The 102,325-nt window shown below is 71.9% G+C and carries 93 protein-coding genes (1 of these 93 cut by a window edge); 45 read left to right on the top strand and 48 right to left on the bottom strand.

Annotated features, from left to right (window positions below; translation table 11 throughout):
• Nucleotides 1–168: 168 nt before the first annotated feature.
• The 3 genes from ABZ815_RS10135 to ABZ815_RS10125 all read right to left on the bottom strand — a co-directional run bounded on the left by ABZ815_RS10135 (nucleotide 169) and on the right by ABZ815_RS10125 (nucleotide 3,058).
• Nucleotides 169–1,416, bottom strand: coding sequence for an MFS transporter (locus ABZ815_RS10135; protein ID WP_357696068.1), 1,248 nt, complete (start codon nucleotides 1,414–1,416; stop codon nucleotides 169–171).
• The gene (locus ABZ815_RS10130) at nucleotides 1,413–2,504 is read right to left on the bottom strand and encodes a PLP-dependent cysteine synthase family protein (protein WP_357696066.1); all 1,092 of its coding nucleotides are present in this window, start codon (nucleotides 2,502–2,504) and stop codon (nucleotides 1,413–1,415) included. The genes ABZ815_RS10135 and ABZ815_RS10130 overlap by 4 nt, the downstream gene beginning before the upstream one ends.
• Nucleotides 2,505–2,599: 95 nt before the next feature.
• Nucleotides 2,600–3,058: a hypothetical protein gene (locus ABZ815_RS10125; protein WP_357696064.1), complete on the bottom strand. Its 459-nt coding sequence runs from the start codon at nucleotides 3,056–3,058 to the stop codon at nucleotides 2,600–2,602.
• A 246-nt stretch (nucleotides 3,059–3,304) separates the two neighbouring features.
• Here ABZ815_RS10125 and ABZ815_RS10120 point away from each other — a divergent pair, with 246 nt between their 5' ends.
• From ABZ815_RS10120 to atpE, 5 genes are all read left to right on the top strand, one after another.
• Entirely contained in the window at nucleotides 3,305–4,567 is a 1,263-nt protein-coding gene (locus ABZ815_RS10120) for an aminotransferase class V-fold PLP-dependent enzyme (RefSeq protein ID WP_357696062.1), read from the top strand.
• A 44-nt stretch (nucleotides 4,568–4,611) separates the two neighbouring features.
• The gene (locus tag ABZ815_RS10115) at nucleotides 4,612–5,025 is read left to right on the top strand and encodes a metalloregulator ArsR/SmtB family transcription factor (RefSeq protein ID WP_357696060.1); all 414 of its coding nucleotides are present in this window, start codon (nucleotides 4,612–4,614) and stop codon (nucleotides 5,023–5,025) included.
• Entirely contained in the window at nucleotides 5,025–5,924 is a 900-nt protein-coding gene (locus ABZ815_RS10110; protein ID WP_357696058.1) for a cation diffusion facilitator family transporter, read from the top strand. The genes ABZ815_RS10115 and ABZ815_RS10110 overlap by 1 nt, the downstream gene beginning before the upstream one ends.
• A gap of 151 nt (nucleotides 5,925–6,075) precedes the next feature.
• Nucleotides 6,076–7,647 (top strand): M28 family metallopeptidase, encoded by a 1,572-nt coding sequence (locus ABZ815_RS10105; protein WP_357696056.1) that lies wholly within the window; start codon nucleotides 6,076–6,078, stop codon nucleotides 7,645–7,647.
• A gap of 198 nt (nucleotides 7,648–7,845) precedes the next feature.
• On the top strand, nucleotides 7,846–8,079 hold the full coding sequence (gene atpE, locus ABZ815_RS10100) for an ATP synthase F0 subunit C (RefSeq protein ID WP_357696054.1): 234 nt from the start codon (nucleotides 7,846–7,848) through the stop codon (nucleotides 8,077–8,079).
• Between the two features lie 135 nt (nucleotides 8,080–8,214).
• Here the strand turns inward: atpE and ABZ815_RS10095 are convergent, their stop codons facing one another.
• Nucleotides 8,215–9,072: an NAD(P)H-binding protein gene (locus tag ABZ815_RS10095; protein ID WP_357696052.1), complete on the bottom strand. Its 858-nt coding sequence runs from the start codon at nucleotides 9,070–9,072 to the stop codon at nucleotides 8,215–8,217.
• Between the two features lie 86 nt (nucleotides 9,073–9,158).
• Between ABZ815_RS10095 and ABZ815_RS10090 the strand changes: the two genes are divergently transcribed.
• Nucleotides 9,159–9,944, top strand: a complete 786-nt coding sequence (locus tag ABZ815_RS10090; RefSeq protein WP_357696050.1) for a helix-turn-helix transcriptional regulator — start codon at nucleotides 9,159–9,161, stop codon at nucleotides 9,942–9,944.
• A gap of 266 nt (nucleotides 9,945–10,210) precedes the next feature.
• Nucleotides 10,211–10,681 carry a hypothetical protein gene (locus ABZ815_RS10085; RefSeq protein ID WP_357696048.1) on the top strand — a complete coding sequence of 157 codons (471 nt, stop codon included), beginning with the start codon at nucleotides 10,211–10,213 and terminating at the stop codon, nucleotides 10,679–10,681.
• 137 nt (nucleotides 10,682–10,818) lie between these two features.
• Here the strand turns inward: ABZ815_RS10085 and ABZ815_RS10080 are convergent, their stop codons facing one another.
• On the bottom strand, nucleotides 10,819–12,027 hold the full coding sequence (locus ABZ815_RS10080) for an acyl-CoA dehydrogenase family protein (RefSeq protein WP_357696046.1): 1,209 nt from the start codon (nucleotides 12,025–12,027) through the stop codon (nucleotides 10,819–10,821).
• A 140-nt stretch (nucleotides 12,028–12,167) separates the two neighbouring features.
• Here ABZ815_RS10080 and ABZ815_RS10075 point away from each other — a divergent pair, with 140 nt between their 5' ends.
• Nucleotides 12,168–13,307, top strand: a complete 1,140-nt coding sequence (locus ABZ815_RS10075; RefSeq protein WP_357696044.1) for an MCE family protein — start codon at nucleotides 12,168–12,170, stop codon at nucleotides 13,305–13,307.
• 14 nt (nucleotides 13,308–13,321) lie between these two features.
• Here the strand turns inward: ABZ815_RS10075 and ABZ815_RS10070 are convergent, their stop codons facing one another.
• Entirely contained in the window at nucleotides 13,322–14,524 is a 1,203-nt protein-coding gene (locus tag ABZ815_RS10070; RefSeq protein WP_357696042.1) for an MFS transporter, read from the bottom strand.
• Between the two features lie 87 nt (nucleotides 14,525–14,611).
• Here ABZ815_RS10070 and ABZ815_RS10065 point away from each other — a divergent pair, with 87 nt between their 5' ends.
• Complete coding sequence (locus ABZ815_RS10065; RefSeq protein WP_357696040.1) at nucleotides 14,612–15,184, top strand: TetR family transcriptional regulator; 573 nt, start codon at nucleotides 14,612–14,614, stop codon at nucleotides 15,182–15,184.
• 109 nt (nucleotides 15,185–15,293) lie between these two features.
• Here the strand turns inward: ABZ815_RS10065 and ABZ815_RS10060 are convergent, their stop codons facing one another.
• A complete protein-coding gene (locus tag ABZ815_RS10060; RefSeq protein ID WP_357696038.1) occupies nucleotides 15,294–16,232 on the bottom strand; it encodes a glucosyl-3-phosphoglycerate synthase in 939 nt (312 codons plus the stop codon).
• 35 nt (nucleotides 16,233–16,267) lie between these two features.
• Nucleotides 16,268–17,740: a helix-turn-helix domain-containing protein gene (locus tag ABZ815_RS10055; RefSeq protein WP_357696036.1), complete on the bottom strand. Its 1,473-nt coding sequence runs from the start codon at nucleotides 17,738–17,740 to the stop codon at nucleotides 16,268–16,270.
• Between the two features lie 267 nt (nucleotides 17,741–18,007).
• On the opposite strand from ABZ815_RS10055, the gene aceA reads away from it, so the two are divergent.
• Nucleotides 18,008–19,294, top strand: coding sequence for an isocitrate lyase (gene aceA / locus ABZ815_RS10050; protein WP_357696034.1), 1,287 nt, complete (start codon nucleotides 18,008–18,010; stop codon nucleotides 19,292–19,294).
• Nucleotides 19,295–19,401: 107 nt separating this feature from the next.
• Here the strand turns inward: aceA and ABZ815_RS10045 are convergent, their stop codons facing one another.
• From ABZ815_RS10045 to ABZ815_RS10030, 4 genes are all read right to left on the bottom strand, one after another.
• On the bottom strand, nucleotides 19,402–19,755 hold the full coding sequence (locus ABZ815_RS10045) for a hypothetical protein (RefSeq protein ID WP_357696032.1): 354 nt from the start codon (nucleotides 19,753–19,755) through the stop codon (nucleotides 19,402–19,404).
• Between the two features lie 73 nt (nucleotides 19,756–19,828).
• Nucleotides 19,829–21,145, bottom strand: coding sequence for a serine/threonine-protein kinase (locus ABZ815_RS10040; protein WP_357696031.1), 1,317 nt, complete (start codon nucleotides 21,143–21,145; stop codon nucleotides 19,829–19,831).
• Between the two features lie 220 nt (nucleotides 21,146–21,365).
• A complete protein-coding gene (locus ABZ815_RS10035) occupies nucleotides 21,366–22,202 on the bottom strand; it encodes a siderophore-interacting protein (RefSeq protein ID WP_357696029.1) in 837 nt (278 codons plus the stop codon).
• A 148-nt stretch (nucleotides 22,203–22,350) separates the two neighbouring features.
• Nucleotides 22,351–23,349 carry an alpha/beta hydrolase gene (locus ABZ815_RS10030; RefSeq protein ID WP_357696027.1) on the bottom strand — a complete coding sequence of 333 codons (999 nt, stop codon included), beginning with the start codon at nucleotides 23,347–23,349 and terminating at the stop codon, nucleotides 22,351–22,353.
• Nucleotides 23,350–23,776: 427 nt separating this feature from the next.
• Between ABZ815_RS10030 and ABZ815_RS10025 the strand changes: the two genes are divergently transcribed.
• From ABZ815_RS10025 to ABZ815_RS10015, 3 genes are read left to right on the top strand one after another with little or no spacing between them, the layout of a single operon-like run.
• Nucleotides 23,777–24,472, top strand: a complete 696-nt coding sequence (locus tag ABZ815_RS10025; RefSeq protein WP_357696025.1) for an ABC-2 family transporter protein — start codon at nucleotides 23,777–23,779, stop codon at nucleotides 24,470–24,472.
• Nucleotides 24,465–25,253 (top strand): ABC-2 family transporter protein, encoded by a 789-nt coding sequence (locus ABZ815_RS10020; protein ID WP_357696023.1) that lies wholly within the window; start codon nucleotides 24,465–24,467, stop codon nucleotides 25,251–25,253. The genes ABZ815_RS10025 and ABZ815_RS10020 overlap by 8 nt, the downstream gene beginning before the upstream one ends.
• Nucleotides 25,254–25,255: 2 nt before the next feature.
• Complete coding sequence (locus tag ABZ815_RS10015; RefSeq protein WP_357696021.1) at nucleotides 25,256–25,999, top strand: ATP-binding cassette domain-containing protein; 744 nt, start codon at nucleotides 25,256–25,258, stop codon at nucleotides 25,997–25,999.
• Here the strand turns inward: ABZ815_RS10015 and ABZ815_RS10010 are convergent.
• Entirely contained in the window at nucleotides 25,993–26,484 is a 492-nt protein-coding gene (locus ABZ815_RS10010; RefSeq protein ID WP_357696019.1) for a hypothetical protein, read from the bottom strand. The two genes, ABZ815_RS10015 and ABZ815_RS10010, sit on opposite strands and share 7 nt — an antisense overlap.
• A gap of 120 nt (nucleotides 26,485–26,604) precedes the next feature.
• Between ABZ815_RS10010 and ABZ815_RS10005 the strand changes: the two genes are divergently transcribed.
• Both ABZ815_RS10005 and ABZ815_RS10000 read left to right on the top strand, forming a co-directional pair.
• Nucleotides 26,605–27,144, top strand: a complete 540-nt coding sequence (locus tag ABZ815_RS10005) for an MFS transporter (protein ID WP_357696017.1) — start codon at nucleotides 26,605–26,607, stop codon at nucleotides 27,142–27,144.
• A 47-nt stretch (nucleotides 27,145–27,191) separates the two neighbouring features.
• Nucleotides 27,192–27,917 (top strand): YcnI family protein, encoded by a 726-nt coding sequence (locus tag ABZ815_RS10000; RefSeq protein WP_357696015.1) that lies wholly within the window; start codon nucleotides 27,192–27,194, stop codon nucleotides 27,915–27,917.
• A gap of 58 nt (nucleotides 27,918–27,975) precedes the next feature.
• On the opposite strand, the gene ABZ815_RS09995 is transcribed toward ABZ815_RS10000, so the two are convergent.
• Genes ABZ815_RS09995 through ABZ815_RS09985 form a run of 3 tightly spaced genes read right to left on the bottom strand, consistent with a single transcriptional unit; the run spans nucleotide 27,976 to nucleotide 31,101 of the window.
• Nucleotides 27,976–28,929 carry an ABC transporter permease gene (locus tag ABZ815_RS09995; RefSeq protein ID WP_357696013.1) on the bottom strand — a complete coding sequence of 318 codons (954 nt, stop codon included), beginning with the start codon at nucleotides 28,927–28,929 and terminating at the stop codon, nucleotides 27,976–27,978.
• A gap of 58 nt (nucleotides 28,930–28,987) precedes the next feature.
• Nucleotides 28,988–29,965: an ABC transporter ATP-binding protein gene (locus ABZ815_RS09990; protein ID WP_357696011.1), complete on the bottom strand. Its 978-nt coding sequence runs from the start codon at nucleotides 29,963–29,965 to the stop codon at nucleotides 28,988–28,990.
• On the bottom strand, nucleotides 29,962–31,101 hold the full coding sequence (locus tag ABZ815_RS09985; protein WP_357696009.1) for a DUF2092 domain-containing protein: 1,140 nt from the start codon (nucleotides 31,099–31,101) through the stop codon (nucleotides 29,962–29,964). Before ABZ815_RS09985 ends, ABZ815_RS09990 begins: the two co-directional genes overlap by 4 nt.
• Nucleotides 31,102–31,228: 127 nt before the next feature.
• Between ABZ815_RS09985 and ABZ815_RS09980 the strand changes: the two genes are divergently transcribed.
• Together ABZ815_RS09980 and ABZ815_RS09975 are read left to right on the top strand one after the other, a co-directional pair.
• Nucleotides 31,229–31,903: a response regulator transcription factor gene (locus tag ABZ815_RS09980; protein ID WP_357696007.1), complete on the top strand. Its 675-nt coding sequence runs from the start codon at nucleotides 31,229–31,231 to the stop codon at nucleotides 31,901–31,903.
• Nucleotides 31,896–33,242 (top strand): ATP-binding protein, encoded by a 1,347-nt coding sequence (locus ABZ815_RS09975; RefSeq protein WP_357696005.1) that lies wholly within the window; start codon nucleotides 31,896–31,898, stop codon nucleotides 33,240–33,242. Before ABZ815_RS09980 ends, ABZ815_RS09975 begins: the two co-directional genes overlap by 8 nt.
• 97 nt (nucleotides 33,243–33,339) lie before the next feature.
• Here ABZ815_RS09975 and ABZ815_RS09970 read toward each other — a convergent pair whose 3' ends face one another.
• The gene (locus ABZ815_RS09970) at nucleotides 33,340–34,209 is read right to left on the bottom strand and encodes a LysR family transcriptional regulator (protein WP_357696003.1); all 870 of its coding nucleotides are present in this window, start codon (nucleotides 34,207–34,209) and stop codon (nucleotides 33,340–33,342) included.
• Nucleotides 34,210–34,555: 346 nt separating this feature from the next.
• On the opposite strand from ABZ815_RS09970, the gene ABZ815_RS09965 reads away from it, so the two are divergent.
• Together ABZ815_RS09965 and ABZ815_RS09960 are read left to right on the top strand one after the other, a co-directional pair.
• Nucleotides 34,556–35,860 (top strand): neutral zinc metallopeptidase, encoded by a 1,305-nt coding sequence (locus ABZ815_RS09965; RefSeq protein WP_357696001.1) that lies wholly within the window; start codon nucleotides 34,556–34,558, stop codon nucleotides 35,858–35,860.
• Nucleotides 35,861–35,993: 133 nt separating this feature from the next.
• Entirely contained in the window at nucleotides 35,994–37,562 is a 1,569-nt protein-coding gene (locus tag ABZ815_RS09960; protein ID WP_357695999.1) for an LCP family protein, read from the top strand.
• 121 nt (nucleotides 37,563–37,683) lie between these two features.
• On the opposite strand, the gene ABZ815_RS09955 is transcribed toward ABZ815_RS09960, so the two are convergent.
• Nucleotides 37,684–39,510, bottom strand: a complete 1,827-nt coding sequence (locus ABZ815_RS09955) for a spermidine synthase (protein ID WP_357695997.1) — start codon at nucleotides 39,508–39,510, stop codon at nucleotides 37,684–37,686.
• Nucleotides 39,511–39,903: 393 nt separating this feature from the next.
• Here ABZ815_RS09955 and ABZ815_RS09950 point away from each other — a divergent pair, with 393 nt between their 5' ends.
• On the top strand, nucleotides 39,904–41,262 hold the full coding sequence (locus ABZ815_RS09950) for a S8 family serine peptidase (RefSeq protein ID WP_357695995.1): 1,359 nt from the start codon (nucleotides 39,904–39,906) through the stop codon (nucleotides 41,260–41,262).
• Between the two features lie 34 nt (nucleotides 41,263–41,296).
• Here the strand turns inward: ABZ815_RS09950 and ABZ815_RS09945 are convergent, their stop codons facing one another.
• Together ABZ815_RS09945 and ABZ815_RS09940 are read right to left on the bottom strand one after the other, a co-directional pair.
• Nucleotides 41,297–42,022: an ABC transporter permease gene (locus ABZ815_RS09945; protein ID WP_357695993.1), complete on the bottom strand. Its 726-nt coding sequence runs from the start codon at nucleotides 42,020–42,022 to the stop codon at nucleotides 41,297–41,299.
• The gene (locus tag ABZ815_RS09940; RefSeq protein ID WP_357695991.1) at nucleotides 42,022–42,759 is read right to left on the bottom strand and encodes an ATP-binding cassette domain-containing protein; all 738 of its coding nucleotides are present in this window, start codon (nucleotides 42,757–42,759) and stop codon (nucleotides 42,022–42,024) included. The genes ABZ815_RS09945 and ABZ815_RS09940 overlap by 1 nt, the downstream gene beginning before the upstream one ends.
• Before the next feature lie 68 nt (nucleotides 42,760–42,827).
• Here ABZ815_RS09940 and ABZ815_RS09935 point away from each other — a divergent pair, with 68 nt between their 5' ends.
• Nucleotides 42,828–43,535 carry a TetR family transcriptional regulator gene (locus ABZ815_RS09935; protein ID WP_357695989.1) on the top strand — a complete coding sequence of 236 codons (708 nt, stop codon included), beginning with the start codon at nucleotides 42,828–42,830 and terminating at the stop codon, nucleotides 43,533–43,535.
• Here ABZ815_RS09935 and ABZ815_RS09930 read toward each other — a convergent pair.
• Entirely contained in the window at nucleotides 43,461–43,772 is a 312-nt protein-coding gene (locus ABZ815_RS09930; protein ID WP_357695987.1) for a DUF4190 domain-containing protein, read from the bottom strand. The two genes, ABZ815_RS09935 and ABZ815_RS09930, sit on opposite strands and share 75 nt — an antisense overlap.
• A 118-nt stretch (nucleotides 43,773–43,890) precedes the next feature.
• On the opposite strand from ABZ815_RS09930, the gene ABZ815_RS09925 reads away from it, so the two are divergent.
• Nucleotides 43,891–44,682, top strand: coding sequence for an ion transporter (locus tag ABZ815_RS09925; protein ID WP_357695985.1), 792 nt, complete (start codon nucleotides 43,891–43,893; stop codon nucleotides 44,680–44,682).
• Between the two features lie 51 nt (nucleotides 44,683–44,733).
• On the opposite strand, the gene rpsD is transcribed toward ABZ815_RS09925, so the two are convergent.
• Nucleotides 44,734–45,348, bottom strand: a complete 615-nt coding sequence (rpsD, locus tag ABZ815_RS09920; RefSeq protein ID WP_357696080.1) for a 30S ribosomal protein S4 — start codon at nucleotides 45,346–45,348, stop codon at nucleotides 44,734–44,736.
• A 67-nt stretch (nucleotides 45,349–45,415) separates the two neighbouring features.
• On the opposite strand from rpsD, the gene ABZ815_RS09915 reads away from it, so the two are divergent.
• From ABZ815_RS09915 to ABZ815_RS09900, 4 genes are all read left to right on the top strand, one after another.
• Complete coding sequence (locus ABZ815_RS09915; RefSeq protein WP_357696078.1) at nucleotides 45,416–46,117, top strand: DUF2470 domain-containing protein; 702 nt, start codon at nucleotides 45,416–45,418, stop codon at nucleotides 46,115–46,117.
• A 79-nt stretch (nucleotides 46,118–46,196) separates the two neighbouring features.
• Entirely contained in the window at nucleotides 46,197–46,823 is a 627-nt protein-coding gene (locus ABZ815_RS09910) for a hypothetical protein (protein WP_357695983.1), read from the top strand.
• Nucleotides 46,824–46,916: 93 nt separating this feature from the next.
• Nucleotides 46,917–47,228 (top strand): hypothetical protein, encoded by a 312-nt coding sequence (locus ABZ815_RS09905; protein ID WP_357695981.1) that lies wholly within the window; start codon nucleotides 46,917–46,919, stop codon nucleotides 47,226–47,228.
• Nucleotides 47,225–48,538 carry a hypothetical protein gene (locus ABZ815_RS09900; RefSeq protein ID WP_357695979.1) on the top strand — a complete coding sequence of 438 codons (1,314 nt, stop codon included), beginning with the start codon at nucleotides 47,225–47,227 and terminating at the stop codon, nucleotides 48,536–48,538. The genes ABZ815_RS09905 and ABZ815_RS09900 overlap by 4 nt, the downstream gene beginning before the upstream one ends.
• Before the next feature lie 18 nt (nucleotides 48,539–48,556).
• On the opposite strand, the gene ABZ815_RS09895 is transcribed toward ABZ815_RS09900, so the two are convergent.
• Nucleotides 48,557–49,189 (bottom strand): TetR/AcrR family transcriptional regulator, encoded by a 633-nt coding sequence (locus tag ABZ815_RS09895; protein WP_357695977.1) that lies wholly within the window; start codon nucleotides 49,187–49,189, stop codon nucleotides 48,557–48,559.
• Between the two features lie 52 nt (nucleotides 49,190–49,241).
• On the opposite strand from ABZ815_RS09895, the gene ABZ815_RS09890 reads away from it, so the two are divergent.
• Nucleotides 49,242–50,816: an ATP-binding cassette domain-containing protein gene (locus ABZ815_RS09890; protein WP_357695975.1), complete on the top strand. Its 1,575-nt coding sequence runs from the start codon at nucleotides 49,242–49,244 to the stop codon at nucleotides 50,814–50,816.
• Here ABZ815_RS09890 and ABZ815_RS09885 read toward each other — a convergent pair.
• Nucleotides 50,813–52,024 carry an ROK family transcriptional regulator gene (locus ABZ815_RS09885; RefSeq protein ID WP_357695973.1) on the bottom strand — a complete coding sequence of 404 codons (1,212 nt, stop codon included), beginning with the start codon at nucleotides 52,022–52,024 and terminating at the stop codon, nucleotides 50,813–50,815. The two genes, ABZ815_RS09890 and ABZ815_RS09885, sit on opposite strands and share 4 nt — an antisense overlap.
• A gap of 139 nt (nucleotides 52,025–52,163) precedes the next feature.
• Here ABZ815_RS09885 and zwf point away from each other — a divergent pair, with 139 nt between their 5' ends.
• From zwf to eda, 4 genes are all read left to right on the top strand, one after another.
• Nucleotides 52,164–53,642 (top strand): glucose-6-phosphate dehydrogenase, encoded by a 1,479-nt coding sequence (zwf, locus tag ABZ815_RS09880; protein WP_357695971.1) that lies wholly within the window; start codon nucleotides 52,164–52,166, stop codon nucleotides 53,640–53,642.
• Complete coding sequence (edd, locus tag ABZ815_RS09875; RefSeq protein ID WP_357695969.1) at nucleotides 53,639–55,609, top strand: phosphogluconate dehydratase; 1,971 nt, start codon at nucleotides 53,639–53,641, stop codon at nucleotides 55,607–55,609. Before zwf ends, edd begins: the two co-directional genes overlap by 4 nt.
• Before the next feature lie 67 nt (nucleotides 55,610–55,676).
• Nucleotides 55,677–56,642, top strand: coding sequence for a glucokinase (locus ABZ815_RS09870; RefSeq protein ID WP_357695967.1), 966 nt, complete (start codon nucleotides 55,677–55,679; stop codon nucleotides 56,640–56,642).
• A 58-nt stretch (nucleotides 56,643–56,700) separates the two neighbouring features.
• Complete coding sequence (eda, locus tag ABZ815_RS09865; RefSeq protein ID WP_357695965.1) at nucleotides 56,701–57,315, top strand: bifunctional 4-hydroxy-2-oxoglutarate aldolase/2-dehydro-3-deoxy-phosphogluconate aldolase; 615 nt, start codon at nucleotides 56,701–56,703, stop codon at nucleotides 57,313–57,315.
• Here eda and ABZ815_RS09860 read toward each other — a convergent pair.
• Nucleotides 57,233–58,054 (bottom strand): hypothetical protein, encoded by an 822-nt coding sequence (locus ABZ815_RS09860; protein WP_357695963.1) that lies wholly within the window; start codon nucleotides 58,052–58,054, stop codon nucleotides 57,233–57,235. The two genes, eda and ABZ815_RS09860, sit on opposite strands and share 83 nt — an antisense overlap.
• A gap of 213 nt (nucleotides 58,055–58,267) precedes the next feature.
• On the opposite strand from ABZ815_RS09860, the gene ABZ815_RS09855 reads away from it, so the two are divergent.
• From ABZ815_RS09855 to ABZ815_RS09840, 4 genes are all read left to right on the top strand, one after another.
• Nucleotides 58,268–59,050, top strand: a complete 783-nt coding sequence (locus tag ABZ815_RS09855) for an IclR family transcriptional regulator (protein ID WP_357695961.1) — start codon at nucleotides 58,268–58,270, stop codon at nucleotides 59,048–59,050.
• A gap of 200 nt (nucleotides 59,051–59,250) precedes the next feature.
• Nucleotides 59,251–60,387 (top strand): cytochrome P450, encoded by a 1,137-nt coding sequence (locus ABZ815_RS09850; protein WP_357695960.1) that lies wholly within the window; start codon nucleotides 59,251–59,253, stop codon nucleotides 60,385–60,387.
• 120 nt (nucleotides 60,388–60,507) lie between these two features.
• The gene (locus ABZ815_RS09845) at nucleotides 60,508–62,517 is read left to right on the top strand and encodes a protein kinase (RefSeq protein ID WP_357695959.1); all 2,010 of its coding nucleotides are present in this window, start codon (nucleotides 60,508–60,510) and stop codon (nucleotides 62,515–62,517) included.
• Nucleotides 62,518–62,704: 187 nt separating this feature from the next.
• On the top strand, nucleotides 62,705–63,127 hold the full coding sequence (locus tag ABZ815_RS09840) for a hypothetical protein (protein ID WP_357695957.1): 423 nt from the start codon (nucleotides 62,705–62,707) through the stop codon (nucleotides 63,125–63,127).
• A 148-nt stretch (nucleotides 63,128–63,275) separates the two neighbouring features.
• On the opposite strand, the gene ABZ815_RS09835 is transcribed toward ABZ815_RS09840, so the two are convergent.
• The 6 genes from ABZ815_RS09835 to ABZ815_RS09810 form a co-directional block, all read right to left on the bottom strand.
• Nucleotides 63,276–64,181 (bottom strand): NAD(P)-dependent oxidoreductase, encoded by a 906-nt coding sequence (locus tag ABZ815_RS09835; protein ID WP_357695955.1) that lies wholly within the window; start codon nucleotides 64,179–64,181, stop codon nucleotides 63,276–63,278.
• Nucleotides 64,178–64,915, bottom strand: a complete 738-nt coding sequence (locus ABZ815_RS09830) for an FCD domain-containing protein (RefSeq protein WP_357695953.1) — start codon at nucleotides 64,913–64,915, stop codon at nucleotides 64,178–64,180. Before ABZ815_RS09830 ends, ABZ815_RS09835 begins: the two co-directional genes overlap by 4 nt.
• Entirely contained in the window at nucleotides 64,912–65,532 is a 621-nt protein-coding gene (locus ABZ815_RS09825; protein WP_357695951.1) for a bifunctional 4-hydroxy-2-oxoglutarate aldolase/2-dehydro-3-deoxy-phosphogluconate aldolase, read from the bottom strand. The genes ABZ815_RS09830 and ABZ815_RS09825 overlap by 4 nt, the downstream gene beginning before the upstream one ends.
• 318 nt (nucleotides 65,533–65,850) lie before the next feature.
• On the bottom strand, nucleotides 65,851–66,765 hold the full coding sequence (locus ABZ815_RS09820; RefSeq protein WP_357695949.1) for a sugar kinase: 915 nt from the start codon (nucleotides 66,763–66,765) through the stop codon (nucleotides 65,851–65,853).
• A 70-nt stretch (nucleotides 66,766–66,835) separates the two neighbouring features.
• A complete protein-coding gene (locus tag ABZ815_RS09815; RefSeq protein ID WP_357695947.1) occupies nucleotides 66,836–68,158 on the bottom strand; it encodes an MFS transporter in 1,323 nt (440 codons plus the stop codon).
• 254 nt (nucleotides 68,159–68,412) lie between these two features.
• Nucleotides 68,413–69,018 carry a helix-turn-helix domain-containing protein gene (locus ABZ815_RS09810; RefSeq protein ID WP_357695945.1) on the bottom strand — a complete coding sequence of 202 codons (606 nt, stop codon included), beginning with the start codon at nucleotides 69,016–69,018 and terminating at the stop codon, nucleotides 68,413–68,415.
• Nucleotides 69,019–69,168: 150 nt separating this feature from the next.
• Between ABZ815_RS09810 and ABZ815_RS09805 the strand changes: the two genes are divergently transcribed.
• On the top strand, nucleotides 69,169–70,608 hold the full coding sequence (locus tag ABZ815_RS09805; protein ID WP_357695943.1) for a sorbosone dehydrogenase family protein: 1,440 nt from the start codon (nucleotides 69,169–69,171) through the stop codon (nucleotides 70,606–70,608).
• Between the two features lie 205 nt (nucleotides 70,609–70,813).
• On the opposite strand, the gene ABZ815_RS09800 is transcribed toward ABZ815_RS09805, so the two are convergent.
• Nucleotides 70,814–71,305, bottom strand: a complete 492-nt coding sequence (locus ABZ815_RS09800; protein ID WP_357695941.1) for a signal peptidase II — start codon at nucleotides 71,303–71,305, stop codon at nucleotides 70,814–70,816.
• 208 nt (nucleotides 71,306–71,513) lie between these two features.
• Here ABZ815_RS09800 and ABZ815_RS09795 point away from each other — a divergent pair, with 208 nt between their 5' ends.
• Nucleotides 71,514–71,945 (top strand): hypothetical protein, encoded by a 432-nt coding sequence (locus tag ABZ815_RS09795; protein ID WP_357695939.1) that lies wholly within the window; start codon nucleotides 71,514–71,516, stop codon nucleotides 71,943–71,945.
• Nucleotides 71,946–72,436: 491 nt separating this feature from the next.
• Here ABZ815_RS09795 and ABZ815_RS09790 read toward each other — a convergent pair whose 3' ends face one another.
• The 3 genes from ABZ815_RS09790 to ABZ815_RS09780 form a co-directional block, all read right to left on the bottom strand.
• Nucleotides 72,437–73,315: a PfkB family carbohydrate kinase gene (locus ABZ815_RS09790; RefSeq protein WP_357695937.1), complete on the bottom strand. Its 879-nt coding sequence runs from the start codon at nucleotides 73,313–73,315 to the stop codon at nucleotides 72,437–72,439.
• 288 nt (nucleotides 73,316–73,603) lie between these two features.
• A complete protein-coding gene (locus ABZ815_RS09785) occupies nucleotides 73,604–74,629 on the bottom strand; it encodes a LacI family DNA-binding transcriptional regulator (RefSeq protein ID WP_357695935.1) in 1,026 nt (341 codons plus the stop codon).
• Nucleotides 74,626–76,095, bottom strand: coding sequence for a glycoside hydrolase family 13 protein (locus ABZ815_RS09780; RefSeq protein WP_357695933.1), 1,470 nt, complete (start codon nucleotides 76,093–76,095; stop codon nucleotides 74,626–74,628). Before ABZ815_RS09780 ends, ABZ815_RS09785 begins: the two co-directional genes overlap by 4 nt.
• A 230-nt stretch (nucleotides 76,096–76,325) precedes the next feature.
• On the opposite strand from ABZ815_RS09780, the gene ABZ815_RS09775 reads away from it, so the two are divergent.
• Entirely contained in the window at nucleotides 76,326–77,609 is a 1,284-nt protein-coding gene (locus tag ABZ815_RS09775) for an ATP-binding cassette domain-containing protein (protein ID WP_357695931.1), read from the top strand.
• 31 nt (nucleotides 77,610–77,640) lie between these two features.
• Here the strand turns inward: ABZ815_RS09775 and ABZ815_RS09770 are convergent, their stop codons facing one another.
• From ABZ815_RS09770 to ABZ815_RS09760, 3 genes are read right to left on the bottom strand one after another with little or no spacing between them, the layout of a single operon-like run.
• On the bottom strand, nucleotides 77,641–78,747 hold the full coding sequence (locus ABZ815_RS09770) for a hypothetical protein (protein ID WP_357695929.1): 1,107 nt from the start codon (nucleotides 78,745–78,747) through the stop codon (nucleotides 77,641–77,643).
• Between the two features lie 56 nt (nucleotides 78,748–78,803).
• Nucleotides 78,804–80,078 (bottom strand): acyltransferase, encoded by a 1,275-nt coding sequence (locus tag ABZ815_RS09765; protein ID WP_357695927.1) that lies wholly within the window; start codon nucleotides 80,076–80,078, stop codon nucleotides 78,804–78,806.
• A gap of 24 nt (nucleotides 80,079–80,102) precedes the next feature.
• Entirely contained in the window at nucleotides 80,103–81,107 is a 1,005-nt protein-coding gene (locus ABZ815_RS09760) for a cation diffusion facilitator family transporter (RefSeq protein WP_357695925.1), read from the bottom strand.
• 129 nt (nucleotides 81,108–81,236) lie between these two features.
• On the opposite strand from ABZ815_RS09760, the gene ABZ815_RS09755 reads away from it, so the two are divergent.
• The gene (locus ABZ815_RS09755) at nucleotides 81,237–81,593 is read left to right on the top strand and encodes a metalloregulator ArsR/SmtB family transcription factor (protein WP_357695923.1); all 357 of its coding nucleotides are present in this window, start codon (nucleotides 81,237–81,239) and stop codon (nucleotides 81,591–81,593) included.
• Here the strand turns inward: ABZ815_RS09755 and ABZ815_RS09750 are convergent, their stop codons facing one another.
• From ABZ815_RS09750 to ABZ815_RS09740, 3 genes are all read right to left on the bottom strand, one after another.
• The gene (locus ABZ815_RS09750; RefSeq protein WP_357695921.1) at nucleotides 81,594–82,757 is read right to left on the bottom strand and encodes an acyl-CoA dehydrogenase family protein; all 1,164 of its coding nucleotides are present in this window, start codon (nucleotides 82,755–82,757) and stop codon (nucleotides 81,594–81,596) included.
• 74 nt (nucleotides 82,758–82,831) lie between these two features.
• The gene (locus ABZ815_RS09745; protein WP_357695919.1) at nucleotides 82,832–83,434 is read right to left on the bottom strand and encodes an amino acid-binding protein; all 603 of its coding nucleotides are present in this window, start codon (nucleotides 83,432–83,434) and stop codon (nucleotides 82,832–82,834) included.
• A 265-nt stretch (nucleotides 83,435–83,699) separates the two neighbouring features.
• Entirely contained in the window at nucleotides 83,700–86,825 is a 3,126-nt protein-coding gene (locus tag ABZ815_RS09740; protein WP_357695917.1) for a cytochrome P450, read from the bottom strand.
• A gap of 53 nt (nucleotides 86,826–86,878) precedes the next feature.
• Here ABZ815_RS09740 and ABZ815_RS09735 point away from each other — a divergent pair, with 53 nt between their 5' ends.
• Together ABZ815_RS09735 and ABZ815_RS09730 are read left to right on the top strand one after the other, a co-directional pair.
• On the top strand, nucleotides 86,879–87,436 hold the full coding sequence (locus ABZ815_RS09735) for a TetR family transcriptional regulator (protein WP_357695915.1): 558 nt from the start codon (nucleotides 86,879–86,881) through the stop codon (nucleotides 87,434–87,436).
• Nucleotides 87,437–87,506: 70 nt separating this feature from the next.
• Nucleotides 87,507–88,667 carry a thiolase family protein gene (locus ABZ815_RS09730; RefSeq protein WP_357695913.1) on the top strand — a complete coding sequence of 387 codons (1,161 nt, stop codon included), beginning with the start codon at nucleotides 87,507–87,509 and terminating at the stop codon, nucleotides 88,665–88,667.
• A 3-nt stretch (nucleotides 88,668–88,670) separates the two neighbouring features.
• On the opposite strand, the gene ABZ815_RS09725 is transcribed toward ABZ815_RS09730, so the two are convergent.
• The 6 genes from ABZ815_RS09725 to ABZ815_RS09700 are packed head-to-tail and all read right to left on the bottom strand — an operon-like array spanning nucleotide 88,671 to nucleotide 95,767.
• Nucleotides 88,671–88,967 carry a hypothetical protein gene (locus ABZ815_RS09725; protein WP_357695911.1) on the bottom strand — a complete coding sequence of 99 codons (297 nt, stop codon included), beginning with the start codon at nucleotides 88,965–88,967 and terminating at the stop codon, nucleotides 88,671–88,673.
• An 18-nt stretch (nucleotides 88,968–88,985) separates the two neighbouring features.
• The gene (locus tag ABZ815_RS09720) at nucleotides 88,986–90,236 is read right to left on the bottom strand and encodes a NosD domain-containing protein (protein ID WP_357695909.1); all 1,251 of its coding nucleotides are present in this window, start codon (nucleotides 90,234–90,236) and stop codon (nucleotides 88,986–88,988) included.
• Nucleotides 90,237–90,294: 58 nt separating this feature from the next.
• On the bottom strand, nucleotides 90,295–92,079 hold the full coding sequence (locus ABZ815_RS09715) for a glycoside hydrolase family 13 protein (RefSeq protein WP_357695907.1): 1,785 nt from the start codon (nucleotides 92,077–92,079) through the stop codon (nucleotides 90,295–90,297).
• Between the two features lie 4 nt (nucleotides 92,080–92,083).
• Complete coding sequence (locus ABZ815_RS09710; RefSeq protein ID WP_357695905.1) at nucleotides 92,084–92,923, bottom strand: sugar ABC transporter permease; 840 nt, start codon at nucleotides 92,921–92,923, stop codon at nucleotides 92,084–92,086.
• Nucleotides 92,920–94,488: an ABC transporter permease subunit gene (locus tag ABZ815_RS09705; RefSeq protein ID WP_357695903.1), complete on the bottom strand. Its 1,569-nt coding sequence runs from the start codon at nucleotides 94,486–94,488 to the stop codon at nucleotides 92,920–92,922. The genes ABZ815_RS09710 and ABZ815_RS09705 overlap by 4 nt, the downstream gene beginning before the upstream one ends.
• 1 nt (nucleotide 94,489) lies before the next feature.
• Complete coding sequence (locus ABZ815_RS09700; protein ID WP_357695901.1) at nucleotides 94,490–95,767, bottom strand: maltose ABC transporter substrate-binding protein; 1,278 nt, start codon at nucleotides 95,765–95,767, stop codon at nucleotides 94,490–94,492.
• Between the two features lie 301 nt (nucleotides 95,768–96,068).
• On the opposite strand from ABZ815_RS09700, the gene ABZ815_RS09695 reads away from it, so the two are divergent.
• The 3 genes from ABZ815_RS09695 (at nucleotide 96,069) to ABZ815_RS09685 (ending at nucleotide 99,858) form a co-directional block, all read left to right on the top strand.
• Entirely contained in the window at nucleotides 96,069–97,562 is a 1,494-nt protein-coding gene (locus ABZ815_RS09695) for a glycoside hydrolase family 13 protein (protein ID WP_357695899.1), read from the top strand.
• A gap of 83 nt (nucleotides 97,563–97,645) precedes the next feature.
• The gene (locus ABZ815_RS09690) at nucleotides 97,646–98,992 is read left to right on the top strand and encodes an ATP-binding protein (RefSeq protein WP_357695897.1); all 1,347 of its coding nucleotides are present in this window, start codon (nucleotides 97,646–97,648) and stop codon (nucleotides 98,990–98,992) included.
• A 47-nt stretch (nucleotides 98,993–99,039) separates the two neighbouring features.
• On the top strand, nucleotides 99,040–99,858 hold the full coding sequence (locus ABZ815_RS09685) for an SAM-dependent methyltransferase (RefSeq protein ID WP_357695895.1): 819 nt from the start codon (nucleotides 99,040–99,042) through the stop codon (nucleotides 99,856–99,858).
• 18 nt (nucleotides 99,859–99,876) lie between these two features.
• On the opposite strand, the gene ABZ815_RS09680 is transcribed toward ABZ815_RS09685, so the two are convergent.
• Nucleotides 99,877–101,205, bottom strand: a complete 1,329-nt coding sequence (locus ABZ815_RS09680) for a cation:dicarboxylase symporter family transporter (RefSeq protein WP_357695893.1) — start codon at nucleotides 101,203–101,205, stop codon at nucleotides 99,877–99,879.
• Nucleotides 101,206–101,312: 107 nt separating this feature from the next.
• Between ABZ815_RS09680 and ABZ815_RS09675 the strand changes: the two genes are divergently transcribed.
• A protein-coding gene (locus tag ABZ815_RS09675) for an ATP-binding protein (RefSeq protein WP_357695891.1) crosses the window boundary here: on the top strand, nucleotides 101,313–102,325 show its 5' portion. Its footprint extends 481 nt past the window's final position; only the first 1,013 of its 1,494 coding nucleotides appear in the window; it begins with the start codon at nucleotides 101,313–101,315; its stop codon lies beyond the right edge, outside the window.

Below are 102,325 nucleotides of genomic sequence, written 5' to 3'. Positions count from 1 at the left end.
GCCCAGACCCACGTGGCCGGCCGCCGCAGCCGCCCCACCCGTGACGCCGACCCCAGGCCCTGACCCGGACGCGGCCGCTCCACCACGCCATGCACCCCCCAGGGCCTGAGCGGGTCGCGGGCGCTCCAAGGTCGCCATGCGACCCCTGACCGGGTCGCGGGCGATCTTTTAGGTGGCCATGGCCGCCGGCAGGCGCGGCCGGAGGGCTCTGCGGTGTTCCAGGCGGGCCACCGCCAGGGCGGAGACCAGCCCCGCGAAGGTGAGTGACAACCAGGGCAGGCCCGCCCAGCCCGCGTCGGCGGCGACGTCCAGCAGGGCGCCCGACAGCAGGTTCCCGGCGAGGATCCCGGCGCCTGAGGCCAGGTTGTACAGGCCGTAGTAGGTGCCGACCAGTTCCTCGCCCGCCATGTCGGCGATGGTGGCCATCTCGAACGGGAAGGCCACCAGCGTCCCCGCGCTGAGCAGCAGCGCGCACACCAGCGCGGCCGCGATCGTCGCCGCCGGCGGCAGGCGCAACTGCGTCGCCACGACCATGGGCACGAAGGCCGCACCCATGAGGGCCAGCCCGCGGGTGATCGCCTGGCCGCGGCTCCACCGTTCGCCGCACCAGGTGGTCAGGCGTACCTGCCCGGCGATGCCGAGCAGCGCCGACACCGCGTACAGGGCGGTCACCGCCCATTGGCCACCGCCGGCCTGCTGCACCGCCAGCGGCAGGGCGAGGTACATCTGGTACGACAACGCGTAGGAGGCGATCATCGACGCCGCGAACGAGACGAACGCCCGGTCACCGAACGCCCGCCGCCAGGCCCGCAACACCGGCTGCCGCACCTGCCCGGGTTCCCGGGGCCGCGACGGCAGGTAGAACCCCTGCAGGACGGTCAGGACGGCGAAGATCCCCGCCGCCCCCAGGCACACCGCGGTGAACCCGCCCGCCAGCAGCAGCACCCCGAGCAGCGGCCCGAGCAGGATGCCACCCTGGTAGAACACGTTGAACACGGCGAAGGCGGCCACCTTGCGCGGCCCGGCCGCGGCGGCCAGGTACGCGCGGGCGGCCGGGTTGAACAGCGCCCCCGCCAGCCCGGTGATCACCGCGGCAGCCACCAGCAGCGGCAGCGACGTGGTGAGCCCGAACAGCGCGAACCCCACGGTACGCAGGGCGCACCCCGCCATGATCATGGGTTTGTGCCCGAACCGGTCGGCCAGCGTGCCGCCGATCAGGAACATGCCCTGCTGGCTGGCGTTGCGCAGGCCGAGGATGAGCCCGATCGTCCAGGCGGCGAGCCCCGCGCCGGCCGACAGGTGCTGGGCGAGGTAGGGCATCAGCATGTAGAAGCCGATGTTGATGCCCGCCTGGTTGATCTGCAGCAACCGGATCGGCCGGTCGAAGGAGCGGAACTGCGCCAGCGTGGCCTTCATCGCCTGCCCGCCAGCGGGTCGCGGACGGCGGCGCAGCGGGTCCAGCGGCGTACCTCGCGCTCGGAGGGGCTGGCCAGCACGTCGGGCTCCTCGGCCGGGGTCACACCGAGCAGGTCGTGGGCGCGGCAGTAGCCGTCGTCGAAGACGGTGTTCCAGTAGCGCCAGGGCCCGTCGGGGAAGACGGCGACGACGCAGCCGCCCGGCCCGGACCGTCCGGCCAGCCAGCGGGCCACCAGGCTGACGGCTCCCGTGCTCCAGCCGCCGGAGACGTAGTGCTGGGCGGCCAGGGCGCGGCAGGCCCACACCGCCTCTGCGGCGCTCACCCAGTGGACCTCGTCGAAGGCGTCGTAGGCGACGTTGCCTGGATGGATGCTGGAGCCCAGGCCGCGCATCAGGCGGCGGCGGTCGGGCTGCCCGAAGATGGTCGAGCCGACGGTGTCGACGCCGACCAGCCGCAGCCGGGGCAGGTGACGGCGGAGCTCGCGGGTGATGCCCGCGCTGTGCCCGCCGGTGCCGACGGAGCAGACCAGCGTGTCGATGTGCGGGAGCTGGGCCAGCAGCTCGCGGGCCAGCCCGGCGTACGCGGCCACGTTGTCAGGATTGTTGTACTGGTCGGGGCAGTAGGAGCCGGGCAGCCCGGCCAGCACGTCCGCGACCCGGTCGCGGCGGGCCCGCTGCCAGCCGCCGACGGGATGCGGCTCGGGCACGATCTCCAGCCGTACGCCGTAGGAGAGCAGCAGCCGCTGCATGAGCGGTTCCATGCCGGGATCGGCGACCAGGACGACCGGGTGGCCGAAGGTGATCCCGGCCAGGGCCAGCCCGAGGCCGAGGGTGCCGCTGGTGGACTCGACGATCGTCGCGCCGGGGGCCAGATCGCCCCGGGCGCGGGCCTGCCGGATCATGTGCAGGGCGGGCCGGTCCTTGATGCCGCCCGGGTTGAAGCCTTCCAGCTTGGCCCAGAAGCCGCCGCCGTCCGCGACGAACGGCGCGGCGACGAACGCAAGTGGTGTGTTTCCGACGGTGACAGAAATACCCGGATTTCCGATGGCGGGCAGAATGTCAGGGCGCGACAAAGTGTCGTACGACATTGGTTGATATCCCCGAGATGAACGGCGCACGCGCGGCACGGAAGACGCCGCGTCAATGGCGCGATGGAAATGGACGGCGACGAAAAGCGCGCGTCCTATATGCGCATCACGCGGAGACGTTCGGGACCCGGCGCGGGCTCCCGCGGGGCGGCCCGCGGCGCCGGTCCTACGGGCACCGCCACGACGGCGACGGGCAGGGCGGCGAGCGAGGGGACGGCCGCCACGGCCGGCGCCGAGGCCGCGGTCGCCGAGCACTGCTGCTCGGTGCCGTGCAGATGCCCCGGGGGCAGCTCGCCGTGGAGGCACCCCGCGTCCAGCACCGGCATCCGCCCGGACAGCCGCCTGACGTGCCGGTGCGCGTCGAGGTGCGCACTCTGGAGGGTCGGCGCGGAGCCACCCTGGACCCGCTCGGACAGCTCGACGGCCGCGCACGCGCCGCCGTGCGCGAACACGACGGTGATCAGCATGGCCAGGGCCAGCACCGCGCGCGGCAGCCACCGGCCGGCCCCCGGGGCGGGCGGGCGGCGTGTGCGGGCTGACCTGGTGGTGAGCATCACCCCAGAGCATGCCCGCCGCGCGGCGCGGCTCGCCGGGAAAAGGCCAAGGTCGACGTAAAGAAATCACCGGGGCACGGAAATGGGCGCCGCGAATTGCCTTCCGCGCCCCGATCCTCCTTATCGGCATTTTCTTCGGATGACGGGCACAACGGCGAGCCGTCCCCGCCGGGCGCGACATCTCCGCGACACTGGCATTCGCCGGCGCGGCCCCGATTCCGCGCCGCCCGACCTTGGGGGTGTGTCATGGCCCTGTCCAGACGTGCGGTCATCGCCGGGGTCGGCGCGCTGGCCGCGCTCCCGCCGGCCGCCGCCGACGCCTCGGGCCCGGCCCGGGACGAACGCTTCTGGGCGGACGTGGCCGGGCAGTTCCGGGTCAGCGGCGACTTCGTCAACCTGGAGAACGGCTACTACGGGATCATGCCCGAGCCGGTCCGGCGCGCCTACCACCGCAACGTCGACGACCTCAACGCCCGCAACTCCCACCTGCTGCGCACGGCGTACAAGGCCAGGGCGGACCAGGTGCGCGACCGTATCGCCGGGCTGCTCGGCGTCGCCCGCGACGAGATCGCGCTCACCCGGGGCGGCACCGAGGCGCTGCAGAACCTCATCTCCGGCTACCGGCGGCTGCGGCCGGGCGACGCCGTGCTCTACGCCGACCTGGACTATCCCGCCGCCCAGCACACCATGAACTGGCTGGCCGGGCGGCGCGAGGCGACGGTCGCCCGGTTCGTCCTCCCCGAGCCCGCCACCCGACAGGCAGCACTGGATGCCTACGAGCGGGCGCTGGGGACCACCCCGAGGGCCCGGCTGCTCCTGCTGTCGCACATGAACAACCGCACCGGCCTGGTGCTGCCGGTCCGGGAGATCGTCGCGATGGCCCGCGAGCGCGGCGTGGACGTCGTCGTGGACGCCGCCCACTCCTGGGGGCAGCTCGACTTCACCCTGCCCGCCCTCGGCGCCGACTTCGCCGCGTTCTCGCTGCACAAGTGGATCGGCGCGCCCCTCGGCACCGGATTCCTCTTCATCCGCCGGGACCGGTTGGCCGACATCGAGCCCGTCTTCCGCGACGAGAGCTTCCCGGCCGGCGACATCCGCTCGCGGGTCCACTCGGGCACCATGGACGTCGCGGCGCCGCTCACCGTCCCCGACGCCCTCGACTTCCATCAGCGGCTCGGCGCCCCCGTCAAGCAGGCCCGGCTGCGGCACCTGCGCGACCGCTGGGTGAGCCAGGTCCGCGACCTGCCCGGCCTGGAGATCCTCACCCCGGACGAACCCGGCATGTACGGCGCGATCACCGCCTTCCGCATCACCGGCCGCACCTCCACCGCCGACAACGAGGCCATCGCCGCCACCCTGCTGGACACCTACGGCCTCTACACGGTCGCCCGGACGGGCATGGCCGGCGGCGACGCCGTCCGGGTCACCCCGGCCCTGTACACCTCGACGGCGCAGGTGGACCGGCTGGCGGCGGCGTTGAAGCGGCTGACCCCGCGACTGCGGGCCTGAGCCGCGCTTGACAGCTCACCGATATGCCCGGCCAGGTTGGATATATGAACAGTTCTTCAGACGACCACGTGTTGTTCGTGGACGGGTGCGCGGTCAAGGTGGTCGACGCCGACCGCGTCGCGGCCGTGCACGAGCGCATGCCCGCCGCCGAGGACCTGACCGACACCGCAGACGTCTTCGGCCTGCTGTCCGACCCCAACCGCCTGAAGCTGCTGGTCGCCCTGCTGGACGGCGAGCTGTGCGTGTGCGACCTGGCGGCGGTGACCGGGCAGAGCGAGTCGGCGGTCTCCCACGCGTTGCGCCTGCTGCGCGCCCACCGCATCGTGGCCGCCCGCCGCTCGGGCCGGATGGCCTACTACCGCCTTGCGGACCCCCACGTACGGATGCTGCTGGACCTGGCGCTGGCCCACACCGAGCACACCGAGGCCATCCACCCCGAACGGGAGGGCGGGCACTGATGGGCACGGGTCACGGGCACGGGCACGCCGGCGCCCGCCACCGCTGGCGGCTGGCGGTCTCCTTCGTCCTGATCGGCGGATTCTTCCTGGTCGAGCTGGCCTACGGCCTGATCTCCGGGTCGCTGGCCCTGATGTCGGACGCCGGGCACATGGCCGCCGACGTCGTCACCCTCGGCGCGGCCCTGGTCGCCACCAGGATCGCGGGCCGCCCCGACACCACCGGCCGGCGCAGCTACGGCTCCTACCGGGCCGAGGTGTTCGCCTCCCTGCTGGCCGTCGTGCTGATGCTCGGCGTCGCCCTGTACGTCGTGATCGAGGCGATCGGCCGCATCGGCGGGAACGCCGAGGTCTCCTCCGGCCCGATGCTCGTCGTCGGCGCCGTCGGCCTCGTGGTGAACCTCGTCGCCCTGCTCCTGCTGCGTTCGGGCGCGAGCGAGAGCCTCAACGTCAAGGGCGCCTACCTGGAGGTCGTGGCCGACACCGCCGGCTCGGTCGGCGTCATCGTGGCCGGCTGGCTGGTGGCCGCCACCGGGCAGGCGTTCTGGGACACCGTCGTCGCGCTGGCCATCGGGGTGTTCGTGGCCGTCCGGGCGGTGTCGCTGGGGCGGCAAGTCTTCGCCGTCCTGGGGCAGCACGTGCCCGAGGGCATCGACGCCGCCGCCGTGGCGGCCGACCTCGCGGCCATCGACGGCGTGCACAACGTGCACGACCTGCACCTGTGGACGCTCACCTCCGGCATGAACGTGGCCACCGCGCACCTGGTCACCGCCGAGCCGGGCGACAACCACGCCGTCCTGGACCGGGCCCGAGACGTGCTGCGGCAGCGCCACCACATCGCGCACGCCACGCTGCAGGTGGAGCCGGTCGACCATCAGGGCTGCGACGAGCTGGGCTGGTAGCGGACGGCGCGAGGCCCCTCCCGTTACAGGAAACTCCTGTCCGACATCGGACGACTCAGATTCTTCCCACAGGTTGATTTGTCGGCTTATGTATTCTCCTGGGCCGCTGAATCGGGAAAGACACCTGTTCATCTGATTTCGAGGAGCTTGTATGCGCATCACCCTGCGCAGAGGCACCTTCCGCGTCCTCGCGACGGCCGCGGCACTGTCCCTGCCCCTGGCTCTCCTCCCGGCCGCCGCCCAGGCGGAACCCACGCCTGGGCCGGCCGAGAAGAAGCTGATCGAGTCGGTCACCGCCCCCGCGGTGAAGAAACACCTGCAGGCATTGCAGAACATCGCCAATGCCAACAACGGCAACCGCGCCGCCGGCACCAGCGGTCACCTGGCCTCGCGCGACTACGTCGCCGGCAGGCTCAAGAAGGCCGGCTACAACGTCACCCTCCAGCCCTTCGACATCGCCTACTTCGAGGAGAAGTCGACGGCGCTCATGGAGCGCGTCTCCCCCGGCCCGCGCGTCTTCACCCCGACCCCGCCCGACGGCTCCTCCGTCGGCGAGTTCGCCACCATGACCTACTCCGGGAGCGGCGAGGTCACCGCGTCCCTGCAGAACGTCGACCTCGTCCTGCCGCCCGGCCCGACGCCCAGCACCTCCAACTCCGGGTGCGAGGCCGCCGACTTCGCCGGGTTCACGCCGGGCAACATCGCGCTGTTGCAGCGCGGCACCTGCGACTTCGTGGTCAAGGCCAACAACGCCAAGGCCGCGGGGGCCGTGGCGGTGATCGTCTTCAACGAGGGCCAGCCGGGCCGCACCGCGACCCTGCGCGGGAACCTCGGCACGCCCGTCACCATCCCGGTGCTGGGCACCAGCTTCGACGTCGGCCAGGAACTGGCCACGACCGGCGGCGTGATCCACATCAAGACAGACACCGTCAGCGAGATGCGCACCACCTACAACGTCATCGCCGACTCCAAGTGGGGCGACCCGAACAAGGTGGTCATGTCCGGCGCCCACCTCGACTCCGTCCCGGCCGGGCCCGGCATCAACGACGACGGCTCCGGCACCGCCGCCACGCTCGCCGTCGCCGAGGCCCTGGGCAAGATCCCGACCCGCAACCGGCTGCGCTTCGCCTGGTGGACCGCGGAGGAGCTGGGCCTGCTCGGCTCGATCCACTACGTGGAGACCCTGCCCGCGGCAGAGCTGTCCAAGATCAAGCTCTTCATGGACTACGACATGCTCGGCTCCACCAACTACGCCTTCAAGATCTATGACGGCGACGACTCCGACGGCGTCGGCGCCCCCGCGGGCCCGCCCGGATCGGACGAGATCGAGAAGCTCTACGAGAAGTACTTCGACCTCCTGCACCAGGGGCACAACGGCACCGACTTCGACGGCCGCTCGGACTACGGCCCGTTCATCGAGGCCGGCATCCCCTCCGGCGGGGTCTTCACCGGCGCCGAGGGCATCAAGACGCCCGAGGAGGCCGCGATCTTCGGCGGCACCGCGGGACAGCCCTACGACCCCTGCTACCACCAGGCCTGCGACACCACCGCCAACATCAATGACAAGGCGCTCGCGCTGAACACCGGCGCGATCGCCACGGCGGCCGTCGTCTACGCCTACAGCCGCGACCTGCCCGGCCCCGACACCGCCCGACCGGCGGCCAAGGCCCGCGCCGCGACGACCACGCTCAAGGCGACCATCGAAGGCAGGGAAACCCGCTGAACCCGTCCTTTCCGTGCGCCCGCACCGGGCGCACGGAAAGAACCTTCACCATATAGATAGATTTGTCCAGCACGTTGATCGACGAGCATTTTGCGGAGAAACTAGAGAAACGCCATATTTTCTTTCTCGCGTCCACCCGCTGGAATGGCAGCAAGACCAGCGACACACTGCTTCATCGGACGCCAGAAAGGCGGCGCAATGGAAGTACTCGCTCAAGTCTCCGGCAACATCACCGCCATCGGCTACGGCCTCGCCGCGATCGGCCCCGGCATCGGGGTCGGCATCATCTTCGGACAGGGTGTGCAGGCCATCGCCCGTCAGCCCGAGGCGTATCCACTGATCCGCCAGAACATCCTTCTCGGTTTCGTCCTCACCGAGGCGCTGGCCCTGATCGGGCTGGTCGCGCCGTTCATCTTCCAGTTCCTCAAGTAATCGCCGCCTTCGGAACGTGAATGGCGAACTCACGCTGAAGACGGGTGGCGGTGACCGTTCAGGAGTCACGCCACCCCTACGACGGAGTCACTGGCAGCAGCGTTTCCCGGTTGCCCGGGTCCTCAGGCGCCGGTGTCAGCCGGAGACGAAGGCGGCGCTGTGATCGGCCGCCCAGGTGAGGAACGTACGGGGACCACGTCCCAGCACCAGCTCGACGTCACGAGTGAGCCGGGCGTTGCCGTCCCGCGCCACCAGCCGGGAGCCGTCGACCGCGACGTCGGCGAACTCGGGATCCACCCCGGCGGCGATCAGCTGCGTGCGGTAGACCTCCAGTGGCAGGTCCATCGTCTCGACGGCCCGCCCTAGCGTCTCCCCCAGCGCCTTGGCCATGTCCCGGACGCCGAGCAGTTCGGGCCCGGTCAGCGTGAGGACGGTCCGTACGTGCTCGTCGGACGTCAGCGCCGTCACCGCCACCTCGGCCACGTCCCGCGGATCGACGACCCCCTGCCTGCCCTTGCCCGTCGTGTTCGGCACCGGCTGCCCCTGCCGGACCTGGGGAGCCCACCTCAAGGCGTTGGAGGCGAAGCTGGACGGCCGCAGTATCGTCCATTCCGGCTCACCCGCGCGCAACGCCCGCTCTCCGGCCAGATGCCAGTCCCCGACTCTGGCACCCCCATGCTCCTCTCCCGTGCCGATGGCCGAGACCTTCACCACTTTCCGCACCCCCGCAGCCTGCGCCGCCATGACCATCGCCTCGTCATGCCGAGCGAGCCACGGGCCCGGGGCACTGAGGAGGAACATGGCGTCGGCACCGCGCGCCGCTGCGGCCAACGACCCAGGATCGTCGAAATCCCCCTGGACGACTTCCACCCCCGGCAACGCCTCGACCTTCGACGGCGTCCGCGTCATCGCCCGGACACGCTCACCCTGGCCCGCCAGCAGCCGGACCACCTCACCGCCGACCGTGCCCGTGGCACCTGTGACAACAATCATGCGCCCCACCCTGTCACCCTGCCCACCAGCCCTTATAGGAATTTTCGGCACGCACGCGCATCTCGTGGCCCGGCTACCGTGTGGTCATGAGCATCGAGGTCTCGAAGACCGTGCCGGACGGTCTGCGGTCGCTCGTCAAGGCGGTGAGCGTGCTGAGGGCGGACGATCCCGCAGCGGGTGAGCGGCCGCCGCTCGTGCACCTCCCCGACCCCGACACATCCCTGATCTTCCGTACGACCTCCGCCGGGCGGAGCGACCTGCTCGTGATCGGCCCGCGCACGCGCGCCTCGTACCACGTCGGCAAGGACCTCCCGTTCTGCCTGCGGTTGCGGCTGCGTCCCGGCGCCACCCGGCCGTTGCTCGGCGTCCCGGTGAGCGAGGTCGTGGACCGGGTGGTCCCCCTCAGGGAACTGTGGGGCGCCTCCGCCGACCCGCTGGACGCCGCCCTGGCGTACGCGGGCGGTGACGACGGCCTGGCACTCAAGCACCTGGAGGCCGCGCTGTCGGCCAGGACCTCGGCGGACGGGGTGAGGGCCGAACTGGTCCAGGCCGCCGTCCAAGCGCTGCGCGGTCGTGCGCGCGAGCGACGCGAACCGCTGCCCGCCATCGCCCGCCACCTCGCCGTCAGCGAACGCCACCTGCGCGCCCTTTTCGCCGACGCCGTCGGCCTGTCGCCCAAACGCTACGAACGCATCGAACGCGTCCGTCAAGCCCTCGCCCTCGCCCGTGCCGACGGCCCCCGTTGGGCCGACCTGGCCACGGCCACCGGCTACTACGACCAGTCCCACATGACGGCCGAGTTCCGCACGCTGATGGGCGTCACCCCGGCCGCCTACTTCGAAGGCCGCCTGCCCGCCCTCCAACCCTGCTGACAGGCTCGCGGCGCAGACTTCGGATCGCGCCGACGCCACCACCCCATCCCGCGGTACCGGCACATCGTCGCTCCCCCCGCAAGCCGGACCACGATCCCACCATCTTCCTCGGTGGTAGAAGCCGGCCCGGACACCCGGTCCAACGGTCAGATCTGCCGCTTCGAGGTCACCGACATCCATGACGTGATGAAGGCCGTCGGCAAGGATATTCACAAGAAATGAACCTTTTGGGCCCGTCCTTTCTGTGGCGCATATGCTGCGTCCTGGTGTTGGCCGTCGCCATCTCCATGGTGGCTGGACTACGGCAGTCGCGGCCGGCCGAGCCGCCCTTTCCCGGGCAGATCGACACGGTCGAGGTGGAAGGACGGGTCCTCATCATGCAGGCGGTCAGCCTGGCGATCCCCACGAAATGCCTCAAGACCGACGAAGCCCAAGCTGTCGAGTCCGAGACGGTCGTCCGGGTCCGGGTGATGATTCGCAATGTCTGCCCGGCATCCGAGCGCACGCTGCTGGAGAAGTGGCGGGAGGAGTTGTGGCCGCGCGCCCGCCTCGACACGGGCATCGGGGCCGTCGACGTGGCCGTCACACTCGACCGCCCCTTGGGGCGCAGGAAGGTCCTCGACGAGGAGGGCCGCGAGATCCGGGTCTGCCCGATCACGGGCTCGCGACTGAAGACCATGCAACAGTGCCTGACGAAGGTGCGGGCACCGCATCAGCGATCTGCCCGCCCGGGGTGACCGTGCGTATGCGCTCGCTGGTCGGGGTGACGTGCTCGCGTCCGTCGCCCCGGCTGAGGCGGCGGACAACTCGTGAGCGGTGGCGTGCCGCGGTGATGGACCTGCGGCACACCACCCCCATCTGACGTGCGAAGTTCTCAGCGAACCGGGAGGCCGGTGACGGCGCGGCCGATGATGAGCCGCTGGATCTCGCTCGTCCCCTCGAAAATGGTGTAGATCTTGGCGTCGCGGTGGAATCGCTCGACGGGGTGTTCCCGGGTGTAGCCGGCGCCGCCCAGGATCTGGATCGCCTGCTCGGTCACCCACACCGCCGTCTCCCCCGCCACCAGCTTCGACATCGACCCCTCGGCCTGCTCGAACGGCCTGCCGTTGCGGGCCATCCAGGCCGCCCGCCAGGTCAGCAGGCGGGCCACGTCGACGCGGGTCGCCATGTCGGCGAGCAGGAACGCGATCGCCTGGTTGTCGCCGATCCGGCGGCCGAACTGCTCGCGTTCGCGGGCGTAGTCCCTGGCGTACTCGAAGCCCGCGCGGGCGATGCCGACGGCCATCGCGGCCACCGATGGGCGGGTGGTCTCGAACGTGCGCATCGCGGCCTGCCCGCCGGCGCGTTCGCCGTTGCGGACCTTGGCCAGGCGGGCGTCCAGCTTCTCCTTGCCGCCCAGCAGGCACGATCCAGGCAGGCGCACGTCCTCCAGGATCACCTCGGCGGTGTGCGAGGCACGGATGCCGTGCTTGCGGAACTTCTGCCCCATCGACAGGCCGGGCGTGCCGGGCGGGACGACGAAGCTCGCCTGCCCGCGGGTGCCCAGCGACGGGTCCACCGAGGCGACGACCACGTGGACGTCGGCGATGCCGCCGTTGGTGGCCCAGGTCTTGACGCCGTTCAGCACCCAGTCGCCGTTGTCGTGGACGGCGCGGGTGCGGATGGCGCCGATGTCGGAGCCGGCGTCGGGCTCGGAGGCGCAGAAGGCCCCGAGTTTCACGTCGTTCTCCGTGCCGAACATCTGGGGCAGCCACTCCCCCATCTGCTCCGGGGTGCCGTTCGCGGACAGCGCGGCGGCGGCCAGGCCGGTGCCGACGATGGACAGGCCGATGCCGGCGTCCCCCCAGAAGATCTCCTCGAACGCCACCGGCAGCGCCAGGCCGCTCTGCTCGAACCATTGGGTGGCGAAGAAGTCCAGCGAGTACAGGCCGACCTTGGCGGCCTCCTGGATCACGGGCCAGGGGGTCTCCTCGCGTTCGTCCCATTCGGCGCCCGCGGGGCGGATCACGTCGCGAGCGAACGCGTGAACCCAGTCGCGCACCTCGATCACGTCGTCACTGAGCTCCGGACAGAACCCGGTCATCGCGTCCACTCCCTGGCCGTTCCATTGTTACCGTTGGTAACAACCTACCGGCGAGTGGGGCCCGGCCGGAAGGTGCGAGAGTTCGGCGACCCACGGTAATGTTCTGGTCACCGTACGCCCAAGTCGATCGAGGAAGGCCGATGGACCGCCGGCTCGCCGCACTTCTCGCCGTCCTCGCGCTGGCGGCGGGATATCTGCTGCTCAGGCCGGTCGCCGGCGTCCGGGTCATCGCCTGGTTCGATGCCGCCGTGGGGCTGTATCCGGGCTCCGACGTACGCGTCCTCGGGGTGCGGGTCGGCCGGGTCACCGCGGTCAGCCCGGCGGGCGCGAAGGTCCGGGTGGAGCTGGCCCTCGACGCCGGGCGCAGGGTCCCGGCCGACGCGCAGGCGGTCATCGTCGCGCGGTCGCTGATCGCCGACCGGTTCGTGCAGCTCACGCCGCCGTACCGGGGAGGGCCCGTGCTCCAGGACGGCGGCACGCTGCGCGAGACCCGCTCCCCGGTCGAGATCGACGAGGCGTTACGCGGCTACGACCAACTCGCCGCGGCCCTCGCCCCGCCGGGTTCCCCGCGGCCAGGCGAGGCGGGCGAGCGCGGCGCGCTGGCGCGGTTGTTGCGAGTCTCGGCGGGCACGTTCGGCGGCCAGGGCGAGACGGTGGGCGCCACCGTGCGCGGCCTGTCCGACGCGGCTTCCGTGCTGGCGGGAGACGGCGACGACCTGGCCCGTACGGTGCGCGACCTCGCCACGATCACCGGCGCGATGGCCCGCGACGACGCGCGCATCCGGGCGTTCATGAAGGACCTGGCGGGCGTGTCGGCGCAGCTCGACGGCGAGCGCGAGGAGCTGCGCGCGGTGCTGCGCGAGCTGTCCTCCACGCTCACGCAGGTCGCGGACTTCGTCGAGGACAACAGGGGTGAGATCGCCGCCAACTCCCGCGATCTCGCCCACCTCACCACCCTGCTGGTACGCCAGCGCGCCTCCATCGGCACGTTCCTCGACGCCGCGCCGCTCGCCCTGAACAACGCGAACAACGCCTACGACCCGGCGAGCGCGACGTTCCGGGCCCGGTTCAACCTCAACGGCCAGACCGACGACGTCGCGATGTGGCTCTGCTCGCTGGCCCACTCCATGGACAGCGGCTGCGAACCGCTGCTCGGCGCGCTCAACCCCTTGGCGCGGGCCCTCAACGACGCGGTGGCGATCAACACGTCGTGGCTGCTGCCCGATGTGCGTGTCGATCGCCCCGATCTGTCGCTCGGCGGGCTGGTCACGATCCCCTGACCGGCCCCGCCGGGTCAGTGTCCCGTGGGGGCCGGGCGGCGGGCGGAGGCGAGGACGGCCAGGGCCGCCACGCCCATGCCGATCGCCAGGCCGTACACGAGCGGGTTGAACCCGCCGAACGCGGCCGCGAGCTGGGGGCCGACGCTGCCGCCGACGGCGAGGGCGAAGGAGAACAGGGCGAGCGCCGTGCCGCGGGCCGGTCCGGCCTGGGCGGAGATGGCCTCGTTCATGCTGGGCAGACCGCCGGTGATGCTGGCGACGTACACGGCCAGCAGGAGCACCAGGCCGAGCGCGCCGGCTCCGGTGAACGCGACAGCCGCCAGGGCGAGCCCGCCCATGACCAGGAACGCGGTGGCCCTGGCCGTGGTGGGGATCCGGGCCAGCCACGGCATGAGCGCCGGCATCAGCACGATCGAGGGCAGTCCGGAGGCGCGCAGCGTGAGCAGGCCGGCGGGTGATGTGCCGCCGTAGATCTGCAACCCGGTGTAGACGGCGACGAACCCGGCCATCAGCATCACCGTGGCCACGTAGCGCAACGCCAGCACCCGGTCGAACAGCAGACCGGGCACCGCCCGGTAGGCCGACAGCAGCGACCCCGCCGACTCGCGCGGCAGGTCGGGCAGCATGACCGCGCGCAGGCCGAGCCCGGCGAGGGCGAATCCGGCGGCCGACAGCAGGAACAGCCCCCGCCAGCCGACCGTCTCGACCAGCACCTGCGCGGCCACCTGCAACAACACGGCCGAGGCGAGGAAGGCGCCGGTCACCGCGGCGATGGCGACCACGCGGCGCCGCGGCTCAAGCCGTTCGGCCAGGTACGCCATGCCGGCGGGCGGGAACATCGCCACCGCCACCCCCTGGACGGCCCGCAGCACGAGGGCCATCTCGGGGTTCGGGCTCAACGCCACCAGCGCGCTGGTCAAGGCCGCGAGCGGCAGGCCGGCCATCAGCAGGCGGCGGCGGCCGTACCGGTCGGACAGCGGGCCGAACACCAGGAACCCGACTCCGTAGCCGGCGCCGAACGCGGTGACCAGCCAGGTCAGGCCGCCGGGCGAGGTGTGCCAGCCGGTCGCCATGTCGTGCAGCAGGGGGATCACGATGTACAACTGCCCGCTGCACAGGACCGCGGTGAGGGTGAACGCCAACAGGGTGCGGCCGAAACGGGCGTAGTCGGTACGGACGGCCGGGGCGGCCTCCGTACGGGGAAGAGTCAGTGCCATGGCAGAGGACGGTAGCCAACCAAATAGTTGGACGTCAACTAGATAGTTGGTTTACAACCAACTAGTTGTTCGTGGCAGAATGAAGACATGTCACCCAAGGTCTCGACCGCCGCCACCCGGGCCGCCCTGCTGGAGGCCGCCCGCGAGGAGTTCGCCGCGTACGGCGTGGCGGGGGCGCGCGTGGATCGCATCGCGGAACGCGCCGGCGTCAACAAGGAGCGCATCTACGGGCATTTCGGCAACAAGGAGAAGTTGTTCGACGCCGTCATCAACGAGGCGCTCGACGACCTGACGTCGCAGATCGCCCTGCCCGGCGCCGACCCCGTCGACTACGTGGCCCGGCTGACCGACTACTACCGGCGCCACCCCGACCTGGTGCGGCTGCTGATGTGGGAGGCGCTCAACTACCGCGGCCAGGAGCTGCTGCCCGGCCAGGAGGCGCGGGTCGAGCGGTGCGCGCGCAAGGCGGCGTCGCTGGCCGAGGGACGCGGCGAGGAGCCGTCCGAGGCGACGGCGCGCACGCTGTTCACGCTGACCGGGCTGGCCCTGTTCCCGGCGATGATGCCGCAGCTCGGGCGGATCATCCTGGGCGACGAGGCCGACGACCACGACGCCCTGCGCGACCAGCTCACCGCCTTCGTGACCGCAGCCCTCAAGTAGCCCCGACCGACCGAAGCTCCCGTGCACGAAGGGCCCGGCGCGGGTGACGGACCGCCCTGGGCGGTGGGCCTCGCACAGCCCAGGCGGCTCGTGAGTGTTTGTGGGGCGGTCAGGGGCCGGACGGGCGGGGCAGGGTGAGCATCGGAGGGCGTTCGCCGATGGCGACATGGCGGGTCAGTATGTCGTGGCCGCCCTCGCACCGGCGGAACTGCGCCAGCTCCACCCCCGGCACATGCCGCCCCTCGATCTTCCCCTGACGCCGCAGCCGCGACCACGCCGCCAGCATGATCTGGGCCGCCATCCCGCCGAGCGCCTCGGTCGACTGCGGGGCGTGCTCGCGCGAGCCCAGGTCCACCTGGGCCAGGCCGTCGAGCCCGGCCAGGTCCAGCAGGTCGATGAGCAGGCCGAGCTCCACCCCGTACCCGGTGAGGAACGGCACGCGTTCCAGGGCCGAGCGGCGGCCGGCGTACTCGCCGGCGAGCGGTTGCACGAACCCGGCCAGTTCCGGCCAGTGCAGGTTGATCAGAGGACGGGCGACCAGCTCGGTGACGCGGCCGCCGCCGGTGGGAGCACCGTTCAGCGGACGGTCGTAGCAGCCCTTGGCGTAGGCGACCGTGGGATCGGTGAGCAGCGGGCCGAGCAGCCCGGCGACGAGCGAGGCGTGGAAGTGCCTGATGTCGGCGTCGGCGAAGGCCACCACGTCGCCGGAGGTGACCGCCAGCGACTTCCACAGCGCCTCGCCCTTGCCCTCCAGCGGTGCGAGTTCGGGCAGGATGTCCCGTTGGGCGTGCACGGCGGCCCCGGCCCGGGCTGCGACGCGGGCGGTGTCGTCGGCCGAGCACGAGTCGATGACGACGATCTCGTCCACGAGGCCGTCCAGCTCGCGCCGGATGACCTCGACGATCTCCCCCACGGTCTCCCGTTCGTCGCGGGCCGGGAGGACCACGCTCACCGTGGTGCTCCCCTTGGCCGCCACGAGATCGGGCAGCGGCCAGTCCGCGGCACACGACGTTCGGCGATGCCACCATTTCCGCACATCAGGCAGCATGTGCGACACCTCCCCCGTTACCCCCGCATGTCAGCTTATGCGAGGGTCGCGTGGCGCTCCAGGAAGGTATAGACGTCCGCCTCGTCCACGCCAGGGAACGACCCTGGCGGCAGGGCGGCCAGGATGTGCGAGTTGGCCCGCGCGGACGGCCAGGCGTACCCCTCCCAGCGTTCGGCCAGCTCAGTGGGCGGACGGCGGCAGCAGTCGCCGTTGGGGCAGCCGGACTTGGTGCGGTTGGTGGTCTCGCGGCCCCGGAACCACCGCGACTCCCGGTACGGCACCCCCAAAGTGATAGCGAAGTCCCGTTCCCGCGACGGATCGACGTGGGCGACGCAGAAATAGGTGCCGGTGGGCGAGTCGGAATACTGGTAGAACACCGAGAACCGGTCGGGCGAGGCGAACACCTGCCGCCCCGACCACTGCAGGCACATCCGCTGCCCCTCGATGGCCCCCTGCTCGTCGGCGGGGAAGACGATGCCGTCGTTCTCGTACGCCTTGTAGATGGTGCCGCCGGCGTCGTTGCGCACGAAGTGGCAGACGAGACCGAGGTGATGGGTGGCCAGGTTGGTGAAACGGTGGGCGGCCATCTCGTACGAGACCGCGAACACGTCGCGCAGGTCCTCCACCGACAGCGCCCGCGCCGCCTTGGCCTCCTGGAGATAGGGGGCGGCGGCCCGCTCGGGCACGAGCACGGCGGCGGCGAAGTAGTTGGCCTCGGTGCGCTGGCGCAGGAAGTCGGCGAAGTCGCGCGGCTTGCCGTGGCCCAGCGCGAGGTGGCCGAGCGTCTGGAGCAGGATCGTGCGCGGGGTGTGCATGCCGAGCTGCTCGTGCTTGACGTAGATGCGCCGGTTGCGCAGGTCGGTGATGGAACGCACCGAGCGCGGCAGGTCCTGGGCGGTGTGGACGGTGTAGCCGAAGTGCGTGACCAGGCCCTGGATCGTGCTCTGGGACAGGGCACCGGTGCGGTAGCCGACGGCGTCGAGCGCCTCGGCGGCGGCCTTCTCGATGTCGGGGAAGTAGTTGCCCACCTCGCGCTGCCTGCGCCGCAGCTCGGCGTTGGCGGCCCTGGCCTCCTCGGGCGTGGCGGTGCCGCGGGCCTGCCGGGCGCGCAGCTCGCCGTAGAGGCCGAGCAGGTGTTCGAGCACGTCGTTGGGCACGCGCGCGGACACCTTGAGCCGGGGCAGGCCGAGCCCGGCGTAGATGGGGTCGCGCTGCGCCTCCTCCAGCGCTATTTCGAGTTGGGCGCGCCGGTTGGGCGGCTGGCGGCGCAGCAGCTCCTCGACGGGGACGCCCAGCGCGGTCGCCAGGGACTTGAGCAGCGAGAGCTTGGGCTCGCGCTTGCCGTTCTCGAGCAGCGACAGCTGGCTGGGCGCCCTGCTGACGCGCGAGCCCAGGTCCGACAGGGTGAGGCCGCGCTGTTTGCGCAGGTGGCGCAGGCGCTGGCCGAACGCGAGCAGATCGAGCTCCTGCGTCAAAGACAGCGGTTCTTCGCCTATCAGGGACGCCATGAAGGCATCTTAGACAGAAATTCGGCCCATTTTCTAGCCTTTGGGCACTCGGGGCATGTCGCAGCGGGACACGAGAGCCAGGTGCGGTTCCAGAGAGCGAGTGGTCTAGTCCAACAGGAAAACTTGCGTTTTCTTCTCAGTTGAATACCCACGAGTAATGCACGCATCGGAAACTTTGGACGTTCTTCTTCCAGATGGAGCCTGTTGACACCGGCTCTCCGGGCAGATGATCGAGGTGAGCCCCAGGGGACGACAAAGGAGCGAACGATGAACGATCGCCTCAAGGGAGCTGCGGAGCAGCTGCAGGACAAGTGGCACAACGACCCTCGCTGGGCGGGGGTCGAGCGCACCTACAGCGCGCAGGACGTGGTGCGGTTGCGGGGCAGCGTCCAGGAGGAGCACACGCTGGCCCGGCTCGGCGCCGAGCGGCTCTGGGACCTGCTGCACACCGAGGACTACGTCAACTCCCTCGGCGCGCTGACCGGCAACCAGGCCGTCCAGCAGGTGAGGGCAGGCCTGAAGGCGATCTACCTGTCCGGCTGGCAGGTGGCCGCGGACGCCAACCTCGGCGGCCAGACGTACCCGGACCAGAGCCTCTACCCGGCCAACTCCGTGCCCGCGGTCGTGCGCCGGATCAACAACGCGCTGCTGCGCGCCGACCAGATCACCTGGTCGGAGGGCGCGCCGGACGCGCCGCACTGGCTGGCGCCGATCGTGGCCGACGCCGAGGCCGGGTTCGGCGGCGTGCTGAACGCGTTCGAGCTGATGAAGGGCATGATCGCGGCCGGCGCCGCGGGCGTGCACTGGGAGGACCAGCTCGCCTCCGAGAAGAAGTGCGGCCATCTGGGCGGCAAGGTGCTGATCCCGACCGGCCAGCACATCAAGACGCTCAACGCCGCGCGGCTGGCCGCCGACGTGTGTGGCGTCCCCTCACTGATCGTCGCGCGGACCGACGCACAGGCCGCGACGCTCCTGACCAGTGACGTGGACGCGCGCGACCAGGCCTTCACCACCGGCGAGCGCACCGCCGAGGGCTTCTACCGGGTGCGCAACGGCGTGGACGCCTGCATCGCCCGCGGCCTGGCCTACGCGCCGTACTCCGACCTGCTGTGGATGGAGACCGGCACGCCGGACCTGGACGTGGCCCGCGAGTTCGCCGAGGCGATCAAGGCCCGCTACCCGGACCAGCTGCTGGCCTACAACTGCTCGCCGTCGTTCAACTGGAAGAAGCATCTGGACGACTCCACGATCGCCAAGTTCCAACGCGAGCTGGGGCACATGGGGTACAAGTTCCAGTTCATCACGCTGGCCGGGTTCCACTCGCTGAACTACTCGATGTTCGACCTCGCCCAGGGGTACGCCGCCGACGGCATGACGGCGTACGTCGAGCTCCAGGAGGCCGAGTTCGCCGCCGAGGCCCGCGGCTACACCGCGACCAGGCACCAGCGCGAGGTCGGCACCGGCTACTTCGACCTGGTCAGCACGGCCGTCGCGCCCGACTCCTCGACGACCGCGCTCAAGGGCTCGACCGAAGAGGAGCAGTTCCACCACTGATTTCCCGATCTCGCCGGCCACCTCCAGGGCATGGGATGGTTCCCCCGGCGAAGGGCCGCGCCGGCTCCCCCAGCCCGGCGCGGCCCCTTTTCCTGCCTGCCGTGCGTTCAGCCGCCCTCCCGGGCCCAGGACGGCAGGTCCTGCCTCTCGGTGATGTCGCGGACGAGCTGGGCGTGCGCGTCCTCGGCCTGCTGCCTGGTGGACCAGTGCAGGCTCAGCACCTCCTCGCCGCCCGTCCCTGGATCGGCGCCGGGGGGCGACAGTCGTACGGTCGACTCGAACAGCAACGGCACCGTGCCGCCGTCGGCCTGGTCGAGCACCAGGTGCAGGGTGCGGACGCGGAACGTTCCCGCGGCGGTGCCGACGCGGTCGTCGCCGATCGTCCGCCCGGCGCGGTCGGCCAGCAGCTCCTGCGCCCGTGCCGGGCTGATGGGGTTGCCCTCTATGTCGTAGTAGCTCATGTACGGCCTCGCTCTCGGGTGCGGTGGAGAGACCACACCTCCTCCGCTCACCTCGATCATGAGGCATGCGCGGTCAGGACGCTCCGGTGGCCGTCGGGGTGGCCGGGTCGGGCGACTCGCCGGGGCCGTCCTGGGGGATCGTGCTGATCGAGACCGACGGCCGCGGGCAGTGAGGACCCCCGGCCCCGCGGCGGCGACCGGCCGCTCCGGCACAGGAACCGGCCTCCTCCCCACCCGGATCGCCCACGTGGACGGACGGCCGGGCGCCGGTGGGCGTCAGGGTGGACCGCTCGGTGGAACGGGCGCTGACGTACGGCCGCACGACCACGGGATCGGGCGCCGGCGAGCCGCCGCCGAGGCTCAGGGCGTCCCCGCCCGAGGCGGCGATCACGGTGACGGCCGCGAGGGAGACCGTGGCCAGCGCCGCGAGGCCGGCGTGCGACAGGTGTGCTCCGGCCTTCGCCCTGCTCCTGCGCCTGGGCCCGGCCGGCGTGACGGGGGACCCCGCCGGGTACGGCACCTCGGCCCAGCTTCCGTCCAGGACGTCGCCGACCGCCTGGCGCAGGTCCCACGGATCGCCCACGCCGCCGGACGCCAGCAGCGCCCGCAGCAGGTCGGCCGACCGGGGACGGGAGCCCGGGTCCTTGGCCAGCGCCGCTTCGACGGCCGGGCGCAGCAGGGCAGGCACGCCGTCCAGGCGCGGCGGGTCGAACAGGATGCGCCGGGCCGGCACGTCCGTCTCGCCGCCGCCGAACGGATGGTGGCCGCTCGCGGCGAAGGCCACCAGGCAGCCCCAGGCGAACACGTCCGAGGGCGGCAGCGCCGGGCCGTCGGTCAGCCGCTCGGGCGCCACCCAGCCGGGGCTGCCCATGATGTGGCCGGCCCGGGTGTGGGCGGCGTGGGTGTCCACGTCGCAGGCGATGCCGAAGTCGATGACCCGCGGCCCCCTGGACGACAGCAGCACGTTGCCGGGCTTGAGATCGCGGTGCACCAGACCGGCCTCGTGCACCGCGACGAGCGCGGCGGCCACCCCGAGCGCGACGCCGTAGGCGAGGTCGGGCGTGAGCGCTCCGGCGGCCCTGACCACCTCCGACAGCGCGGGCCCCGGGATGTACTCGGTGACCAGGTACGGGCGGTCGCCGTCGGTTCCGTCCTCGATGACGGCGGCGGTGCAGAAGGGCACCAATCTGCGGGAGAAAGCCACTTCCTTGGCGAAACGCGCCCGCAACGTGGCATCGTGGAGATGCACCGGATGCGGCGTCTTGAGCGCGACCAGGCCCCCTCGCGGGTGTTCGGCCAGGTACACCACCCCCATCCCGCCCGCCCCCAGACGGCCGAGGAGAAGGTACCGGCCGATGATGACCGGGTCGCCCACCGTAAGCGGTCGCACGCCAGAAGGCATGTCGCTCGCACCACGCGCCATCCGGGCCTCGCCTCTCCTGTGTGGGACACGGCAAGGCACACTGTGGCGAGATCCGGGGGCCCTTTTCGCGCGTTTTGCGCAAGGGGTATCGGAGGTAAGACGTTCATGCCCGGAGGGTGAGTAAGGGCTGGGGTGGAACGTTCTGAAGTGGCTTTTTGTGGTGGGCGAGCTTTCGACCGTAAGGGAGTCAGGAGGCCAGTGCGCGGGCCTCGTCGGCCTCGACCTCGCGGTTCCAGTCGTTCTTGACCGCCCGCCAGCCCTCGTCGTCCACACCGAGGCGCCAGTAGCCGGAGATGGACAGCCGCGCCATCGGGACGCCTCGATCCAGCCGCAGGTGACGCCGGAGCTCCTTGACGAAACCGGCCTCGCCGTGCACGAACGCGTGCACGTCCTCCTCGGGGAACTCCAGCGCGCGCACCGCCTCCACCAGCGCCCGGCCGACCGGCCGCTCGCCCCGGTAGAGCCAGGTGATCCGCGCGTCGGCGGCCGTGCCGAGCTTCAGCTCGTCCTCCGGGCCGTCCACCTCCAGCAGGACGTGGGCGAGAGCCCCTTCGGGCAGCGCCTCCAGGGAGGCCGCGATGGCCGGCAACGCGCTCTCGTCGCCCACCATGAGGTGCCAGCCGGCCTCGGGGTCGGGCACGTAGCCGCCGCCGGGGCCCAGCAAGAGCACGACGTCGCCGGGCACGGCCGTGGCGGCCCACGGACCGGCCAGGCCCTTGTCGCCGTGATGGACGAAGTCGAGGGTCAGCTCAAGGGCGTCGGGGTCCCACGCGCGCACGGTGTAGGTGCGCAGACGCGGCCAGAACTCGCGCGGCATCGTCTCGCGCACGTGCTTGACGCTGAAGGGCTCGGGGTACTCCACGCCCTCGTGCGGGAAGACGAGCTTCACGTAATGGTCGGTGAGCCCGCGGCAGGCGAAGTCGCGCAGGCCGTCGCCGCCGACCACGACGCGGATCATGTGCGGGGAGAGCCGCTCGGTCCGCAGGACGACGCCCCGATGGTGGTCCGTGGGCTTGTCAGCCATCACTTCAGCCCCCATGTGTTAGTTAGGTATACCTAACCTTACAGCGGGATTGACGGGCAAGGCCACCGCAAAGCCCGGACGCCTTCCTCGGCACACAACCCCAAGCTGCGATATATCAGGCCAAGCTACCCCGACACGCCCGGCCCAGTCAGGCCGCCGCCGAATCCCCCCGAGCCGCCGCCCGTGCCGCCGCGCGGGCCGCCCGGGCCGCCACGGCCTCCAGGAACGCCGACATGTGCCGGAAGGCCAGCCGCGCCTCCGGCAGGACGTCGGCCAGGATCGGGAACGCGTGCGGCATCCGCCGCCACTCCTCGTACCTGACCGGCACCCCCGCCATGCGCGCCCGCTCGGCCACCCGCCGCGCCTCGTCCCGCAGCACCTCCGTGGAGCCGGTGACGATCATCAGCGGCGGCAGCCCGGTGAAGTCGCCGTGCACCGGCGAGACGAGCGGGTCCCACGGGTCGAGCCCGCAGGTCCAGTGGCGGGCCAGCCAGCGCACCCGGCCCGCCGGCAGCATCGGGTCCTGCCAGCGGTTGGCCCGGCGCGGGATGTCGGTCAGGTCCGCCCACGGCGACAGGCAGATCGCGGCGGCGGGCGTCGGCAGACCGCGGTCGCGCAGAGCCAGCAGGGTGGCCAGCGTCAGGTGACCGCCCGCAGAGTCCCCGGCGATGATGATGTCCTCGGCGGCGTGCCCGTTCCGCATCAGGCACTCGTAGGCGTCCAGCGCGTCGGCCAGGGAGTCGGCCAGCGGGTGCACCGGGCCCTGCCGGTAGTCCAGGGCGAGCACCGGCCGCCGGGCCACGGCCGACAGCCGCCAGGTGATGGGCCGGTGGGTGCGCGGCGAGCACGAGAAGTAGCCGCCGCCGTGGAAGTAGAGCAGCGCCTTGCGCTCGTCCACGCCCGGCCCCGCGCGGACCCACTCGCCGCCGCACTCCGGCCCGTCGGCCGGCGCGACGACGGCGTGCTCGGGCAGGTGCATGGGCATCAGCCGGGTCAGCTCGCCCAGGGCGGCCGCGCCGATCAGGGCCAGCGGATGACGCATCAGCACCGTGGAGGCCGGCTTCAGGGTGCCCCACATGACCGAGGTCAGGGCCCGGGCCTGCCAGCTCAAGGGGTAGTCGGGTGCTACGTCCTGGTTGATGCGCATCACGGTCCTCCACCCCTTATGTTCCCGAAACGCCCTCGGTCTACCGGCCAGTAGGGATCTCATCCCATCTCCAGATATTCCGGATTTACGCGAAGCCCCGCCGACACGCCCCGACGCCCCTCGACGCGCACGCCCGCCCGTGGCGGCGGCTCGTGCGACGTCGTCCCCGCTCCCCTGCCCTGCACCGCACGTCCCCACCGGCGCAGGCCGCCGGCGTTTATCTCGTTGCGGACCGCCGGGCCTCCGGCGGATAATTCCAGATTTCCGCCAGGCAGACCCGTGCACGGGCTCGGACACGTTCGGTAAACATGTCCTCACTCTTCGGAGGTGTGCCACGATTCCCCTCTACGCCCGGCTCGTCCGGTACGGCTTCCGCAAACACGCCGTCTACGTCTGGGCCGCGCTCGCCGGCGCGTTCACCAACAGCGTGTTCGGCATCCTGCGCGCCTACGTCCTCATCGCCCTGTGGCAGGCCCGCCCCGGCCTGGCCGGCTACGACGTCACCGACGCCGTCACCTACTGCTTCGTCACCCAGGCCTTCATCGGCCCGATGATGCTGTTCGGCGGCGGCCTGCCCCTCCCCGAACGCATCCGCAGCGGCGACATCGCGCTCGACCTCGTCCGCCCCGCCTCGCTCCAGCTCTGGACGCTCGCCGAGGACCTGGGCCGGGCCGCGTACCTGTTCCTGGTGCGCGGCATCCCGCCGCTGCTGCTCGGCGCGGCCCTGTTCGGCGTCACCGCGCCCACCTCCCCCACCCGGTGGGCGGGGGTCCTGGCCGGCCTGCTCATCGGCGTGCTGATCAGCTTCGGCTGGCGCTACCTCGTCGCCCTGTCGGTCTGCTGGCTCGCCGACGACCGCGGCGTGGCCGTCGTGTCCCTGGTCCTGACCACGTTCTTCAGCGGCATGATGCTCCCCCTCCACCTGTTCCCCGGCCTGCTGGGCGAGCTGGTCAGAGCCCTGCCGTGGGCCTCCATGGTCCAGGCGCCCGCCGACCTCTACCTCGGCAAGGCTCCCGTGGGGCAGACGCTCGCCCTCCAGGCGTTCTGGGCCGCGACGCTGTTCGCGCTCGGCCTGCTGGCCACCCGCCTCGTCCGCCACAAGGTGGTGATCCAGGGTGGTTAGGACGTACTTCCTGCTGGCCTGGACCTGGACCCGCGCCGCGGCCTCCTACCGTGCCTCCTTCATCCTGATGCTCGTCTTCGGCCTGGCCACCGGCGCGATGGACGTCGCGGCCATCCTCGTCGTCTTCGCCAACACCGACGCCCTGGCCGGGTTCACCCGCGAGGAGGTCCTGTTCCTGTACGGCACGTCCAGCCTGGCCTTCACCGTCTGCGACACCTTCGTCAGCAACCTCGACCGCATCAGCCAGCACATCAAGGCCGGCACGCTCGACACGTTCCTCATCCGCCCGGTCCCGGCCTGGATCCAGATCGCCGCCGACCGCTTCGTCCCCACCAGGATCGGCCGCGTCGTCCAGGCGGTGGCCGTGCTCGCCTACGCCGTGGCCGCGCTCGGCCTCGACTGGCGACGGGCCTGGATGATCCCCGTCATGATCGTCACCGGCATCGTCATCTTCGCCGCGCTCTGGACGCTGGCCGGCGCGCTCCAGTTCGCGCTGACCGACGCGCCGGAGGTGGCCAACTCCTTCACCTACGGCACCTACCAGCTCAACCAGTACCCCCTCAGCATCTACGCCCGCGACCTGGTCCGCGGCATCACGTACGCGCTGCCCCTGGCCTTCGTCAACTGGCAGCCCGGCCTCTTCGTCCTGGGCCGGGACGACCCGTTCGGCACGCCCGGGTTCATGCGGTTCCTCGGACCGGCCGCCGCGCTGGTCCTCGCGCTGGCCGCCGCCGCGGCCTGGCGGCAGGGCATCAGGCACTACCGATCGACGGGGAGTTAGGGATGATCGAGCTGCTGCAGGCGGGACGTTCGTTCAAGGTCAAGCGCACCGTCGTGCACGCCGTGCGCGATCTGTCGTTCAGCGTGCCGGCCGGCGAGTTCGTCGGCTACCTCGGGCCCAACGGCGCGGGCAAGTCCACCACGATCAAGATGTTGTGCGGCATCCTCACCCCCACCTCGGGCTCGGTGCGGGTGGCGGGGCTCGACCCCTCGCGCCGGCGCACCACGCTCGCCCGCCGGATCGGGGTGGTGTTCGGGCAGCGGACGACCCTGTGGTGGGACCTGCCGCTCCAGGACAGCTTCGAACTGATCCGGCACCTTTACAAAGTAGATCGCGGAACGTTCCGGGCCCGGCTGGCCGAGCTGACCGAGACCCTCGACCTCGGCGCCTTCCTGCGCACCCCGGTGCGCCAGCTCAGCCTGGGGCAGCGCATGCGCGGCGACCTGGCCGCGGCGCTGCTGCACGCCCCCGACATCCTGGTGCTGGACGAGCCCACCATCGGCCTCGACGTGGTCAGCAAGGCGAGCATCCGCGCCTTCCTCCAGCGGCAGAACGCCGAACGCGGCACGACCGTGCTGCTGACCACGCACGACCTCGGCGACATCGAGCGCCTGTGCCGCCGGATCATGCTGATCGACCACGGCCGGCTGACCTTCGACGGGACGCTGGCCGAACTCATGGCCACGGCCCCGGAGCAGACCACCATCGAGGACGTGGTGACCAGGCTCTACACCGGCGGTCAGTAGTAGCCGCCCTCCGGCGAGGTCTCGTAGTCGTCGTCGTCGAGGTCGTCGTGCCGGCGTGACCAGCGCGAGGGCATCAGCACGGGGATGAACAGGGCCACGCCGAGCAGGGCCAGCACGCCCGTGGTGAGCAGGATCTTGTCACCGGCGCCGGCGTCCCTGACGATCTGGTTCACCGACAGCTCGGCGGGGATGAGGGACAGCGCCCTGCCGGTGTCGAGGGCGTAGACGACCGTCCAGGCCAGCAGCACCATCGAGGGCACGAACGTGGCCAGCGGCGAGATCCGGCCGGCCACCACGAGGCCCACGACCAGCCCGACGGCGGCCATGGCCCCCAGGGCGATCCACATCTTCTGGTTGTCGGGCGGCGGCGGTGTCGTCGCCGCACTGGCGAGGGCCTGCTGCACGGCCCATCCGCCACCGCCCAGGACGGCCACCGTGACCACGACGCCGATGAGCAAACCTGCTAAGTGCCGCAACGTTCTCACCCTCAAATGTCGACGCGCTCGGCACGACCCTAGCGACAAATGCCATTTTTGGACCAGGCATTGGCCGGCTCAGAACTAGGGGTCTCGCTCGACCGCGCCCCGTGAGACCATGTGGCACACATGCGTGCGCGACTTCCCCTCCGGCTCGCGCGGACGGCCGCCTTCGCCGCCGTCTGCGTGACCCTCGCTGCCCTCGCCCACGTGGTGGGCGGCGGCGGGCGTCCGGGGCCGTTGGCGGCGGCGCTGGGCCTGGCGGCGGTGTCCGGCCTGGGGCTGGCGCTGTCCGGCAGGGAACGTTCTGCGGCGACGATCAACATCGTGCTCGGGGTGGCGCAGTTCGGCCTGCACGAGCTGTTCGCGGGCGGCAGCCCGTCCTCCTACGTCTTCGAGCACGGTCACGGCCAGGGCCTGGCCGTCAACGCGGGCATGCTGCTCGCGCACCTCACGGCGACCCTGGTGACCGGCTGGTGGCTGTCGCGCGGCGAGATCGCGCTGTGGTCCCTGCTGCGCCGTCTCGGGCTGCGGCTCGTGCCGCCGCTGCTGCTCGCGGTCGTGCCCGCCGTGCGGCCGGGCGTGCCGGTCGTGCACACCAGGGTGGTCCCCCCGCAGCCGGGGTTCCGGCACCGGGTGGCCAGGCGTGGTCCTCCACTTCCCGCCTGACCTGCTGACACCCCTCAAACCCCTGTCTTCCGAAGTGGAGTTCCGTCATGTCCTTCGTCCGTCGTGCGGCGACCGTGCTCGCCGCCGCCACCGCCCTCACCGCCGCCCTGGCCGCGCCCGCGCTGGCCCACGTGTCCATCACCCCCGGCTCCGCCGAGCAGGGCGGGTTCACCAAGGTGGCCTTCCGGGTGCCCAACGAGCGCGACAACGCCTCGACGACCAAGGTCCAGATCAGCTTCCCCACCGACCATCCGCTGGCGTTCGTGTCGGTGAAGCCGGTGCCCGGCTGGGACGTCAAGGTCACCGAGGGCAAGCTGCCCAAGCCGGTCAAGACCGAGTACGGCGACCTGGAGGAGGCCGTCACCACGGTCGTGTGGTCCGGCGGCAAGATCAACCCGGGTGAGTTCCAGGAGTTCGAGGTGTCCATGGGCCAGTTGCCCAAGGACGTCGACTCGCTGACATTCCCGACGAAGCAGACGTACTCGGGCGGCGAGGTGGTCGAATGGGCCGACGCGCCCAAGTCCGACGGCACCGAGGCCGAGCACCCCGTCCCCACGCTGAAGCTCGTCCCGGCCTCCGGCGGTGACGAGCACTCCGCCGCGAGCACGCCGGCCTCGGCCGCGCCGGTCGCCGCCACGGGCCCGTCGGTGGCGCCGGTGGCGGCCGCGTCGGCCTCCGACGGCACGGCCCGCCTGCTGGGCGGCGCCGGGCTGGTCGTCGGGATCATCGGCGTCGTCGTGGGCGCCCTGGGCCTGCGCCGCCGGGCGGCCTGACCCCGGAACGCGGCGTCCCCGGCCGGGTGAGGAACCCGGCCGGGGACGCGCCTCCCGGTCAGGACGTGATGTCCTTGCCGGAGAAGCGCGCCCAGGCGATCGAGCAGAACAGCACGATGTAGGCGCCGAAGGCCAGCAACCCGTCCCGCAGCGCCGACAGGTCCATCGGGCTGCGCAACACCGCGTCGAAGCCGGTGAACCTGGTCGGCAGCAGGTACGGCGTCACCGCGCTCAGCTCGGGGAAGGCCCGCAGCACCTGGCAGACGATCACCAGCACGAGCGTGGCGGCCACGGCCCCGATGGACACCTCGGTGAACGTCGACAACGCCAGCGCTACGGCCGCCAGTGCCGCCATGCCCGCCCCGACGTAGCCGACGGCGACGAGGATGCGCAGCAGCCCCTCGCCCATCGAGATGGTGGTGCCCGACAGCAGCGTCACCGGCCCGACCGGGAACAGGATCAGCCCGGTGACCAGCGCCGACAGCGCCACCACCACCGTGACGGCGTAGGCGAAGACGACCGCGTTGAGGTATTTGACGGCCAGCAGCCGGGTGCGTCCGGCGGGCGCGGCCAGCAGGTAGCGCAGGGTGCCGCCGCCCGCCTCCCCGGCCACCGAGTCGCCCGCGACCACGCTGACGGCGACCGGCATGAGCAGCAGCACGAGGAACGAGAAGGCGACGAACGTCAGCATGAGGCTGTTGCCCGCCACGTTCTGGATGAACCCGCCCATCCCATCGGAATCGCCGCCGCCGAACGCGCGCAGGGCGAGGCCGAGGACGGCCGGCACGGAGGCGAGCACGGCCAGCATCATCAGGTTGCGCGGGCGGCGGAAGGTCAGGCCCAGCTCCGAGCCGAGCAGCCGCCAGAACGCCCCCCTCGCCCGCCTCGGCCCGCCGGCGGCGTCCGGCGTGGAGCCCTGGCCCGTGCCCTCCACGGCCTCCGCGGCGGTCAGGGCCGGGTCCGCGTCCGGGATGCGCCGTTCGGCGGTGCGCAGCGTCTCGGTGACGGGCACCAATCCGGGCGTGCGTCCCCGGCGGGTCTCAGTGGCCCGCGTCTCAGTGGCCCGCGTCTCAGCCGTCGACATCGAAGCCCTCCCCGGTCAGTCCGACGAACACGTCCTCCAGGCTCGGCCGCAGCACGGCCAGCCCCCGTACGGCGACCCCCTCGCCGACCAGCGCGGCGTTGATCCGCTCCGGCGCGTCGCCGCCCAGCTCGGCCGTCACGTCGGCGACGCCGGGCCGCACGTCGGCCAGCCCCAGCCGGCCGAGCACCCGCGCGGCGTCGGCCACGTCGGGCGTCTCGATCCGGACGCGCGTGGCCAGGCCGCCGTTCAGCGAGGCGATCGTGCCCTGGGCGGCCAGCCTGCCGGCCCGCATGATCGCCGCGTGCGTGCACATCTGCTCGACCTCGGCCAGCAGGTGCGAGGAGACGAAGACGGTGGTGCCGCCGGCGGCGATGTCCTTGACCAGCGCGCGCACCTCGCGGGTGCCCTGCGGGTCGAGGCCGTTGGTCGGCTCGTCCAGGATCAGCAGCTCGCGCGGGCCGAGCAGAGCGGCGGCGATGGCCAGCCGCTGACGCATGCCGAGCGAGTAGTTGCGGTAGCGCTTGCCGGCCGCGGCCGACAGGCCCACCCGGTCGAGCGCGACGGCGACGCGCTCCTTGGCGGTACGGCGCACGGCGGTGGGGTCGGCGGCGTCGAAGCGCATCAGGTTGGCCTCGCCCGACAGGTACGGGTAGAACGCCGGCCCCTCCACCACCGCCCCCACCCGGGGCAGCGCCCGCGGCAGCGGCAGGCCGAGCAGGGAGTGCTCCCCCTCGGTGGGCGCGATCAGGCCCAGCAGCATGCGGATGGTCGTGGTCTTGCCCGAGCCGTTGGGCCCGAGGAAGCCGTAGACCGAGCCGCGCGGCACGGCCAGGTCGAGCGCGTCCACGGCCAACTGGCCGCCGCGGAAGCGCTTGGTCAGGCCGCGCGTGACGATGGCGTGCTCCCCGGAGGGCGGGGCCGCCCCGAAGGGCGCCCCCGCTTCCTGCGTGACGGCGGTCGTCACCTGACGCCCGCCGCCTGGGTGATCTCCTCCGGGGTGACCGCGCCGACCAGCAGGCGGCCGTCGTCGGTCAGCAGGACGGTGACGAGCTTGGTCCTGATCAGCCGGCCCGAGCCCCACGTGCCGCTCACCGGGGTGGCCGACTTCAGGACGGTGTCGGCCAGCGCGGCCGGATCGGCCTTCGAGCCGTCGCCGGCCCCGGCGCCGCCCGTGAGGTCCTCCGGCTTGAACGGCAGGACGGCCACGGTCGTCCAGCCGTCGCCGACGACCTTGAGCTCGCCCGCGACCTTCTCGGCCCGCTCGGCGTGCTCCTCGGCCCGCTTGACGTCGCCCAGCTCGCTGAGGTCCTGCTCCTTCACCTTGGCGCCCGCGGGCGGGGTGAAGGCGAAGTTCTCCGGCGCCGGTGGCGTGAACGTCACCTGGGTGAAGCCGACCTGGAAGGCCGGTTCCGCCGAGCCCTTGGCGTAGACCTGGACCTGGAGCGGGACGTAGGTCTCGCCGTCGAGCGCCAGGCGCACCTCCTGCACCAGCGAGCCCTCGTCCTTGGGCGCCAGGACGAGCTGGTAGACCGGACGGCCGGCCACCTCGGCGGTGTTGATCACGCGGACCGCGGTGTGCTCGTCGGCCTTGGCCAGCAGCTGCTCGGCCATCTGCGCCGGCGTGAGCTGGGTCGGCGGCGGGGTGGGCCGCTGGTGCTCCTGGCCCGTGCCGGGCTTGATGGTCAACTTGGTGGCGGTGTTGGTGGCGCTCTCCCAGTACCAGCCCTGGTCGCCGTTGACGATCAGGTTGGTCTCGTTCAACTGGGTCGGCATGGCCACCCGGAACCGGTCGGCGCCGCCGTACCAGACCTTGATCTCGTGCGAGCCGGACAGCAGGCTGAGCGGCGACTCGGAACCGGTCTGGGGCAGCGACGGCAGGCCGAGCGAGGCCGTCTGCTGCACGGTGCCGGACATGGGCGGCACCCCACCCCCCTTGCTCGTCGCCGCCACGGCGTCGGCCAGCAACTGCTGGGCCGAACGCTCGGGCAGGACGGGCTCGCCGCTGACGGCCGCGATCACCGGGCCCGCTCCGATCGCGCCACCGATCAACGCCGCCGCGGCGATCGGGACTCCCCACCTCACGAACGTGCCTCTGCGCATCTCACTCCTTAACGGTATGTCGATGACCAGAGCCTGCGGCATGCATCCTGTGGCCGGCCTGAGACTGTCTGAGACGCCTCTCAGCCTTCTCAGCGGCGTCTCAGGTCAGGGACAGGAGAATCAGCACATGAGAGTACTGGTCGTCGAGGACGAGCGGCGGATGGCCGCGGCCCTCCAGCGCGGGCTGCAGGCCGAGGGGTTCGCCGTGGACCTCGCCCACGACGGCGAGGAGGGCCTGCACGCGGCCCGGCAGGGCGACTACGACGTCGTGGTGCTGGACATCATGCTGCCGAGGTTGTCGGGCTACAACGTGTGCAAGCAGTTGCGCGCCGAGGAGAACTGGGTGCCGATCCTCATGTTGTCGGCCAAGGACGGCGAGTACGACATGGCCGACGGCCTCGACCTCGGCGCCGACGACTACCTGACCAAGCCCTTCTCGTACGTGGTGCTGGTGGCCAGGCTCCGGGCCCTGCTGCGGCGCGACGCCGGGCGGCGGCCGGCGGTGCTGGCGGCCGGCGACCTGTCCCTCGACCCGGCCCGCCGGAAGGTGCAGCGGGGCGAGACGCCGGTGGAGCTGACGCCGAGGGAGTTCGCGCTGCTGGAGTTCCTGATGCGCCGCCGTGACGAGGTGGTGTCGAAGTCGGAGATCCTGGAACACGTGTGGGACACCTTCGACACCGACCCCAACGTGGTCGAGGTCTACGTCGGCTACCTGCGGCGCAAGGTCGACGCCCCGTTCGGCAGGAACGCGCTGCAGACCGTGCGCGGCGCGGGCTACCGGCTGGCGGGCGACGGTGGCTGACTCCCCCGTGGCCTGGTGGCGGCGTCAGGGGCTGCGGTTCAGGCTGACGGTCGCGGCGGCCGCCGTGCTGGGGCTGGCGCTGGCGTTGTCGGCCTCGGTGCTGCTGTCGGTGCTCGACCGGGCGCTGATCGACACCGTCGACGAGTCCACCAGGCAGCAGGCCCAGAGCGTGCGCGTGGCGGCCGACGGCGGCACGCTGACCAGCCCGATCACCACGCACGACGGGACGATCGTCCAGGTGCTCGACCGGAGCGGGCGCATCACGCACGTCACGTACGGCACCGACCGGCTGGTGCCGCTGCTGGACGCGGCGGCCAGGGCCAGGGTGCTGCGGGAGGGGCGGGCGACGTTCCTGGACGGGCGGCCGTACGCGATCCCGGGGCCGCTGCGGGTGGTGGTGCTCAGCGCCGACCACGGGCAGACGGTGCTGGCGGCCCGTCCCATCGGCGAGATCCAGACGAGCCTGGGCGTCGCCGGGCGGGTGCTGCTGGTCGGCACGCCCGCGCTGGTAGTGCTGCTGGCGGTGGCGAGCTGGCTGATGATCGGCAGGACGCTGCGCCCGATCTCGTCGCTGCGCCGGGTCGCCGCCGAGATCACGCACACGGCCCGGTCCCGGCGGCTGCCGGTGCCGCAGTCGCGCGACGAGGTGTACGCCCTGGCCACCACGCTCAACGGCATGCTGTCCCGGCTGGAGGAGGCCGAGCAGCGCCAGCGCGCGCTGGTCTCCGACGCCGCCCACGAGCTGCGCAGCCCGTTGGCCAGCATCCGGCTGCAGCTTGAGGTGGCGCTCGGCCATCCGGAGGGCCAGGACTGGCGGGAGACCGCCGAGGGCGTGCTGGAGGACGCCCTGAGGCTGTCCAGGCTGGCCGAGGACCTGCTCGCGCTGGCCCGCCTGGACGAGCGCGGCGGCGTCCCGGCCCGTGACGAGCCGGTCAACCTCGACGAGGTGGTGCGCCAGGTCGCCGAGCGATACGGCGAGGCCCGGCTGACCACGTGCGACCCCGTGGTGGTGCGCGGGGACGCGCTGGACCTGAGCCGGGTGCTGACGAACCTGATGGACAACGCCGTCCGGCACACCTCGTCGAAGGTCGAGGTCGCGCTGACCGCCGACGGCGTGCTGACGGTGACCGACGACGGGCCCGGCATCCCGGAGCGCGACCGGGAGCGGGTGTTCAACCGGTTCACCCGGCTGGACTCCGGCCGCAGCAGGGACGAGGGCGGGGCCGGGCTGGGGCTGGCGATCGTCCGGGAGACCGTGCGCGCCCACGGGGGGACGGTGGTGCTGGAGGACGCGGCGCCGGGCCTGCGCGCCGTGGTCCGCCTTCCGGTGTCCCGCTAGGCGGGCCGCCGGGGTGCTCGGCCCGCGCGACGCGTTGGGGGCGCCGGCGGGCTGCGGTCAGTGGCGGGGGTAGCGGGGGATCATGGAACGTTCCTGGTCAGGCGGCCGTGCCCTTCTCCGCGGTGGACAGGAAGTCCTGGGCGATGAGGGGCAGGCGGCGGCGTGCGTGCACCACGGCGATGACGCGTCGCACGGCCGGTTCGAGTGAGCGCACCACCAGGCCCGCCCGGGCGGCCTGGTCGGCCATGCCGCGGTACCACAGCAGCGAGGCCCGGCCGGCGCGGACCGCGTTGAGCCAGCCGTTGCGCTCGTCGGTCTCCAGGACGACCACGGGGGTGACGGCGTACTTGCCGAACATGGCGTCGAGCTCCCTGCGCCGCGAGCTGCCGCGGGCGGGCAGCGCCAGGCGCATCCCGTGGAGCTTGCCCATGGGGACCGGGTTGGGCAGGTCGAGCCCGGGCGGGGAGATCAGCACGATCTCCTGGCGTTCGAGCGGGTGGGTGATGAGGTCGGTGGGCACGGGCAGATCGGTGAGCCCGAGGTCGGCCCGCTGATCCCGGATGGCGCTGACGACGCCGTCACGGCCGTCGCAGCGCACGATGTGCACGCGCACCCCTGGGTGCTCGGCCGCGTAGGCAGGGAGCAACCGCCCCGCGAGTCCGGGTTCGAGACTCGGTGTGGCGGCTATGCGCAGTTCGGCATCCGTCATGCCGGCGTGGTTGGCCAGGCCCTCGATCTCGTGGACGGCGTCGAGCGCCTCCCTCGCCAGCTTGACCACGCGACGGCCCTGTGCGGTGACCACCACGCCGCGGCCGGAGCGGGCGAAGAGCGTCATGCCCAGCTCCCGCTCAAGATCGCGGATCGCGCGGGACAGCGCAGGCTGCGCGATGTAGAGCGACCTGGCCGCGTCGGTCATGGTGCGGTGCTCCGCAGTCGCGACCACATAGCGGAGCTGCTGGAGGTTCATGCCAAAGAAGCTAGGACACCGCCCCGCTCCGGGACCGGGAGATAGCGGAGATCACCTCGATTGATTTCGGAGCGTGACCGAGTACCGCTACATCCGTGACGGGTGATAAATCAGTATGCTTTTGCCCCAAATTTGGCAAAGATCCTTTGGGGTCTGCCGCAAAGCCGTGCATTGCAGACAAGCGGGTTAACGGGGAGACACGGTGACAGCAAACGGGCAGTATCCACCTCCGCCGCAGGGGCCAGGGCAGCCCCAGCGGCCTCCTTCGCGGCCCTGGCCGCCGCCGGGCTACGGGCAGCCGCAGCCGCAGGGCGGTCAGCCCTACCCGCAGGCTCCCCCGCCGCCCATGCCCCCGCCTCCGCAGGGCCCGCCGCCCGGTTCCCATCCCTATCCGCAGCAGCAGCCCCCGCCGAACCGCCCGCAGCAGCAGCCGTCGCCTCCACAGGGCTATCCGCCGCAGCCGCAGGGCTTTCCGCAGCAGCCGCCGCAGGCTTATCCGCCGCGCGGACCGCAGTTCCCGCCGCCGCAGTACGGGCAGCAGTTCCAGCCTCCGCCCCCGCCGCCGCCCATGCCCACGCGGCAGTGGCCGCAGCAGCCGCGCAAGAAGTCCGGCATGGGGGTCGCCGGCGTGCTCGGGGCCGTGTTCGGGTCGCTGGCCGCGCTGTTCGTGCTGATCGTCATCGGGGCGGCGATGCTGAAGTCGTCCAAGCACACGGAGACGACCACGCCGGTCGCGATCCCGTCGTACGAGCCGTCGCACAGCGACGAGCCCTTCCCCACGCGGGAGCCCACCCGCGAGGCCGAGCCGACGCGCGAGCCGTCCGAGGAGCCCACCCAGCGGCCTACTGAGCAGCCGACAGCGCAGCCGACCGAGCAGCCGACCCAGGAGACGGTCACGCCGCCCAAGCAGGTCACGCTCAACACCAGCCTGAAGAACAACACCCTCTACAAGGCGGGCACCCTGCCGCGGGTGAACTGCCGGGCCGGCAACGCGAACGTCTTCAACCACAGCCAGCTCAAGGCGCTGATCCTGAAGACCGGCCGGTGCATGGACAAGGCGTGGGGGCCGATCCTGCAGCGTCAGGGCATCGCGTTCAGACCGCCGGGCTACGCCATCGCGGCCGGACGCGGGCGGGGCGCCTGCGGCGACTATCCGTCGGCCGGGAGCATGGTGCCGTACTACTGCCCGCGCAACAACACGATCTACGCCTCCACCTCGGCGATGTCCAGGGGTAACGGCAACTCCCGCGGCTACGGCCAGATCATCTCCTGGCACGGCGGCATCATCAGCATGATGGCCCACGAGTACGGCCACCACGTCCAGAACATCAGCGGCGTGATGGACTCCTGGTGGCAGGGCACCCTGGCCTCCTCCAGCCAGAGCGGCAAGATGGCGCTGAGCAGGAAGCTGGAGCTGCAGGCCACCTGTCTGGGCGGCATGTGGATGCGCTCGGTCGCCGCCTCCTACCCGGTCCCGTCCTCGCTGCGCTCACGGCTTTTCTGGTTCTACGCGCAGGTGGGCGACTATCCCGGCTATCCGCGCGACCACGGCACGCCCGCCAACAACAACCGCTGGTTCCGGCAGGGGTGGGAAAGGGACAAGACGTACCAGTGCAACACGTGGATGGCGCCGTCCTCGACGACCTCCTGACAGACACGTGGCGTTCATCTCATGTTGAAGAGTTGTCTCTGATGTCCAGGTATGGGGGCTAGAATCCTGGCAATCTTGTGCCCGACATGGGGCGAACGTCATTTTTGCCTGGTAGGCGTGTGAAGGAGCCGGTGTGAGCAAGCGCGATGGGGTGGACCCCGTGCCCGGAGGCACCAAACGGCGCGCTCCACGCCCGCGCAAGGGCTCCTCCCCCGCGCCCCGCTTCGCCAAACCCCTGACGATCGCCTCGATCATCGGCTGGACGGCTCTGTCCGCCCTCGTGCCCGGCGCCGCGCATCTGCGGGCCGGGCGCCGTCGTACCGGGCTGATCATGATCGGCGTGTACGCGGTGGTGCTGCTCTCGGCCCTGGCCTTCGGCCTGACGCGGGACCTGAGCAACGTGACGGGCCTCGCCGAGGACGGCGCCATGGTGACGGTGATCGTCATCGCCGCGGCGTGCGCGCTGGCCTGGTTCGCCGTGATCGCCGTCTCGTACGTGGCGCTGGGCCCGAACAGGCTGAACCAGCAGGGCCAGGTGGTGACCGGGATCGTCGTGGGCGTGCTGTGCGTGGCCGTCATGTCGCCGTTCGCGCTGACGGCCAACTACGTGCTGGCCGGGCGGGAGGCGGTCAACGCGATCTTCCCGTCCCACCCGGACCCGGAGAACCCCATCCAGATCAAGAACCCCGCGGACCCCTGGGACGGCAAGGCCCGGGTGAACTTCCTGCTCGTCGGCGGCGACGCCGCGGGCAATCGCGTCGGCGTGCGCACCGACAGCATGACGGTGGCCAGCGTGGACACCAGGACCGGCAACACCGTCCTGTTCAGCCTGCCGCGCAACCTGCAGCACGTGCGCTTCCCGCCGTCCTCGCCGCTGGCCAAGCACTTCCCCAACGGCTACATGGCCGAGCTGCCCAACGGCGGCCTGCTCAACGAGGTCTGGCAGTACGCCAACGACAACCCCCAGCTCATGGGCGGCAAGAACCGCGGCCCCCGAGCCCTGATGGACGCCATCGGCTACACCCTGAACCTCAAGATCGACTACTACGCCCTGATCAACATGTACGGCTTCGCCGCCCTCGTGGACGCCATCGGCGGCCTGAAGATCCGGGTCGAGCGGGACGTCAAGTGGGGCGGCCACTTCGGCACCGCGGGCACGATCAAGGCGGGCTACCGCAAGCTGTCGGGCGAGCAGGCCCTGTGGTACGGCCGCTCCCGCGTCGAAAGCGACGACTTCTCCCGCATGGGCCGCCAGCGCTGCGTCATCGGCGCCTTCGCCCAGCAGGCCACCCCCGGCGTGATCCTGACGAACTTCACCAAGATCGCCGGGGCGGCCAAGCGGCTGGCCCAGACGAACATCCCGCGTCCGCTCGTCGCGCCGCTGGCGGACCTGGCGCTCAAGGTCAAGGACGCCAAGATCACCAGCCTCCAGTTCGTGCCGCCGGACTTCTACTCGGGCCGGCCCGACTGGGTCAAGATCCGGGCCGCCACGAGGAAGGCGATCGCCGACTCCGACCGTTCCGCCCGCCAGGCCCAGACCGCCAACGTGACCGCCTCCCCTGGCCCCTCGGGCTCCCCGACCACCTCGCCGTCGCGGACGCAGGCCCAGACGGGTACGCAGGCCGGGACGCCGACGGAGACCCCGACCCGCAACACCCAGAAGAGCGGCGCGAAGTCCCTGGCGGAGCTCTGCGGCCTGTAACCGCCCCGCCCTGCCGATCCACCCCGCCCTGCCGGATCCGCTCCGGCAGGGCGGTCCCGCGTGAGGACCCCCATGGGGGCGGCGCCGACGACAGATCGCGGAAGCCCGCCGGTCCCCTTGGTCACACGAGCGCGGTCTTGCGCGGCATCACCGCGAGAGCGCCCAGGTAGAGCAGGGCGGCCACGATGAGCAGCCCCTTGTAGCCGATCACCAGCGCCAGGTACTCCAGGCAGCCGCCGACCATCGCGCCGAGCAGGTTCGCGCCGAAGGACGTGGTCGCGTCGGCGGTGTCGGAGAAACGTTTGGCGAAGACCACGTTCGCGGCGAAGATCGGCAGGAACGCCACCGTCACGGCCGCCACGGCGCGCAGCGGCACCGGCAGCGACAGCAGCCACGCGTTCGGCACGAGCCAGGCCAGCAGCAGGCCGGCCAGCAGCACGGCGTACATGACGGGCAGCGGCGGGGTGCGGAAGCGGCGGGTCACCTCGACGGCGGCGAGCACGGCGACCAGCACCCCGGCGAAGACGATCGCGTTGACCACCCAGGTGGTGCCGAACAGCAGCGCGAAGCCGGTCACGCTCTTGGTCTCCAGCAGCATGAACGCCACCCCGAGCAGGAACAGGTCGGAGTAGGGCTTCATGCGCCCGTACGGGCCCGCCACGACGCGGACGGCCAGCAGGCTGACGATGAGGATCAGGCCGAGGGTGATGATGTAGATCGGCGGGATCGTCCGGTCCTTGAGGTAGAGGAAGGGACGGTCGTCGTCGGCGGGCGCCGGGGTGCCGGCGGCGGCGCCGGGCCACTCGCTCGCGCAGCGCTGGTCGGAGGCGGTCAGGCCGGCGGTGATGACGGCCTGCTGGCCGGCGGTGCTGACCACGTCGACGCAGGGCTTGTGGCCGAAGGCGGCCTGCATGGTCGAGGCCAGGCGGTCGACCAGCCAGCTCTCGCGGTAGTAGTTGTACATCGAGAACGTGCCGCCGGGCCGCAGGTGGGCGCGGGCGGCCTTCATGGACTCCTCGGTGAACAGGTAGCTCTCCAGCCGCAGCGAGCTGGCCCCCGACACGAGTGTGAGCGAGTCGGGCAGGGCGAACAGGATCAGGTCGTAGCGGTCGCCGCTGCGCTCCAGGAAGGCGCGGCCGTCGGTGATGTGCGTGGTGACGCGCGGGTCGGCGTAGGGCTTGTCGGGGTGGACGGCGCCGCCCAGCTCGCGCAGCTTGGGGTCGATCTCGACGGCGTCGACGTGCTGGGCGCCCTTGGACAGGGCGATGGCCACGTCGGTGCCGCTGCCCGCGCCGACGATCAGCACGTCCTTGGGCGGCCTGGTGGTGCGCTCGTAGGGCAGCCCGTACTGGCGCTCCCACTGCAGGCGGGCGTAGGCGGGCACGGCCTGCTGGTGGGGGATGCCGTTGACGGCGATGTCGGTGACCGGCACGCCGAGCATCTGCATCGCCTTGTAGGTCACCTTGTAGTACGGCGACCACAGCGCCCCGGCCGTCAGCGTCTCCGACAGCAGCAGGCCGACGACCACGAGCGCGGGCAGGACCACCAGGCCCACGTAGAGCGAGCGGGGACGGGGCACCAGCAGCAGGCCGTAGCACAGGGCCGCGACCGCGCCCCAGAACACCGGCGGCGCCGACAGGAACGACAGCGCCGTGAACGCGGCGATCCCGCTGAGGCTGCCGATCAGGTCGTAGCGGTAGGCCTCCAGGCGCGGCAGCTCGGGGAAGCAGCGCCCGACCAGCTCGGCCGGCCCCATGAGCACCGCCGCGGCGGCGACGAAGATCACCGGCAGGATCAGCCAGGCGGGCGGCCCGACGGTGCCCAGGCTCGTCCAGTACAGGACGCCCTCGGTGTTGCGGTCGACGGTCACCGGGAAGGCCAGCACGAGGGCCACCAGGACGAGCAGGACGACCGGTGAGTAATAGGGCTGGCGCCGCGAGCGCCCCACACGCAGGAATCCGAGTCCGATTCCAAGAAAAGAACCGAGCAGGACAAAATTGGTGAAATAACTCAGATGAACAATGTTCGATCCGGTCCACCGGATGAGCGCCAGTTCGAGGAAAAGCATGAAGGCACTGGCGAGAACGAGCCTCGGCCGAACCGGCAGCCAGTGATGTCTTTCTCCGTCGGAAACCGGCGTCTGCGCCTGGAGCGTCATGATGCATCACCGTAGTGAACAGACCGAAAACAAGGAAGTCTGACGCCCCGGAAACAATATCCGTCCGCTTCGCCAGTTATGCCGTGTTTTCGCAGGTCACAACCGCCGCAAGGGGCTGGACGAGCCTTGGCGGATGCAGGAATGTTGGGTCGTTCGTTTTCCCCCTATGTTCGGTGGTGACTCATGCGGGTCCTGATCCAGCTCCGCCCCTCCCCCGATCTGGTCGCGGCCGTCGCCGACCCCGGCCAGACCGCCACCACGGCCGATGTCGCCGACGGTCTGCCCGGCGTCGAACTCGACACGGCCTTCACACCGGTCGCCGTGCCGAGGCCGGTCCCGGTGGCCGGCGGCGATCCCCTCTCCCTTCACCAGCCACTCACCTTCTCGCTGGCCGCCGAGGACGCCTCCGTGCTCGTCCGCGGCACGATCTCCGACGACGAGCTGACCTCGCGGGTCACGCTGCTGCCCACGCTGCGGCCCGACGTCGTCGGCGTGTTCGCCGATCCGGTGATCGAGTCCAGCCTGACCTGCGGCGGCAATCCGCCGGTGGGCGACTGGCACGACGTCGAGCGCCTGCTCAACGTCGCCGGCCTGCACGCCGAAGGGCTCGACGGCGCCGGGGTGGCGCTGGCCGTGCTCGACACCGGCATCAACGCCGCCCACGTCGCCAGACAGCTCGGCCGCGGCGTCACGCTCGACGCCGAACGCAGCTGGAGCCCCTCCGGCGTCACCGGGCGGGCCGGCCAGTTCGAGGTCGACCACGGCACGATGTGCGCCTTCGACGCGCTCATCGCCGCGCCGCAGGCGTCCCTGATCGACGTCCCGCTGCTGCGGTCGGCCCGGCCGGGCGGTTCGGCGCTCGACGGGCTGCTGTCCGACGCGGTGGCCGCCTTCACGCACCTGCGCACGGTGCTGGAGGCCCAGCCGGCGGCGTCCAGATCGCTGGTGGTGAGCAATTCGTGGGGGTCGTTCTCCCCCGAATGGGACTTCCCCGTCGGGCATCCGGGCAACTACTCCGACAACGCGGCCCACCCGTTCAACCTGGTGGTGGCCAGCCTCGACCGGGCGGGCGCGGACGTGCTGTTCGCGGCGGGCAACTGCGGCAAGGAGTGCCCCGACGGCCGGTGCGCCTTCCCCAACCGGCCCATCGGGGGCGCCAACTCCCATCCCAAGGCGCTGTCGATCGGCGCGGTCGACGTCAACGGCGAGCGGGTGGGCTACTCCTCGCAGGGCCCCGGGCGGCTGACCGCGCGCAAGCCCGACGTGTGCGCGTACACGCACTTCTCGGGGTCGCGGGCGTTCGGCGACGGCGAGCCGGACACGGGCACCTCGGCGGCGACGCCGGTGGCCGCCGGGCTGGTGGCCGCGGTGCGCACCCGGTGGCCGGCCGCCAAGCTGTCACCTGCGCAGCTGCGGGCGCTGCTGCGGCGCACCGCCGAGGACCGCAGCGAGGTGGGCTTCGACTACGACTACGGCTACGGGACGGTCGATCCGGCGGGCATCCTGGCCGCGCTGCACCGGCGGGCCAGGGCGGCGGCCTGATCGCGGGCGGGCGGGCCGTCCCGGAGCGGCCCGCTCACGCGGTCTCCCGGTTGAACACACGGGCCCCGACGGCCAGGCCGACCACCGCCAGGACGGCGGTGACGGCGACGCCGAGCCCGACCGTGCCGGTGGCGTAGTGGCCGGCGAACAGGTCGCGCAGCGCCTCCAGCACGTACCTGAAGGGGCTGAGGCGGGACAGGACGTCCAGCCAGCCGGGCGCCATCGACATCGGCAGGAACGCGCCCGACAGCAGCACCAGCGGGATGACCGCCGTCGACATCACGGGTGCGAAGAGCTGCTCGCCGATGGTCAGCGCGACGGCGTACGACATCGCGGCCAGGCTCGCCCCCAGCACCACGACCAGCACGAACCCGGCCACGAGCCCGGCGATCGGCACCCGCATCCCGAAGGCGAACCCGACGGCCAGCAGCATCACCGTCTGGACGACCATCGTCACGGCGTTGTTGAGCACCCGTCCCAGCAGCAGGGCCAGCCGGCTGGCCGGGGTGACGCGCAGGCGCTCCAGCACGCCGAAGCGCCTGTCGAAGACCACCCCGAACCCGGCCAGCCCCATGCTCATCAGGCCGAGCTGGACGATCAGCCCCGGCACAAGCACCTCCCAGGTGCCGAACGTGGCGAAGATCGGCCCGAACAGCACCAGGAACAGCAGCGGCTGGACGGCGCCGAAGACGATGCCGAGCTTCTGCTTCAGGGTGGCGCGCAGGGAGTGGCGGAACAGCACCCAGGTGTCGCGCAGCATCAGACCCCCGCCTCCTCGCGCAGCGACCTGCCGGTGATGTCGAGGAACGCCTCGTCGAGCGTGCGGCCCGCCTTGAGCTCGGCCGGGGTGCCCTCGGCGGCGATGCGGCCGCCGTCGATGATCAGCAGGCGGTCGCAGAGCGCGTCGGCCTCGTCGAGGTAGTGGGTGGTCAGGAAGATCGTCACGCCGTGCTCCTCGCGCAGGGAGCGGACGTGCTCCCACAGGTTGGCGCGGCTCTGCGGGTCGAGGCCGGTGGTCGGCTCGTCCAGGAAGAGCAGCCGGGGGTCGTGCAGCAGGGCGAAGGCGATGTCGAAGCGGCGGCGCTGGCCGCCCGACAGCGCGCCGCCCACGCGCTCCTCCAGGCCGGCCAGGTCGAGCCGGGCCAGGACCTCGCGGTACCTGGACCTGGCCGCGGCCCTGGTCAGGCCGTACAGCATGCCTTGCAGTTCCAGCTCGTCGGCGAGCGGGGCCATGACGTTGACGCCGCCGCCCTGCGAGACGTAGCCGATGCGGCGGCGCACCTCTCGCGGGTCGCCCAGCAGGTCGTGGCCCGCCACGGTGGCGGTGCCCGAGGTGGGGCGGAGCAGGGTCGTCAGCATGCGCATGGTCGTGGTCTTGCCGGCGCCGTTGGGGCCGAGGAAGCCGACGATCTCGCCCGCCTCCACCGAGATGTCGACGCCTTTGACGGCCTCCACGCCGCCTTCGAAGGTCTTGGTCAGACCTGTGGTTCTCAACATGTGTGATCGCCTCCAAAATTAGGGTAACCACAATTTTAGGGTCACTGCAAACTTGGTATCATGGCGGCATGGAAGAGGGGCTGCGGGAGCGCAAGAAGCGGGAGACCAGGCAGCGCATCGCGGACATGGCGATGGGGCTGTTCATGGCGCGCGGGTTCGACAGCGTGACCGTGGCCGAGATCGCGCGGGCCGCGGACGTGTCGGTCAACACGGTCTTCAACTACTTCCCGACCAAGGAAGACCTGTTCGCCGACCGGCAGGAGCTGGTGACCGACTTGCCGCAGCAGGTGGTGCGCGGGCGGCGGCCGGGCGAGAGCGTGGCGCGGGCCTTCCGCCGCGACTTCCTGGACGCCCTCGACTCACGCGACTGGCGCTACGGCCTCAACGCGGGCGGCGACGTGTTCGCCCGGATCGTCAACGACAGCCCGTCACTGGTGGCCAAGCTGCACGAGCTGCACGTCGCGCGGGTGCAGGCGCTGGCCGGGGCCCTGGCCGACGAGCTCGACGCCGACCCCGACGACCTGACCCCGCGGATGGTGGCCACGCACGTCCTCGGCACGACCAAGATCCTCACCGATCACGCGATGACCCGGACGCTGGCGGGCGAGAGCTGGGAGACGATCGCGCCCGACCTGCGGGCGCAGGCCACGGCGGCCTTCGACCTGCTGGAGTCGGGCATCGGCGGCTACTGCGTGCGGCCTCTAGTTGTTGGAGAAGATGGCCGACAGGATGCCGGCCCCGAGCCCGAGGACCATGAACGCGGCCCCGATGATTAGCAGGATCGTGGCGATCATGCCGCAGACACGGCCGGCCTGCACCGCGCCCCGATTGTCGTAGGGGTAGCCGCTGCCGTCGATCTCCTTGAGCGCCTTGTTGCCCATCGACCAGGCGAAGGGGCCGAGGATGCCGCAGACCACCAGGCTCAGGATGCCGAGGACGAGGATGGTGGTGCCGTTGGGGTGGCTCTGGGGCGGCGGCCCGTAGTAGGACGGTCCGTAGTTCGGATACGACATGCCCCTTGCGCCCCCTTGCCCCTGTGACTATCAGGTGCGATTTATACCACAGGCAACTCCTTGATCATGTTGCTGCATCATGGAACGGCACATGACCGATCTTTAGGAGCCTGCCCCCGTGCGTGAACGCGTCCAAGCCCTCCTCGCCGACCGGCGCTTCCAGCGCTTCATCGTCGGCGTCATCCTGGTCAACGCGGCCACCCTCGGCCTGGAGACCGTCCCCGCCGTCGCCGGGGAGTTCGGCCACGTGCTGGTCGCCATCGACCACGTCGCCCTGTACATCTTCGTGGCCGAGCTGCTGGCCAAGGTCTACGTCGAGCGGTCGGCGTTCGTGCGCGACCCGTGGAACCTGTTCGACACCGTGATCGTGGGCATCGCCCTGGTCCCGGCGTCCGGCGGGCTGTCGGTGCTGCGCTCGCTGCGCATCCTGCGGGCCCTGCGCCTGCTGTCGGTGGTGCCGAGCCTGCGCCGGGTGGTCTCGGCGCTGCTGCGCGCCCTGCCCGGGATGAGCTCGATCGTGGTGCTGCTCTCCCTGGTCCTGTACGTGGCCGCCGTCATGGCCACCAAGCTGTACGGCGACGACGCCCCCGAGCGCTTCGGCAGCCTGCCGACCTCGCTGTTCACCCTCTATCAGACGATGACCGGGGACGACTGGGGCAACATCGCCCGCGAGGTGATGGGCGCCCACCCCACGGCCTGGATCTTCTTCACCATCTTCATCCTCGTCTGCACGTTCGTCGTGCTGAACCTGTTCATGGCGGTCGTGGTGAGCGCCATGGACGAGGAGTCGGCCGAGGAGCGGGCGGCGCTGGAGCAGGACAACAGCGTGCACACCCAGCGCATCCTGGAGGAGCTGAGCGCCCTGCGCCGCGAGGTCGCCGAGCTGCGCCGGCAGGACGTCGCCGGCTGACCCGCCCGCCGGCCCTGCTCACCGCCCTGCCCGCCGGCCCCGGCCGCACGGCTAGCGCGAATAGAACTCCACCACGAGCTGCTCGTCCACCGGCACCGCGATCTGCTCGCGCTCGGGCCGGCGGGTGAGGGTGAAGCTCAGGCCGGCGTGGTCGACCGTCAGGTAGGGCGCGATGCGCTCGTCGGCGTGCACGCCCTCGGCGGCGGCCACGAAGGGCTGCATGCGCCGCGAGCGCTCCCGCACCGTGACGATCTGGCCCGGCCTGACCAGGTAGCTGGGGATGTCCACCTTGCGGCCGTCCACGGCGATGTGGCCGTGGGTGACGTACTGGCGGGCGGCGTAGATCGAGGGGGCCAGGCCGGCCCGCAGCACCAGGGAGGCCAGGCGGCTCTCCAGGATCGTGACCAGTTCGGCGCCCGAGGCGCCCGGCTTGCGTACCGCCAGGTCCCAGTAGCGGCGCAACTGCCGTTCGGACACGTCGTAGTACCAGCGCAGCTTCTGCTTCTCCAGCAGCCGCAGCCCGTAGTCGCCGGTGGTGCGGCGGTTGGTCTTGCGGCCGTGCTCGCCCGGCGGGTACGGCCGCTGCTCGAAGTAGCGGACGGCTTTCCTGGTCAGCGGGACGCCCGCGCGACGCGACAGTCGCACCTTCGGACCGGTGTAGCGCACGTTCACCTCCATGTGGTTAGGTAATCCTTACTTAGGTAAGCCTAACCTACCCGTGGATGTGATCTCAATGTTGCCCCTCGCCGAGCGGATCCGTACTCTCGCCTCGACCTCGACGCCGGCCAACCTCACGGTGGACGGCGTCCACCGCCCCGCCCGCGGCGGCGTGGACGAGCGCGGCCGCCCGGTGCTGCTGGTCCGGCCCGGCGAGCCCCTGCACGGCCTGCGCGAGGACGCCGTGGTCGCGGTGAACCTGACGGCCATGCGGCAGCTCGGCGAGGTGACGCATCCGCGGGCGCTGATCGAGGTGCACGGGTGGGCGGAGGCCGTGCCGGAGTCGCAGGCCCGCTCCGCGGCGGTGGCGGTGGCCGCGCACAGCGCCGACGAGGGCCTGTTCGACGCCCTGGAACGGTACGGTCACCCCGGTGCCCCGCGCCTGCTGCGCCTGGACGTGGCCCAGGTGGTCTACCTGACCGGCCAGGAGTCCGGCGTGCTCGACGCCGACGACTACCTCGGCGCGGCGCCCGACCCGCTGACCGAGACGGCCGAACGGGTGATCGCGCACGTCAACGCCTCCCACCGGCCGCAGCTCACCGCGGGCGTGGCCAGGCAGCTCGGCGAGGAGCCCGGCAAGGTGTGGCTGTGGGAGCTCGACCGGTACGGCGCCACCGTGCGCGTGGACGAGTCGCTGGTGCGCTTCCCGTGGCCGGTCCCCGCCCGCTCGGAGCTGTGCCTGGAGACGGCGTTGCGCGGGCTGCTGTGCGCGTGTTGATCACGATTGACGCCGTATTTTCCGGGCGGACGTCCACTACCGGCCGACCCATGCCTCCGCCTCGCTACCATCGGGGTACGTGAGCGGAACCCATCGATCAGCGGCGCGAGCCGCCTCCTCCCCGTCCGAGGGCGGCGGGCGGCGCGGGCGGGCGCTGATGGCCGCCGGGGTGCTGCTGGGCACGCTCATGCTGGCCACCGCGGGCGCGCTCATGGGCGACACGTTCAACTCGCCGGGCCTCGACCCGGTCCACTGGCCGCACGACGCGCGCCGGACCTCCGGAGAGCCGGGGCCCGTCGCCACCGACTCCCGCCGTCCCGTCGCGGTGAGGTCGGAACGCGCCGCCGTCGCCTCCGCCCCCGTCGCCGACCGGCCCGCCAAGACCGCCACAGGGCCCGCCGTGGGCCCTACCGGACCTCTCGTGGCCGGTTCCACACCGCCGGGCGGGTCCACGCCGTCGGCCGTCCAGCCGGAGGGCGGGCGGGGAACGCGCCGCCCGCACTCGACCGTCCCCGGCCCCGCCGCGACGGCCCCGGGCCGGACCCCGGCGCCGTCGCCGTCCCGCCCGCACGGCTCCCGGCCCGGCCCCACGCCGACGCCGTCCTGGAGCACGGATCCGGCGGCGAGCGACCCGCCGTCCCATCCGCACGGCACCCCGCCGGGCCGCGTCCCGTCCAGGACCCACGGCCCCAAGAGCCGGACGTAGCTCCCCCGCCTGTAGACGGGCGTTCACCCAGTTGTTGATCATCCGTCGCCGGTGGCCCGTAAGGTGGGCTCCCCATCGGGGGGACGGAGGGCGATGACGCGGGAGTTCTGGGCGGACGACACGTCGTTGGCGAACGCGGCGCACGCCATGGACGAGTCCGCGGACCTGTTCGGGCGGCACGTGGACACACTGCTGGGCCGCCTGTCGGGCGGGGGCCGCTCTCCGTGGGGCATCGGCGTGGTCGGCATGGCCGTGGACGAGATCAACCTCCTGGTCGGCGAGGCGTGCACCCGCCTGCACGAGAGCATGGCCAGCGCCGGGGCGGGCCTGCGGGACATGGCCGCCGTCCGCCGGGCCGCCGAACGGGCGACGGTGCCGACCGCCCGGGTGATCGACGCTTCATGACGGTGATGCTGCCGCCCCAACTGGAGATCGCCTTCCAGGCGCTCGGCGTGCCCTGGCCCACCCAGGACGAGGACGGGCTGCGCGCCGGCGCGGCGGCCTACCGTGAGTGCGCGGCGGCGCTCGTCGTCCAGGTCACGCCGCTGGTGCGCGAGTCGCTCGGCCGGGCCGCCACCGGCAACGCGGGGCTGCACATGGAGGCGGTGGCCGCGTTCTGGGACGAACTGGACCGGGACGACGACCGCTCGGGCCACCTGTCCAGGATGGGCACGACCCTGAACGCCCTGGCCGACGCGCACGAGGCGGCGGCGCTGCTGGTGGAGGCGCTGAAGGCGGTGCTCGTCGCGCTGGCCGCCGGGGTGGTCGCCGTCCTGGTGTGGGCGGTGGCGGCGGCCGCGGTGAGCGGTGGGGCGGCGGCTCTCCAGGCGAGGTCCGCGCTCCTGTCGTTACGGGTCTCGGCCATGCGCTTCTGCCGGGCCTTCGTGCGCCAGCTGGAGCGCTTCTTCGCGCGCGACCTGGCCACGGGGCTGCGTGCGCTGCTGCACCCCGTCCTCAGCGCCCGCAAGGCCCGCACCCTGAGGAAGGAACGGGCGGGCGCCCGGCCGGTCGGCGCCGCCGAACGTGACCTGCTGTCCAGGCTGAGCCGGGTACGGGACAAGGACGTCGTCCCGTACCCGCACGCCGGCGACGAGGGCGTCTACCTGGTCACCCTCGACGACGGCAGCCGCGCGATCTACAAGCTGCCCCCCGGCCGCAGCCCCCGGGAGACGGTGCCGAGGTCGGGCATGCCGCGCCGCGAGGCCGAGGCGTACCGGTTCAGCGAGCGCCTGGGCTGGGACCTCGTACCGCCCACGACGACCTGGGACGGCCCCCACGGGCACGGCTCGGTGCAGCTGTGGGTGGAGAACGCGCGCGGCGGAGGCATGGGACGCGGCGTCCCGGAGATCCAGCGCGAGCGCGCGGCCGTCTTCGACTACGTCATCGGCAGCCTCGACCGGCATTCGGAGAACTACCTGACCGACGAGGCCGGCGGCCTCCGGCTGATCGACAACGCGCTGTCGAACCCGCGGTCGCACACCCGGGCCATGCGCTCGCCGTTCCTCATGGCCTACCGCGACGAGCCGCTCAGCCCCGGGATCGTCGCCGACCTGCGGGCGCTGGACCTAGAGCAGGAGGCCCGGCTGCTGCGCGAGTCCGGGTTCGGGCACCGGGAGATCAGGGGCAGGCTCCAACGGCTGCAGGAGCTGCGAGAGCAGGGCATGATCACCTCGTCGGCGTGGCGCGGCCGCATCCAGTCCGGCGACAGCTGGTGACGGCGGCCTCCGGCCGGTTCACCCCTCGCCGCTCCCGGGCGTCATGCCGCGCAGGAGGTAGCCGAGGCCGGTGGCGAAGGTGGCGTCCCAGTCGTGGCCGAGGCCGTGCGCGGCCAGCGCCGGGTAGCTGGCGGCCCGCTCGCGCAGGAACGCGTCGGTGTCGTGCAGGTCGCGGCGCTGCCAGGTGACCTGCATGATGACCGAGCCCATGACGTAGTTGGACAGGCTGTAGGCGGCCTGCGGGCCGTCGAGACCGGCCCCGGACAACGTCCGGTAGAGGAAGTCGGTGCGCTCCAGGGCGTTGGGGCCCATGAGCGGGCGGTCAAGGATGGTGGCCGACCAGGGGTGGCGCAGCAGGGCGGCGCGCCAGCCGTCCATCAGGTCGCGTGCGGCCGTGCGCCAGTCGTCGTGGTCCCCGGGGAGCGGCACCTCGCCGAAGACGGCGTCGAGCGCCAGGTCCAGGACGTCCTCCTTGGTGCGGACGTGCCAGTAGAGGGTGGTCGAGCCGGTGTCGAGGCGTTCGGCCAGCCGGCGCATGGTGAGCCCGCCCACGCCCTCCTCGTCGAGCAGCGCGACGGCCTCGGCGACGATCCGGTCAAGCGTCAGCCTGGGCTTGGCGTCCTTACGGGGGCGCACCCATACGTTGTCCACCCGTCGGATAATACGCTGTACGCGGACCGGATCGATGGTCTAATAATGGAACATGGGTCATATCGAGGTGAGCGGCGTGACGTACCTGCTGCCGGACGGGCGTCCGCTGCTGCTGGAGGCGTCGTTCAAGGTGGGCGACGGCGCCAAGGCGGCGCTGGTCGGCCCCAACGGCGCGGGCAAGACGACACTGCTCCGGCTGATCGCGGGCGACCTGCGCCCCGACGACGGGCGGGTCACCACCGGTGGCGGCGTCGGGGTGATGCGGCAGTTCCTCGGCACCGGCAGCGTGCGCGACCTGCTGCTGGGCGTCGCGCCTCTACGGGTGCGGGAGGCCGCGGCCGAGCTGGAGCGCGCGGAGTCGGCGATCGGGCGGTGCGACGACGAGCCCCGGCAGCTCGCCTACGCCCAGGCCGTCGCCGACTTCGCCGACGCGGGCGGCTACGAGCTGGAGGTCGTGTGGGACGTGTGCGCGACCGAGGCGCTCGGGCTGCCGTACGAGCGGGTCGCCGGCCGGGGGCTGGACACGCTGTCCGGCGGCGAGCAGAAACGGCTGATGCTGGAGGCGCTGCTGCGCGGCCCCGACGAGATCCTGCTGCTCGACGAGCCGGACAACTACCTGGACGTGCCGGCCAAGCAGTGGCTGGAGCGGGCGGTCAGGAGCTCGGCCAAGACGGTGCTGCTGGTCTCGCACGACCGTCGGCTGCTGGCCGAGGCGGCCGACCGCGTCGTCACGGTGGAGGGGCGCGAGGTGTGGGTGCACGGCGGCGGCTTCGCCGGTTACGCCGAGGCCCGCAGACGGCGCGGCGAGCGTCTGGAGGAGCGGCGGCGGCGCTGGGAGGACGAGCGGGGCCGGCTGCGCCGGCTGGTGCACGTCCTGCGGCAGCGGTCGGCGAACAACGACGCGCTCGCCGGGGCCTACCGGTCGGCGGTGTCCCGGCTGGAGCGCTTCGAGCGGGCGGGGCCGCCGAGCCGGCCGCCCAAGGAGCAGAACGTACGGATGCGGCTGCGCGGCGGGCGTACCGGGAAACGGGCCGTGACGTGCGCGGACCAGGAGCTGACCGGGCTGGTGCGGCCCTTCTCCACCGAGGTCGCCTACGGCGAGCGGGTCGGCGTGCTGGGCCTGAACGGCACCGGCAAGAGCCACTTCCTGCGCCTGCTGGCCGGCGAGCCCGTCGCGCACACCGGCGTGGCCCGGCTGGGCGCCCGCGTCGTCCCCGGCCACTTCGCCCAGACCCACCTGCGGCCCGACCTGCACGGACGGCCCGTCGCCGAGCTGGTCACCGAGACGTTCGCGCTGACCAGGAACGAGGCCATGGCCGCGCTGGCCCGCTACGAGCTGGCGCCGGCCGGCGGGCAGCGGTTCGAGACGTTGTCGGGCGGCCAGCAGGCCCGGCTGCAGATCCTGCTGCTGGAGTTGTCGGGGGCGACGCTGCTGCTGCTCGACGAGCCGACCGACAACCTCGACCTGGCCAGCGCGCAGGCGTTGCAGGAGGGGCTGGACGGCTTCGCGGGCACGGTGCTGGCGGTCACGCACGACCGCTGGTTCGCCGACGACCTGGACCGCCACCTGATCTTCGGCGCGGACGGCGTGGTGCGGGAGAGCCCCGAACCCCGCTGGGACCTCTAGCTGGAGGCCGCCAGGCCGCGCTCGCGGCGCAGCGTGGAGACCGTCATCGTCTCGTCGACCGCCTCGGGCGAGAGCACGTGGTCGAGAACCATCACCGCGCAGCCGCTGATGCCCGCCCCCGCGCCGAGCCGGCTCGGCTCGATGCGCAGCCGCCGGGTCGCCAGGGCGGTGGAACGCCGGTAGACGACCTCGCGGATGCTCGACACCAGCGGGCCGAACGCCTCGGCCATGTCGCCGCCGAGCACCACGACCGACGGGTTGAGGATGTTGACCGCCCCGGCCAGCACCTCGCCGATGCGGCGGCCGGCCGTGCGGACCGTGGCCATCGTCTCGGCGTCGCCCGCGCGCACCAGCGCGGTCACGTCGGCGATGGTCACGACGTTCTTGCCCGCCTCGCGCAGGTCGCGCAGCAGCGCGGTGCCACTGGCGACGGAGTCGACGCAGTCGGTGTTGCCGCAACGGCACAGCACGCCGCCGCCGTCGAGCACGGGGATGTGGCCGATCTCGCCGGCCGCGCCCATCGCGCCGCGCAGGATCTCGCCGCCGGCGATCACGCCCGCGCCGATCCGGGTGGAGACCTTCACGAACATCAGGTCGTCGAGGTCGGGGTAGGCGCCTCGGTGCTCGCCGATGGCCAGCACGTTGACGTCGTTGTCCACGAGCACCGGGACGGGGAACCGGTCGCGGATGATCGGCGGGATCACCACGCCGGTCCAGGAGGCCATCACCCGGGCGCTCTCCGTACGGCCCTGGGCGAACTCGACGGTGGCGGGCACGCCCATGCCGACACCCCTGACGCACGAGCGGGGGCGGTCGCCGAGCAGCTCGTCCCAGGTGTCCATGAGCAGCGGGAGCACGACGTCGGGGCCCTGCTCGACGTCGATGAAGAAGTCACGGCCGGCCAGCTCGCGCCCGGCCAGGTCGCAGACCGCGACCCGGGTGCGGCTCGCGCCCAGCGCGGCGACCAGGACGACGCCGCCGCCGGAGTTGAACTCCAGCCGGACCGGCGGCCGCCCGCCCGTGGAGGGCGCGTCGGTGCGCTCGACGACCAGGCCGCGTTCGAGCAGCTCGCCGACGCGCAGTTGCACCGCCGGACGCGACAGACCGGTCACCCGGCCGAGGTCGGCGCGCGTGACGGCCTCACCTGTGCGGATGAGGCGGAGCACCTCGCCACTCGTGGCGAGGGTCGCGGCGGTACGTCGAGGCATCGGCCCAGTGAATCACATGGGCTTCGGTAATGAAAGGTGAAGACTTTTTCATCTCAGATAGCAAAACCCTGCTTGTGTACGACCCGAACTCTCGTTAGTGTCCGTTCTGTCCTTCTTGGTAGATCAACGGAGCTTCGCCTTGTCCCCCCTCTCGACCGCCAGCCCCGCCCATACCGCCGATCTCGTCGTCTTCGGCGGCACCGGCGACCTGTCCATGCGCAAGCTGATCCCGGCGCTCTACCACAGCGACAGGGACGGCCGGCTGTCCCCCGAGACCCGCGTCATCGCCATGTCCCGGGGCGGGCTGACCGACGCCGACTTCCGCGGCAAGGTGGACGCCGAGGTACGCGACCAGGTCCCCGTGGACGACCCCGCCGTCTGGCAGCGCTTCCTCGGCCGCCTGCACCACGTCTCGGTGGACGTCGGCGGCGAGGACAAGTCCGGGTGGGGCGCGCTGACCAGGCTGCTGGCCGGTCACGAGCAGCGCGACCGGGTGTTCTACCTGGCCAGCCCGCCGATGACGTTCGGCCCCTTCTGCCGCGAGCTGGACGAGGCCGGCCTGGTCACCCCGCTCTCTCGGGTGGTGCTGGAGAAGCCGCTCGGCCGCGACCTGCCCAGCGCGCAGCGGATCAACGACGAGGTCGGCGCCATCTTCGACGAGCGCCAGATCTTCCGCATCGACCACTACCTGGGCAAGGAGACGGTGCAGAACCTGCTGGTCCTGCGCTTCGCCAACGCCTTCCTCGAACCGATCTGGAACTCGTTGTGGATCGACCACGTCCAGATCACCGCCGCCGAGACCGTCGGCACGCCGGGACGGCGCGGCTACTACGACCACGCGGGCGCGCTGCGCGACATGGTGCAGAACCACCTGCTCCAGCTCCTCACGCTGACCGCGATGGAACCGCCGTCCCGCAACGACCGCGAGTCCATCCGCGACGAGAAGGTCAAGGTGCTGCAGTCGCTGCGGCCGGTCGTCGGGACCGAGGTGGACCGTTTCACCGTGCGCGGCCAGTACACCGAGGCCGACGGCATGCCGTCCTACCTGGACGAGCCCGCCTCCACGCCGACGACCGAGGCCTCGCGGCGGGTGGAGACGTTCACCGCGATCCGGGCCGAGATCAAGAACTGGCGATGGGCCGGGGTGCCGTTCTACCTGCGGACCGGCAAGCGCATGCCGTACCGGCGGTCGGAGATCGTGGTGCAGTTCAAGGACGTGCCGCACTCCATCTTCCCCGGCGGCACGCCGAACCGCCTGGTGCTGCGGTTGCAGCCCGAGGAGGGCATCGAGCTGCACATCATGGCCAAGGAGCCGGGCGCGGGCGAGGTGACGCTGAAGCCGGTGCCGCTGTCGCTCAGCTTCGGCAAGACGTTCACGGCCCGGGTGCCGGAGGCGTACGAGCGGCTGCTGACCGACGTCCTGGCGGGCAACCCGACGCTGTTCATGCGGCGTGACGAGGTGGAGGCGGCCTGGCGTTGGATCGATCCGATCCTGGCCGCCTGGGAGTCCTCCGCCGAGCTGCCCGAGCCCTACCCCGCAGGAACCACCGGCCCCGCCGGGGCCCACGAACTGCTCGGCCGCAGCGGTCGCGCCTGGCACGAGGAGGAAGACCTGTGAATTCCGTCATCCAGGAGATCACCGATCGGATCGCCGAGCGCAGCGCGGCCAGCCGTACCGCCTACCTGGCGCGCATCCGGCGCGACGGCGAGGCGGCGCGGGCCAAGGGCCCGGCGCGCGCCCACCTGGGCTGCGCGAACCTGGCCCACGGCTTCGCGGCCGCACCCGAGGACGACAAGCTGATCCTGCGCGGCGCCGGGAGCGCCGGAGGCGCCGGAGGCACGGCCAAGCCCGGCGTGGCGATCGTGACCAGCTACAACGACATGCTCTCGGCCCACCAGCCGTACGAGACCTACCCGCCGGAGCTGAAGGCGGCGGTGCGCAGGGCGGGCGGCGTGGCGCAGGTCGCCGGCGGCGTGCCCGCCATGTGCGACGGCATCACGCAGGGCCGCGCGGGCATGGAGCTGTCCCTCTACAGCCGCGACGTGATCGCCATGGCGGCCGCCATCGCGCTGTCGCACGACATGTTCGACGCGTCGCTGCTGCTGGGCGTCTGCGACAAGATCGTGCCGGGCCTGTTCATCGGGGCGCTGCACTTCGGGCACCTGCCGGCGATCTTCGTGCCGGCCGGGCCGATGACCTCCGGGCTGCCGAACAAGGTCAAGGCGCGCACCCGCCAGCTCTTCGCCGAGGGCAAGGTGGGACGGGCCGAGCTGCTGGACGCCGAGGCCAAGTCCTACCACTCCCCCGGCACCTGCACCTTCTACGGCACCGCCAACTCCAACCAGGCGCTGATGGAGGTCATGGGCCTGCACCTGCCCGGCTCGACGTTCGTCAACCCGCACACCGAGCTGCGCCACGCCCTCACCGAGGCGGCCGGCCGCCGCGCGGTGGAGATCACCGCGCACGGATCGGAGTACACGCCGATCGGCGAGCTGGTGGACGAGAAGTCCATCGTGAACGCGTGCGTGGCGCTGCTGGCCACCGGCGGCTCCACCAACCACACGCTGCACCTGGTCGCCATGGCCGCCGCCGCGGGCCTCGTGCTGACCTGGGACGACCTGGCCTGCCTGTCGCGCGTCGTGCCGTCGCTGACCAAGATCTACCCCAACGGCCAGGCGGACGTGAACCACTTCCGCGACGCCGGCGGCATGCAGGTGCTCATCGGCGACCTGCTGGACGAGGGCCTGCTCCACGGCGACGTGCTGACCGTCGCCGGCCCCGGCCTCGACCGCTACCGCGAGGCGCCGTCCCTGGTGGACGGCGAGCTGGTGTGGGAGCCGGTCACGGGCGGCAGCAAGGACCTCGACGTGCTGCGTCCGGTCGCCGAGCCGTTCTCGGCCGACGGCGGGATCCACATGGTCGAGGGCAACCTCGGCCGGGCCGTCAGCAAGGTGTCGGCGGTCAAGGCCGAGCACCTGGTGATCGAGGCCCCGGCCAAGGTGTTCGACGACCAGCTCGACCTGCTGCGCGCCTTCGAGGCCGGCGAGCTGGACGGGCAGGACTTCGTGGCCGTCATCCGCTACCAGGGCCCCAGCGCCAACGGCATGCCCGAGCTGCACAAGCTCACGCCGCCGCTGGCCGTGCTGCTGGACCGGGGGCAGCGCGTGGCGATCGTCACCGACGGCCGCATGTCGGGCGCGTCGGGCAAGGTGCCCGCGGCCATCCACCTGTCGCCCGAGGCCGCCGACGGCGGGCCGATCGCGCTCGTCCGCGACGGCGACGTGGTCCGGCTCGACTCGGCCGCCGGCACGCTGGAGCTGCTGGTGCCCGCCGAGGAGCTGGCCCGGCGCACGCCCGAGGGCCGGCCGCTGAGCGACGCGGAGTGGGTCGGCACGGGACGCGAGCTGTTCGCCACGTTCCGCCGCATGGCCGGGCACGCCGAGCAGGGCGCGGGGATCTTCGGGGTGAGCGGCGCCGAGTCGCCCCACCACGGCCCCGGGCTGGGCTTCCCCGCCGAGGCGGGCGCCTCCCACCTGGAGACGGGCGCGCCCGCGGGCACGCGGGCCACCGGGCTGCGCCGGTGAGCGTTCGTGACATCCTTCCGGCGACGGCGTGCGATCCCGGTCGCGCCCTGAGCATCGGAGGTGTGAGATGAGTTCGTTCGACCTGCCCTGGCTGGTCGCCGACATCGGGGGGACCAACGCCCGGTTCGGGCTGGTCACCTCGCCGCAGGCCCGGCCGACGAACGTCGCGGTGCTGGCCGGCTCCGCCTACGCCACCCTGCCCGACGCCGTGGACGCCTACCTCGCCGAGCACGCGGGCGGGGCGCGTCCGGGCGCGGCCTGCCTGGCGCTGGCCGGGCCCATCGACGGCGACCGCTACCGGCTGACGAACTCGGCGTGGGCCGGGTCCGTCCGCGACCTGGGCATCCCGTACGCGGTGCTGCTCAACGACTTCGAGGCGCTCGCCGTGTCGCTGCCGCACCTGGAGGGCCCCGACCTGGTGTCCCTGGGCGGGCCCGACCCCGGCGGCGGCGTCAAGGCCGTGCTGGGCCCGGGTACCGGGCTCGGCGTCGGCGGGCTCGTGCCCACCGACCGGGGCTGGACGCCCGTCCCGGGCGAGGGCGGGCACGTCACGGTGCCGGTGATCGACCGGCGGGAGCTGGAGATCGTACGGGTGCTGCAGGCCGAGGGGCTGCCGCACGTCGTGGCCGAGCACCTGCTGTCCGGCCCCGGCCTGGTACGCCTGCACCGGGCGCTGGCCAAGGTCAACGGCGTGACCGCGCCCGACCTGAACGCCTCCGACATCGTGGCCCGGCTCGACGACTCGCTCTGCGCGGAGACCGTCGAGGTGTTCTGCGAGATGCTGGGCAGCTTCGCCGGGAACGTGGCCCTCACCCTGGGCGCCAGGGGTGGGGTGTACCTGGGCGGCGGGGTGCTGCCCCGTATCGTGGAACGGGTGCGGGCCAGCGGCTTCCGCGACCGGTTCATCGGCAACCCCGACATGTCCGGATACCTGGAGGCGATCGCCACCACGCTGATCGTCGCGCCCCAGCCGGCGCTCACCGGCGCGGCCGCCTGGCTGCGCCGGCGGGCCACCACCGAACTCGTGGGCTGAGGCCCACCCTGATCACCACTAGACGGCCGCGACCCCGGCCGATGAGGAGAAGACTCTCATGAGCTTGCTCGACCTCGCCCCCGTGATCCCCGTCGTGGTGATCGACGACGTGGCGACCGCCGTGCCGATGGCCGAGGCGCTCGTGGCGGGCGGACTGCCCGTCATCGAGGTGACGCTGCGCACGCCGGCCGCGCTCGGCGCGATCGAGCGGATCGCCGCGGAGGTGCCGGGGGCCACGGTCGGCGCGGGCACGATCCGCACCACCGCCGACATCTCGGCGGCCGTGGCGGCCGGGTCCCGGTTCCTGGTCTCGCCGGGCACGACGTTGTCGCTGGTGGAGGCGCTGGAGGCGAGCGGCGTGCCGTACCTGCCGGGCGCGGCCACCGTCTCGGAGGTGATGGCGCTGGCCGAGCGCGGCATCAAGGAGCTGAAGTTCTTCCCGGCCGAGGCGGCGGGCGGCGTGCCGTACCTGAAGTCGCTGGCCGGGCCGCTGCCGGACGTGCGCTTCTGCCCGACCGGCGGCATCCGGGCCGAGAGCGCCGCCGACTACCTGCGGCTGCCGAACGTCGGCTGCGTGGGCGGGAGCTGGCTCACCCCGGCCGACGTGCTGGCCGCGGGCGACTGGGCGCGGGTGGAGAAGCTGGCCGCCGACGCGGCGTCCCTGCGCCGGTAGGCCGCCCCTGCCGGAGGTCCTGGGCCTTGGCGTCCTCGTGCCGCGCCTGCTCGCACTCGGCGACGGGCGCGCGGGTGCGGCAGTCCTCGTAGACGGCGGTCGCGTGCCGGCAGATGTCGCCGCCCTCGGAGGTGAGGGTCCAGCCGTACCGGCAGAAGGCGTACTCCTCGATGCCTTCGACGCAGATGTGGCGGGCGATCTGCGTGCCCTCGACTGTCCGCGCCCGGCAGGCGTCATAGCCGGGGGCGGCGTCGCCGCAGAGCATCCCGCCGCCCCGCCGGACGCAGACGGTGTAGACCGCCGGGCGCTCGCACCGGCGGTCCGTCCCGCCGGCGAACCGGCAGTACAGGTACGCCCGCGCGGCGCTCTCCCCGTTCCGCGCGCACGTCCGCGTGTCGCGTACGACGACGTCGGCGCGACGGCAGTCCGCCAGGAACGCCCTCCGGTCACGCTGGACGGCCTCGCTGCCCCGGCAACGACGGCCGGTGAACCCGGCCTCCTCGCAGGCGTCGAGAAGGGCCCGTCCCCTCTCGCACCGCTTGGCGTCGGAGGTGTCCGCGCAGGACTCCAGCAGCTCCGGCGGCGGCTGCGTGGACCGGATCACGGGTACCGGTGTGCTCGTGGGGGCCGCCGTGTGCGCGGCTCGCGGGACGTCCCGTTCCGGACCGTAGGCCAGCCAGAGCAGCCCTCCGACGAGCAGCACCGCCGTCAGCGCGACGGCGTACGCCCGCAGCGACATCCTGATGCCCCCTTCGCACGCCCATGCGCATATGCCGCACTTTTGGACTTATACCGCAGAACCACCGCCGACGTGGCCGTTCACGGGTAAGCCGAGATCATCAGCCTGCGCCGAACCGGGTATTCGGACGCGTGGCGGCGGGGTAGGGCAAGGAATGCCAAGCCGTAGCCCCGGGAAGCCCCATCCGCTCCTCGGAGAGCGAAAGGGACTGCCATGCCGCTGCAAACGGCCCGCCAGGAAGACCTCACGCGTCCGGTGACGCCGATCGGGAGCCTGGAGCGGGGCATCGACATCCTCCTCGCGCTGAGCGCCGCGCCCCGGCCGGTCAGCCTGGCCCAGCTCAGCCGGAGCACGGGCCTGCCCAAGTCGACGGCCCACCGCATCCTGGGCGTGTTGTGCGCCCGCGAACTGGCCCGGCGGGTGGGCACCGGCTACCTGCCCGGCCGGCAACTGGAGACCATGGCCGGCATCGCCAGGAGCCGCATCCCGGGGTCGCGCCGGGTGGTGCTGCCGTACCTGCTCTGCCTGCAGGAGACCACCCGGCAGACGGTCAACCTGGCCGTGACCGCCGGCCTGGAGGCCCGCTACGTCGAGCGCCTGTACGGTCACGACCGCGTCCGCTCCCGCTCCGACGGCACCGATCTCGCGCCGCTGCACTGCACGGCGACCGGCAAGGCGCTGCTGGCCTTCGACACCGGGCTGCGCGAGGAGGTGCTCGGGCGCGGCGGCTTCGAGCGGCTGACCCGCCGCACGATCACCGGGGTAGCCACCCTGGAACGGGAACTGGCCCAGGTCCGCCGCTACGGCGTGGCCTACGCCCAGGAGGAGTACACCGAGGGCGTGTCGTGCGTGGCCGCGCCGGTGTTCGGGCCCGGCGGCGGCGTGTGCATGTCAGTGGGGGTGGCGGCGCCCGCGCCGTCCGCGCCGCTGGCCCGGCTGGGCCTCACCGTACGCGGCGCGGCACAGGCGATCTCGGCCGCGCTGGTGGTGGCCTGAGGTGTTCCGGCTTCTGGAACGCTCCATATGGCGCGGCCCGAAAACGTTCCGCCCAGCGAGACCCCCGCTTGCGCGACCGGCGGACGGGCGATCGCATGAGCCCATGAACCACCTTCCCGCTCCGGCCGCCGAGGAGGCGCCCGCGGCCCGGCGAGGTCAGGCCCCGACGCCCCTGGGCACGGGCCCCAGGGAGGGCACGCGTGCCTAGAGGCCTGCACAGGGCCACCGTGCTGGAGAGCCTGCGCCTGGCCGCCGCCCTCCTGCCGCCGGGCACGCCGCACGCGACGGCCGGGCTCGACCTGCTGCGCTCCCGCTCCCTGCTGACCGGCCTGCACGTGCGGTACGGCGGCCGTCCCGTGCTCGTCCGCGGCCCGCGCCGCACGGCTCTGGTGGTGCTGTCCCGCCGCGACGCCGAGCGCGTGCTGTCGGAGCCCGCCTTCGTCCCCGCCGTGCGCACGCGGGCCGCCGGGCTGCCCTACGACGTGCTGCGACCGACGTTCGCCGAGGTCGCACGCGAGGAGGCGGCGGCGCTGACGGCGGGCGTGATCGACTACGCCCGGCTGGAGGGCTGCTGGCAACGCGTGGCCCGGCGCTGCGTCTACGGCGCGGGCGCCGCCGGCGACGAGGAGCTGAGCGCGCTGCTCGCCCAGGTCAGGCGGGCGGGCAGAGGCCGGGCCAGACGCCGCCAGGAGATCCTGTCCGGCCGCTACGACGCCCGCATCCTCGACCACCTGCGCCGCGCCGAGCCCGGCACCCTCGCCGGCCTGCTGGCCGAGACCAGCGGCCCGGAGGCGCGCGGCCTGCGGCAGGCGGCGTTCTGGCTGCTCGGCTTCAGCGTCACCGCCGCGAGCCTCATGCGCACCCTCGCGCTGCTGGCCACCTACCCCGCCCAGCGCAAGTGCGCCCGCGCCGACCCCGACTACCTGCGCGCCTGCCTGCGCGAGGGCCTGCGCCTGTGGCCGCCGGTCCCGGCCCTGTCCCGGGTCACCACCGAGGAGACCGACTGGTACGGCGTCCCGGTGCCCGCCGGCACCCACGTCATCCTCCCCTTCGCCCCCCACCAGCGCAGCCCCCGCCTCCACTACGCCGACTCCTTCGCCCCCGAGATCTGGCTCGACGGCACCGCCGCCGACGAATGGTGGGCCCTGCCGCGCTGCGACGGCGTGCACCTGATGCTCGGCGTCGGCACGGCCTTCCTGGGCGGAATCCTGGCCGCGGCACGCCCCAAGGCGTCCGGCCGGCCGCTGTCGCCGCACCGCCCGCTGCCCCCGGCGCTCAACGCCGCGCGACTGCGGGTGACGATGCGTCCGCTGACGCGGCGTGCGGGCCAGAGCTGACCGGTCTTCGTCGCCACCGGGCCTCGGCTTCTCCGTTAGAGTCTGGGGGAGAAAAAGGCGTACCGGCGGGAGAAACGGTTCGGTTTGCGACGGGATGACGACGGCGAGAGGACGGCGACCGTGGGGCGCTCGGCAGGCACTCCGCTGGAGCCTGAGGATCCGCCGGCGATCGGCCCCTACGAGCTGGTGAGCCGTCTCGGCTCGGGTGGCATGGGCACCGTCTACCTCGCCAGGGGCGCCGACGGGGTCAAGGTCGCGCTCAAGGCCATCAGGCGGGACTTCACGGCCGACCCGGTCTACCGGGCGCGCTTCCACGAAGAGGTGTCCAACGCGCGCAAGGTGGCCTCGTTCTGCACCGCGCGGGTGCTCGACCACGGCGAGGACCGCGGGGTGCTCTACCTGGTCACCGAGTACATCGACGGCATCTCGCTGGAGAACCAGCTGATCGAGCACGGCGCGCTGCCGCCGTCCGTGCTGCACTCGGCGGCCGTGGGCGTGGCGGCGGCGCTGACCGCCATCCACGCCGCGGGGCTGGTCCACCGCGACCTCAAGCCGGCCAACGTCATGCTGACGCTGGCCGGGCCGCGGGTGATCGACTTCGGCCTGGCGCGTTCCACGCACGTCGCGTCCCGGCACACGAACGCCGGCATGGTGATGGGCACGCCCGGGTGGATCGCTCCCGAGCAGGTCTTCGAGGGGCACACGAGCCCGGCCGGCGACGTGTTCGCCTGGGGGTCGCTGATCGCGTACGCGGGGCTCGGCGGGCACCCGTTCGGCGAGGGGGACGCGTACGTGATGGCGGCGCGGGCCCGTACCGCGCCGCCGGACCTGCGCGGGCTGCCCGCGCCCCTCGACCGGCTGGTCGCGGCGGCCATCCACCCCGACCCGGCGCGCCGGCCCGCGGCCAAGCAGCTCCTGCTGGAACTGGTGGGGGCGGCCGACGAGCCCGCGGCCCAACTGGCGGCCACCGAACACCTGACCAACGCGTGGAACCCCTCGGAGTTCCGGCCGCTCGGCCCCATGACCCCACCCGCCGAACGCACCGGCCCTCGGCCCCCGATTCCCCCGGTGACCGGCTCCCGCCCCCCGATGCCGCCCCCGGCCGAACGCACGGGCCCCCGCCCGCCGATGCCCCCCTCCACCGAGCGCACAGGCTCCCGCGCCCCGATGCCACCTGCCGCCGAACGTGCGGTGTTCGGGGGGCCGGTGCCGCCCGCCGAGCGCACCGGCCCGCGCCCGCCGATGCCCGCCCCAGCGGACTACCAGGGGCCGGGCGCACCTCAGACGCCGTCCGCCGCCGACCACGCCGGGCCGCCCCACGCTGCCCAGATGCCCTCTCCGGCCGAGCTCACGGGCCCGCGTCCGCCCCAGATGCCTTCCCCGGCAGAACGCACCGGCCCCCGCCCGCCCCAGATGCCCTCCGCAGCCGAGCGCACGGGCCCCCGCCCGCCGCAGATGCCCTCCGCGGCGGAACGCACCGGTCCGCGCCCGCCCATGCCCGCCCCGACGGAGCATCCCGGTCCACGCGCGCCACAGATGCCGCCCCCCGTGGACCGGACCGGCAACATCCCGCTCCCCCACCACCAGACCACCGGCCAGGGCCCTCTACCGCCGCACACCACGGGCCAGGGCCCGCTCCCCGGGTACGTGCCCCCGCGCCCCAAACGCGGCATGTTCACCGGCTGCGTGACCGTCCTGGTGATCGCGATCGTCCTGCTCGTGGTGCTGCTGGCCGCCCTCGCCTGGATCTTCCGCTCCCCCGCCATGGGCGCGGACGGCCCGGTACAGGACGGCAAGCTGAAGTTCGCGGTAACCGGCACAAAGTGCCCCAAGCCCGCGAAGTCGGCCTCCCGCCGGACCTGCCAGATCACGGTGAAGGTGAACAACGTCGGCCCCGACGCCCGCGTCCTCCAACCCGGCCAGCAGAAGCTGATCGACGCGGACGAGGCCCTGCACGGCGGGAGCAAACTCCTCGACAAGAGCGGCACCGAGATCACCCCGGTCCGCATCGCCCCCGGCCAGTCCTTCACCGGCACGCTGGAGTTCGACCTGCCGAAGAGCGCCGAGCCGGCGGGCCTCGAGGTACACGACTCGGGACAGAGCGCCGGAGCCCGAGTAGCCCTGGACTGAGCCAGAAACCCCCGGGGCGACTGCTCTCTGCCGCCGCCGCGCCGCATGATTTCGACGGAAAGGCCTCGACGTCGACCTTCCAGCGACTACCCATGCCGACCGACGCCATCCGGCTGGAAGGCTCAGCGATCCGCCGATGGATCGCTCGCCAGAAGCGCCCCCTTCCATCGATCCGGCACGAGGAGACATGAGCCGCGACGTCGCCATCCACCTGGAGCTCGCACACGACATCGATTTCATGGACGTCCTCGATCGGCTCACCCGGATGGGGTGGGAGCTGCTGCGCGAAGAAGACGCCATCTGGTACATGACCGACTACGACTGGAAAATCCTGCCGCTGGACGGCCTGGACGAGGCGAAGCGCGACATGCGCACCTCCTACGAGGCCGGGGAGGCGGTAGGCATCACCAGCAGGCTGCCCGACGGGAAGACCTTCGCGAACGTGCTGTTCCACGAGGAAAGGACATCGGCCTCCCTGCTCCCTCTGCTGGACTACCGCACCATCGCGCACATGCCGGAGTTCGTCGACCTGGGCTGGTATCTCGAAACGTTCCTGACGGCCTGCAGAGACCTGCCCATCGTACGAACAGAAGCCAGCGACCAGCGGTGACACCGTCAGCCGCGCCGGAGAGACCCCCGCCAACCTTCGCCTGCCTAAAAGGTTGAGCGATTGGTGGTGGGATGGCGGCGCGATTGAGGACATGGGGCTTTCGACCACGGGCGTGACCCGTTCTGGTGAGGGTCAGGTCGCCGCCACCTCAGAACCCCTGCTCCGCCGAGACCACACCCTCCAGCGGAGCGCCGTCGGCGAGGTGGTGCACGTTCGCGGCCACCCGTTCGGCCAGGCCACGCCAGTAGGACGACGGCGGGTTCGCGGTGTGCGGCGTGATCAGGACGTTCTCCATGTGCCACAACGGGTGCCCGGACGGCAGCGGCTCCGGATCGGTGACGTCCAGCGCGGCACCACCGATCCGCCCATCGCGCAGCGCCGCCACCAGGTCATCGGTCACGACGAGCGCGCCGCGTGCGATGTTGACCAGCCAGGCGTCCGTACGCATCAGGTCAAGCTCGGGAGCGCCGATCATGCCCTTGGTGCTCGGCGTGGTGGCCGCCGCGAGGACGACGTACGCCGCCTCCGGCAGCGCCTCCCGATATCGGGCACGAGGCAGGATGCGGTGTGCACCGGGCGCCCAGCCACTGTCGGTGACCGCGACCACCGGGCAGCCGAACGGCTCCAGCATCCTGATGAGCGCCCGCCCGATACCCCCACAGCCGATGATCGCGACCGTCGAGCCGGCGAACTCCTTCGACTCGTTCCTCCCCCACTCGGTGGCCCTGGCCAGTCGGGGCAGGTTGCGGGCCGCGGCCAGCATGAGGGCCAGTGCGTGCTCGGCGACGGGCACGCCATAGGAGCCGGTGGCGGCGGTGAAGACGGGCGCCTCGGTGATCACTCCCGCCGCGGCGTACCGCTCGACACCCGCCGCCGGCAGCTGCACCCACCGGATGCCGTCATGGATCATGGATCGCAGCTCCTCGGGGCCGCCGCGCCCGTAGTAGACGATCGCCTCCGCCTCCTCCAGCGGCACGACACTGCCACCCGACCGCCGTACGGCGTCGACCAGCACAGGCACCGGCTCAGGGCCGACATGGACGGCGACGCTCATCGGGGAACCTCCGTGACGTGCTCTCTGCTGTTCTCCAGGATCTGCTCGACCTCGGCGCGGGCACGTCCGACGATGTCCGCCGCGGCCTGCGCGGCCTCGGCCGCCCGCCCGGCGGCGACCGCCTCGGCGATCTCGTGGTGGAGTCCGATGGCGGTCGTCTCCAGGCGCTCGGGCAGGAGCAGCAGCTCTCGCCTGGCTTCGAGCAGCACCTCGGTCACCTCGGCGAGCTGAGCGAACATGCCGTTGCCCGACGCGGTCAGCAGCACCCGGTGGAAGGCCGCGTCGGCCGTGACGTAGGCCGGGCTGTCACCGGCGCGGGCGGCGGCGTCCATGGCGTGGGCGTGGGCGGCCAGTTCGTCCCGCACGCGGGGGTCGGGTTTCGCCGCGGCCAGCGCGGCGGCGGCGGGCTCGATGGCGGCGCGCAGCTCGGCCAGCTCACGCAGCTGCACCTCACGCCCGGGCGAGGCCAGCCGCCAGCGGATCACCTGGGGGTCATAAAGGTTCCAGGCGCTCATCGGCCGCACGGTGACGCCGACACGAGGACGGCTGGTGACCACGCGTTTCGACTCCAGCACGCGGACGGCCTCCCGTGCGACGGTCCGGGAGACTCCGTACCGCTCCTGGACGTCCTCCAGTCGCAGCACCTCCCCCGCGCGGATCTCCCCGCCCGCCAGTGACCTGCCGACCGCGTCGAGCACCTGCCCGTGCAGGCCCCGTAGCGTCTCCACACTCATCGGGCCCGTCCAAGCCCCGCCAGCAGCGCCGCCACCCGCTCGCTTGCGGCACGCGGGCCGCCCGAGGTCAGCGCCGAGCCCATGCCACAGGCCACGGCACCGGCCGCGATCCACTCGGGAGCGTCGTCGATGGTCACGCCGCCGGTGGGGATCGCGGGCAGCTGCGGCAGAGCGGCCCGCACGTCCCGCAGCCAGGACGGCGACACCGCCGACGCCGGGAAGATCTTGACCGCGTCCGCCCCCTCTTCCAGGGCGCGGACGATCTCCGTCGGGGTGGCCACGCCCGGGAAGACCGGCACGCCGTAGCGGTGCGCGGCGCGGATCACGTCGGTGCGCAGGCCGGGCGAGACCAGGAACCGCGCGCCCGCCTCCACGGCAGCCCTGGCGGCGGCCTCGTCGAGTACCGTCCCCGCTCCGACCAGCGCGTCGGGGCGCTGCTCGATGAGCCGGGCCACGGCGCTGAGGGCGCGGGGCGTGGTGAGCGCGACCTCGACGGCACGCAGCCCGGCGTCCAGCACGGCCTCGGCCGCCGTCAGCGCCGCCTCGGGCGCGGCGGCCCGGACGATGCCGAACACACGTTGCTCCGTGACGGCCTGGACGATCTCCCAGCGGTACATGACGTCCCTTCTCCGGTTTCCCTCATCAACGCACGGCTACGGCGAGCCGCCCTCCGTGGTGACGGACGATCCCCCGCCTACCCGCCCCTGACCGCGTTTTCACGAATCGCCTTCGCCCGATTTACGGACTCGCGATTCTCGTTCGATCGTCTTCGCCGGCCTCTTGCGGCGCAGGGGCCAGGCGCCGCAGGCTCCCCGTCACCGCACACACCAGGAGCAGGCCGACAGCAGAGTCATTCGACACACTCATGATCAGTAACGGCCCCTCTGCGGCAACGAGGTCACTCATGACGGCGAAGCATCTTCGACTGGTTTCGACTATCGGTGGACCGTTTCGGTGTGTCCGGTGAAGGCAGCCAAAGCGCGCTCCAGCCCCGCCCGGTCCGGCAGACCGTCGGTGTCCGCGGCGCACTGGACGACGAGCGCCGCCACCGCCGCCGCCTCGCGCAGACACACCTCGTACGGCTCGCCGCGCAGCATCCCCGACAGGAACCCCGCGGCGAACCCGTCCCCCGCTCCCACGGGGTCGGTCACCGGCACCGTGAACGCCTCCTGCCGCAGCCCCGCGCATGTCGCGGACTTGTCGCGGTGCTTGATCACGGTCAACCCGGGCAGCGTCGCCGGGTCTATCTGGAGCAGGTCGAGCTCGTCCTCGCCGGCCAGCACCACGTCCGCCCTGGCCAGCAGCGGCGCCACCCGCTCGCGCCACGCTGCGGGCTCGCCCAGCTTGTGTCGGATGTTGGGGTCGATGGAGATCAGCGCCCCGGCCTGCCCTGCCAGCTCCAGCAGCCGCAGGGTCGCCAGGTGCGCGGTCTCGGACAACATCGGAGTGATCCCCGTGACATGGACGATCTTCGCACCACTCACCATCTCCGGTGTCAGCTCGTCGGGAGCGAGCCTGGACGCGGCCGCCCCCGCACGGTAGTACTGCACGTCGATGGCCCGGAAGGGATGGCTGTCGCGGACGAGCAGACCGGTCGGCGCACCCGGGTCGATGACGGCATGCCTGGTGTCGACGCCCTCGGCCCGGAGCATGGACAGGACCGCCCGGCCCGCCGGATCCGCGCCGACCCGGCCGAGCCAGCGCACGTCGTGGCCGAGCCTGGCCAACCCGGCGGCCACGTTCGACTCCGCGCCCGCGATCGAGCGGCGGAAGACCGTGGCCCGCTCCAGCGGGATGCCGGGCTCGGCCAGCATCAGGAGCATCGCCTCACCGCACACCACGACGCTCATGACTCGCCCATCCCTCGTCGCCCCGCATTCAATAGTGCTATCAAATCATGAAAGGCACGAGAAGAGTCGCTCAGGTCGTCTTGTAGGCGGAAGGCTGGGAGATGTCGATCCTGGATCGATCGGGCAGGGCCATCGTGGCGACGAACCCGACCACCGCCCCCACGACCATGAAGATCGCGATGGCCTGCCAGCCGTAGTCGTGCAGCAGCCACGTCGCGATCAGCGGCGCCGGACCGCCGGCGATGATCGACGCGAGCTGGTACCCGAGGCCTGCGCCGCCGTACCTGAGTCTGGTCGGGAAGCTCTCGGCGATGAGCGAGGCCTGCGGGCCGTACTCCATGGCGTGCTGGATCTGCGTGACCGTGATCGTGAGGAAGACCACCAGCACGATGCCGGTGTTGAGCAGCGCGAAGTACGGGAACGCCACCACCGCCAGCAGCGCGGCGCCGACCGCGTACACGAGCCGGCGGCCGACACGGTCGCTCAGGTGCCCGAAGAACGGGATCGCGACGAGTTCCACCGCCGCCGCACAGGTCACCGCCGACAGCGCGATCGTCCGGGACAGGCCGAGCTGCTGGGTGACGTACGTGATGGCGAACGTCGTGTAGAGGTAGAACGGCATCTGCTCCGACACGCGCAGCAACGCGCTGAGCACCACCTCTTTGGGGTGCCTGCGCAGCACCTCGACCACCGGCAGCCTGACCACCTGCCGCCGTTCCAGCACCCGCGCGAACATCGGGGTCTCCAGCACCCTCAGCCGCACCCACATCCCGATGGCCACCAGGACCAAGCTGGCCAGGAACGGCACCCGCCATCCCCAGTCCTTGAACGTGTCGCCGGTCGTGGTGGCCAGCAGTGACATCGCGCCGGTGCCGAGGATCAGCCCGATGGGCACGCCCACCTGCGGCCAGCTCGCCATCAGCCCACGCCTGCGCTGGTCGCCCCACTCCATCGACAGCAGCACCGACCCGCTCCACTCGCCGCCCACCGCGATGCCCTGCAGAACACGCAGGACCACCAGGATGATCGGCGCTGCCACGCCGATGCTGTCGGTGCCCGGCAACACGCCGATGAGCGCGCTGGCCACGCCCATCGTCAGCAGGGTCACGATGAGCGTCGCCTTCCTGCCGATGCGGTCGCCCCAGTGGCCGAAGATCGCCGCTCCCACGGGCCGGGCGGCGAAGCCCACGGCGTTGGTCGCGAAGGCCGCCAGCGTGCCCGCGTACGGCGTGGACTTCGGGAAGAAGACCTCGGCGAAGACCACGGCGGCGGCCGTGTTGTAGAGGAAGAAGTCGTACCACTCGATGGCGGTGCCGACCACACTCGCCGTGGCGGCCTTGCGCACCTGGGCTCTGTGTTCGGCGGTCGTTAATCCGCTGCTGGTCTCGGTCACGCTGCACCTCGAAGGCGTTCCTGGGCCGCGTCCGCGCCAACGGTTGCCCTACCCCGCACCCGTGCCACGAACCACCTTCGGCCTTCTCCCCTCGCGGGAAACCTCCGGCCATCGTCGCGCCTCCTCTCATGGGGACGGCCCCCGGCTCCGCCCGGCTGGAAGCGGCGCCGGGCAGAACTCTAACACTCGTTAACCCGTCCCGCCGCCGGCGTCGCCTGGGTGCCCAGATCGGGCGGAGGCGCCCCAGGAGGGCGTCAGGCAGCGGGTTCGCCCCCAGGGTTCGGGTCGGGCAAACCGGCGAGGACCGCGTCGAGCGCGAACCTGAAGTGTTCGACCTGGTCGGCCCGCCGACGCGCGGCCTCTACCGCGTGATAGTGCGGATACTTGTCGGCGGGGAGCTCGGTCCAGTCCCTCGCGGCGGCCTCGTGCAGGACCAGATGCCCGACGCACACGCGCAGGACCGCCCCCTTCACGTGATCGGCCTGGTCAGGAGGGAAGCCCGCGTCCAGCAGGATGCCGAAGATGGCTTCGTGGAGGCCCATCACGGGCGCGCGCCGGGCGTAGGTGGTGATGGACCACACCGAGGCCCTGGGATGCTCCAGCGACTGCCTGACCATCGAACCCATGAGCCCGCGCAGCTGGTCCTTCCACCCCCCCTCGCGGGGGGCCTGCGAGACGATGTTGCTGCACACCTCGTCCACGATGGCCTCCAGCAGCGACTCGCGCCCGTCGAAGTAGTGGTAGATCGCCGTCGCCGTCACATCGAGACGTTTGGCCAGCTTACGCATGCTGATGCCGTGGGCGCCGTCCGCCTCGAGGACCTCCAGGCCGGCTTCCAGGATCTTGTGACGGGTGAGCATCTGAATTGACCTCGCGCTTAACACATGTTAGAAATCTAACGGCCGTTAACTCCGGACAGCTTATCCGAGGGGAGAGGGATCCTTGGCTGCCGTTCTCACGTGCCGTCCCGTCATCCATCAACGATCATCCGCTCACGGGGAGACGATCCGGTGTCCACGACCTCCGAAGTGACAGCGCCGGCGGCGACCCCGCGCCGCCCACGACGCCGGATCCTGCTTCGAGCTCTGCTCGTGCTGCTCCTGCTCGTGGTCCTCGCGGTGGCAGGCGCCGTCTACGCGGTGAACCGTGGCGGAGCCCCGCAGACAGCCGCTCAGCTGGGCTCCGAGCCCGAGCTCGGGGAGCGCGAGACGTTCCCCATCCCCAAGGTCAACGCCCCCGACGTGGTCGGCTGGCCCGCCGGCAGGACGCCGACGGCACCGGCCGGGTTCACGGTCACCCGGTTCGCGGGTGAGCTGGAGCATCCCCGATGGCTCTACGAGTTGCCCAACGGCGACGTTCTCGTGGCCGAGTCGGCCACGCTGCCCAAAGACCCGGAGTCCCCCATCATGGGGCTGTTCTACTGGCTGCGCCGCAACGACGGCTCGACCACCGAACGCAGCGCCAACCGGATCACGCTGCTGCGCGACACCGACGGTGACGGGGTGGCCGACTTCCGCAGCATGTTCCTGGACAACCTCAACCAGCCGTTCGGGATGGCGCTGCTGGCCGCGTCCGCGCCGTACACGCTCGGTCCGGCGGCTCCGGACGGCACCCAGGCGGCCTTCTACGTCGCGGGCACCGACGGTGTTTGGCGCTTCCCGTACAAGCTGGGCGAGACCCGCGTCACCGAGCCCGGCAAGAAGATTCTCGACCTGCCGGCCGGCGGCTACAACAACCACTGGACCCGCAACCTCTTCGCCGCGCCCGACGGCACCAAGCTCTATGTCACGGTCGGTTCGTCGAGCAACGCGGGCGAACACGGTCTGGAGGCCGAGAAACGGCGCGCCGCGGTCCTGGAGATCAACCCTGACGGCACCAGCGAGCGCATCCTGGCCTCCGGCCTCAGAAACCCCAACGGCCTGGGCCTCGAACCCCACTCCAAGACACTCTGGACAGTCGTCAACGAACGCGACCTCCTGGGCGACGACGCCTCACCCGACTACCTCACGCGCGTACGCCCCGGCGACTTCTACGGCTGGCCCTGGAGTTATTGGGGTCGTCACGTGGACGACCGGGTCCAGCCTCAGCGTCCGGACATGGTGGCCCGCGCCCTCCGTCCCGACTATGCCCTCGGCGCCCACACGGCCCCGCTCGGCCTGACCTTCTCCGACAGCGCCACGTTCCCCGAGCGCTACCGCGGCGGCGCCTTCATCACCGAACACGGCTCGTGGAACCGGGGCGATCCGGTGGGCTACAAGGTGGTGTACGTGCCCTTCAAAGACGGCATGCCCAGCGCCAAACCCCAAGACTTCCTGACCGGCTTCAAACCGGCACCGGACGACAGCGCCACCTACGGCCGGCCGGTGGGCGTGATCATGGGCAAGAACGGCCGCTTATTGGTCGCCGACGACGCCGGGAACACGATCTGGCACATCACGCCGCGACCGTGACCCCCGGGCCTCGTCCCGGACCGCATCCGCGCCATTCGCTGTCCTTCTCCGGACGACCGACGCGACGACCGACGGAAACTGAACGGGCGGCCGACACGCGATGGAAGGCGGAGGTGGGCGGCAGGCAGAGGACCGGTGGCGGGTGAAGAACGTGCGGTGGCGGGAGGATGGGCGGCGGGTCCCCATCCATCCTCCAGGCGTTCGGTCAGGCGGGGCCTTCTGTCGAGGACAGGCGTCCTTCGCCGGCTACGCCCGCAAGGGGGATGCCACGGAGGCTGAGCAGGAACAGGAGGGCGCACCCGCCGGTCAGGGCGATGTCGGCGACGTTGCCGACGAACAGGCCACCGTAGTCGATGAAGTCCACCACGTGACCCTGGGCGAACGCGGGCGGGCGGAAGAGGCGGTCGAGCAGGTGGGAGGTGGCCCCGCCGAGCAGGGCGCCCAGCACGACGGCCCAGGCCGGCGAGCTCAGCCGTCGGGCCATGTACAGGATCCCGGCGACCGCCCCGGCGGCTGCCAGGGTGAACACCCAGGTCACGCCCTCCCCCAGGGAGAACGCGGCACCGGGGTTGAGCAGCAGCCGCAAGGAGAGCAGCCGTGGGATCACCGTGATCTCCTCACCGCCGGACAGCGCCGACAACGCCCAGAACTTGGACGCCTGATCGACCACGAGCACCATCACGGCTAGCACGATCATCCACGCACGAGGACGCCCTCCTCGACTCGTCGTCTGCGGGCCGCGTTCGTCTGACACTCTTGCCTCACAATCCCTGGCTTCTCGCCCCGAAATCTACCGAACCTTCGTCGTGGCCACGCTCGCTCCCGCGCGTGGAACGGCTTGGAACGCCTTCCAGATCGGCGCCGGCGACATGCCGGTTCCGGTTCGGACGATGGAAGGAACGCGTATGTCAGAACGTCGACCAGGCCGTGGACGGTACCACCGCGCGGCCCTCGTGCTCGCCGCCGCCGGGGCGGTGGGGCTGCTCGCCGCAGGCCAGACCGTACCTGCCCAGGCCGCCGCCTCCGCCGCAAGCCAAGGCGTGCCTGCTCGGACCGCCATCTCTGCCGCGGGGCTCAAGTGCGGGTTCGCCACTCACGACCTGTCGTACACGGGTGCCGCGCCCGCGCGGGTGGTCGCCCAGGGCGAGTGCGTCCCCGAGACCTTGGATCACGGGCTGTTCGTCAAGATCTTCCGCAACGGGACAGTGGTCTTCAGCGGCGGCAACGGAGTGGGCATCGTCACCGCCGTCTACACCTGCCGTGGCAGCACGCCGGGCGACTTCCGGGCAGTGTGGAGCACCGGCCAGGTGGACGAGGCAACGTTCCCCTGCGGCTGACCGCCTGGGCGACGGGGGCGCAGGCGGCCTCGGCGAGGCCAGGACGGCCAAGGCGCTCGGGGGCGCCGGGGCGCTCGGGACGAGGCCAAGTCGGCCGAAGCGAGCCTGACCCGGTCGGGGCGAGGGCACGGGACGGTCGGGGCAAGGACACGGACGGTCGCCGGGGACGGCGGCGCGCTGGTGCTCGCCTCGCTCGGGCTGCGGCGCCGCGACCGCCGTGGCTCGGGGCAGGGCCAGAGCGGCCGCAGCAAGGCCGGGCGAGCGGGCGGTCCCCACGCTCAGGGCGGGCCGCAAGGGCCGCAGCGGGGCCGGGACGTGGAGCCGGACGATCGGAGGCGGAGTGGCCGGGCGGAGCGGCCAGGCAGGGGGCCAGGCAGGGGGCCGGGCAGGGGGCCGGGCAGGGGGCCGGGCGGAGTGGCCAGGCAGGGGGCCGGGCGGAGTGGGCCCGGGCAGGGGGCGCTGGTCAGAGGGCGCTGGTCAGAGGGCGCTGGTCAGAGGGCGGGTGTTCTTGTGAGGAGGAGGGTTTCTGTTATTGGGGATTCGTGGGTGCCCTCGGTTGTGCAAGCGTGTGCCCCTGCCACGGCGCCCAGCTTGACGCATTCGTCCACCGAACGGCCGTTCAGAACGCCGTACAGGAAGCCTGAGACGAAGGCGTCGCCCGCGCCGTTGCTGTCGGCCACCGGGCCGGGCAGCGGTGCGGCGGGGAAGGTGCGTACGGAGGCCGAGTCGCGGGTGAGGACAAGGCAGCCGTCCGCGCCCCGCGTGCAGACGACCGTGTGGGCGCGTCCGTTCGCCAGGATGTCGCGCATCGTCGCAGCCGGGTCCACGAGGGCGGTGGCCGAGAGGAACACCAGGTCGGAGTTGTGGGCGAAGTCCTTCTGGTAGTCGGCGGCGCCGTCCCAGTCGTGCAGGTCGGTGGAGGTGGGGATGCCGGCGAGGTCCGGGTAGACGTGGCGGCAGAAGTCCATGATCGAGACGTGCACATGTCTGGGGCGCAGATCGGCGTACAGGTCGCGGGGCAGTCGCTCCCCTGGCGTGACCTTGGGGTCGTGCAGGGAGGTGCGCCGCCCGTCGGGGCCGACGAGCAGGACGCTGCGCCTGGTGCCCGCCTCGGCCGGCCCCCATCTGCAGTCGACGTCCCGCAGGGCGTGCCTGATCAGCGTGCCCTGCGGGTCGTCGCCGATGAGGTCGGCGAACGCGACGTCGAGCCCCAGCGCGTGGCAGCCGAGGGCGACTCCGGCCCCGGTGTTCCCGATGCGGTCGACGACGGGCGGCACATGGTAGGTGTCCTTGTACGGCAGGGGCAGTGTGGGCACATAGACAGTGGTGTCCACCCCGGCGCCGCCGAGGACCAGCACGTCACGCGTCAACGTTCGATCAGCCTTTCGAGATACGCCGGGATCAGCGGTTCACCACCGACCTGGAACCCGTTCGAAATGCACCGGGATCAGCGGTTCACCACCGACCCGGAACCCGTTCGAAATACACCGGGCCCACCGGTCCAGCACACGTCCGGAATGCGCCCGGACCAGTGGTCCGGAGCCTGTGGAGCCGCGGACGACGAGTTCCGGTTGGAAGATCAGCTCGACGTGCTTGGCCGGAGCGCCGCCGACCTCCTCCAGCAACGCCTGGACGACGGCCGAGGCCATCGCCCGGGATCAGCGGTTCACCAGTGGTCCGGAGCCTGTGGAGCCGCGGACGACGAGTTCCGGTTGGAAGATCAGCTCGACGTGCTTGGCCGGTGCGCCGCCGACCTCCTCCAGCAGCGTCTGGACGGCAGCCGAGGCCATCGCCCCGATCGGCTTGCGCACGGTGGTCAGCGGCGGGTCGGTGAACGCGATCAGCGGCGAGTCGTCGAACCCGACCACCGACACGTCACCCGGCACCGACAACCCCTTCTGCCGGCACGCCCGGATCGCCCCCAGCGCCATCAGGTCGCTCGCGCACACGATCCCGGTGCACCCGCGGGCCAGGAGCTGCGCGGCGGCCGCCTGCCCGCCCTCGACCGAGAACAGCGAGTGGGAGATCAGGTCGTCGACGTCGGTGGCGCCGAGCAGGTGGGCCATCGCCTGCTTGTATCCCTCGATCTTCCTGATCACCGGGACGAACCGGCGCGGCCCGAGCGCGAGCCCGACGCGTTCGTGGCCGAGGTCGACCAGGTGCTGGACGGCCAGCCGGGCCGCGAGGCGGTCGTCGGGCGAGATGAAGGGCGCGTCGATGTGCTCGCTGTAGCCGTCGACCAGCACGATCGGCAGGCCGCGGTCGATCAGGCGGGTGTAGCGGTCCATCCGGGCGGTGGTGTCGGCGTGCAGGCCGGAGACGAAGACGATGCCGCTGACGCCGCGGTCGACCAGCAGCTCGGTGAACTCGTCCTCGGGGGCGCCGCCGGGCAGCTGGGTGCACAGCACGGGCGTGTAGCCGTGCTGGGTCAGCGCCTTCTCGATGGCCTGGGCGAACGCCGGGAAGATCGGGTTGTCCAGCTCGGGCGTCACGAGCCCGATGAGCCCGTTGCTGCGCTGCCTGAGCCGGGGCGGCCGCTCGTAGCCCATGAGGTCGAGGGCCGTCATCACGGACTGGCGGGTGCCGGCCGAGACGCCGGGCTTGCCGTTGAGCACCCGGCTGACCGTGGCCTCACTCACCCCGGCCTGGGCGGCGATGTCGGCTAGGCGAGCGTGACCGTTCATGGAACACACTTTACTTTCCACCAGGCGGCCGAATCGGCTGCTCCCGGGACATCGGAGGCGAGCAGCAGTTCTCCCTCGACGCCGAAGTCGACGGGCGCGCCGGTCAGGTTGACGGTGCACAGCACGTCGCCGCGGGAGAAGACCAGTGTGCCCTCGGGCGAGTCGTGCCAGGTCAGGTCGCCGTCCAGGGTGCGGCGCAGGCGCAGCGCGGCGCGGTAGAGCTCCAGGGTGGAGCCGGTGGCGCCGTCCTGGGCCTGGACGCTGAGCTCGGACCAGTCGGCGGGGATCGGCAGCCACGGGTCGCGCCAGCCGAGGTCGCGGGTCCACGGCAGCGGCACGCGGCAGCCGTCGCGCCCGCTGTCGGGGTCGCGCAGCCGCTGCGGGTCCTGGCAGACCTCGTCCGGCAGGTCGAGCACCTCGGGAAGGCCCAGTTCCTCGCCCTGGTAGACGTAGGCCGAGCCGGGCAGCGCGAGCGTCAGCAGCGCGGCGGCGCGGGCCCTGGCCAGGCTGCCGTAGCGGGTGACGTGCCGCTTGACGTCGTGGTTCGACAGCACCCAGGTGGTGGGCGCGCCCACGGAGCCGGCCGTGGCGAGTGAGGAGTCGATCACGTCGCGCAGTTCGGCGGCGTCCCACGGGGTGAACAGGTAGTGGAAGTTGAAGGCCTGGTGGAGCTCGTCGGGCCGGACGTACATGGCCAGGCGTTCGGCGGTGGGCGCCCACGCCTCGGCGACGCCGACGCGTTCGCCGGGGTAGGAGTCGAGCACGCGGCGCCATGCCCGGTGGATCTCGTGCACGCCGTCGTTGTCGAAGTACGGCACCGGTTCGCGGCCGATCATCCTGGTCTGGTTCGGATGACCGATGTCGGGCAGGCCGTGCGGTTTGACCATGCCGTGGGCCACGTCCACGCGGAAGCCGTCCACGCCCAGGTCGAGCCAGAAGCGCAGGATGGACTCGAACTCGCCGCGCACCTCGTCGTCGTCCCAGTTGAGGTCCGGCTGGGCGGGGTCGAACAGGTGGAGGTACCACTGGCCGTCCTCGACCTGGGTCCAGGCCGGGCCACCGAAGATCGACTCCCAGTCGTTGGGCTGATCGCGGAAGATGTAACGATCGCGTCGCTCGCCGCGCAGCGCGGCCTGGAACCAGGGGTGCGCCGACGAGGTGTGGTTCGGTACGACGTCCACGATGACGCGCAGGCCGTGCCCGTGGGCCTCGTCGATGAGCGCCTTGGCGTCGGCCAGGGAGCCGAACAGCGGGTCGACGTCCCGGTAGTCGGCCACGTCGTAGCCGAAGTCGGCCATCGGCGAGGTGTAGAAGGGCGTCAGCCAGACGGCGTCCACCCCCAGCTCGACCAGGTACGGCAGGCGATCGCGCACGCCGATCAGGTCGCCCACGCCGTCGCCGTTGCCGTCGGCGAAACTGCGCACGTAGACCTGGTAGATCACGGCGTCACGCCACCACATGCTCATGGATCTCCCCCCGAGTGTCCGGACCATGAAAGCCCTTGCGGCAAGTTTACGCAAGCCCTTCCATGCACCTCGTATCCCGATTTATGGGTATACGGGCGTTCAAAACCCTTGGCCGAAACCCCCGCCAGTGAGATTCTTTATGTCAAGGGTGGACATGCAGCGTTAAGGCGCGATGTACTACCTCATCAATCAGCATCGTCACAGGTGACACGCGCGCAAGGTGTGGGCCCATGAGCTCGGTCGTACTCGACAAAGTGACCAAGGTGTATCCGGGCGACTACCTGGCAGTCGACCGGTTGAGCCTGCAGGCCGAGGACGGCGAGTTCCTCGTCCTCCTTGGTCCTTCCGGTTGCGGCAAGTCCACGCTGTTGCGGATGATCGCCGGCCTGGAGGAGATCACTGACGGTGATCTCTGGCTGGACGGCCAGCTCGCCAACCACCTGCCGCCGCGCGACCGCGATGTGGCCATGGTGTTCCAGAACGGCGCGCTCTACCCCCACCGGACCGTGCGCGGGAACATCGCCTTCCCCCTGGAGATCGCCAAGTCGGACCCGGCGATGGTGCGCGACCGCGTCACCGAGCTGTCGAAGGCGCTGCACATCGAGGAGACGCTCGAACGCCGTCCCGGCACCCTGTCGGGCGGTCAGCGGCAGCGCGTGGCGATGGGCCGGGCGATCGTCCGGCAGCCGAAGCTGTTCCTCATGGACGAGCCGCTGTCGAACCTCGACGCCGGCATGCGCACCGAACTGCGCATGGAGATCTCCGCGCTGGTCAGGTCGCTCGGGGTCACCACGATCTACGTCACGCACGACCAGGTCGAGGCGCTCACGCTGGCCGACCGGATCGCGATCCTGAACCGCGGCGTCCTGCAGGACGTGGGCACTCCGGCCCAGATTTACAACGATCCAGCGACGGCGTTCGTGGCGGCCTTCCTCAACTCCCAGCAGTTGAACCTGCTGGCGGCCGGTGTCAGGACGCCGCAGAACCAGTACGTCATGCTCGACTTCGGCCCGCACCGGCTCACGATGCCCTGGAGCGATCCCAGGGCGTACGCGATCTCTCAGCACACGGGCGGGCAGGTGCTGGTCGGCATGCGTCCCGACGGCCTGGCGCCGGTGCCGGAGTCGTACGACGGGCCGTCCTTCTACGGGCGGGTGCGGGCGCTGGAGTACCACGGGCACGAGTGGCTGGCGTACCTGGAGTGCGGCATGCCGGCCGTGCCGGTGCCCGAGCCGCCGGACCCGCGCGCCCGCGTCAACGCCGAGCGCGACGGCGCGGGCGGGCTGAGCGGGATGGTGCGGCGGCTCTTCTCGCAGCGCGCGCCGGAGCACGAGGAGCAGGAGCAGGTCGGCCAGAACGTGGGCAGCGGCTTCCACCGCCGCTCGGACCTGATCGTCCGGCTGGGCAACCGGCCGATGTGGCGGGCGGGCGACGCGGCGAAGGTCGCGGTGGACCTGTCCCGCCTCATGATCTTCACGCTGGACGGCGCCCGCATCGACCCGCCCCGCCGCTGACCCCACGGCCGAGAGCCCGACGCGTCACGCCTCACGAGGAGGCGGGGCTCCAGCGGGGGCCGGCCGGGGTGTCCTCCACGATCACGCCGCCGCGTGCCATGGCCTTCCGCAGCGCGTCCGCCACCTCGTACCGCCCCGCTTTTCGCAGCTCCGTGCGCAGGTCGAGCAGGGGTTCGGCCAGCGTGCGCAGGTTGGCGGTCGCGGCGGCCTCGCCCAGGCGGGCGATCAGCAGCCGCAGCAGCTCCCGGGCCTGCTCGACCCCGCCGGAGTCCTCCTCGGTGTCGGCCGCCCACTTGACGATCTCCGCCTCCAGGTCCAGCACGAGCTGCGCCGCCGCCACCATGTCCGGCCTGCCGACCGCGTCCTTGAACAGCTCCTCGCAGGACCGGATCGTCTCCTCCAGGGTGACGGCGGGTTCCGCGGCGACCACGGCGGGCCCCGGCGGCGCGACCGTCCCGGGCACGGCCCCCTCCGCCAGGCCGCGGACGGCCGCCAGACTCGTACGGGTGCCGGCCGGCAGCACGCTCACCGCCCCGGGACGCCGTACGGTCAGCCCGCCGCGCCCGGCCACCTCCACCGCCTCCGACTCCAGGTCGATGATCAGCGCCGTGTGCTCGTCGAGCCCCAGGACGGCGGTCTCCGGCGGCAGCTCCCGCTCCATCCGCGACAACCGCCGCTCACCTAAGTAGCAGTAGCGGGTGTCGTGGGTGCCGCCCTCGGCGTTGTCGAAGTGCGGGATCAGCACGGCCCGCAGGCCCAGCGGCGCCAGCAGGTCGACGCCCTCGCGCCAGTGGGGCTCGGCGCCCACCTTGTAGATCTCGTAGACGGGCACGGTGGCCAGGCCCGCGGTGCAGGCGGCGGCCGAGGCGAGCACGGTCACCCCCTGCCGCGCGCGTACGCGGGCCCGCAGGTCGCCGGCCACGCCGGAGGCGGCCCACCGGTCCAGCGCGTACGTGGGGCTGCCCGGCCCGGAGAACACCCAGTCCGCCCCCGTGACGCCGGCGGCCACCTCGACCTCCAGCCCGACGCTGCGGGCGAAGTAGCGGCGGGCGCGGGCGGACCCTGACCGGACCGGGCCCGGGAGAGCCCCGACGAGGCCGCGCGACGGCCGGGCGGGGTTCGCGCCGATGACCCGCACACCATCTTGCACTCCACGGACCGGCGGCACGAGCCCGGCGACGAGATCGTGCCGATCTACGCGGTGTGCCCCGGCCCGTCGCCCTGGCTGCCCGCGCCCTGGAGGCCCACCCGCGCGTCGCGGCCCGCCTGCCGCCGGTCGGCGCGCGCGCCGGGGGCGGCCCGCCGGGACAGGCGCCGGCCCAGCGCCTGCATGGGACGCTCGACGTACCGGTAGGAGAGCGCGCTGACGGCCAGGATCAGCGCCAGCGCCAGCCCGGCCATCGCCAGCTGGTACGGCAGCGGCGCCCACCGCAGGTCGCCGCTGACCTCCACGAAGTACTTCAGCAGCGGATGGTGCACCAGGTAGAGCGAGTAGCTGATCAGCCCGAGCCAGGTGAGCACGGCGGGCAGCCGCCGCCCGCGCAGCGCCATCGCGCCCGCGAACGTCGCCGCCGCCAGCGCGATCGTGGTCAGCCACACGTCGGCCTCGACCCACCACCAGCCGCTCTCGATCGCCCACAGCGGGGCGACGGCCACCAGCGCCGCCGTCACCGCGACCGGCCACAGACCGCCGCGCCCGCGTTCCCACCGATGGATCGCCGTGCCGGCGAACATGACCGCGACCACGGCCGCGCCCAGCCACGGCACCCGGCTGCTCAGCAGCAGCAACGCCAGCGCCATCAGCCCGAGCACGCACGCCGCGGTCCTGCGGAACCAGCCGCCGACCACGCAGGCGAGCCCGGCGGCGAACACCGCGCACGACACGTACGCCGGCCACCCGCCCCGCAGCACCGCCCCCGACACCACCAGCCCCACCACGACGGACGCGCCGGCGAACAGCACGGACACCAGCCCGCTGCGCTCGTGCGCCCTCATCAGGAACAGCGCCGTGACCAGCAGGTAGAACACCATCTCGTACGACAGCGTCCACATGGTGTCGGCCACGCCGCCCACGCTCACGACGTCGAGCAGCATGGTCGCGTGGGCCGCCACCGCGCTCCCGTCACGCGGCACGCCCTCGCGCACCGGCACCCACCAGGACGCCGCCAGCACCAGCGCGATCACGGCCAGGTAGAGGGGGTAGAGGCGGAAGGCGCGACTGGCCCAGAAGGCCCGGACGTCGCCGTGGCGCTCCAGCGAGGTCGGGATGATGTACCCGCTGACCAGGAAGAACACCAGGATGCCGTAGACGCCGAGGTTGAACCAGTAGGGCCGCAGCGCGGGCAGGAACCACGGCAGCAGGTGCTCGGCGACCACCGCGAGCGCGCCGATGCCGCGCAGGGCGTCGAGCCAGGCGAGCCTGGACGGCGCGCCGGGCGTGGTCGTGTCGGGGGTCGCGGCGGTCGGCACCCGCCCCAACTTACCCGGAGCGGGCTAGGTGATGCGGTGGGTCGCCAGGGACGCGTGGTGGTCGGCGCCGTCCGGGCCGTACGGGTCGGTGTGGACGGTGGCGGCGCGCAGGCGGGGAAGGTCGTGGATGAGGCGGTGCTCGGCCTCGACCGCGACGGCGTGGGCGTCCACGACCGACATGTCGTGGTTCACCAGGATCTCGACCTCGGCGCGCAGGGCGTGCCCGATCCAGCGCAGGCGCACCGAGCCGACGCGCTCGACGCCCGGGACGGCGGCCAGGATGCGTTCGGCGTCGTCCAGCAGGGCGGGGTCGACGGCGTCCATGAGGCGGTGGTAGATCTCGCGGGCGGCGTCGCGCAGGACGAAGCAGATGGCGACGGTGATCAGCAGGCCGACGATCGGGTCGGCGATCGGGAAGCCGAGGGCCGCGCCGCCCGCGCCGAGGAGCACGGCGAGGGAGGTGAAGCCGTCGGTCCTGGCGTGCAGGCCGTCGGCCACGAGCGCGGCCGAGCCGATCTGGCGGCCCACGGTGATGCGGTAGCGCGCCACCCACTCGTTGCCGACGAAGCCGGCCAGCGCGGCGGCGGCCACCCAGCCGAGCGCCCGGACGTCCTGGGGCTCGACGAGCCGCCGGACGGCCTCGTACCCGGCCAGGGCCGCCGAGGCGGCGATGAGCACGACGATGACGATGCCCGCGAGGTCCTCGGCCCTGCCGTAGCCGTAGGTGAAGCGGCGGGTGGCGGCGCGGCGTCCGAGCGAGAACGCGATGGCCAGCGGGACGGCGGTGAGCGCGTCGGCCAGGTTGTGCAGCGTGTCGCCGAGCAGCGCGACCGACCCGGACGCCACGACGATCACGGCCTGCACGACGGCGGTGAGCATGAGGACCGCGAAGGAGACGGCCAGCACGCGCATGCCCCGGCGGCTGGACTCCAAGGCGCTGTCGGTCCTGGCGGCGCTGTCGTGGCTGTGCGGCGTGAACACGTGCGCGGCCCTGGCGGCCAGCGCCCTGAACCCCCGCCGCTCCCCCACCTCATGTCCGTGTCCGTGTCCGTGTCCGTGTCCGTGACCGTGTCCGTGACCGTGCGGGTGGGTGTCGGAATCAGACATGGGCGCCCTCCTGCTTGCACATCTCGTCCGCTCCGACCAGGATATGTAGTCATGTACGCACGCGACAACGTCTCAGGTGCGGACCACTCGCAGGAGCAACCCACTCCCGCCCAGGTCAACGCCGCCGTCGACGCGTTCCGCATGCTCAGCGACGCCACCCGGCTCCGGCTGATGTGGGAGTTGTCCGCCGGTGAGCTGGACGTGAACTCCCTGGCCCAGGCGGTCGGCGCGGCGCGCCCGTCGGTGTCGCAACACCTGGCCAAGCTCAGGCTGGCGGGCCTGGTGGACACCCGCAGGGACGGCCGCCGGGTGCTCTACCGCGCCCGCGACGGGCACGTGCGGGCGCTCATCGCCGAGGCGCTGTCCCACGCCGACCACGAGGTCTCAGGGCTGCCCCGGCACGACTAGCTACCAGCCCACCCGGCCCTTGCCGGAGACGAGGGCACGGGCGATCACCAGCCGCTGCACGTCGTTGGTGCCCTCGCCGATCGCCATCAGCGGGGCGTCCCGGTAGAGCCGTTCGACCACGAACTCCTGGGAGTAGCCGTAGCCGCCGTGGATGCGCATCGCCTCCAGCGACGCCTTCAGCGCCACCTCGGAGGCGAAGTACTTGGCCATGCCCGCCTCCATGTCCACCCGCTTGCCCCCGTCGGCCTGGGACGCCGCCCAGTACGTGAGCAGCCGGGCCGCCTGGATCTCGGTGGCCAGGTCGGCGAGCTTGAGCCGGATGGCCTGGAAGTCGGCGATGGGCTGCCCGAACGCGGTGCGCCCCCGGGCGTACTCCAGGGCGGCGTCGTAGGCCGCCTGCGCGACGCCGACGGCCCGGGCGGCGATGTTGACCCGGCCGATCTCCAGCCCGCCGAGCACCTGCTGCATGCCGCGTCCCTCGACGCCGCCGAGCAGCGCCGAGACCGGCACGCGCACCTCGTCGAGCACGACCTCGCACGTCTCGGTGCCCTTGTAGCCGAGCTTGGGCAGGTCGCGGCTGACGCCGAAGCCGGGCGAGGCCGGATCGACGAGCAGCACGGACATGCCCTTGTGGGCGGGCTCGGTGATCGAGGTCTTGACCAGCACGGGCAGCGGGTCGGCGTGCCGGGCGTTGGTGATCCACGTCTTGGTGCCGGTCACCACGTAGTGGTCGCCGTCGCGGACCGCGCGGGTCTGGATGCCCTGCAGGTCGGTGCCGGCGCCGGGCTCGGTGAGCGCGATGGCGGTACGGCGGTCGCCGCTCGCCAGGTCGGCGAGGTGGAGGCGTTTCTGCTCGTCGGTTCCGTGCTTGGCGATCATCCAGCAGGCCAGCGAGTGGGAGCCGATCGTGCCGGCCACGCCCATCCAGCCACGCGCGATCTCCTCGAAGACCAGCGCGAAGGAGACCATGTCGGCGCCCAGCCCGCCGTACTCCTCGGGGACGGTCAGCCCGAACAGCCCCATCTGCTTCATCTTCTCGACGATCTCGGTGGGGTAGCGGCCCGAGTGCTCCCACTCGGTGGCCACGGGCAGGATCTCCTTCTCCACGAAGGCGCGCAGGGTCTCCCGGAAGGCCCTCTGCTCGTCGGTCAGCTCGAAATCCATGGCCTCAGGTCCTCTGCGCGGGAGGGACGGTCGAGGCTCACGTTATTCGTCTGATGTTTGGCCGGTCAATCGTTCTAGGCGCGAGCGGCCAGCTTGGCGACGACGTCCACGATGCGGACCGCGCGTTCCAGCTCGGCGCGGTGGAAGACCGGCCCTCCGGCGCGGGCGACCACGACGTGCAGGCGCTGCGGGACCATGGGCAGCAGCATCAGCCGCAGGTCCGCCGAGTCCAGGGCGATCGCGCGCGGGGGCGGGTCGGGCAGGTTCACGACCTCCGGCGCCGCCATCGAGGCGTGCCGTACGGCTCCGTCCTCGACCGCGACCGACCACTCGGCGCCGCACAGCCCGGGCAGGGCGTCCACCAGTGTGGCCAGGCCGCGCGCCGGTTCCGTCGCGACGTGCATGAGCAGGTCGTAGTCGGGGGCGGAGCCGGGCACGTCGCGGGTGGGCCAGACGCCCTCGACGCGTACGCCCGGGGTCGCCGCCAGGCGTTCGCAGACCTCCGTCGCGCTGATCGGTCCCGGCCAGGACACGATGAAGTCGTCCACGGCCCGGCCGGTCTCCCGTTCGAGCACGGTGACCTGCAGGATGTCGGCGCCGAGCGTCCCCAGCGCCTTCGCGACCTGGCCAAGGCCGCCCGGCCTGTCCGGCAGGGACACCCTCAGTCGCAGCAGCATTGCCCGCCCCCTTTCCAGAGGCTCTCACAGTGCCGTGGACAGGTTTCTCACATGTTCCACGGACATGTCGCGCATGCTGCGCTTATATCCCAGGATCTAGCGCTAAGTCCGGATTGTCGAACCTGAATGGCGGTTTGAGCAGGTGTTTTCCCAAAACCGACCAAGGATCGTTCAAGGATCAGGCGGACGCAGCCCCGCACGTGGGGTTCGGGCGGACGCAGCCCCGCACGTCACGATCAGGCGGGCGCACGCCCGCACGTCGGGATCAGGCGAACACGTCCTGCTGGTAGCGGCCGTCCGCCTCCAGGGCGGCCAGCCAGGCCGCGCCGTCCGCGCCGTCCCCGCCGGTGCGCCGCAGGTGCACGTCCAGCAGCGCCTGACGCACCGCGGGGGCCATGCGCAGGCCGTCGCCGCAGACGTAGACGTACGCGCCCTGTTCCAGCAGCTCCCACACCTCCTCGGCGTGACCGGCGACGGCGTCCTGGACGTAGCGGTACGGATGCCCGGCCACGGCCGAGAACGCGGTGTGCACGGTGACCTCCTCGCGGGCGGCCCAGGCGGTCACCTCGTCCCGGTACAGCCAGTCGTGGTCGGGGTGGCGGCAGCCGGTGAAGACCTCGGCCCGGCCGCCCGCCCCGCCCAGCGCCCGCTCCTCCAGGAAGCCGCGCAGCGGCGCGAACCCCGTGCCGGGGCCGACCAGGATGACCGGCGTGGCCGGGTCCTCCGGCAGCCGGAACGGCGGGGCGGGCACGCGTACGTACCCGTAGAACACCTCTCCGGGCCGCAGCGCGGCCAGGTACGCCGAGCACATGCCCTGGTAGGTGCCGCTGCCGGACCAGGCGGGCCCCTCGACCAGCCCGACGGTGAGCCGCACCAGGCCGGGGTCGGCCAGCGGCGAGGAGGAGACCGAGTAGTAGCGCGGCCGGATCGGCCCGGCCATCTCCAGGAACACCGGCAGCGGCAGCTCGACGGCCGGGAAACGCTCCAGCAGGGTCAGCGGCGAGACCCGCTTGGCCAGGATCTCGTCGGCGTAGTTCGCGGTCAGCTCGGCGAGCTGACCGCGCGTCCAGGGGCAGCCGGTGTGCGCGGCCAGGGCCTCCAGGTCGGACCTGGTGGCCACCTCCTGCAGCTCGGCGAACTCGGTCAGCAGCAGCCCGGCCGTCACCGGCGTGTCCACGGGCAGGTGGGTGGCGCCGGCGGCGCGCAGCCGCACCACCTGCTCGCGCGGGACGCGCAGGCAGCGCAGGGCCCACTCGACCAGCTCGGGATCGTTCTTGGCGAAGACGGCGACGTGGTCGCCCGCCGTGTATGTCACGCCCTCGGGCAGGCGGGCCACGATGGAGCGCACACCGGGCCGCGGGGCCTCGGCCGAGAAGTCCCACAGGCCGGTGGGGTCGCCGGTGAGCTCCTCGTTGGACACGACGGTCAGCGGCACGGCCCGCTCGGACACGACGGCCGGCCTGACCTCGCTCTCGCCGAGCACGTCCATCTCGTAGCGCGGCCCGGCCGCGCCCGCCGGGGCGCTGTACTCCTCGGCCAGCGCGGCCCAGAGCCGGGCCGTCCACGCCGAGACGTCGCCGTCGAAGTCGCCGTCGGCGTCGGCCTCGCCGCGCTCGATCAGCGGCACCGCCCCGGCGGCGGTCAGCTTCTCCCCTGCCCGGCGCGGGAAGTCCTGGTACGTCGGCCACTGGGAGTTGCCGCAGCCGAGCACCGCCAGGCGCACGCCGGACAGGTCGGGCAGCTCCGCCAGGGCGTCGAAGCGCTGGGCGTTGTCGGGCGCCTTGCCGTTGTAGGAGGAGGCGACGACGACGAGCAGGCCCTCCGACGGCGGGGTGAGGTCGTCCAGGGTGGTCAGGGTGGTGGCGAAGCCGGACCGGCCGGCCCGCTCGGCCAGCCGCTCGGCGATGTCGGCGGCGGTGCCCAGGTTGGAGCCGTAGGCGACGGTGAGCGGCACGCCGGTGACCGCGAGGTCGCGCTCCTCGCCCGCCCCGGCGGCCGGGACGACCTCGGCGGCGGCGGTGCGCTCGTGGGCGCGGCGCTCGCGCACCCGCAGGGTGAACCCGTCGGGCTTGATGGTCAGCGTCTGCTTGATCTTCATCCGGTAGGCGTCCGGGTCGGAGACGGCGAAGCGGCGCAGGATCATGGCCAGGGCGAGCCGGGCCTCGGTCAGCGCGAACTGGCGGCCGATGCAGGCCCGCTCACCGTTGCCGAACGGCTTGTACGCCGCCGGGTGGTGGTCCTTCTTGTTCTCCGGCAGCCAGCGGTCGATGTCGAACTCCTCCGGCCGCTCCCACGCCTTGGGGTGGCGGTGCAGCGACGGCAGCAGCACGGCGACGCCCTGGCCGGCCTCGATCTCGTAGCCGCCGATGGTGGTGGGCTCGATGGCGCTGACGGCGAAGGCGGGGATCGGTGACCAGACCCGCAGCGTCTCCTCCAGGATCCGGGGGATGACGTCGAGCTTCATGATCGTCTCGTAGCTGGGCGGTTCGTCGCCGGGCAGCAGGCGGTCGACCTCGTCGTAGGCCCTGGCCAGGGTGTGCGGGTCGCGCAGCAGGTTGTACAGGGCGAAGGAGAGCAGGCCGCTGGTGGTCTCGTGCCCGGCGATCAGGAAGGTGAGCACCTGGTTGCGGATGTTCTCGTCGGACAGGCGGCCGCCGGTCTGCGGGTCGGCGGCCTCCAGCATGAGGCCGAGCAGGTCCTTGGTGTCGCCGGCGCCTTCTGTGCGGCGCCGCCTGATCACGTCGTCGACCAGGACGCGCATGGTCTCGATGTCGCGCCGGTAGGTCTCCTCGTGGCCGCGCTTCAGCCGGGTGACGAACGGGAGCTGCTGGTTGCGCAGCATGGCCTCGGTCAGCGCGCCGCCCATGGCCTTCAGGAACGGGTGCAGCTCGGGCGAGGCGAAGGAGTCGAAGCGGAAGCCGAAGCCGGTCAGCGAGATGGTGTCCAGCGTGAGCCGGGTCATGTCGTCGGCCACGGGCAGGTCCTGCCCCTGGCGGCCGGCCCATGAGGCGACGAGCTGCTCGGCGACCTCCAGCATCTGCGGGTAGTACGCCTTCATCGAGCGCTGGCTGAAGGCGGGCAGCAGGATGCGGTGTGCCTGCCCCCACACCGGCTCGTGCAGCTCGGCGGTGAACAGGCCGTCGCCGCCGAAGTCGCGCACGATCGACAGCGGCGGGGTGATGCGCTTGACGAACCTGCTCTCGTCGCACACCTCCGCCACCAGGTCGGGGTCGTAGACCAGGACGATCGTGCGTCCGGCGACCTCCAGCCGGAAGATGCCCTCGTCGTACCGCTCGGCGACCTTGACGAAGTGCTCCACCGGCGAGTGGGCCGGGATCTGCAGCGTGTTGCCCAGGATCGGCAGGCCCTGCGGGGCGGGGATACGCCTCATGAGTGCTCCCTTCGGTAGCCATACACCGTATGGCTGACGCTACCATACGCTGTATGGCAGTGAGCGCGCGCAGGGGAGCGCCCCTGAGTCTCGGTGAGATCTGTTCCACGGCGCTGCGCCTGATCGACGAGGGCGGCGTCGAGGGGCTGTCGATGCGGAAACTGGCCGCCGAGCTGGACGTCAACCCCATGTCGGTCTACCACCACGTCGCGAGCAAGGAGGCGCTGCTGGCCCGCATCTGCGAGACGATCAGCGTCCGGCTGCCGCTGCCGCCCGACGACGGCACCCCGTGGCCGGACCAGCTCCGGACCCTGGCCCTGGCCTACCACCGGCACGCCCGGCAACATCCGGCGATGTGGACCTATCTGCACAACCATCCCGAGTTCGTGGAGGACCGGCGGCTGCCGCTGTGGCAGGCGCTCTACCGGATCCTGCGCGCGTCCGGGGTGCCCGAGGAGGAGCTGCGGCGGACGAGCGAGGTGCTGCACGCGTTCGTCTCGGGGTTCGTCTTCGCCGAGACGCGAGGCCACCTGACGGGCGAGCCCGAGGAGGTCGAGCGCAGCTTCGACGTCGCCCTGAACATGATCATCCACGGTCTGGCCGCCCGGTGACCCCTGCGTTGGAAAATCCAACCCACTCGCGTTAGGGTGAGTTGGACTTTCCAACGAACAGGAGGCCGCGATGCGCGACGCCGTCATCGTGCAAGCCGTACGCACCCCGATCGGCAAGGGCAAACCCGGCGGCGGGCTGCACGGGACGCACCCCGTCGACCTGCTCGCGCACGCCCTGCGCGCCCTGATCGAGCGCAGCGGCGTGGACCCGTCGCTGGTCGACGACGTGATCGGCGGCTGCGTCGACCAGGTGGGCGAGCAGGCCATGAACACCACCCGCTATGCCTGGCTGGCCGCCGGTTTCCCCGACTCGGTGCCCGCGGTCACGGTCGACCGGCAGTGCGGCTCGTCCCAGCAGGCCGTGCACTTCGCCGCGCAGGGCGTCATGTCCGGCGCGTACGACCTGGTCGTGGCCTGCGGCGTGGAGTCGATGAGCCGGGTGCCGATGTGGTCGAACGTGCCGCCGGGCGCCGACCCGTTCGGGCCCTCGGTGGCCGCCCGCTTCCCCGGGGGGCTCGTCCCACAGGGCATCAGCGCCGAGCTGATCGCCGCGAAATGGTCGCTGAGCCGCGAGGAGATGGACGCCTTCTCCGCCGGCTCCCACGCCAAGGCCGCCGCCGCCGACTTCGGCGCCGAGATCGCCCCGATCGCCGGCCTGGACCGGGACGAGTCGGTCCGGCCCGCCACCACGCCCGAGATCCTGGCCGGGCTGCGGCCCGCCTTCGCCGACCCCGGCTATGCCGCGCGATTCCCGCAGATCACCTGGTCGGTCACCGCCGGCAACACCAGCCCGATCAACGACGGCGCGGCGGCCGTCCTGATCACCAGCTCCGAGACGGCCGCCCGGCTGGGCCTGCGCCCGCTGGCCCGGCTGCACAGCTTCGCCGTCACGGGCTCCGACCCGCTGCTCATGCTCACCGGCGTGATCCCGGCGACGGAGAAGGTGCTGCGCCGCGCCGGGCTCTCGCTGTCCGACATCGAGCTGTTCGAGGTGAACGAGGCGTTCGCGAGCGTCGTACTGGCCTGGCTGCGGGAGACGGGGGCCGACCCGGCGAAGGTCAACGTCAACGGCGGCGCCATCGCCCTCGGCCATCCGCTCGGCGCCAGCGGCGCCCGGATCACCACCACGCTCGTGCACGCCATGCGCTCGCGCGGCGCGCGCTACGCCCTGCAGACCATGTGCGAGGCGGGCGGCCTGGCCAACGCGCTCGTCCTGGAAAGCCCGAGCTAGGGCTCAGGCGGCGTCCCAGACGGCCTCGAACGCCGCCTGGGTGATCTCCGTCAGTTCCCAGATCTCCAGCGGCTGGTCGGTGAGGAAGCCGCGCTCGTCCTGGAGCCGGCCCCACCAGTAGCGGTGGGCGACCCGGTCGGTGTCGACCTCGATCTGCCTGATCGCCCAGTGCTCGCCGTCGCCCTCGACGCTCTCGAACAGCCAGACGCGCCCGCCGGGACCGGCGTCGTGCCAGAAGCGGTGGGGCACGTCGGCCTCGGCGAGCTGCTTGACCAGCGGCAGGCGAAGATCCGGAACCATGCTCGGTAGGCTACACCGCTACTGCTGGTAGGCCCCGGCGTCCGGCGCCCCCGTCAGCGCCCTGCCCAGCATGTCCTTGCCGAAGGCGGCGCCGCCGTACCACGTGGGCGACAGCGGCAGGCCGCGGCCCAGCGCCGGGGAGCCCGGACGCAGCCGCAGGTCGGTGCGGGAGACGAACAGCGGGTCGGCCTTGACCGACTTCGGCCCCAGCTTGAAGGTCATCTTGCGGCCGGAGTAGACGCTGCCGCCGTCGTCGACGCCCTTACCGTCGGCCCAGCCCGCCTCGCCGCCGACCTGGATCACGTTGTTGCGCAACCTGAGGATGGCGGGCGAGCAGCCGTCGTGGCAGGACCAGCCGATGGTGTCCTTGGCCGGCAGGTAGACCGAGTTCTGGACGGCGATCGTGCCCTTGACCGGGCCGACGACGTGGCCGGGGCCGCGGGTGATGAGGAAGGAGCCGCGGCTGCGGCCGGAGGTGACGACGTTGAAGGCGAAGATGTTGCCGGTGGCGGTCTTGCCCTTCTGGGCGCCGAGCTCGGTGAAGGTCTCGTTGTCGCGCGCGGTGTTGTGGGTGACGCGGTTGCGGTCGCCGTTGAAGATCTCGACGGCGGACCCGTCGGTGCCGTAGTCGTGGCTCCTGGCGTAGCTGCCGGTGATGGTGTTGCGGGTCACCAGGTTGTCGTCGCCGTTGAGCAGCACGCCGAAGGCGCCGGAGTCGTTGTCGCCGCCCTCGTCGTTGACGCTCATGCGGTTGTTGCCGGTGAGCGTGCTGTCGCGGACGGTGTTGTGCGAGCCGGACGGCGTGATCCACACGCCCGCGACATTGGCGTCGGCCTGGACGCCGGCCAGCTCGATGTGGTGGCCGCCGAGCTGGAACCCGGCGAACCGGCAGCCGGTGGCGCGCAGGCCGCCGATCTGCCAGTAGGCGCCCTTGACGACCACGCAGTCGCGCTCTTCGCCGCTGATCCTGGGCAGGGCGCCGGTGCCGTGGGAGCGGATGACGATGGGCCGGGCGGCGGTGCCCGAGGCCGTGAGCCGCAGCGGGCCGGTGAAGCTGCCGCCCCGCTTGAAGCTGACGGTGTCGCCCGGCTTGAGGGCGACGGAGTTGACCTTGTCCAGCGACTTCCACGGCTTGTCGGCGCTGGTGCCGGCGGCGGAGTCGTCGCCGGCCCTGGAATCGACGTAGTAGGTGGTGCCCGCCCTGGCCTCCGCGGCGGTCGGTACGGCGGTCAGAAGCGAAGCCGCGACGGCTACGGAGAGCAACCTCATGCGCGCACACCACTATCTAATTGAGAACGGTACGGGGCGGAGCCCTACCGTAGCGTGATCAGTGTGTGATGCGCCACACACACACCGCAGGTCCTTCTCCCGGGATCTCGTCGCCGTCCGGAGCGTTGTAGACGCCCTGGGCCTGCGCTCCGATGGGCAGCGCCGCGCCGGGCGCCCGGCGGACGGACACCAGCAGCGACTCCTCGAACGTCTCGCGCGCGAAAACCAGGCAGTCGGCGTCGGCATGCAGCCAGCGCAACCCTCCGTGACGCAGGGCGGGCTCGGCACGGCGCAGCCCGAGCAGCTCGCGGTAGGCCGCCAGGGTCGCCGGGTCCTGGTCGTGCGGCCGGTTCCAGGGCATCGGGGTGCGCGAGTGCTCCCCGTTGATCCCGGTCAGGCCGAACTCGCTGCCGGCGAAGACCATGGGCGTGCCGGGCAGCGTGGCCTGCAGGCCCAGGGCGAGCAGGTGGCGTTCACGTGAGCCGGTCACCGTGCGGATGCGCGGCGAGTCGTGGGAGTCCAGGAGCTGCCAGGAGTGCGTGAGCGAGCGCCAGGACATGTGCGAGGCGAACGACCTGAACGTGGCCAGGGTGTCGGCGCCGTCGCGCTCGGGCACGCCGCCCGGCACGCCGAGGAAGTGCGGCAGGTCCAGGTCGGGGCCGCGCAGCCAGGCCCAGACCGGGCGGGTGAAGCCGCCGTAGTTCATGGTGCCGTGCCAGCCGTCGCGGTCGAGGTCGAGCGAGGCGTCGTGGTTGTGCTCGGCGATGAAGGCCGCCTCGGGGCCGAGCTGGCGGCGCAGCATGGCGGCGACCTCGTGGTTGCGGTCTTCGGGGCCGAGCCTGGCGGTCATGTTGGCGACGTCCACGCGCCAGCCGTCCAGGGGGCCGAGCCACTTCTTCAGCACCGCGCGCATGCTGGAGCGCACCAGCTCGCTGCCCCAGTTGAGCTTGGGCAGCGACTTGACGCCCCACCACGACTCGTAGTCGCCGGTGTCGGGGTCGAAGTAGAACATCTCCCGTTCGAGGGCGTTCACGTCGGACACGGCGGCGGTGAACCATTCGTGGGCGTCGCCGCAGTGGTTGGTGGTGATGTCGCCGAGCAGGCGCATGCCGCGGGCGTGCAGCGCGCCCGACAGCCGGTGCAGGGCCTCGTCGCCGCCGAGCAGCGGGTCGACGTGCTCGAAGCTCGCGGCGTCGTAGCGGTGGTTGGAGCGGGCCGGGAAGACCGGCGTCAGGTAGACGGTGTCGGCGCCGAGCCCCTGGATGTGGTCCAGGCGCCGGGTGATCCCGTCGAGGTCGCCGCCGTAGAACTGCTGGGCGGTGCCGGGGCCGCTGGGGATCACCGGGTCGCGGTCCCAGTCGCGCGGCAGCGCCCAGTCGGGCAGGTCCGGCATCGGGCCGGAGCGGTCGAAGCGGTCGGGGAAGATCTGGTAGACGATCGCGTCCGACATCCACGAGGGCGGCGCCTGGTGGCAGACCAGGCGGAAGTCGCTCGCGTCGGTCAGGTCGTGCGCGACCGGGCCGGCCGCGGTCAGCCACCGCTGGCCGCGGCGGGTGTGCAGCAGGAACCGGTACGGGGTGACCGGGTTGACCGCGGTGATCTCCGCCTGCCACCAGACGTCGTCCGCGCCGTAGCCGGCCACCGGCGTGCCGGTCCTGGAGTCGTCGACGCGGGCCTCGGCGTAGCGGGGCTCGCCGTCGCAGACGGTGCGCACGTGCACGCCGGTGATCCCGGCGGCCCGCGGGGCCCGCAGCCAGAGGGTCACCCGCGAGCCGAGCGCCGGTTCCTGGCTGGAGACGTAGAGAGCTGAGCCGTCGTGATGCGGCTCGCCGACATAGCGCAATGAACTATCCCTTGACAGCCCCGGCCGTGAGGCCGGAGACGATGTACTTCTGCAGCCATAGGAACACGCTCACCGTGGGTACGGCGGTGAGCAACGTCGCCGCGGCGAACATGCCGAAGTTGGCGTTGCGGTGGTCGCCGGCGATCATGCCGTACATGCCGACGGCCAGGGTCTTGCTCTCGGGGTCGCGCAGGAACACGTTGGCCATGAGGAACTCGCTCATGACGCCGATGAAGGCCAGCAGCGCGGTGACCGCCAGGATCGGCGTGACCAGCGGCATGATGACCCGCCAGAAGATCTGCGCGTGGGTGGCGCCGTCCACGGTGGCGGCCTCGTCGAGCTCCTTGGGCACGGTGTCGAGGAAGCCCTTCATCAGCCAGGTGTTCACGCCGAGCGCGCCGCCGAGGTAGAGCAGCAGCAGGCCCCAGACGGTGTTGAAGCCGAACGCCGGGTACAGCTCGGTCACCCTGGTGAAGATCATGAAGATCGTCACGATGGCCAGGAACTGCGGGAACATCTGGATGAGCAGCAGGGCCAGCAGCCCGACCCGGCGTCCGGCGAAGCGCATGCGGCTGAAGGCGTAGGCGGCCAGCATCGACAGCAGCAGGCTCGCGAACGACGAGGCCAGCGCGATGAACACCGAGTTGAAGAACCACCGCCCGAACGGATAGCTGTCGGAGGTGAGCAGGTTGACGAAGTTGTTCAGGCTCGCCCCCGACGGCAGCAGGTCGGTGGAGGCCAGCGTGCCCATCGGGTTGATCGCGGCCGAGACCACGAACAGGATCGGGAACAGCGCGAACGCGCACACCAGCAGCACGAACACGTGCCTGAGCGCGATCCTCATGCGTAGACCTCCTCCTGCTTGCGGGTACGGCGGAAGGCCACGGCCGAGATGACCGCCACGATCGCGAAGATGAACACCGAGATCGCCGCCGCGAACCCGAACTGCGCCCCGCCCGCGCCGAACGCCAGCCGGAAGGTGTAGGTGATCAGCAGGTCGGTGGCGCCCACCTGCGGGCTCTCGGCCGGGAACGGCCCGCCCTCGGTGGTGAGCGCGATGGCGTTGAAGTTGTTGAAGTTGAACGCGAACGACGAGATCAGCAGCGGCGTCAGCGCGACCAGCAGCAGCGGCAGCGTCACCCGCCGGAACGCCTTGGACGGCGTGGCGCCGTCGATGGAGGCCGCCTCGGTCAGCTCGCGCGGGATCGCCTGGAGCGCGCCGGTGGTGACCAGGAACATGTACGGGAAGCCGAGCCACAGGTTGACCAGGATGACCGCGAACCGGGCGGTGAGCGGCTCGCCGAGCCAGTCGACGTTCAGCCCGAAGAACTGGTTGATCAGGCCGAAGTCGCGGTTGAACATGTCGCGCCAGACCAGCAGCATGGCGAAGGCCGGCATGGCGTACGGCAGGATCAGCGCGATCCGGTACGCCTTCGTGCCGCGCATGCGCGGATGGTGCAGCGCCAGCGCCACGGCCATGCCCAGCCCGAACGTGCCGGCCACGGAGACCAGCGCGAACACCAGGTTCCAGCCCAGCACGCCGACGAAGTAGCCGGAGATGGTGGGGTTGGTCAGGACGCGGGCGAAGTTGTCCAGGCCGACGTTCACCTGCCAGCCCTGGGCCAGGTGCTCGCCCTTGGCGTTGACGAAGTAGCCCTGGTCCTCGTCGGCCGTCCAGGTGTCGCCGTTGCCCTTGACGCAGTCGCAGGCGGCCTCATAGACGAGCGCGGCCCTGCCCTCCACGGCCCGGCTCAGGCCGTTGGCCTTGATCACGCCGCCCGGCGTCGGCACGGACAGCGCCGAGATCTCCTGGCCGCGGGCGGCGGCCTCGGGCGCCTTCAGCACGGTCACGCCGGGGGCCGACAGGACCTTGCCGGTGAGGCCGACCTGGGCGCCCTCCAGCGGGGTCAGCCCTTCGCCGGTGCCCAGCCGCACCTGCTTGGTCTTGGGGTCGACCAGCAGGAACACCAGCTCGTCGCCGCGCAGGGCGGTGGTCAGGCCGTACTCGGGCGAGCCGGGGGCCTGGCGGACCGAGCCGGTCTCGATGGCGGTGACGGCGTCGGCCTTGTCGCCGCGGTGCCCGTCGCCGAAGTTCGTGAACGCGGTGGTCACCGTGTAGAGCACGGGCAGCACCTGGAAGGCGATCAGGAACAGGGTGCCGGGGACGAGGTACTTGGCCGGGATGAAGCGGCGGGTCAGGTAGAGGTAGGCGATGGCCGCGGCGGCCAGCCCCAGCAGCGTGAGCGAGACCCACGACTCGGCGGCGACCAGCGGCGGCACGGCGTAGAGCAGGATCGCGGCGGCCACGGCGAGCACCGCGATCCTGCTCACCACGAACGCCGTGGTGAGTTCCCGGCGAGGCCGCGGGGACCGGTCGGTCCCCACGGCCTCGTGCACGTCCTGGGTCATGTCAGTTCTTGAGCGCGCCGTCGATGGCCTTCTGCGCGGCGGCGGCGGCCTTGGCGGCGTCGCCGCCCTTGACCACGGCCGTCTCCGCGATGCCGAACGGCTCCCAGATGGCGGCCATCTCGGGGATGGCGGGCATCGGCATGCCGCTCTTGCCGGCGTCCATGAACTTGGCGGCGTCGGGGTCGGCGGCCTGGACCTCCTGCAGCGCGGCGGTCAGCGCCGGGGGCCGGGGGTCGGCCTCGTACAGGGCCTTGGCGACGTCCTTGTTGGTGACGTAGTTGGCGACGAACTCCTGGGCCAGGGCCTTGCTCTTGCCCTTGGCGGCCACGAAGAACGTCTGGACGCCGACGAACGGCGTGGCCGGCTTGCCGTCCTTGAACGCCGGGACGGGCGTGATGTCGTAGGAGACGCCGCCCTTCTTGACCTCGCTCATGGCCCACGGGCCGGAGATCAGGTAGGCGCACTTGCCGGCGGCGAAGTTGACGATGTAGTTCTCGTTGGTGACCGACGTCTTGAGCGCGCCGTCACCCTTCTCGCCGAGCTCCTTCAGCTTGCCGAACGCCTTGACCGAGCCCTCGGAGCCGAGCAGCACCTGCTTGGGGTCGGGGTCGCCGGAGGCGGTCTGGCCGAACAGCGCGCCGCCCGCGGAGGCGAACAGCGGGTAGGCGTGGAAGGCGTCGCCCTTGACGCCGACGGGCAGGCAGAGCACCTCCTTGACCTTGCCGGCCTTCTTCAGCTCCTTGCCCTTGTCGATCATCTCGTCGAGCGTGGCGGGGGCGTCGGGGGCGAGCTTGGTGTTGCGGATCAGGGCGATGTTCTCCACCGCGTACGGGGCGCCGTACACCTGGCCGTTGAAGGTGACCGCCTTCATGGCGATCTCCGAGAAGGCCGCCTTCTGCTCGTCGGTCAGCGTGACGGGGTCGATGGCGCCGTTCTGGACGAGGTTGCCGATCCAGTCGTGCGCGCCGATCATGATGTCCGGACCGCTGCCCTGCTGGGAGGCGGTCAGGAAGGTCATCTGGTTGTCCTTGCTGATCTCCTTCACCTCGACGGTCACGCCGTTCTCGGTGCCGAACTGGTCGGCGAAGGGCTTGAGCGGCTTGACCCGGCTCGGGTCGGCCCAGATGACCAGCGTGCCGCCCGCCGCCGAGGCCGGAGCCGAGGCCGAGGCCGAACCGCTGGGCTGCGCCGACGAGGCGGGCGCGCCGGAGTCACCACAAGCCGTAGCGGCGAACGCGAGGGTGGAGAGGGCGGCCACTCCCAGGACCCGTACACGCATGAGACCTCCCGAGGTCATGGAGGAGCGGCGGCGCCTGCGTGCGCCGCCGTCAAAAGATCGTTATCCGCCGCTGTTCACGGCTTACGTTTCCGGGACGTTAGCGGCTCTTTGCAAGAATTGGAAGAACTTGCGAAAGAGCGTTACCGGAACCACATCCGACCCGTCGCCCGCTGACCTCGTCCCCGCCCGCGAGAACGCCTTGACGCCCAATCTGCAACTTTCCGAAACTTGCACTTGACCTGTCGCAAGAACGCGCGACATCCTGCACCAGACATCACGGACATCCGGGGGAAGGAAAGCCATGCTCGGCAACGACGACTGGTGGCGGGACGCCGTCGTGTATCAGGTCTACCCCCGGAGCTTCGCCGACGCCGACGGCGACGGCACCGGCGACCTGAAGGGCGTGCGGGCGCGCCTGGACTACCTGGCCAGGCTGGGCGTGGACGCGATCTGGCTGAGCCCCTTCTACACCTCCCCCATGGCCGACGGCGGTTACGACGTGGCCGACTACCGGGACGTGGACCCGATGTTCGGCACGCTGGCCGACTTCGACGCCCTGGTCACGCAGGCCCACGGGCACGGCATCCGGGTGATCGTGGACCTCGTCCCCAACCACTCCTCCGACCGCCACCCCTGGTTCCAGGCCGGCCTGCGCGACCGTTACATCTTCCGCGACCGGCCAAACGACTGGGAGTCGATCTTCGGCGGCCCCGCCTGGACCCAGGTCGAGGACGGCCAGTGGTACCTGCACCTGTTCGCGCCCGAGCAGCCCGACCTCAACTGGGACAATCCCGAGGTACGCGCCGAGTTCCGCGACGTCCTGCGCTTCTGGCTGGACCGCGGCGTGGACGGCTTCCGGGTGGACGTGGCCCACGGCATGGTCAAGGCCGAGGGGCTGCCCGACGTCGGCCCCAAGGAGGGCCGCCAGGCCGAGATGCTGGGCGACGAGCGGGTGCCCTACTTCGACCAGGACGGCGTGCACGACATCTACCGGGAGTGGCGGCCGATCCTCGACTCCTACCCCGGCGGGCGGATGGCCGTCGCCGAGGCGTGGGTGTCCTCGCCCGAGCGGCTGGCCCGGTACGTGGGGCCGGACCAGCTGCACCAGGCGTTCAACTTCGAGTTCATGATGGCCGACTTCCACGCCAAGTCGTTCCGTTCGGTGATCGAGAAGTCGCTGGCCGAGGCCGAGCTGGTCGGCGCGCCCACCACCTGGGTGCTGTCCAACCACGACAAGCCCCGCCACGTCACCCGGCACGGCGGCCTGGCCCGCGCCCGCGCGGCGACGCTGCTCATGCTGGCCCTGCCCGGCTCGGCCTACCTCTACAACGGCGAGGAGCTGGGCCTGCCCGAGGTCCTCGACCTGCCCGACGAGCTGCGCCAGGACCCGGCCTTCCGGCGCACCGGCGAGAGCCGCGACGGCTGCCGGGTGCCGATCCCGTGGACGAGCGAGCCGGGCTGCGGCTGGACCGACCCGTGGCTGCCGATCCCCGCCTCGTGGACGCTGCTGTCGGCCGCGGCCCAGGAGCACGACCCGGACTCCACGCTGCACCTCTACCGGGCCGCGCTCAGGCTGCGCAAGGAGCACCCGGCGCTCGGCGGCGGCACGCTGAGGTGGCTGGAGACCTCCGAGGACGTGCTGGCCGTCCAGCGCGACCCGGGCCTGGTCGTGATGCTGAACACCGGCGAGCAGCCGGTCGCCCCGGTCGTGCCCGGCACGGTGCTGCTGGCCAGCGGTCCGCTGGCGGCCGACGGCTCGGTCCCGCCGGACACCACGGTCTGGATCCAGCGCTGACGTTGGCGGAACCTTTCCCTCAACGCTCCCTGAACGCGGCATTTGGCGGCAATGACGGTTAGTAGTCTCGGGGAGTGCCACCCATGTGGGCCCGCTCCCTGCGCGGACGCGTCACCCTCATCGCGACGGCCGTAGCCGCCCTCGTGCTGATCCCCGTGGGCATCGCCGGGTGCATCGTCTCGCGGTCCCTGGTGACGGCCGCCGTCTACCGGGACACGCGGGACACCGCCGAGCGGGTGGCCTCCGAGATGCGCGCGGGCGGGCTGCCGCAGGGCGCCACGATCCCGGTGCCCAATCCGTCCATCGACCTGATCCAGGTGGTCGGGACCGACGGCCGCGTCCTGGCCAGCAGCGACGCGGCCAGGAACCTGCCGCCGCTCAGCGACGTGCGGCCCACCGCCGAGAGCCGCGTCGTCAACACCACCAACTGCCTGCCGACCGAGTGCGTGCACCTGTCGGCGGTCAAGGCCGGCATGTCGGAGGACTCCCCCATCGTCTACGCCGGCCGCAGCACCCCGGAGGTGCTGGCCTCGCAGACGCTGGAGGTGATCGTGTTCTCCCAGGTGGCGGTGCTGATCGCGCTCACCGCCTGGGCGACCTGGCTGGTCACCGGCCGCGCGCTGCGCCCGGTGGCGACCATGCGCGCCGAGCTGGACGCGGTCAGCGCCGGCGACCTGAGCCACCGGGTCACCCAGCCGGGCGGCGAGGACGAGGTCGCCATGCTGGCCAAGGCCGTCAACAACACGCTGGCCCGGCTGGAACGTTCCGCGCTGCAACAACGCCAGTTCGCCTCCGACGCCTCCCACGAGCTGCGCACCCCGATCGCCGGGCTGCGCGCGCAGCTGGAGAGCGCCCAGCTCTACCCGGAGGACACCGACGTGGAGGCGCTGGTGGACAGCGCCCTGCGCGACACCGACCGGCTGGAGGCGATCATCACCGACCTGCTGCTGCTGGCCAGGATCGGCTCCCGGGTGGACATGGCCAGGGAGCCGGTGGACCTGGCCGACCTCGTACGGCAGGAGCTGGCCGTGCGCAGCGACAAACTGCCCACGCGGCTGGAGCTGACCGAGGGCGTGGTCGTCGAGGGCGTGCGCCTGCAACTGGCCCGGGTGCTGACGAACCTGCTGGACAACGCCCAGCGGCACGCCGAGACCCTGGTGCTGGTCGTGGTCGCCAGGGAGGCGGGCCCGGCCAGGGGCGGCACGGCCGTGCTGGCGGTGGAGAACGACGGCCAGGAGATCGCCGAGGCCGACCGCGAGCGCATCTTCGAGCGGTTCACCCGCCTGGACGCCGCCCGCAGCCGCGACTCCGGCGGCACCGGCCTCGGCCTGGCGATCGCCAGGGACGTGGCGATGGCCCACCGGGGCAGCGTGCGGGTGGAGGACCGCCGGGGCGGGGCGCGGTTCGTCCTGAGGCTTCCGGCCATCTGATGTCGAAAGCGTAGATTTCCGGCAGCCGGTTAGTGGATCATGCCCTCATGACGCAAGAAGTCCCCCAGGGCGTGGATCCTCACATCCCCAACACCGCGCGCATGTACGACTACTTCCTGGGCGGAAAGAACAATTTCCCGGCCGACCGGGAGCTGGCCGAGCTGGTGCTGAGCGCGATGCCGGAGGTCAGGGACGGCACGCGGGAGAACCGGCTGCTGATCGGCCGGATGGTGAAGTACCTGTGCGACCGGGGTGTCACCCAGTTCCTCGACCTGGGCTCCGGTCTGCCGGCCGCCGAGAACGTGCACGAGGTGGCGCTGCGGCTCGCGCCGGAGGCCCGCGTGGTCTACGTGGACAGCGACCCGGTGGTGGCCGCGCACGGCCGGGCGCTGCTGGCCGACCCCGGGCAGGTGGCCATGCTGCACGGCGACGTCCGGCGCCCGCGGGAGGTGCTGGACAGCCCCGAGGTGCGCGGGCTATTGGACTTCGGCAAGCCCGTCGCCGTGCTCATGATGTTCGTGCTGCACCTGATCCCCGACAAGGACGACCCGCAGGGCTTCGTGGCCGCCTACCGCGACGCGCTCGCCCCCGGCAGCTACCTGGCCCTGTCGCACGTGGGCACCGACCACGCGCCGCAGCGCGTGGCCCGCGTCAGCCAGTTCTACCGGCGGGCCAACGCGCCCTTCTGCCCGCGGCCGGGCAAGGAGATCGCGGCCTTCTTCGGCGACTTCGAGCTGATCCCGCCCGGTCTGGCCACGGGCAAGGGGCCGGAGCTCGGTTTCCCGTTCACCGACCCCCAGAACCCGCCCTTCTACGACGACGACTTCGCCCGCATGGGCTACGCGGGCATCGGCCGCAAACCCTAGACGCTTCGCACGCGGGCCCTAGACGCGCACGACCTCGCGTTCCGCCTCCGGCCCGGGGCGGTCGTCCGCCTCGTCGAGCAGCGTGGACTCGTCGAACGGCGCCCGCCCGGCCAGCACCTCGGCGGCGCGTTCCCGGTCGAACTCGCCGGTCCAGGTGCCGACCACGACGGTGGCCACGGCGTTGCCCGCGAAGTTGGTCAGCGCCCTGGCCTCGGACATGAACCGGTCGATGCCGACGATGAGGCCGACGCCGTCCACCAGTTCGGGGCGGTGCGACTGCAGGCCGCCGGCGAGCGTGGCCAGGCCGGCGCCGGTCACGCCCGCGGCGCCCTTGGAGGCGACCATCATGAACAGCAGCAGCGAGATCTGCTCGCCGACCTGCAGCGGCGCGCCGGTGGCCGAGGCGATGAACAGCGTGGCCATGGTGAGGTAGATGGCGGTGCCGTCGAGGTTGAAGGAGTAGCCGGTCGGGACAGTGATGCCGGCCACCGTCCGGCTCACCCCGAAGTGCTCCATCTTGGCGATCAGCCGCGGCAGCGCCGTCTCCGACGACGACGTGGACAGGATCAGCAGGAACTCCCGGCCGAGGTAGCGCAGCAGCGACCACAGGTTGATCCGGGCGACCAGCCACAGCAGCGCGCCCAGCACCACGCCCACGAACAGCAGGCAGGTGACGTAGAAGGCGATCATGATGATGGCCAGGCTCTTGAGCGCCTCGATCCCGGTGGCGCCGACGACGGCCGCGATGGCCCCGAACGCGCCGACCGGCGCGGCCCACATGACCATGGCCAGGATGCGGAACACCAGCCGCTGGACGTGCTCGACGCCGCGCAGGATCGGCGCGCCCCGCTCCCCCATCGCCTGCAGCGCGAACCCGGCCAGCAGCGCCACCAGCAGCGTCTGCAGGACCGAGCCCTCGGTGAAGGCCGACACCAGGGTGACGGGGATGATGCCGAGCAGGAAGTCGACCCCGCCGGTGGCCTCGCCCTTGGCCGCCTCGGCCTCGGCGGCCTGCTTGGCGGCGTCGGTCAGGTGCAGCCCGGAGCCGGGGTCGATGACGTTGCCGACCAGCAGGCCGATGACCAGGGCCACGGTCGACATCACCATGAAGTAGCCGAGCGCGAGGCCGCCGACCTTGCCGACCTTGGCGGCCTGGCGTACCGAGCCGATGCCGAGCACGATCGTGCAGAAGATGATGGGGCTGATCAGCATCTTGATCAGCGCCACGAAGCCGGTGCCGAGGGGTTTGAGCTCCTTGCCCGCCTCCGGCCAGACGAATCCGACCAGGATGCCGAGCAGGACCGCCACGACGACGGCCAGGTACAGGTAACGAGTTCGATCACGCATGGGGGGTCTCTCCACCGCTTTGGAAAAAGGGGCTGGCCGTGCGACTATGCGCCTCACTGTGACCCACGTCACGATTGAGTAAGTTTCGTTCACGCGAGGGGAGGCTCATGCGCCGCTGGAGCCTGGCGGGCCAGATGCTGGTCCTGCAGTTGCTCGTGGTCGCGGTCGCCGTCACCGGCTGCGCGGTGCTCGCGCTGGTGCAGGCCCATCGCCTGCTCACCGAGGAGGCGGGCGCCACGGCCAGGGCCGTGGCGGTCAGCGTGGCCGCCGCGCCGGGCGTGGCCGCCGCCCTGGACGACCCGGAACCGACCCTGGCGCTGCAGCCGTACGCCGAACGGGTGCGCGAGCAGACGGGCGTCGACTTCGTCACCATCATGAAGCCGGACGGCACCCGCTACACCCACCCGAACCCGGCCGAGATCGGCAGACGTTTCCTCGGCCACACCGGGCGGGCGCTGGCCGGTGAGACCTTCGTCGAGACCTACACCGGCACGCTCGGCCCCTCGAAGCGGGCCGTGACGCCCGTGTGGTCCGGGGGCCGGGTGCGGGCCCTGGTCAGCGCGGGCATCACGATCGACCGGATCAGCGCCAGGCTGCGCGACCAGCTCGCCTGGAGCGGCCTGGTCGCCGCGCTGGCGCTCGGCCTGGGCTCGGCCGGGACGTGGCTGGTCACCGTACGGCTGCGCCGCCAGACCCACGGGCTCGGCCCGGTGGAGCTGGGCCGCATCCACGACCACCACGACGCCGTCCTGCACGCCGTGCGGGAGGGCCTGCTGCTGGTCGGCGGCGACGGCACGCTGACGCTCTGCAACGACGCCGCCCGGCAGCTCCTGGACCTGCCGCCGGACGCCGAGGGCCGGCACGTGGCCGAGCTGGGCCTGTCGGCGCTGCTGGAGGGCCACGAGGAACGCGTGCACCTGGCCGGCGACCGGGTGCTGGCCGTCAACAGCGCGGCCAGCAGGCTCGGCACGGTGGTGACCGTACGCGACCACACCGAGCTGCAGGCGCTGGCCGGGCAGCTCGACGCCGAGCGCGGCTTCGCCGACTCGCTGCGCTCGGCCGCGCACGAGGCCGCCAACCGGCTGCACACCGTGATCACGCTGGTCGAGCTGGGACGCAC

The sequence above is a fragment of the Nonomuraea sp. NPDC047529 genome (assembly GCF_040642995.1).
Lineage (GTDB): Bacteria > Actinomycetota > Actinomycetes > Streptosporangiales > Streptosporangiaceae > Nonomuraea.
This window is presented reverse-complemented; position numbering and strand designations above follow the sequence as displayed.

Excerpts from the sequence above, each read along its gene's own strand:
- ABZ815_RS10065 (WP_357696040.1), top strand. The coding sequence starts at position 14,612 with ATGTCACCCAAGGTCTCGACCGCCGCCACCCGGGCCGCCCTGCTGGAG.
- ABZ815_RS09860 (WP_357695963.1), bottom strand. The coding sequence starts at position 58,054 with ATGTCGCTGCGGGCGTACGCCGTCGCGCTGACGGCGGTGCTGCTCGTC.
- ABZ815_RS09950 (WP_357695995.1), top strand. The coding sequence starts at position 39,904 with ATGCGGGTCCTGATCCAGCTCCGCCCCTCCCCCGATCTGGTCGCGGCC.
- ABZ815_RS09690 (WP_357695897.1), top strand. The coding sequence starts at position 97,646 with ATGTGGGCCCGCTCCCTGCGCGGACGCGTCACCCTCATCGCGACGGCC.
- ABZ815_RS09885 (WP_357695973.1), bottom strand. The coding sequence starts at position 52,024 with ATGCCTCGACGTACCGCCGCGACCCTCGCCACGAGTGGCGAGGTGCTC.
- ABZ815_RS10015 (WP_357696021.1), top strand. The coding sequence starts at position 25,256 with ATGATCGAGCTGCTGCAGGCGGGACGTTCGTTCAAGGTCAAGCGCACC.
- ABZ815_RS10075 (WP_357696044.1), top strand. The coding sequence starts at position 12,168 with ATGGACCGCCGGCTCGCCGCACTTCTCGCCGTCCTCGCGCTGGCGGCG.
- ABZ815_RS09840 (WP_357695957.1), top strand. The coding sequence starts at position 62,705 with ATGAGCCGCGACGTCGCCATCCACCTGGAGCTCGCACACGACATCGAT.
- ABZ815_RS09775 (WP_357695931.1), top strand. The coding sequence starts at position 76,326 with ATGAGCTCGGTCGTACTCGACAAAGTGACCAAGGTGTATCCGGGCGAC.
- ABZ815_RS10125 (WP_357696064.1), bottom strand. The coding sequence starts at position 3,058 with ATGCTCACCACCAGGTCAGCCCGCACACGCCGCCCGCCCGCCCCGGGG.
- ABZ815_RS09985 (WP_357696009.1), bottom strand. The coding sequence starts at position 31,101 with ATGCGCAGAGGCACGTTCGTGAGGTGGGGAGTCCCGATCGCCGCGGCG.
- ABZ815_RS10055 (WP_357696036.1), bottom strand. The coding sequence starts at position 17,740 with ATGGCGTCCCTGATAGGCGAAGAACCGCTGTCTTTGACGCAGGAGCTC.
- ABZ815_RS09695 (WP_357695899.1), top strand. The coding sequence starts at position 96,069 with ATGCTCGGCAACGACGACTGGTGGCGGGACGCCGTCGTGTATCAGGTC.
- ABZ815_RS09825 (WP_357695951.1), bottom strand. The coding sequence starts at position 65,532 with ATGTACCGCTGGGAGATCGTCCAGGCCGTCACGGAGCAACGTGTGTTC.
- ABZ815_RS09680 (WP_357695893.1), bottom strand. The coding sequence starts at position 101,205 with ATGCGTGATCGAACTCGTTACCTGTACCTGGCCGTCGTCGTGGCGGTC.
- ABZ815_RS10080 (WP_357696046.1), bottom strand. The coding sequence starts at position 12,027 with ATGACCGGGTTCTGTCCGGAGCTCAGTGACGACGTGATCGAGGTGCGC.
- ABZ815_RS10130 (WP_357696066.1), bottom strand. The coding sequence starts at position 2,504 with ATGTCGTACGACACTTTGTCGCGCCCTGACATTCTGCCCGCCATCGGA.
- ABZ815_RS09940 (WP_357695991.1), bottom strand. The coding sequence starts at position 42,759 with ATGTTGAGAACCACAGGTCTGACCAAGACCTTCGAAGGCGGCGTGGAG.
- ABZ815_RS10115 (WP_357696060.1), top strand. The coding sequence starts at position 4,612 with ATGAACAGTTCTTCAGACGACCACGTGTTGTTCGTGGACGGGTGCGCG.
- ABZ815_RS10000 (WP_357696015.1), top strand. The coding sequence starts at position 27,192 with ATGTCCTTCGTCCGTCGTGCGGCGACCGTGCTCGCCGCCGCCACCGCC.
- ABZ815_RS09795 (WP_357695939.1), top strand. The coding sequence starts at position 71,514 with ATGTCAGAACGTCGACCAGGCCGTGGACGGTACCACCGCGCGGCCCTC.
- ABZ815_RS09785 (WP_357695935.1), bottom strand. The coding sequence starts at position 74,629 with ATGAACGGTCACGCTCGCCTAGCCGACATCGCCGCCCAGGCCGGGGTG.
- ABZ815_RS09750 (WP_357695921.1), bottom strand. The coding sequence starts at position 82,757 with ATGGATTTCGAGCTGACCGACGAGCAGAGGGCCTTCCGGGAGACCCTG.
- atpE (WP_357696054.1), top strand. The coding sequence starts at position 7,846 with ATGGAAGTACTCGCTCAAGTCTCCGGCAACATCACCGCCATCGGCTAC.
- ABZ815_RS10105 (WP_357696056.1), top strand. The coding sequence starts at position 6,076 with ATGCGCATCACCCTGCGCAGAGGCACCTTCCGCGTCCTCGCGACGGCC.
- ABZ815_RS09930 (WP_357695987.1), bottom strand. The coding sequence starts at position 43,772 with ATGTCGTATCCGAACTACGGACCGTCCTACTACGGGCCGCCGCCCCAG.
- ABZ815_RS10110 (WP_357696058.1), top strand. The coding sequence starts at position 5,025 with ATGGGCACGGGTCACGGGCACGGGCACGCCGGCGCCCGCCACCGCTGG.
- ABZ815_RS09820 (WP_357695949.1), bottom strand. The coding sequence starts at position 66,765 with ATGAGCGTCGTGGTGTGCGGTGAGGCGATGCTCCTGATGCTGGCCGAG.
- ABZ815_RS09725 (WP_357695911.1), bottom strand. The coding sequence starts at position 88,967 with ATGGTTCCGGATCTTCGCCTGCCGCTGGTCAAGCAGCTCGCCGAGGCC.
- eda (WP_357695965.1), top strand. The coding sequence starts at position 56,701 with ATGAGCTTGCTCGACCTCGCCCCCGTGATCCCCGTCGTGGTGATCGAC.
- ABZ815_RS09945 (WP_357695993.1), bottom strand. The coding sequence starts at position 42,022 with ATGCTGCGCGACACCTGGGTGCTGTTCCGCCACTCCCTGCGCGCCACC.
- ABZ815_RS09735 (WP_357695915.1), top strand. The coding sequence starts at position 86,879 with ATGGCAGTGAGCGCGCGCAGGGGAGCGCCCCTGAGTCTCGGTGAGATC.
- ABZ815_RS09745 (WP_357695919.1), bottom strand. The coding sequence starts at position 83,434 with ATGCTGCTGCGACTGAGGGTGTCCCTGCCGGACAGGCCGGGCGGCCTT.
- ABZ815_RS09905 (WP_357695981.1), top strand. The coding sequence starts at position 46,917 with ATGACGCGGGAGTTCTGGGCGGACGACACGTCGTTGGCGAACGCGGCG.
- ABZ815_RS09700 (WP_357695901.1), bottom strand. The coding sequence starts at position 95,767 with ATGCGTGTACGGGTCCTGGGAGTGGCCGCCCTCTCCACCCTCGCGTTC.
- ABZ815_RS09710 (WP_357695905.1), bottom strand. The coding sequence starts at position 92,923 with ATGAGGATCGCGCTCAGGCACGTGTTCGTGCTGCTGGTGTGCGCGTTC.
- ABZ815_RS09980 (WP_357696007.1), top strand. The coding sequence starts at position 31,229 with ATGAGAGTACTGGTCGTCGAGGACGAGCGGCGGATGGCCGCGGCCCTC.
- ABZ815_RS09965 (WP_357696001.1), top strand. The coding sequence starts at position 34,556 with ATGCCCCCGCCTCCGCAGGGCCCGCCGCCCGGTTCCCATCCCTATCCG.
- ABZ815_RS09900 (WP_357695979.1), top strand. The coding sequence starts at position 47,225 with ATGACGGTGATGCTGCCGCCCCAACTGGAGATCGCCTTCCAGGCGCTC.
- ABZ815_RS10045 (WP_357696032.1), bottom strand. The coding sequence starts at position 19,755 with ATGAGCTACTACGACATAGAGGGCAACCCCATCAGCCCGGCACGGGCG.
- ABZ815_RS09755 (WP_357695923.1), top strand. The coding sequence starts at position 81,237 with ATGTACGCACGCGACAACGTCTCAGGTGCGGACCACTCGCAGGAGCAA.
- ABZ815_RS10005 (WP_357696017.1), top strand. The coding sequence starts at position 26,605 with ATGCGTGCGCGACTTCCCCTCCGGCTCGCGCGGACGGCCGCCTTCGCC.
- ABZ815_RS09935 (WP_357695989.1), top strand. The coding sequence starts at position 42,828 with ATGGAAGAGGGGCTGCGGGAGCGCAAGAAGCGGGAGACCAGGCAGCGC.
- ABZ815_RS09780 (WP_357695933.1), bottom strand. The coding sequence starts at position 76,095 with ATGAGCATGTGGTGGCGTGACGCCGTGATCTACCAGGTCTACGTGCGC.
- ABZ815_RS10060 (WP_357696038.1), bottom strand. The coding sequence starts at position 16,232 with ATGCTGCCTGATGTGCGGAAATGGTGGCATCGCCGAACGTCGTGTGCC.
- ABZ815_RS10120 (WP_357696062.1), top strand. The coding sequence starts at position 3,305 with ATGGCCCTGTCCAGACGTGCGGTCATCGCCGGGGTCGGCGCGCTGGCC.
- ABZ815_RS09810 (WP_357695945.1), bottom strand. The coding sequence starts at position 69,018 with ATGCTCACCCGTCACAAGATCCTGGAAGCCGGCCTGGAGGTCCTCGAG.
- ABZ815_RS10095 (WP_357696052.1), bottom strand. The coding sequence starts at position 9,072 with ATGATTGTTGTCACAGGTGCCACGGGCACGGTCGGCGGTGAGGTGGTC.
- ABZ815_RS10090 (WP_357696050.1), top strand. The coding sequence starts at position 9,159 with ATGAGCATCGAGGTCTCGAAGACCGTGCCGGACGGTCTGCGGTCGCTC.
- ABZ815_RS09970 (WP_357696003.1), bottom strand. The coding sequence starts at position 34,209 with ATGAACCTCCAGCAGCTCCGCTATGTGGTCGCGACTGCGGAGCACCGC.
- ABZ815_RS09685 (WP_357695895.1), top strand. The coding sequence starts at position 99,040 with ATGACGCAAGAAGTCCCCCAGGGCGTGGATCCTCACATCCCCAACACC.
- ABZ815_RS10035 (WP_357696029.1), bottom strand. The coding sequence starts at position 22,202 with ATGGCTGACAAGCCCACGGACCACCATCGGGGCGTCGTCCTGCGGACC.
- ABZ815_RS09870 (WP_357695967.1), top strand. The coding sequence starts at position 55,677 with ATGAGTTCGTTCGACCTGCCCTGGCTGGTCGCCGACATCGGGGGGACC.
- ABZ815_RS10030 (WP_357696027.1), bottom strand. The coding sequence starts at position 23,349 with ATGCGCATCAACCAGGACGTAGCACCCGACTACCCCTTGAGCTGGCAG.
- aceA (WP_357696034.1), top strand. The coding sequence starts at position 18,008 with ATGAACGATCGCCTCAAGGGAGCTGCGGAGCAGCTGCAGGACAAGTGG.
- ABZ815_RS09730 (WP_357695913.1), top strand. The coding sequence starts at position 87,507 with ATGCGCGACGCCGTCATCGTGCAAGCCGTACGCACCCCGATCGGCAAG.
- ABZ815_RS10070 (WP_357696042.1), bottom strand. The coding sequence starts at position 14,524 with ATGGCACTGACTCTTCCCCGTACGGAGGCCGCCCCGGCCGTCCGTACC.
- ABZ815_RS09740 (WP_357695917.1), bottom strand. The coding sequence starts at position 86,825 with ATGAGGCGTATCCCCGCCCCGCAGGGCCTGCCGATCCTGGGCAACACG.
- ABZ815_RS09855 (WP_357695961.1), top strand. The coding sequence starts at position 58,268 with ATGCCGCTGCAAACGGCCCGCCAGGAAGACCTCACGCGTCCGGTGACG.
- ABZ815_RS09800 (WP_357695941.1), bottom strand. The coding sequence starts at position 71,305 with ATGATCGTGCTAGCCGTGATGGTGCTCGTGGTCGATCAGGCGTCCAAG.
- ABZ815_RS09705 (WP_357695903.1), bottom strand. The coding sequence starts at position 94,488 with ATGACCCAGGACGTGCACGAGGCCGTGGGGACCGACCGGTCCCCGCGG.
- ABZ815_RS09915 (WP_357696078.1), top strand. The coding sequence starts at position 45,416 with ATGTTGCCCCTCGCCGAGCGGATCCGTACTCTCGCCTCGACCTCGACG.
- ABZ815_RS09720 (WP_357695909.1), bottom strand. The coding sequence starts at position 90,236 with ATGAGGTTGCTCTCCGTAGCCGTCGCGGCTTCGCTTCTGACCGCCGTA.
- ABZ815_RS09835 (WP_357695955.1), bottom strand. The coding sequence starts at position 64,181 with ATGAGCGTCGCCGTCCATGTCGGCCCTGAGCCGGTGCCTGTGCTGGTC.
- ABZ815_RS10135 (WP_357696068.1), bottom strand. The coding sequence starts at position 1,416 with ATGAAGGCCACGCTGGCGCAGTTCCGCTCCTTCGACCGGCCGATCCGG.
- ABZ815_RS09890 (WP_357695975.1), top strand. The coding sequence starts at position 49,242 with ATGGGTCATATCGAGGTGAGCGGCGTGACGTACCTGCTGCCGGACGGG.
- ABZ815_RS09830 (WP_357695953.1), bottom strand. The coding sequence starts at position 64,915 with ATGAGTGTGGAGACGCTACGGGGCCTGCACGGGCAGGTGCTCGACGCG.